Source organism: Pseudomonas sp. SMN5, assembly GCF_052041925.1.
Classification (GTDB): domain Bacteria; phylum Pseudomonadota; class Gammaproteobacteria; order Pseudomonadales; family Pseudomonadaceae; genus Aquipseudomonas.
The window spans coordinates 57672-169384 of the sequence record NZ_JBKGGX010000004.1; the positions used below are offsets into that span (position 1 = coordinate 57672).

The 111713-nt window shown below is 61.9% G+C and carries 108 protein-coding genes, 1 other RNA gene and 2 pseudogenes (2 of these 111 cut by a window edge); 62 read left to right on the forward strand and 49 right to left on the reverse strand.

Annotated features, from left to right (window positions below):
• Nucleotides 1-926, reverse strand: partial view of an ABC transporter substrate-binding protein gene (locus ACLEJR_RS05170; RefSeq protein ID WP_440796134.1) — the 5' portion only. Its footprint begins 664 nt before the window's first position; only the first 926 of its 1590 coding nucleotides appear in the window; its start codon is at nt 924-926; its stop codon lies beyond the left edge, outside the window.
• 436 nt (nt 927-1362) lie between these two features.
• On the opposite strand from ACLEJR_RS05170, the gene rpmB reads away from it, so the two are divergent.
• Both rpmB and rpmG read left to right on the forward strand, forming a co-directional pair.
• Entirely contained in the window at nt 1363-1596 is a 234-nt protein-coding gene (gene rpmB, locus ACLEJR_RS05175; RefSeq protein ID WP_007921114.1) for a 50S ribosomal protein L28, read from the forward strand.
• A gap of 11 nt (nt 1597-1607) precedes the next feature.
• Nucleotides 1608-1763, forward strand: a complete 156-nt coding sequence (gene rpmG, locus ACLEJR_RS05180) for a 50S ribosomal protein L33 (RefSeq protein ID WP_003177274.1) — start codon at nt 1608-1610, stop codon at nt 1761-1763.
• An 81-nt stretch (nt 1764-1844) separates the two neighbouring features.
• On the opposite strand, the gene ACLEJR_RS05185 is transcribed toward rpmG, so the two are convergent.
• Nucleotides 1845-2063 (reverse strand): peptidase inhibitor, encoded by a 219-nt coding sequence (locus ACLEJR_RS05185; protein WP_440796132.1) that lies wholly within the window; start codon nt 2061-2063, stop codon nt 1845-1847.
• A gap of 164 nt (nt 2064-2227) precedes the next feature.
• Complete coding sequence (locus ACLEJR_RS05190) at nt 2228-2590, reverse strand: cupin domain-containing protein (RefSeq protein ID WP_440796130.1); 363 nt, start codon at nt 2588-2590, stop codon at nt 2228-2230.
• 247 nt (nt 2591-2837) lie between these two features.
• Here ACLEJR_RS05190 and ACLEJR_RS05195 point away from each other — a divergent pair, with 247 nt between their 5' ends.
• Together ACLEJR_RS05195 and ACLEJR_RS05200 are read left to right on the forward strand one after the other, a co-directional pair.
• The gene (locus ACLEJR_RS05195) at nt 2838-4331 is read left to right on the forward strand and encodes an aldehyde dehydrogenase (RefSeq protein ID WP_440796128.1); all 1494 of its coding nucleotides are present in this window, start codon (nt 2838-2840) and stop codon (nt 4329-4331) included.
• Nucleotides 4332-4485: 154 nt separating this feature from the next.
• Entirely contained in the window at nt 4486-5628 is a 1143-nt protein-coding gene (locus ACLEJR_RS05200; RefSeq protein ID WP_440796126.1) for an MFS transporter, read from the forward strand.
• 139 nt (nt 5629-5767) lie between these two features.
• Here ACLEJR_RS05200 and ACLEJR_RS05205 read toward each other — a convergent pair whose 3' ends face one another.
• Nucleotides 5768-7333, reverse strand: coding sequence for a phospholipase D family protein (locus tag ACLEJR_RS05205; protein WP_440796124.1), 1566 nt, complete (start codon nt 7331-7333; stop codon nt 5768-5770).
• A gap of 61 nt (nt 7334-7394) precedes the next feature.
• The gene (locus tag ACLEJR_RS05210; protein ID WP_440796122.1) at nt 7395-8828 is read right to left on the reverse strand and encodes a PLP-dependent aminotransferase family protein; all 1434 of its coding nucleotides are present in this window, start codon (nt 8826-8828) and stop codon (nt 7395-7397) included.
• A 178-nt stretch (nt 8829-9006) separates the two neighbouring features.
• On the opposite strand from ACLEJR_RS05210, the gene ACLEJR_RS05215 reads away from it, so the two are divergent.
• Nucleotides 9007-9252 (forward strand): DUF1127 domain-containing protein, encoded by a 246-nt coding sequence (locus ACLEJR_RS05215; RefSeq protein WP_440812574.1) that lies wholly within the window; start codon nt 9007-9009, stop codon nt 9250-9252.
• A 136-nt stretch (nt 9253-9388) separates the two neighbouring features.
• On the opposite strand, the gene ACLEJR_RS05220 is transcribed toward ACLEJR_RS05215, so the two are convergent.
• Entirely contained in the window at nt 9389-10702 is a 1314-nt protein-coding gene (locus ACLEJR_RS05220) for an NAD(P)/FAD-dependent oxidoreductase (protein WP_440796118.1), read from the reverse strand.
• A 147-nt stretch (nt 10703-10849) separates the two neighbouring features.
• Between ACLEJR_RS05220 and ACLEJR_RS05225 the strand changes: the two genes are divergently transcribed.
• Entirely contained in the window at nt 10850-11203 is a 354-nt protein-coding gene (locus ACLEJR_RS05225; RefSeq protein ID WP_440796116.1) for a YkgJ family cysteine cluster protein, read from the forward strand.
• A gap of 124 nt (nt 11204-11327) precedes the next feature.
• Here the strand turns inward: ACLEJR_RS05225 and ACLEJR_RS05230 are convergent, their stop codons facing one another.
• The gene (locus tag ACLEJR_RS05230; RefSeq protein ID WP_003206849.1) at nt 11328-11816 is read right to left on the reverse strand and encodes an Lrp/AsnC ligand binding domain-containing protein; all 489 of its coding nucleotides are present in this window, start codon (nt 11814-11816) and stop codon (nt 11328-11330) included.
• Nucleotides 11817-11971: 155 nt separating this feature from the next.
• Between ACLEJR_RS05230 and dadA the strand changes: the two genes are divergently transcribed.
• From dadA to ACLEJR_RS05260, 6 genes are all read left to right on the forward strand, one after another.
• Entirely contained in the window at nt 11972-13276 is a 1305-nt protein-coding gene (gene dadA / locus ACLEJR_RS05235; RefSeq protein WP_440796115.1) for a D-amino acid dehydrogenase, read from the forward strand.
• Complete coding sequence (locus tag ACLEJR_RS05240; protein WP_440796113.1) at nt 13248-13601, forward strand: RidA family protein; 354 nt, start codon at nt 13248-13250, stop codon at nt 13599-13601. Before dadA ends, ACLEJR_RS05240 begins: the two co-directional genes overlap by 29 nt.
• A gap of 93 nt (nt 13602-13694) precedes the next feature.
• Nucleotides 13695-14768 (forward strand): alanine racemase, encoded by a 1074-nt coding sequence (gene alr / locus ACLEJR_RS05245; RefSeq protein WP_440812576.1) that lies wholly within the window; start codon nt 13695-13697, stop codon nt 14766-14768.
• Between the two features lie 129 nt (nt 14769-14897).
• On the forward strand, nt 14898-15446 hold the full coding sequence (locus tag ACLEJR_RS05250) for a cupin domain-containing protein (RefSeq protein ID WP_440796109.1): 549 nt from the start codon (nt 14898-14900) through the stop codon (nt 15444-15446).
• A gap of 182 nt (nt 15447-15628) precedes the next feature.
• Nucleotides 15629-16042, forward strand: a complete 414-nt coding sequence (locus ACLEJR_RS05255; RefSeq protein WP_440796107.1) for a c-type cytochrome — start codon at nt 15629-15631, stop codon at nt 16040-16042.
• A gap of 136 nt (nt 16043-16178) precedes the next feature.
• On the forward strand, nt 16179-18101 hold the full coding sequence (locus ACLEJR_RS05260; RefSeq protein WP_440812579.1) for an acetyl-CoA hydrolase/transferase C-terminal domain-containing protein: 1923 nt from the start codon (nt 16179-16181) through the stop codon (nt 18099-18101).
• A gap of 126 nt (nt 18102-18227) precedes the next feature.
• On the opposite strand, the gene ACLEJR_RS05265 is transcribed toward ACLEJR_RS05260, so the two are convergent.
• Together ACLEJR_RS05265 and rep are read right to left on the reverse strand one after the other, a co-directional pair.
• Complete coding sequence (locus ACLEJR_RS05265; protein ID WP_440796103.1) at nt 18228-18800, reverse strand: xanthine phosphoribosyltransferase; 573 nt, start codon at nt 18798-18800, stop codon at nt 18228-18230.
• Between the two features lie 55 nt (nt 18801-18855).
• The gene (gene rep, locus ACLEJR_RS05270) at nt 18856-20865 is read right to left on the reverse strand and encodes a DNA helicase Rep (protein WP_440796101.1); all 2010 of its coding nucleotides are present in this window, start codon (nt 20863-20865) and stop codon (nt 18856-18858) included.
• A 275-nt stretch (nt 20866-21140) separates the two neighbouring features.
• Between rep and ACLEJR_RS05275 the strand changes: the two genes are divergently transcribed.
• The gene (locus ACLEJR_RS05275; RefSeq protein ID WP_440812582.1) at nt 21141-22811 is read left to right on the forward strand and encodes a putative bifunctional diguanylate cyclase/phosphodiesterase; all 1671 of its coding nucleotides are present in this window, start codon (nt 21141-21143) and stop codon (nt 22809-22811) included.
• Between the two features lie 125 nt (nt 22812-22936).
• Here ACLEJR_RS05275 and ACLEJR_RS05280 read toward each other — a convergent pair whose 3' ends face one another.
• A complete protein-coding gene (locus tag ACLEJR_RS05280) occupies nt 22937-24334 on the reverse strand; it encodes a NorM family multidrug efflux MATE transporter (RefSeq protein ID WP_440796191.1) in 1398 nt (465 codons plus the stop codon).
• Nucleotides 24335-24490: 156 nt separating this feature from the next.
• Between ACLEJR_RS05280 and ACLEJR_RS05285 the strand changes: the two genes are divergently transcribed.
• The 3 genes from ACLEJR_RS05285 (at nt 24491) to ACLEJR_RS05295 (ending at nt 29085) form a co-directional block, all read left to right on the forward strand.
• A complete protein-coding gene (locus tag ACLEJR_RS05285; protein WP_440796097.1) occupies nt 24491-25411 on the forward strand; it encodes a LysR substrate-binding domain-containing protein in 921 nt (306 codons plus the stop codon).
• 188 nt (nt 25412-25599) lie between these two features.
• Nucleotides 25600-27576 carry a methyl-accepting chemotaxis protein gene (locus tag ACLEJR_RS05290; RefSeq protein WP_440812584.1) on the forward strand — a complete coding sequence of 659 codons (1977 nt, stop codon included), beginning with the start codon at nt 25600-25602 and terminating at the stop codon, nt 27574-27576.
• A 294-nt stretch (nt 27577-27870) separates the two neighbouring features.
• Nucleotides 27871-29085, forward strand: coding sequence for an aldose 1-epimerase family protein (locus ACLEJR_RS05295; protein WP_440812587.1), 1215 nt, complete (start codon nt 27871-27873; stop codon nt 29083-29085).
• Nucleotides 29086-29091: 6 nt separating this feature from the next.
• Here the strand turns inward: ACLEJR_RS05295 and ACLEJR_RS05300 are convergent, their stop codons facing one another.
• Nucleotides 29092-30585, reverse strand: coding sequence for a YifB family Mg chelatase-like AAA ATPase (locus tag ACLEJR_RS05300; RefSeq protein WP_440796095.1), 1494 nt, complete (start codon nt 30583-30585; stop codon nt 29092-29094).
• Nucleotides 30586-30847: 262 nt separating this feature from the next.
• Here ACLEJR_RS05300 and ACLEJR_RS05305 point away from each other — a divergent pair, with 262 nt between their 5' ends.
• Nucleotides 30848-32101 carry a sensor histidine kinase gene (locus tag ACLEJR_RS05305; protein WP_440812589.1) on the forward strand — a complete coding sequence of 418 codons (1254 nt, stop codon included), beginning with the start codon at nt 30848-30850 and terminating at the stop codon, nt 32099-32101.
• A 45-nt stretch (nt 32102-32146) separates the two neighbouring features.
• Here ACLEJR_RS05305 and ACLEJR_RS05310 read toward each other — a convergent pair whose 3' ends face one another.
• Nucleotides 32147-32407 (reverse strand): accessory factor UbiK family protein, encoded by a 261-nt coding sequence (locus ACLEJR_RS05310; protein WP_440796091.1) that lies wholly within the window; start codon nt 32405-32407, stop codon nt 32147-32149.
• A gap of 412 nt (nt 32408-32819) precedes the next feature.
• On the opposite strand from ACLEJR_RS05310, the gene glnK reads away from it, so the two are divergent.
• The 4 genes from glnK (at nt 32820) to sutA (ending at nt 35590) form a co-directional block, all read left to right on the forward strand.
• The gene (glnK, locus tag ACLEJR_RS05315; protein WP_002555808.1) at nt 32820-33158 is read left to right on the forward strand and encodes a P-II family nitrogen regulator; all 339 of its coding nucleotides are present in this window, start codon (nt 32820-32822) and stop codon (nt 33156-33158) included.
• Between the two features lie 33 nt (nt 33159-33191).
• Nucleotides 33192-34526, forward strand: coding sequence for an ammonium transporter (locus ACLEJR_RS05320; RefSeq protein WP_440812591.1), 1335 nt, complete (start codon nt 33192-33194; stop codon nt 34524-34526).
• Between the two features lie 212 nt (nt 34527-34738).
• Nucleotides 34739-35164 (forward strand): secondary thiamine-phosphate synthase enzyme YjbQ, encoded by a 426-nt coding sequence (locus ACLEJR_RS05325; protein ID WP_440812593.1) that lies wholly within the window; start codon nt 34739-34741, stop codon nt 35162-35164.
• Between the two features lie 102 nt (nt 35165-35266).
• A complete protein-coding gene (gene sutA / locus ACLEJR_RS05330) occupies nt 35267-35590 on the forward strand; it encodes a transcriptional regulator SutA (protein WP_440796085.1) in 324 nt (107 codons plus the stop codon).
• 200 nt (nt 35591-35790) lie between these two features.
• On the opposite strand, the gene ACLEJR_RS05335 is transcribed toward sutA, so the two are convergent.
• From ACLEJR_RS05335 to lptM, 6 genes are read right to left on the reverse strand one after another with little or no spacing between them, the layout of a single operon-like run.
• Nucleotides 35791-36495: an HAD family hydrolase gene (locus ACLEJR_RS05335; RefSeq protein ID WP_440812595.1), complete on the reverse strand. Its 705-nt coding sequence runs from the start codon at nt 36493-36495 to the stop codon at nt 35791-35793.
• Nucleotides 36492-37391, reverse strand: a complete 900-nt coding sequence (xerC, locus tag ACLEJR_RS05340; RefSeq protein ID WP_440796185.1) for a tyrosine recombinase XerC — start codon at nt 37389-37391, stop codon at nt 36492-36494. The genes ACLEJR_RS05335 and xerC overlap by 4 nt, the downstream gene beginning before the upstream one ends.
• 2 nt (nt 37392-37393) lie before the next feature.
• Nucleotides 37394-38119 carry a DUF484 family protein gene (locus ACLEJR_RS05345; protein WP_440796081.1) on the reverse strand — a complete coding sequence of 242 codons (726 nt, stop codon included), beginning with the start codon at nt 38117-38119 and terminating at the stop codon, nt 37394-37396.
• A 13-nt stretch (nt 38120-38132) separates the two neighbouring features.
• The gene (gene dapF / locus ACLEJR_RS05350) at nt 38133-38963 is read right to left on the reverse strand and encodes a diaminopimelate epimerase (RefSeq protein WP_440796079.1); all 831 of its coding nucleotides are present in this window, start codon (nt 38961-38963) and stop codon (nt 38133-38135) included.
• Between the two features lie 4 nt (nt 38964-38967).
• Nucleotides 38968-40215, reverse strand: a complete 1248-nt coding sequence (lysA, locus tag ACLEJR_RS05355; protein ID WP_440812597.1) for a diaminopimelate decarboxylase — start codon at nt 40213-40215, stop codon at nt 38968-38970.
• 9 nt (nt 40216-40224) lie between these two features.
• Entirely contained in the window at nt 40225-40395 is a 171-nt protein-coding gene (lptM, locus tag ACLEJR_RS05360) for an LPS translocon maturation chaperone LptM (RefSeq protein ID WP_440796075.1), read from the reverse strand.
• A 186-nt stretch (nt 40396-40581) separates the two neighbouring features.
• Between lptM and cyaY the strand changes: the two genes are divergently transcribed.
• The 3 genes from cyaY (at nt 40582) to rnk (ending at nt 41852) form a co-directional block, all read left to right on the forward strand.
• On the forward strand, nt 40582-40914 hold the full coding sequence (gene cyaY / locus ACLEJR_RS05365) for an iron donor protein CyaY (RefSeq protein WP_440796073.1): 333 nt from the start codon (nt 40582-40584) through the stop codon (nt 40912-40914).
• Nucleotides 40915-40918: 4 nt separating this feature from the next.
• Entirely contained in the window at nt 40919-41137 is a 219-nt protein-coding gene (locus ACLEJR_RS05370) for a DUF1289 domain-containing protein (protein WP_440796071.1), read from the forward strand.
• Nucleotides 41138-41441: 304 nt separating this feature from the next.
• Nucleotides 41442-41852 (forward strand): nucleoside diphosphate kinase regulator, encoded by a 411-nt coding sequence (rnk, locus tag ACLEJR_RS05375; RefSeq protein ID WP_440796069.1) that lies wholly within the window; start codon nt 41442-41444, stop codon nt 41850-41852.
• A gap of 13 nt (nt 41853-41865) precedes the next feature.
• On the opposite strand, the gene ACLEJR_RS05380 is transcribed toward rnk, so the two are convergent.
• From ACLEJR_RS05380 to ACLEJR_RS05390, 3 genes are all read right to left on the reverse strand, one after another.
• Complete coding sequence (locus ACLEJR_RS05380) at nt 41866-44709, reverse strand: class I adenylate cyclase (RefSeq protein WP_440812600.1); 2844 nt, start codon at nt 44707-44709, stop codon at nt 41866-41868.
• A gap of 176 nt (nt 44710-44885) precedes the next feature.
• Nucleotides 44886-45131 (reverse strand): TIGR02647 family protein, encoded by a 246-nt coding sequence (locus ACLEJR_RS05385; protein WP_041022651.1) that lies wholly within the window; start codon nt 45129-45131, stop codon nt 44886-44888.
• A 240-nt stretch (nt 45132-45371) separates the two neighbouring features.
• A complete protein-coding gene (locus ACLEJR_RS05390) occupies nt 45372-45653 on the reverse strand; it encodes a hypothetical protein (RefSeq protein WP_440812603.1) in 282 nt (93 codons plus the stop codon).
• A gap of 125 nt (nt 45654-45778) precedes the next feature.
• Here ACLEJR_RS05390 and ACLEJR_RS05395 point away from each other — a divergent pair, with 125 nt between their 5' ends.
• A complete protein-coding gene (locus ACLEJR_RS05395) occupies nt 45779-46438 on the forward strand; it encodes a glutathione S-transferase family protein (protein ID WP_440812605.1) in 660 nt (219 codons plus the stop codon).
• A 137-nt stretch (nt 46439-46575) separates the two neighbouring features.
• On the opposite strand, the gene argH is transcribed toward ACLEJR_RS05395, so the two are convergent.
• A complete protein-coding gene (gene argH / locus ACLEJR_RS05400; protein ID WP_440796061.1) occupies nt 46576-47970 on the reverse strand; it encodes an argininosuccinate lyase in 1395 nt (464 codons plus the stop codon).
• 464 nt (nt 47971-48434) lie between these two features.
• Between argH and ACLEJR_RS05405 the strand changes: the two genes are divergently transcribed.
• The 7 genes and pseudogenes from ACLEJR_RS05405 (at nt 48435) to rsd (ending at nt 54924) form a co-directional block, all read left to right on the forward strand.
• Nucleotides 48435-49181 (forward strand): LytR/AlgR family response regulator transcription factor, encoded by a 747-nt coding sequence (locus ACLEJR_RS05405; protein ID WP_440796059.1) that lies wholly within the window; start codon nt 48435-48437, stop codon nt 49179-49181.
• A gap of 134 nt (nt 49182-49315) precedes the next feature.
• A complete protein-coding gene (gene hemC / locus ACLEJR_RS05410; protein WP_440812607.1) occupies nt 49316-50257 on the forward strand; it encodes a hydroxymethylbilane synthase in 942 nt (313 codons plus the stop codon).
• Nucleotides 50254-51000 (forward strand): annotated as a pseudogene (locus ACLEJR_RS05415) (uroporphyrinogen-III synthase); the annotation flags it as partial. The gene hemC and the pseudogene ACLEJR_RS05415, both read left to right, overlap by 4 nt.
• Nucleotides 51001-51036: 36 nt before the next feature.
• Nucleotides 51037-52170: a uroporphyrinogen-III C-methyltransferase gene (locus ACLEJR_RS05420; RefSeq protein ID WP_440796183.1), complete on the forward strand. Its 1134-nt coding sequence runs from the start codon at nt 51037-51039 to the stop codon at nt 52168-52170.
• A complete protein-coding gene (locus tag ACLEJR_RS05425; protein ID WP_440812609.1) occupies nt 52167-53414 on the forward strand; it encodes a heme biosynthesis protein HemY in 1248 nt (415 codons plus the stop codon). The genes ACLEJR_RS05420 and ACLEJR_RS05425 overlap by 4 nt, the downstream gene beginning before the upstream one ends.
• A 334-nt stretch (nt 53415-53748) precedes the next feature.
• Nucleotides 53749-54291, forward strand: coding sequence for a disulfide bond formation protein B (locus ACLEJR_RS05430; RefSeq protein ID WP_440796053.1), 543 nt, complete (start codon nt 53749-53751; stop codon nt 54289-54291).
• 174 nt (nt 54292-54465) lie between these two features.
• Nucleotides 54466-54924 (forward strand): sigma D regulator, encoded by a 459-nt coding sequence (gene rsd, locus ACLEJR_RS05435; RefSeq protein WP_245139466.1) that lies wholly within the window; start codon nt 54466-54468, stop codon nt 54922-54924.
• A gap of 60 nt (nt 54925-54984) precedes the next feature.
• Here rsd and ACLEJR_RS05440 read toward each other — a convergent pair whose 3' ends face one another.
• Entirely contained in the window at nt 54985-55650 is a 666-nt protein-coding gene (locus ACLEJR_RS05440) for an FKBP-type peptidyl-prolyl cis-trans isomerase (protein WP_440812611.1), read from the reverse strand.
• A 192-nt stretch (nt 55651-55842) separates the two neighbouring features.
• Here ACLEJR_RS05440 and ACLEJR_RS05445 point away from each other — a divergent pair, with 192 nt between their 5' ends.
• A complete protein-coding gene (locus ACLEJR_RS05445; protein WP_440812612.1) occupies nt 55843-56976 on the forward strand; it encodes an AlgP family protein in 1134 nt (377 codons plus the stop codon).
• On the opposite strand, the gene ACLEJR_RS05450 is transcribed toward ACLEJR_RS05445, so the two are convergent.
• A complete protein-coding gene (locus ACLEJR_RS05450) occupies nt 56973-57437 on the reverse strand; it encodes a TIGR02444 family protein (RefSeq protein ID WP_440812614.1) in 465 nt (154 codons plus the stop codon). The genes ACLEJR_RS05445 and ACLEJR_RS05450 overlap by 4 nt on opposite strands.
• Nucleotides 57438-57487: 50 nt before the next feature.
• Between ACLEJR_RS05450 and ACLEJR_RS05455 the strand changes: the two genes are divergently transcribed.
• The 3 genes from ACLEJR_RS05455 to rhtB all read left to right on the forward strand — a co-directional run bounded on the left by ACLEJR_RS05455 (nt 57488) and on the right by rhtB (nt 60708).
• Complete coding sequence (locus tag ACLEJR_RS05455; protein ID WP_440812616.1) at nt 57488-59398, forward strand: ATP-binding cassette domain-containing protein; 1911 nt, start codon at nt 57488-57490, stop codon at nt 59396-59398.
• Nucleotides 59398-59979, forward strand: a complete 582-nt coding sequence (locus ACLEJR_RS05460) for a mechanosensitive ion channel domain-containing protein (protein ID WP_440812619.1) — start codon at nt 59398-59400, stop codon at nt 59977-59979. The genes ACLEJR_RS05455 and ACLEJR_RS05460 overlap by 1 nt, the downstream gene beginning before the upstream one ends.
• A 96-nt stretch (nt 59980-60075) precedes the next feature.
• Nucleotides 60076-60708, forward strand: coding sequence for a homoserine/homoserine lactone efflux protein (gene rhtB / locus ACLEJR_RS05465; protein WP_440796044.1), 633 nt, complete (start codon nt 60076-60078; stop codon nt 60706-60708).
• A 168-nt stretch (nt 60709-60876) separates the two neighbouring features.
• On the opposite strand, the gene ACLEJR_RS05470 is transcribed toward rhtB, so the two are convergent.
• From ACLEJR_RS05470 to ACLEJR_RS05485, 4 genes are all read right to left on the reverse strand, one after another.
• Complete coding sequence (locus tag ACLEJR_RS05470; RefSeq protein WP_440796042.1) at nt 60877-61620, reverse strand: penicillin-binding protein activator LpoB; 744 nt, start codon at nt 61618-61620, stop codon at nt 60877-60879.
• A 3-nt stretch (nt 61621-61623) separates the two neighbouring features.
• Nucleotides 61624-62211 carry a penicillin-binding protein activator LpoB gene (gene lpoB / locus ACLEJR_RS05475; RefSeq protein WP_245139474.1) on the reverse strand — a complete coding sequence of 196 codons (588 nt, stop codon included), beginning with the start codon at nt 62209-62211 and terminating at the stop codon, nt 61624-61626.
• Nucleotides 62212-62412: 201 nt separating this feature from the next.
• The gene (locus ACLEJR_RS05480) at nt 62413-62784 is read right to left on the reverse strand and encodes a DUF1425 domain-containing protein (protein ID WP_440812621.1); all 372 of its coding nucleotides are present in this window, start codon (nt 62782-62784) and stop codon (nt 62413-62415) included.
• A gap of 18 nt (nt 62785-62802) precedes the next feature.
• Nucleotides 62803-64197, reverse strand: a complete 1395-nt coding sequence (locus ACLEJR_RS05485; RefSeq protein ID WP_440812624.1) for a COG3014 family protein — start codon at nt 64195-64197, stop codon at nt 62803-62805.
• A gap of 315 nt (nt 64198-64512) precedes the next feature.
• On the opposite strand from ACLEJR_RS05485, the gene ACLEJR_RS05490 reads away from it, so the two are divergent.
• Together ACLEJR_RS05490 and ACLEJR_RS05495 are read left to right on the forward strand one after the other, a co-directional pair.
• Nucleotides 64513-66411 (forward strand): FTR1 family protein, encoded by a 1899-nt coding sequence (locus ACLEJR_RS05490; protein WP_440812626.1) that lies wholly within the window; start codon nt 64513-64515, stop codon nt 66409-66411.
• Between the two features lie 106 nt (nt 66412-66517).
• Nucleotides 66518-66973 carry a YaiI/YqxD family protein gene (locus tag ACLEJR_RS05495; RefSeq protein WP_440796034.1) on the forward strand — a complete coding sequence of 152 codons (456 nt, stop codon included), beginning with the start codon at nt 66518-66520 and terminating at the stop codon, nt 66971-66973.
• A 125-nt stretch (nt 66974-67098) separates the two neighbouring features.
• Here ACLEJR_RS05495 and elbB read toward each other — a convergent pair whose 3' ends face one another.
• Nucleotides 67099-67767 carry an isoprenoid biosynthesis glyoxalase ElbB gene (elbB, locus tag ACLEJR_RS05500; protein WP_440812627.1) on the reverse strand — a complete coding sequence of 223 codons (669 nt, stop codon included), beginning with the start codon at nt 67765-67767 and terminating at the stop codon, nt 67099-67101.
• Between the two features lie 114 nt (nt 67768-67881).
• Between elbB and ACLEJR_RS05505 the strand changes: the two genes are divergently transcribed.
• Complete coding sequence (locus ACLEJR_RS05505; RefSeq protein WP_440812629.1) at nt 67882-69117, forward strand: sterol desaturase family protein; 1236 nt, start codon at nt 67882-67884, stop codon at nt 69115-69117.
• Here the strand turns inward: ACLEJR_RS05505 and ACLEJR_RS05510 are convergent.
• Nucleotides 69098-69721 (reverse strand): DedA family protein, encoded by a 624-nt coding sequence (locus tag ACLEJR_RS05510; protein WP_440796028.1) that lies wholly within the window; start codon nt 69719-69721, stop codon nt 69098-69100. The two genes, ACLEJR_RS05505 and ACLEJR_RS05510, sit on opposite strands and share 20 nt — an antisense overlap.
• A 206-nt stretch (nt 69722-69927) precedes the next feature.
• On the opposite strand from ACLEJR_RS05510, the gene hemB reads away from it, so the two are divergent.
• Nucleotides 69928-70941, forward strand: a complete 1014-nt coding sequence (hemB, locus tag ACLEJR_RS05515; protein WP_440812631.1) for a porphobilinogen synthase — start codon at nt 69928-69930, stop codon at nt 70939-70941.
• 17 nt (nt 70942-70958) lie between these two features.
• Nucleotides 70959-73175 (forward strand): polyphosphate kinase 1, encoded by a 2217-nt coding sequence (gene ppk1, locus ACLEJR_RS05520; RefSeq protein ID WP_440796025.1) that lies wholly within the window; start codon nt 70959-70961, stop codon nt 73173-73175.
• Between the two features lie 146 nt (nt 73176-73321).
• On the opposite strand, the gene ppx is transcribed toward ppk1, so the two are convergent.
• From ppx to ACLEJR_RS05545, 5 genes are all read right to left on the reverse strand, one after another.
• A complete protein-coding gene (gene ppx, locus ACLEJR_RS05525) occupies nt 73322-74824 on the reverse strand; it encodes an exopolyphosphatase (protein WP_440796023.1) in 1503 nt (500 codons plus the stop codon).
• Nucleotides 74825-75081: 257 nt separating this feature from the next.
• A complete protein-coding gene (locus tag ACLEJR_RS05530) occupies nt 75082-75816 on the reverse strand; it encodes an amino acid ABC transporter ATP-binding protein (protein ID WP_440796021.1) in 735 nt (244 codons plus the stop codon).
• Entirely contained in the window at nt 75803-76453 is a 651-nt protein-coding gene (locus ACLEJR_RS05535) for an amino acid ABC transporter permease (RefSeq protein WP_440812632.1), read from the reverse strand. The genes ACLEJR_RS05530 and ACLEJR_RS05535 overlap by 14 nt, the downstream gene beginning before the upstream one ends.
• On the reverse strand, nt 76450-77118 hold the full coding sequence (locus tag ACLEJR_RS05540; RefSeq protein ID WP_440796017.1) for an amino acid ABC transporter permease: 669 nt from the start codon (nt 77116-77118) through the stop codon (nt 76450-76452). The genes ACLEJR_RS05535 and ACLEJR_RS05540 overlap by 4 nt, the downstream gene beginning before the upstream one ends.
• Before the next feature lie 21 nt (nt 77119-77139).
• A complete protein-coding gene (locus tag ACLEJR_RS05545; protein ID WP_440796015.1) occupies nt 77140-77925 on the reverse strand; it encodes a transporter substrate-binding domain-containing protein in 786 nt (261 codons plus the stop codon).
• A gap of 180 nt (nt 77926-78105) precedes the next feature.
• Between ACLEJR_RS05545 and ACLEJR_RS05550 the strand changes: the two are divergent.
• The 7 genes and pseudogenes from ACLEJR_RS05550 to ACLEJR_RS05580 all read left to right on the forward strand — a co-directional run.
• Nucleotides 78106-78346 (forward strand): annotated as a pseudogene (locus tag ACLEJR_RS05550) (FCD domain-containing protein); the annotation flags it as partial.
• Nucleotides 78347-78467: 121 nt separating this feature from the next.
• Nucleotides 78468-78797: a thioredoxin TrxA gene (gene trxA / locus ACLEJR_RS05555; RefSeq protein WP_003206727.1), complete on the forward strand. Its 330-nt coding sequence runs from the start codon at nt 78468-78470 to the stop codon at nt 78795-78797.
• Between the two features lie 241 nt (nt 78798-79038).
• The gene (rho, locus tag ACLEJR_RS05560; RefSeq protein WP_003206716.1) at nt 79039-80298 is read left to right on the forward strand and encodes a transcription termination factor Rho; all 1260 of its coding nucleotides are present in this window, start codon (nt 79039-79041) and stop codon (nt 80296-80298) included.
• 137 nt (nt 80299-80435) lie between these two features.
• Nucleotides 80436-82391, forward strand: coding sequence for an acyltransferase family protein (locus ACLEJR_RS05565; RefSeq protein WP_440812634.1), 1956 nt, complete (start codon nt 80436-80438; stop codon nt 82389-82391).
• A 79-nt stretch (nt 82392-82470) separates the two neighbouring features.
• A complete protein-coding gene (gene ubiD, locus ACLEJR_RS05570; protein WP_440796011.1) occupies nt 82471-83937 on the forward strand; it encodes a 4-hydroxy-3-polyprenylbenzoate decarboxylase in 1467 nt (488 codons plus the stop codon).
• Nucleotides 83937-84905, forward strand: coding sequence for a CDP-6-deoxy-delta-3,4-glucoseen reductase (locus tag ACLEJR_RS05575; RefSeq protein ID WP_440812636.1), 969 nt, complete (start codon nt 83937-83939; stop codon nt 84903-84905). The genes ubiD and ACLEJR_RS05575 overlap by 1 nt, the downstream gene beginning before the upstream one ends.
• Nucleotides 84906-85189: 284 nt before the next feature.
• Entirely contained in the window at nt 85190-85858 is a 669-nt protein-coding gene (locus ACLEJR_RS05580) for a gamma-glutamylcyclotransferase (protein ID WP_440812638.1), read from the forward strand.
• Here ACLEJR_RS05580 and glpT read toward each other — a convergent pair.
• Both glpT and ACLEJR_RS05590 read right to left on the reverse strand, forming a co-directional pair.
• Nucleotides 85834-87183, reverse strand: coding sequence for a glycerol-3-phosphate transporter (gene glpT, locus ACLEJR_RS05585; protein WP_440812639.1), 1350 nt, complete (start codon nt 87181-87183; stop codon nt 85834-85836). The genes ACLEJR_RS05580 and glpT overlap by 25 nt on opposite strands.
• 275 nt (nt 87184-87458) lie before the next feature.
• Nucleotides 87459-88436: an NADPH:quinone oxidoreductase family protein gene (locus ACLEJR_RS05590; RefSeq protein ID WP_440812641.1), complete on the reverse strand. Its 978-nt coding sequence runs from the start codon at nt 88434-88436 to the stop codon at nt 87459-87461.
• A gap of 150 nt (nt 88437-88586) precedes the next feature.
• Here ACLEJR_RS05590 and ACLEJR_RS05595 point away from each other — a divergent pair, with 150 nt between their 5' ends.
• On the forward strand, nt 88587-89003 hold the full coding sequence (locus ACLEJR_RS05595; RefSeq protein ID WP_440796001.1) for a flagellar basal body-associated protein FliL: 417 nt from the start codon (nt 88587-88589) through the stop codon (nt 89001-89003).
• Between the two features lie 137 nt (nt 89004-89140).
• On the opposite strand, the gene ACLEJR_RS05600 is transcribed toward ACLEJR_RS05595, so the two are convergent.
• Nucleotides 89141-89593: an EVE domain-containing protein gene (locus ACLEJR_RS05600; RefSeq protein ID WP_440812644.1), complete on the reverse strand. Its 453-nt coding sequence runs from the start codon at nt 89591-89593 to the stop codon at nt 89141-89143.
• Between the two features lie 194 nt (nt 89594-89787).
• Here ACLEJR_RS05600 and ACLEJR_RS05605 point away from each other — a divergent pair, with 194 nt between their 5' ends.
• Nucleotides 89788-89934: a hypothetical protein gene (locus ACLEJR_RS05605; RefSeq protein ID WP_092179885.1), complete on the forward strand. Its 147-nt coding sequence runs from the start codon at nt 89788-89790 to the stop codon at nt 89932-89934.
• 39 nt (nt 89935-89973) lie between these two features.
• Here the strand turns inward: ACLEJR_RS05605 and ACLEJR_RS05610 are convergent, their stop codons facing one another.
• The 4 genes from ACLEJR_RS05610 to ACLEJR_RS05625 form a co-directional block, all read right to left on the reverse strand.
• On the reverse strand, nt 89974-90579 hold the full coding sequence (locus tag ACLEJR_RS05610) for a 5-formyltetrahydrofolate cyclo-ligase (protein WP_440812646.1): 606 nt from the start codon (nt 90577-90579) through the stop codon (nt 89974-89976).
• Nucleotides 90580-90695: 116 nt separating this feature from the next.
• Nucleotides 90696-90875: non-coding RNA, 6S RNA (gene ssrS / locus ACLEJR_RS05615), on the reverse strand.
• 30 nt (nt 90876-90905) lie between these two features.
• On the reverse strand, nt 90906-91223 hold the full coding sequence (locus tag ACLEJR_RS05620) for a cell division protein ZapA (RefSeq protein WP_030138126.1): 318 nt from the start codon (nt 91221-91223) through the stop codon (nt 90906-90908).
• Nucleotides 91220-91429 (reverse strand): TIGR02449 family protein, encoded by a 210-nt coding sequence (locus tag ACLEJR_RS05625; protein ID WP_025216048.1) that lies wholly within the window; start codon nt 91427-91429, stop codon nt 91220-91222. The genes ACLEJR_RS05620 and ACLEJR_RS05625 overlap by 4 nt, the downstream gene beginning before the upstream one ends.
• Before the next feature lie 129 nt (nt 91430-91558).
• On the opposite strand from ACLEJR_RS05625, the gene ACLEJR_RS05630 reads away from it, so the two are divergent.
• From ACLEJR_RS05630 to gcvH, 8 genes are all read left to right on the forward strand, one after another.
• Nucleotides 91559-92113 carry a YecA/YgfB family protein gene (locus ACLEJR_RS05630; RefSeq protein WP_440812648.1) on the forward strand — a complete coding sequence of 185 codons (555 nt, stop codon included), beginning with the start codon at nt 91559-91561 and terminating at the stop codon, nt 92111-92113.
• A 27-nt stretch (nt 92114-92140) separates the two neighbouring features.
• Nucleotides 92141-93475, forward strand: coding sequence for a Xaa-Pro aminopeptidase (gene pepP / locus ACLEJR_RS05635; RefSeq protein ID WP_440795992.1), 1335 nt, complete (start codon nt 92141-92143; stop codon nt 93473-93475).
• The gene (gene ubiH / locus ACLEJR_RS05640) at nt 93472-94659 is read left to right on the forward strand and encodes a 2-octaprenyl-6-methoxyphenyl hydroxylase (protein ID WP_440812649.1); all 1188 of its coding nucleotides are present in this window, start codon (nt 93472-93474) and stop codon (nt 94657-94659) included. The genes pepP and ubiH overlap by 4 nt, the downstream gene beginning before the upstream one ends.
• A 67-nt stretch (nt 94660-94726) precedes the next feature.
• Complete coding sequence (locus ACLEJR_RS05645) at nt 94727-95944, forward strand: 2-octaprenyl-3-methyl-6-methoxy-1,4-benzoquinol hydroxylase (protein WP_440812808.1); 1218 nt, start codon at nt 94727-94729, stop codon at nt 95942-95944.
• 250 nt (nt 95945-96194) lie between these two features.
• Nucleotides 96195-97199, forward strand: coding sequence for an extracellular solute-binding protein (locus ACLEJR_RS05650; protein WP_440795988.1), 1005 nt, complete (start codon nt 96195-96197; stop codon nt 97197-97199).
• A 96-nt stretch (nt 97200-97295) separates the two neighbouring features.
• Entirely contained in the window at nt 97296-98912 is a 1617-nt protein-coding gene (locus ACLEJR_RS05655; RefSeq protein WP_440812652.1) for an ABC transporter permease, read from the forward strand.
• Between the two features lie 96 nt (nt 98913-99008).
• On the forward strand, nt 99009-100091 hold the full coding sequence (gene gcvT, locus ACLEJR_RS05660) for a glycine cleavage system aminomethyltransferase GcvT (RefSeq protein ID WP_440812655.1): 1083 nt from the start codon (nt 99009-99011) through the stop codon (nt 100089-100091).
• A gap of 52 nt (nt 100092-100143) precedes the next feature.
• Complete coding sequence (gene gcvH / locus ACLEJR_RS05665; protein ID WP_440795982.1) at nt 100144-100530, forward strand: glycine cleavage system protein GcvH; 387 nt, start codon at nt 100144-100146, stop codon at nt 100528-100530.
• A 195-nt stretch (nt 100531-100725) separates the two neighbouring features.
• On the opposite strand, the gene ACLEJR_RS05670 is transcribed toward gcvH, so the two are convergent.
• The 5 genes from ACLEJR_RS05670 to ACLEJR_RS05690 form a co-directional block, all read right to left on the reverse strand.
• A complete protein-coding gene (locus ACLEJR_RS05670; RefSeq protein WP_170846005.1) occupies nt 100726-101046 on the reverse strand; it encodes a DUF2388 domain-containing protein in 321 nt (106 codons plus the stop codon).
• A gap of 65 nt (nt 101047-101111) precedes the next feature.
• Entirely contained in the window at nt 101112-101561 is a 450-nt protein-coding gene (locus tag ACLEJR_RS05675) for an NfeD family protein (protein ID WP_440795980.1), read from the reverse strand.
• Nucleotides 101562-101570: 9 nt separating this feature from the next.
• Complete coding sequence (locus ACLEJR_RS05680; protein ID WP_440795978.1) at nt 101571-102491, reverse strand: SPFH domain-containing protein; 921 nt, start codon at nt 102489-102491, stop codon at nt 101571-101573.
• Between the two features lie 126 nt (nt 102492-102617).
• Nucleotides 102618-104402 carry a GspE/PulE family protein gene (locus ACLEJR_RS05685; RefSeq protein ID WP_440812657.1) on the reverse strand — a complete coding sequence of 595 codons (1785 nt, stop codon included), beginning with the start codon at nt 104400-104402 and terminating at the stop codon, nt 102618-102620.
• Between the two features lie 144 nt (nt 104403-104546).
• Complete coding sequence (locus tag ACLEJR_RS05690) at nt 104547-104885, reverse strand: hypothetical protein (protein ID WP_440795974.1); 339 nt, start codon at nt 104883-104885, stop codon at nt 104547-104549.
• Nucleotides 104886-105011: 126 nt separating this feature from the next.
• Between ACLEJR_RS05690 and ACLEJR_RS05695 the strand changes: the two genes are divergently transcribed.
• Complete coding sequence (locus ACLEJR_RS05695) at nt 105012-105482, forward strand: Lrp/AsnC family transcriptional regulator (protein WP_440812659.1); 471 nt, start codon at nt 105012-105014, stop codon at nt 105480-105482.
• Nucleotides 105483-105606: 124 nt separating this feature from the next.
• On the opposite strand, the gene ACLEJR_RS05700 is transcribed toward ACLEJR_RS05695, so the two are convergent.
• Entirely contained in the window at nt 105607-106974 is a 1368-nt protein-coding gene (locus tag ACLEJR_RS05700) for a CYTH domain-containing protein (protein WP_440812661.1), read from the reverse strand.
• Between the two features lie 158 nt (nt 106975-107132).
• Here ACLEJR_RS05700 and argE point away from each other — a divergent pair, with 158 nt between their 5' ends.
• From argE to ACLEJR_RS05715, 3 genes are all read left to right on the forward strand, one after another.
• A complete protein-coding gene (gene argE, locus ACLEJR_RS05705; RefSeq protein WP_440812664.1) occupies nt 107133-108290 on the forward strand; it encodes an acetylornithine deacetylase in 1158 nt (385 codons plus the stop codon).
• A 132-nt stretch (nt 108291-108422) separates the two neighbouring features.
• Nucleotides 108423-109721: an amino-acid N-acetyltransferase gene (gene argA, locus ACLEJR_RS05710; RefSeq protein WP_440795966.1), complete on the forward strand. Its 1299-nt coding sequence runs from the start codon at nt 108423-108425 to the stop codon at nt 109719-109721.
• A 448-nt stretch (nt 109722-110169) separates the two neighbouring features.
• A complete protein-coding gene (locus ACLEJR_RS05715; protein ID WP_440795964.1) occupies nt 110170-111489 on the forward strand; it encodes an OprD family porin in 1320 nt (439 codons plus the stop codon).
• A 63-nt stretch (nt 111490-111552) separates the two neighbouring features.
• Here ACLEJR_RS05715 and hepT read toward each other — a convergent pair whose 3' ends face one another.
• A protein-coding gene (gene hepT, locus ACLEJR_RS05720; RefSeq protein WP_440795962.1) for a type VII toxin-antitoxin system HepT family RNase toxin crosses the window boundary here: on the reverse strand, nt 111553-111713 show its end. Its footprint extends 268 nt past the window's final position; the window shows 161 of its 429 coding nt (coding positions 269-429); the start codon falls outside the window, past its right edge; the stop codon is at nt 111553-111555.

The following is a 111713-nucleotide window of genomic DNA, read 5'->3' on the forward strand; positions in this document are numbered from 1 at the left end:
GCCAGATTGATGGCTTGTCGCACCTCGGGCTTGTCCAACGGGGGATGTTGGCTATTGATCGCGACGAACGCGGTCATGAAAGCGTCGGTCTGGGCGACGTTGAGCGTAGGCTCCTGTCGAGCGGCCTGCACATCCAGTGGCTTGGGCGACAGGGCGATCTGGCATTCATTACGCCGTAGTTTCTGCAAGCGCACATTGGCGTCGGGGGTGATGGCGAAGATCAGCGGGTCCACCTGGGGCTTGCCACCAAAATAAGCATCGTTGGCCTTGTAGCGGATCGAGGCGTCTTTCTGGAACCGACTGAAGATGAACGGGCCGGTGCCGATCGGCTGGCTGTTGAGTTTCTCCGGCGTGCCGGCTTTCAGTAGCAGATCGGCGTACTCGGCTGAATAGATCGAGGCGAACCCCATGCTCAAGGTCGCCAGGAAGGTCGAGTCGGCGTGGTCGAGGGTGAAGCGCACGGTCAGCGGGTCCAGGGCGTCGATCTTCTTGATCAGCGACGGCAGCTGCATGGATTGCGCGTGGGGGAAGCCGCTCTGGGCGACTTGATGCCAAGGGTTTGCCGGGTCGAGCATGCGTTCGAAGCTGAACTTCACGTCCTCGGCGGTCAGGTCGCGGCGAGGCGTGAAATACTCGGTGCGGTGAAACTTGACCTGCGGATGCAGTTTGAACACGTAGGTCAGGCCATCGGTCGAGACTTCCCAGTGCTCGGCCAGGCTCGGGACGACTTTACCGCTGGCGGTGTCGAAGTCCACCAGGCGATTCATCAGCACATCGGCAGAAGCGTTGGTGGTCGTCAGCGAATTGTACTGGACCACATCGAACCCTTCCGGGCTGGCCTCGGTACACACACTCAGGGCGGCTGCCTGGGCCAACGGGCTGATCAGCAGAGGGGCGAGCAACAATGGTAGGGCAGCGAGGCGCATGAGCAGTTTCCTTGTGCAAGTCGAAGGCCCATCTGCTAGTGCAGTCTGGAAAAGGCCTACCCTAGTGGGCTCGCTGGCAAATGACTATCCCCTTTTTGCATTTTCCGGCACCCTGCGCCGGGCATGGGCGGCTCCAACCCGCCGCGAGGCTGTAAAAACATTTTGCAGCGACGAGCGGTCACGGGCTGCGCCAGCCTTGGCCCCAGCCGCCCGGTGCGGTTGAGCGGTGGTTTTCCAGAAAGACAAATCACATCGGCTGTTGTTGCGCTGTGGTCTTTCTGGTATAAAGCAGCGCTCTTTTCTAGGGGCCCGGTTCCTTCACTGTAGGTGTAGCCGGTAAGACCCTTAAAGAAACGCGGCGCCTGGCGCCAAATGACTGAGAGATTAAGCGGCCAACCCATGCCGGGTTGGGCATGTGGTTTTAGAGGGCTGAGGCATGTCTAGAGTCTGTCAAGTTACCGGTAAGGGTCCGGTGACTGGGAATAACATTTCCCACGCAAACAACAAAACCCGTCGTCGTTTCCTGCCGAACCTGCAGCATCACCGCTTCTGGGTTGAGTCCGAGAAACGTTTTGTACGTCTGCGCGTATCTGCCAAGGGCATGCGTATCATCGACAAGCGCGGCATTGATGTCGTGCTGGCCGAACTTCGCCGCGATGGCAAGGTTTAAGGGAGCTAATCATGCGTGAATTGATTCGTTTGATCTCGAGCGCCGGTACTGGTCACTTCTACACTACCGACAAGAACAAGCGTACTACCCCGGACAAAATCGAGATCAAGAAATATGATCCGGTTGTTCGCAAGCACGTGATCTACAAGGAAGGCAAAATCAAGTAATTGATTTTCCTTCTTGAGAAAAAGGCCCGTATCGCGAGATACGGGCCTTTTTTGTTGCCGCTTGGTTGGTGACGGCGTGGATCAGCCGCAGCTCACGCCGATGATGATTCGGTCGGCGTTGGTTTGCAGGTTGATGCGTCGGGGGCGCAGATCCCAGCTTGAAGGGTATTTGGGGCCTGTAGCTCGGACGGGCGCTCCATTGGCCAAGGCGCGAACCTCTTCGAGCAACTCAGGGGTGCATTTCTGGCCGATGGTGTACTGGGCGATGGCGAGATCGCATTGATCGGGTAACACGGGCATATTGCCTCCTTGCATTAATCAGGTTAGGGCGCTCACTTGGCGGCCTGGCCGCACATCCTGTGCGAACCCGGTGCGACGATAGAATTCGTGGCGCCGCAGGCAGTCTCGTTGGTCTGACGGGCCATTGACCAGCGAAAGAGTGTCAACTTCCTTTTCGGAGGGATTCAAGCCTTCTGTTCGAACACCACATAAATCTTGCGGCACGGCTCCAGCACTTCCCACGTGCCCTTGAAGCCCGCCGGGATCACGAAGCGGTCGCCGGCCCGCAGCGTCTTGGCATTGCCGTCGTTGTCCCGCAACACCGAAACACCCTGAACGATTTCGCAGTATTCATGCTCGGTGTAATTGACTGTCCACTGGCCGACTGCACCTTCCCATACCCCGGCATTCATTTGGCCGCACGGGCTGTTGTAATGGTTGAACACGGCCTGTTCGGGGTCGCCCTTGAGTACCTTGGCCGGATCCGGGCGATAGCGGTCGGCGGCAGTAATGGCCTGGCTGAAATCGACAATGTCCTGGATGCTCATGCGGTAATCCCCGGTAATGACGGCGCGAATGGCTGGAAGAGCCAGAGTCTATGTTTATTAAAACGAACATCGCAAGGCTGTTTGCCAGGCATATGTCAAATATATTGAAACATGACCTGCCGCTGGTTTAGGGTGGCGGGTGCCTGTGGCTTTAAACAGTGCCTGATCCAGGCAGGCCGGGCAGATTTCTCAAAGCGCTACGCACCGGGTGCGTGGCGTTCTTACTCAATAAGAGGAGGACACACGCATGACCACCCTGACTCGTGCCGACTGGGAGCAACGCGCCCGCGACCTGAAGATCGAAGGCCGCGCCTTCATCAACGGTGAATACACCGATGCGGTGTCCGGCGAAACCTTCGATTGCGTAAGCCCGGTCGACGGTCGCCTGCTGGGCAGGATCGCCAGTTGCGACGTTGCCGATGCCCAACGTGCCGTCGAGAATGCCCGCGCCACCTTCAATTCCGGCGTCTGGTCACGCCTGGCGCCCAGCAAGCGCAAAGCCACCATGATTCGTTTCGCCGGCCTGCTCAAGCAGCACGCCGAAGAACTGGCCCTGCTCGAAACCCTGGACATGGGCAAGCCGATCAGCGACTCGCTGAATATTGACGTCCCCGGCGCGGCCCAGGCATTGAGCTGGAGCGGCGAGGCCATCGACAAGATTTATGACGAAGTGGCGGCCACTCCCCACGATCAGCTGGGCCTGGTGACTCGTGAGCCAGTGGGTGTGGTAGGCGCGATCGTGCCGTGGAATTTCCCGTTGATGATGGCGTGCTGGAAGCTCGGCCCGGCGCTGTCCACCGGTAACTCGGTGGTGCTCAAGCCGTCGGAAAAATCCCCGCTGACCGCCATCCGTATCGCTGCCCTGGCCATCGAGGCCGGCATCCCGAAAGGCGTCCTCAATGTGCTGCCCGGCTACGGGCATACCGTCGGCAAGGCCCTGGGCCTGCACATGGACGTGGATACACTGGTGTTCACCGGTTCGACCAAGATCGCCAAGCAACTGATGGTGTACTCCGGCGAGTCGAACATGAAACGCGTCTGGCTGGAAGCGGGCGGCAAGAGCCCGAACATTGTGTTCGCCGACGCGCCGGACCTGCAGGCTGCCGCCGAATCGGCCGCCAGCGCCATCGCCTTCAACCAAGGCGAGGTGTGCACGGCCGGTTCGCGCCTGTTGGTGGAACGCTCGATCAAGGACACTTTCCTGCCGCTGGTAGTTGAAGCCCTCAAGGGCTGGAAGCCGGGTAACCCGCTGGACCCGGCGACCAACGTCGGCGCCCTGGTGGACACGCAGCAGATGAATACCGTGCTCTCGTACATCGAGGCCGGTCACAGCGACGGCGCCAAGTTGGTGGTAGGCGGCCAGCGGATCCTCGAGGAAACCGGCGGCACTTATGTCGAGCCGACGATCTTCGACGGCGTGAGCAACGCCATGAAGATCGCCCAGGAAGAGATTTTCGGCCCGGTGTTGTCGGTGATCGCCTTCGACACCGCCGAAGAGGCCATCCAGATTGCCAACGACACGCCCTACGGCCTGGCCGCCGCGGTATGGACCCGGGACATTTCCAAGGCCCACCTCACCGCCAAGGCCTTGCGCGCGGGCAGCGTATGGGTCAACCAATACGACGGTGGCGACATGACCGCGCCGTTCGGTGGCTTCAAGCAATCGGGCAACGGCCGCGACAAGTCGCTGCACGCGTTCGACAAGTACACCGAACTGAAAGCGACCTGGATCAAGCTGTAAAAACCGAGCCGGTTATTGCCCTTGTGGGAGCGAGCCTGCTCGCGATAGCGGTATGACAGTCGACACCTGTGTTGAATGTTGCCCCGCCATCGCGAGCAGGCTCGCTCCCACATTGCTTTGAGTGATGCCGTCACTGTCCACAGGAGCGTGGAAAATGCGTTGGGCGACCTATTTTGCCGTGCTGGCATCGGTCTTGAGTGTCGGCCTGGCCCTGGGCGTGAGCATGCCGTTGGTGTCGCTGCGGCTTGAAGGTTGGGGCTATGGATCGTTCGCTATCGGCGTGATGGCGGCCATGCCTGCCGTGGGCGTGTTGCTGGGGGCCAAGGTGTCGAGCCGGCTGGCGGCGCGGTTCGGCACGGCGGCGTTGATGCGCCTGTGCCTGTGGGGCGGCGCGCTGTCTATAGCGTTGCTGGCGCTGTTGCCCAGTTATCCGGTGTGGCTGTTGCTGCGCCTGGTGATTGGCGTGGTCCTGACTCTGGTGTTCATCCTCGGCGAGAGCTGGATCAACCAGCTGGTTATCGAACAATGGCGCGGGCGGTTGGTCGCTCTGTATGGCAGCAGCTACGCCCTGAGCCAGTTGTCCGGCCCCTTGTTGCTGGGTGCGCTGGGAACTGATCACGACTACGGCTTCTGGGTAGGCGTCGGTCTGTTGCTGGTCGCGCCATTGCTGTTGCTGGGTCGTAGCGGCGCACCGAGCAGTGAAGCCGGCAGCGTGACCCTCGGTGATCTGTGGGCCTTTTGCCGAGGCCTGCCGGCTATCGCCTGGGCGGTCTCATTGTTCGCTGCGTTCGAGGCGATGATCCTGACCTTGCTGCCGGTTTATTGCCTGCGCCAGGGTTTCAGCGCCGATGTTGCGCTGGTGATGGTCAGTACCGTGGTGGTCGGTGACGCCTTGTTGCAATTGCCCATCGGTGCTTTGGCCGATTACCTGTCCCGCCGGGCCCTGTTCGGCGGGTGCGCGGTGGCGCTGACACTGTCGAGCCTGGCCGTTCCGCTGTTGATCGACACCTGGTTGATCTGGCCGTTGTGGGTGTTGTTCGGCGCCAGTGCTGGAGGGTTGTTTACCCTGTCGTTGATTCTGATCGGCGAGCGCTACCGCGACGATGCGCTGGTGCGGGCCAACGCTCACATCGCGCAATTGTGGGGAATCGGTTGCCTGATCGGTCCATTGGCGGCGGGTGCGGGCAGCCAGTGGATCAGCGGGCATGCGCTGCCGCTGTTCATGGCGGTGGGGGCGTTCGGTCTGGTGCTGCTGCTTTTGCGACAAGGGGCGTTTGGGGCGACTCAGCCTGCTTGATCACCGAAATCCTGTGGCGAGGGAGCTTGCTCCCGCTGGGCTGCGAAGCGGCCCCAAAAAGCTCGGGACCGCTGCGCGCTCCAGCGGGAGCAAGCTCCCTCGCTCCGGGAACGTATTCATCTCAAACAATTTCTCAGGACTACAGCATCCGCTCCAGTCCGATAGTCGTGGCAAACCAGGCATTGAACCGGCGCCACCAGCTGCCCGGCTCGCGGTCCAGTTCGTGCTGTTTTCCGTTGTCTTCGGTGGTCCAGACCAGTTTTCCATCTTCCAGCCTGGCCTGATAGCTCAGGGCCGGCGCCATGCCTTGCAAGGCCAGTTCACGCACCTGCGCGGCGAGTTCAGGGCTGTCCACCAGTACGCCGACTTCGGTGTTCCAAAGTACCGAGCGCGGGTCGAAGTTGAACGAGCCGATGAATGATTTCTGCTGGTCAAAAATGATCGCCTTGCTATGCAGGCTGGAGCCCGATTCGCCGTAGGACTTGCTGTAGAACAGGTGCGGGCTGCTGCCTTTGTCCCCCGGTTGGCGCCGCAATTCGTACAGCCGTACGCCATGTTCCAGCAGGGCCTTGCGATACGGCGTGTAGCCGCCGTGCACCGCCGGCACATCGGTGGCTTCCAGGGAGTTGGTCAGGAGGCTCACCGAAACCCCGGCATCGGCGCGGCTGGTCAGGTACACCAGGCCCGGTTGGCCGGGAACGAAATAGGCGGAAATCAGGATCAGCTCTTTGCTGACGCCTGTCAGCTCCGGTGCCAGTTGGGTGGTCAACAGCAACTGCGGATCCGGCTCGTCCTTGCTCAAGACTTTGCTGGGTGCGTCCCACAGCGCCTTGTTCCAGGCCCAGATCAACTGGCTGCGCCAGATGTCCAGGCGTGGTTGGGTCCGGTAGGCAGTCAGTTGGCGATAGAGCGCCTGGTTTTCCCTGTGGGTCTGCTCCAGGGACTGCTGCAGGCGCAGGCGGCTGTCGGCCAGGTCCTGCGGTGTCGGGCGATGGGACAGGAACTGCTCGACCGGCTTGCTCAAAGCGCTGTTCCAATATTGATCGAAGCCGTGGCCCAACTGTTCGGCCACCGGCCCGACGCCGAGGAGGTCGATGTCGGTGAAGTTCAGGTTGGGTTCGGCGTCGAAATACTCGTCGCCCAGGTTGCGCCCGCCGACGATCGCCATGCTGTTGTCCGCCAGCCATAACTTGTTGTGCATCCGCCGGTGTTGCAGCGACAGGTTGAACAGCCGTCCGAGGCCACGGGTCACGCCGGTGGCGCGGCCCAGGTGCAGCGGATTGAACAGGCGTATCTGAATGTTGGGGTGGGCGCCGAGGGTCGCGATGGTCTCTTCCTGTCCGTCGCTGGTGGTGTCGTCCAACAGGATCCGCACGCGAACGCCACGGTCGGCGGCCTTGAGCAGTTCATCCACCAGCATTCGTGTGCTGATGCCGTCATGCACGATGTAGTACTGCAGATCCAGGCTGCGCTGGGCGTGGCGGATCAGCTCGGCTCGGGCGGTAAACGCTTCGGTGCTGTCAGAGAGCAATCGAAAGCCCGAACGACCTTCATGGGGCGCGGCCTGGGCCTGGACCGATCGACCGAATGCCGATTCGCTGGCCGGCAGCGCCTGGGAAGGCTCACGAGTGACATCAAGGCTGGCGCATCCCCCCAGTAGCGAGGCGACCAGCAATAGTGCAGGCAGGATGGGTCTGGATCTCACGTAGGATCGTTCCGCTTGTTTGCGTTGATCGGTTATTGGCTGCTGCGTCCCTGCGTAAGGTTCAGACGACGTCGCGCTGGGTTTCGTTCAACAGCGCCATGGCGGCGGCGCCCACCTTGCGCACGGCCTCTTCGATCTGGGCTGTCGGCTTGGCAGCGTAGTTCATCCGCAGACAATTGCGATACTTGCCGGAGGCCGAAAAAATGCTGCCGACGGCGACTTGTACGCCTTGGTCATGCAAGACCCGATTGAGCTTGAGCGTATCGAAGCCGTCGGGCAGTTCGATCCACAGCATGAAGCTGCCCCGCGGTCGGCTGGCGCGGGTGCCCTGGGGGAAATAGCGGCTGACCCAGTCGATCATCACGTCACGATTGCGCTGGTACTGCGTGCGCATCCGCCGTAAGTGCGGTTCGAAGTGCCCACCCTTGAGAAATTCGGCGATGGCGATCTGCGGTTGCGGCGCGGTGGAGCCCGTGCTGATGTATTTCATGTGCAACACCCGCTCCAGGTACCGCCCCGGAGCGACCCAGCCGATTCGCAGGCCCGGTGCCAGCGTCTTGGAGAACGAACTGCAGAGCAGGACGCGGCCATCCTCGTCGAAGGATTTGATGGTGCGCGGTCGCGGGTAGGTGTAGGCCAATTCCCCATACACATCATCTTCGATAATCGCTACATCGAAGCGCTGGGCCAGGGTCAACAGGGCGCGCTTGTTGGCCTCGGGCATGATGTAGCCCAATGGATTGTTGCAACTGGGGGTCAACTGTATGGCCTTGATCGGCCATTGCTCCAACGCCAGTTCCAGCGCCTCCAGGCTGATGCCGGTGAGCGGGTCGGTGGGGATTTCCAGGGCCTTCATGCCCAGGCCCTTGAGGGTTTGCATTGCCCCGTGAAAGCTGGGGGAATCCACCGCGACGATATCGCCTTGCTCGCAAGTGGCGCGGATGCTCACCGACAGCGCCTCGTGACAGCCTGTGGTGATAATCAGGTCACCGGGGCCGAACTGGCAGCCGGAGTCAAGCGACAACCGGGCGATCTGTTCGCGCAAGGCGAGGTTGCCGTAGATGTTGTCGTAATACAGGCCTGGCATGTCTTGTCGACGGCTGATCTGCGCCAGGCTGCGCAGCAGCGGCTTCATGGTCGGCGAATTGATGTCCGGCATGCCGCGCCCCAGTTGCACCACGTCTTTGCGCGGTACCGCGCGGATCAGCTCCAGCACCTGGTCCCACTGGGAAATGTCCACGGGTCGTTGGGCCGGGCGGCCCACCACCGGCAAGTCCGGCAGCTCCCGGCTGGGCGGGACGAAATAGCCGGATTTGGGTTTCGGCATCGCCAGCCCGCTGTCCTCCAGTACGCGGTAGGCCTGCTGCACCGTACTCAGGCTGACCCCATGTTCCGTACTGAGCGCGCGAACCGAAGGCAGACGATCACCGGGACGGTAGAAACCCTGTTCGATGCGGGTTCCGAGCAGTTCGGCGAGGTTTACGTAGAGGGTCATGCAGCGCTCCCGGTGTGGTGGAACAAGCGACCCATACAGTTGGGTCGGAAAAGGACAATTCAGTCGTAGCGATAGGCAATCTGTATGCACATAAAAGATACAGGTTGAATCTGTATCGATTTTCGTCGTCCGCGCATCATGAAACCTCTGGCTACCCAAGTAAACAGGAGCGATCAAAATGAACGGCTTGAGCGATGTGCGGCTGACGTTACACAGCCAGGAACTGGCAGCGGGACAGGAAAAGGAACTGCGCAGCGCGACACTGCGCAATGCGCCTGCCTGTCTGAGTCGCTGGGACCTGTTCTGGCATCGTCTGCATACACGCAAGGCCTTGTTGGAACTGACACCCGAACAGTTGCGCGACATCGGCCTGAGTCGGGAGCAGGCGCGGGAGGAAGCGCTCAAGCCGTTCTGGCGGTTGTAAGACGCCCGTCAGTCGAGCACAGAACCTGTGGCGAGGGAGCTTGCTCGCGCTCGGTTGCGCAGCGACCGCAATATCCAGGGCCGCTTCCAAGGCGTCGGACCGTCCCAGAGGGAGCAAGCTCCCTCGCCACAATTGATCAAACCAACTCTTTCAACCGATGCCACAACATCCCCAGCGCCAACAACGGCGAGCGCAGATGCTTGCCGCCAGGGAATGTCATGTGCGGCACCCGGGCGAACAGATCAAAGCCGCCACTGTGCTGCCCACTGATGGCTTCGGCCAATAATTTGCCGGCCAGGTGCGTGGCGTTCACGCCATGGCCGGAATAGGCCTGAGCGTAATACACATTGGGTTGGTCCTTGAGCCGGCCGATCTGCGGCAGGCGGTTGGCGCCGATCCCGATCATCCCGCCCCATTGATAATCGATTTTCACGTTTGCCAGTTGTGGGAAGACCTTGAGCATCTTCGGCCGCATGTAGGCGCCGATGTCCTGCGGGTCGCGGCCGGAGTAGTGGCAAGCGCCGCCGAACAGCAGGCGGCGGTCCGCTGACAGCCGGTAATAATCCAGCGCCACTCGCTGGTCACAGACCGCCATGTTCTGCGGCAACAAGGCCTGGGCCTGTGCCTGGCTCAGGGGCTCGGTCGCAATGATGTAGCTGCCGGCAGGCAATACCTTGCCGCTGAGTTCCGGGTTCAGGCCGCTGAGGTATGCGTTGCAGCCCAGTACCAACGTCTTGGCGCGGACAGAGCCTTGCTGGGTATGCACCTTCACTTGCGGGCCGTAGTCGATGCGCGTCACCGCCGATTGCTCGAACAGCCTGACCCCCATTTGTTGCGCGGCGGCGGCTTCACCCAAAGCCAGGTTCAGCGGATGCAGATGCCCCGAGCCCATGTCGATCAGGCCGCCGACGTAGCGGTCCGAACCCACCACGCTGTGCATCTCGTGGGGTTGCAGCAGCCGGGTCTGATGGCGATAACCCAGGCTACGCAGTTCCTCGGCGTCTTCGGCGAAGCCTTCCAGGTCGGCAGGTTTGTTGGCGAGGTCGCAGTAGCCCCAGGTAAGGTCGCAAGGGATCTGAAAACGCTCTATGCGCTGTCGGACGATCTCCACCGCTTCCAACCCCATGAGTTTCATCTGACGCACGCCTTCGGTGCCGATCACCGGGGCGAACTGATCGAGGCCATGACCAACCCCGCGGATCAGCTGGCCGCCGTTGCGCCCGCTGGCGCCCCAGCCGATTTTGTGAGCCTCCAGCAACACTACATTCATGCCGCGTTCGGCCAGTTCGATTGCCGTGTTCAGCCCGGAAAACCCGCCACCAACCACACAGACATCCGCCACCAGTTCGCCTTGCAGCAACGGATGGTCCGGTTGCGGCAGGCTGCTGGCGGCGTAATAGGAGGCGGCGTGCGCGTGGCTCGGGACCGGTTGCTGAACACGGGCGTTCATGTGCGTAATCCTGATTTTTTGTGTTTGAGAAATTTTACGGAGCATAAGCCGTGGCTTCGTCCATGGGCAACAGTGGTCGGCCGGCGCTGTCTGGCCCGGGGCTTTTAAGGCAAAATTCAGGACAGTCCCACCTCGGTAACGGTCTCGATGAGTTGCAACGGTCAGAAAATTCGCACGCTGCGCCAGCAGATTCCCTCGTTCGAATGTGTGCCGGGTTGCCACGACTGCTGTGGACCGGTGACCACCTCGCCGGAAGAAATGGCCCGCCTGCCGCGCAAAACCCGCGCCGAGCAGGACGCCGCCCTGGAGGCGCTCGACTGCGTGCATCTCGGGCCCAACGGTTGCACGGTGTACGACGAGCGCCCGCTGATCTGCCGCCTGTTCGGCACCACGGCGAGCTTGCCGTGCCCCAACGGCCGGCGACCGGTGGAGTTGATCCATCCGCGGGTTGAGAAGCAGATTCATGAATACATGGCTGCCAATCGCCAGGTGTTGGTCTGACTGCTTGTTCGGCAGGTTTACCGGGTCGGCCCCATCGCGAGCAGGCTCGCTCCCACAGGGATGCGGGGCTCGCCACAGATCAAATGTGGGAGCGAGCCTGCTCGCGATGGTGGCAACGCGGATTTCAGTCTGGAATCGGCAGGTTCAGGCTTTCCTTCACCTCTTCCATCACGATATAGCTCTTGGACTCGCGCACATGGGGCAGCTTGAGCAGGATGTCGCCCAGCAGCTTGCGGTATGACGCCATTTCGGAAATTCGCGCCTTCACCAGATAGTCGAAATCCCCGGACACCAGGTGACATTCCAGCACGTGGGGCAATTTCAGTACGGCGCGGCGGAACTCCTCGAACGTGTCGCCGGATTTGTAATCGAGGCTGATCTCGACGAACACCAGCAGGCTGCCCTTCAGGTGCTGCGGATTGAGCCGGGCGTTGTAGCCCATGATGATCCCTTCGCGCTCCAGGCGCCGCACCCGCTCGGTGCAAGGCGTGGTCGACAGGCCGACCTTTTCCCCCAGTTCAGTGAAGGAGATCCGCCCGTCCGCCTGGAGGATGCGCAGGATGTTGCGGTCGATCTTGTCCAGCTCCCGCTTGGTCTGGGTATTGGTACGCACAGGTGATGCGCCTCCGTGAAAAGGGTTTTCGCCGAGAATTCTCGCCAAATATAAGCAGTTATATAGTGAAAAGCACTGGTTGATCTTTTTTACACTGCGCGCATCTAAGCTTTGTATATCAAACGTCAGCGGTTCTCCGCGATGAGGGTTTCAACATGCGCGTTCTGGTCTTGGGTAGCGGCGTTATCGGTACCGTCAGTGCTTACTATCTGGCCCGTGCCGGGTTTGAGGTGGTGGTGGTCGACCGTCAGCCGGCGCCTGCCATGGAAACCAGCTTCGCCAACGCCGGGCAGGTATCGCCGGGGTATGCCTCACCGTGGGCCGCGCCGGGTGTGCCGCTCAAGGCCATCAAGTGGTTGCTGCAGCGCCACGCACCCCTGGCAATCAAGGCCACCGCCGACATCGACCAGTACCTGTGGATGGCGCAGATGCTGCGCAACTGCACCGCCAGCCGCTATGCGGTCAACAAGGAACGCATGGTGCGCCTGTCCGAGTACAGCCGTGACTGCCTCGACGAGTTGCGTGCCGAAACCGGCATTGCCTACGAAGGTCGCAGCCTGGGGACTACCCAACTGTTCCGCACCCAGGCCCAGCTCGACGGCGCGGCCAAGGACATCGCCGTGTTGAAAGAGTCCGGCGTGCCGTTCGAAGTCCTCGACCGTGCGGGCATCGCTCGCGTCGAGCCGGCCCTGGCGAATGTCACCGATATTCTGGCCGGTGCCCTTCGGCTGCCCAACGACCAGACCGGCGACTGCCAGATGTTCACGACACGCCTGGCGGAAATGGCCGTGAAGCTGGGTGTGCAGTTCCGTTTTGGCCAGGATATCCAGCGCCTGGATTTCGCCGGTGACCGCATCAATGGCGTCTGGATCGACGGCAAGCTGGAAACCGCCGATCGCTACGTCCTGGCCCTGGGCAGCTATTCGCCGCAACTGCTCAAGCCCCTCGGGATCCGTGCGCCGGTGTATCCGCTCAAAGGTTATTCGCTAACCGTGCCGATCACCGATCCGGCCATGGCCCCGACCTCGACCATTCTCGACGAAACCTACAAGGTGGCGATCACCCGGTTCGACAACCGTATCCGCGTGGGCGGCATGGCGGAAATCGCCGGTTTTGATCTGTCCCTCAACCCGCGTCGACGCGAAACCCTGGAGATGATCGTCAACGACCTTTATCCTCGCGGCGGCGATCTGACCCAGGCCAGTTTCTGGACCGGTTTGCGTCCCACCACTCCGGACGGTACGCCGATCGTGGGGGCGACCCCGTTCAAGAATCTGTTCCTGAACACCGGACACGGTACCCTCGGATGGACCATGGCCTGTGGTTCCGGTCGTCTGTTGGCGGACCTGATGGCGAAGAAAAAGCCGCAGATCAGCGCCGAAGGCCTCGATATTTCCCGTTATGGCAGCAAACACCAGGAGTCTGCGAAACATGTCAGTCCAGCGCCAGCTCACCAATGAGCGCATGAGCCAGATCGTCGTGCACAACGGCACCGTTTATCTGGCGGGGCAGGTCGGCGACGACATGACAGCCGGGATCGAGCAGCAGACCCGCGAAACCCTTGCCAACATCGAGCGTTTGCTCGACCTGGCCGGGACCGACAAGACGCGTCTGTTGTCGGTCACCATTTATCTGAAGGACATCGAGGCACATTTTGCCGGCATGAATGCGGTGTGGGACCAGTGGCTGCCCAAAGGCGTCGCCCCGGCCCGCGCCACGGTGGAAGCCAAGCTGTGTGAGCCGCAGATTCTGGTGGAGCTGTCTGTCGTCGCGGCGCTGCCTTAGTCCTCAGCAAGATCCCTCTCCCGGCGCTGTTGGTGGTTCGCACTGTCAGCCAGCGCCGGTTTTTTATTCATGACCGCCTAGAAGCCTGCCGCCATGCGTCCTGCCCGTGCCCTGATCGATCTTCAAGCCTTGCGTCACAACTACCAACTGGCCCGCGAGGTCACCGGGGCCAAGGCCCTGGCGGTGATCAAGGCTGATGCCTATGGGCACGGTGCGGTGCGCTGCGCCGAGGCGCTGCAAGATCTGGCGGACGGGTACGCCGTGGCCTGCATCGAGGAGGCCCTGGAACTGCGGGCCGCCGGGATTCGCGGGCCGGTCCTGCTTCTCGAAGGGTTCTTCGAGGCCGATGAGCTGCCCTTGATCCTCGAGCACGATTTCTGGTGCGTGGTGCATTCGCTGTGGCAGCTCGAAGCGGTCGAACGGGCAAACCTGAGCAAGCCGATCACGGTCTGGCTCAAGCTCGATTCCGGCATGCATCGGGTCGGTCTGCACCCGGCGGACTACCAGGCGGCCTACCGTCGCCTGCTCGCCAGCGGCAACGTGGCGAAAATCGTCCTGATGAGCCACTTCGCCCGTGCCGATGAGCTGCATGATCCGAGCAGCACCCAACAGTTGGCGGTATTCGAGGCGGCCCGTCAGGGGCTGGCGGCGCAGATCAGCCTGCGCAACTCGCCCGCGGTGTTGGGCTGGCCGCAGATTCCGAGCGACTGGGTGCGCCCGGGCATCATGCTGTATGGCGCCACGCCGTTCGATGAACCCAATGCCGTTGCCTCGCGCCTGCAACCGGTGATGACCCTGGAGTCCAGAATCATCAGCGTGCGCGAATTGCCCGCCGGCGAGCCGGTGGGTTACGGCGCACGTTTCGTCACCACCGGACCGACCCGGGTCGGGGTGGTCGCGATGGGATATGCCGACGGCTATCCGCGCCAGGCTCCCACCGGTACCCCGGTGCTGGTGGACGGGCAGCGCAGCCAACTGGTCGGGCGGGTGTCGATGGACATGCTGTGCGTCGACCTGACCCACATCCCCCAGGCCGGGCTCGGTTCGACCGTGGAGCTATGGGGCAAGAACGTGCTCGCCAGTGACGTCGCCAAGGCCGCCGATACGATTCCCTACCAGATTTTCTGCAACCTGCGGCGGGTGCCACGGCTCTATTCCGGGAGCTGACACAGGACGCGCCTGACCGAAAGTCGCTTCACCGCGCAGGATTCGGGTCAAAGTGTTGTAAATACTGAACGCTGTCGCCATGATAACGCTCACTTTCCTCACAACCTGATTCCCCTGGAGGCTCCAGCATTGGACGTCGGTGAACGACTGCAAGCCATTCGTAAACTCAAAGGCCTTTCCCAGCGTGAACTCGCCAAACGCGCGGGCGTCACCAACAGCACCATTTCGATGATCGAAAAGAACAGCGTCAGCCCCTCGATCAGCTCGCTGCGCAAGGTCCTGGGTGGGATTCCCATGTCCATGGTCGAGTTTTTCTCCGAAGAAATCCTCCAGGAGAAACCGACTCAGATTGTCTACAAAGCCAATGAACTGATCGACATCTCCGACGGCGCCGTGACCATGAAGCTGGTGGGCAGGGCGCATCCAAGCCGGGCGATTGCCTTCCTCAATGAAATCTATCCGCCTGGCGCCGACACCGGTGACGAGATGCTCACCCATGAAGGCGAGGAGACCGGGATTGTGGTGGAAGGGCGGTTGGAATTGGTGGTGGGCAGCGAGACCTTCGTGCTCGAAGCGGGCGACAGCTACTATTTCGAAAGCACCAAGCCTCACCGTTTCCGCAATCCGTTCGATGTGCCGGCGCGACTGATCAGCGCAGCCACGCCGGCCAATTTCTAAGAAACATGGCGCCGAGCCCGGATGGCAAGGCGCCTGGGGGTAAGTGGGTCGCGACCGATAAGACCCTTGCGACTTTAGGGTTGTTTCAGTGTGACAGGCTTACCGCTATACTTGCGCCCGCCTGCAAACCGTGGCCGCAGGCGTGACTAGCCACCATTGAGGGTGTACGCGTGAACCTAATTATGAAAATGCTGGCTGCACCAGCAACCGTATTGGCCCTTTGGGCTGCGAGCGCTCAAGCGGCGCCCACCGATGAAATCGCCAAACGTCTTGAACCTGTCGGCCAGGTTTGTGTTCAGGGCCAGGAATGCAAGGGCATGGAAGTGGCTACTGCGGCTGGCGGCGCTGGCGGTGCGAAGGCACCGAAAGATGTCATTGCCAAACATTGCAACGCTTGCCACGGCACCGGCCTGCTGGGCGCACCTAAGATTGGTGACAAGGCCGCGTGGAAAGAGCGCGCCGACCACCAGGGCGGCCTCGACGGCATCCTGGCCAAGGCCATCACCGGCATCAACGCCATGCCGCCTAAAGGCACCTGCGCCGACTGCTCGGATGACGAGCTCAAAGGCGCCATCAAAGAGATGTCCGGGCTGTAATCTTCCGGCGTCCAGCGCGAAAAAAGCCGCTTGCGAGCGGCTTTTTTGTGCCCGATATTTTTCTGGGCTGTTCATCGCAACCAAGACCCGGCAAGCTCGGTCCAACCCACATTCATGGAATGTCCAGGAGGGTCGGATGGTGCAGTTGTGCTCAATCGAACAGGCGGTGGACGAGGTGCTGGAGCGCCTGCCCGCGCATATCCACCTCGGCATGCCGTTGGGGCTGGGCAAACCGAACCTGTTCGCCAACGCCCTGTACCGGCGCATCGCACAGCTGCCCGAGCGGCAACTGACCATCTATACCGCCCTAAGCCTGGGCCGGCCGAACCTCGGCGATGGCTTGCAGAAGCGCTTCATCGAGCCGTTCATCGAGCGGGTCTTCGGCGATTACCCTGAACTGGACTACCTCGGCGATCTGCACCGTGACAGCCTGCCGGCCAACATTCGCGTTGAGCAGTTCTTCATGCAGCCCGGCAGCCTGCTGCACAGCACGACAGCCCAGCAGGACTATGTCAGCAGCAACTACAGCCACGCGGCCCGGGACATCAATGCCGCCGGTTTGAACCTGGTGGCGCAACTGCTCGCGAGCGACCCGCAGCACCCGGATCGCCTGAGTCTGAGCTGCAACCCGGACATCACCCTGGATCTGCTGCCGATGATCGCCAAGCGGCGGGCGGCCGGAGAAACCATTCTCATGGTCGGCCAAGTGCACAGCGACCTGCCCTACATGCCCGGGGACGCGGAAGTCGGCATCGATGATTTCGACCTGTTGATCGATGAGAAAGACAGCCACACCTTGTTTTCCACGCCGAACATGCCGGTGGGCTTCCAAGATCATTTCATCGGCCTGCACGCCAGTGCCCTGGTGCGCGACGGCGGTACGTTGCAGATCGGCATCGGTTCCATGGGCGATGCCTTGACGGCGGCGCTGCTGGCGCGCCAGGCCGACAACTCGGGTTACCGGGCCTTGCTGGCTGACTTGAACCTGAGCCAGTGGGCGCGGTTGATCGAACGCGAAGGCGGGGTCGAGCCGTTTGCCAAAGGCCTGTACGGATGCAGTGAAATGTTCGTCAACGGTCTGCTGGTGCTGGCCGAGGCCGGGATCATCCGCCGCAAGGTCTACCCCGACGTGCCGACCCAGGAGCAGGCCAACGCCGGCACCCTCGATGAGGCGGCGCAGCCCGACGGCATCTGCATCCACGGTGGGTTCTTCCTGGGCCCGCGCAGTTTCTACGAGCGCCTGCGCGAATTGCCCCAGAGCCGACGCCTCGAATTCAACATGACCCGCATCAGCTACATCAACGAACTGTACGGTCAGGAACAGCTCAAGCGCCTGCAACGCGTCGATGCCCGCTTCATCAATACGGTCTTCACCATGACCCTGTTGGGCGCCGGGGTGGCGGATCAGTTGGAAGACGGGCGGGTCCTCAGCGGCGTGGGCGGGCAATACAACTTCGTTGCCCAGGGCCATGCGCTGGAGGGCGGTCGATCGATTCTGCTGCTGCGCAGTTGGCGCGAAGCCGGTGGCGAGATCAGCTCGAACATTGTCTGGGAGTACGGCCACTGTACGATCCCGCGGCATCTGCGGGACATCGTGGTGACCGAGTACGGCATCGCCGACCTGCGCGGCAAGACCGATGCCGCAGTCATCGAGGCGTTGCTGAATATCAGTGATTCACGCTTCCAGCCAGGGCTGATCGAACGGGCCCAGAATGCCGGCAAACTGCCGAAGGATTTCCGTCTCGACCCGCGCTTCGCCGACAACACCCCGCAACGTTTGCAGGCGATCCAGGCCCGGCATCCGAACCTGTTTCCGGAGTATCCGCTGGGTTGCGATTTCGACGCGGTAGAGCGCGATCTTTTGCGGGCGCTGAACTGGCTCAAGAGCAAATTCAAGCTCACTGAAATGCTCGAACTGGGCAAGGCTGCGCTGGATGCGCCGGAGGCTGCTGCGTACCCCGCACATCTGGAGCGGATGCAACTGGCGATCCCGGAGGGGCTGAAGGACGAGCTGGCCCAGCGGTTGTTACTGGCGGGGTTGAAGGCTACTGCGCAATAAGGACTGATCCGGGACCCCTTGTGGGAGCGATCCTGCTCGCGATAGCGGTGTGTCAGTCAAATAGACATTGGCTGATCCACCGCTATCGCGAGCAGGCTCGCTCCCACAGGGTTATGTGGAGTGCGGTCAGTCTATGAAGGTCACCACCCCACCCGCCAACGACTTCACCCGCGCCAGGGACTCGACGCGATAACCCTGGGCATCCAGTTCCGCGCGACCACCCTGGAAGGACTTCTCGATCACGATCCCCAGTCCGGCCACGGTGGCGCCGGCCTGCTTGATGATGGAAATCAACGCCTGGGACGCTTTGCCGTTCGCCAGGAAGTCATCGATGATCAACACCCGGTCGCTGCTGGTCAGGTGGCGCGGGCTGATGGCGACGGTGCTTTCGGTCTTCTTGGTGAAGGAATACACAGTGGCCGACAGCAGGTTCTCGGTCAGGGTCAGGGACTGCTGCTTGCGGGCGAAGATCACCGGCACGCCCAGGTTCAGCCCCGTCATGATCGCCGGGGCGATGCCCGAGGCTTCGATGGTGACGATCTTGGTGATGCCCGAGTCCTTGAACAGCGCGGCGAATTCGTCGCCGATCAGCTTCATCAGTTGCGGGTCGATCTGATGGTTCAGGAACGCGTCGACTTTCAAGACCTGATCGGAAAGCACGATGCCGAGTTCGCGGATTTTCTGCTGCAGGGCTTCCATGAAGCCTCCTCTGATGGCGCCACTGGCGCCTGGGGTCAGTAAAAAGTAGTCGATTCTAACGCTTGAGCATCGCTCGTATGTCCGCCAGCGCATTGTTGCCGCGTACGGCCTTCACTTCGGTCGGGGTGTCGTCGTTGCCTTCCCAGGCCAGGTCGTCCGGCGGCAGTTCGTCGAGGAAGCGGCTCGGGGCGCAGTCGATGACTTCACCGTACTGCTTGCGCTTGGCGGCGAAGGTGAAGGCCAGCGTCTGCCGAGCGCGGGTGATGCCCACGTAGGCCAGGCGCCGTTCTTCTTCGATGGTGTCGGCCTCGATGCTGGAACGGTGCGGCAGGATTTCCTCTTCCATGCCCATGATGAACACGTAGGGAAACTCCAGGCCTTTGGAAGCGTGCAGCGTCATCATCTGCACGCCTTCAGCACCTTCTTCCTCTTCCTGCTGGCGTTCGAGCATGTCCCGCAACACGAGCTTGCCGATGGCGTCCTCGACCGTCATGTCGCCGTCTTCGTCTTTTTCCAGGGTGTTTTTCAACGCCTCGATCAGAAACCAGACGTTGCTCATCCGGTAATCGGCAGCCTTGTCACTGGAGCTGTTAGTGCGCAGCCAGTTCTCGTAGTCGATGTCCATGACCATGCTGCGCAGCGCCGAGATCGGGTCTTCGCCGGCGCACTGTTCGCGGACTTTGTCCATGAAGCGCTTGAAGCGCGCCAGGCGGTCGGTGAAGCGGCTGTCCAGGTGTTCGCCCAAGCCGATCTCATCGGTGGCGGCGTACATCGAGATCTTGCGTTCGGTGGCGTAGTTGCCGAGTTTTTCCAGGGTGGTCGAACCGATTTCCCGGCGTGGGACGTTGATCACCCGCAGGAAGGCGTTGTCGTCGTCCGGGTTCACGATCAGGCGGAAGTAGGCCATCAGGTCCTTCACTTCCTGGCGCCCGAAAAAGCTGTTGCCCCCCGACAGCCGATACGGGACCTGGTGATGCTGCAGCTTCAGCTCGATCAGCTTGGCCTGGTAGTTGCCGCGATAGAGGATCGCAAAGTCGCTGTAAGGCCGATCGGTGCGCAGGTGTAGGCTGAGGATTTCCATGGCCACGCGCTCGGCCTCGGCGTCTTCGTTGCGGCAGCGGATCACGCGGATTTCGTCGCCGTGGCCCATCTCGCTCCACAGTTGCTTTTCGAACTCGTGGGGGTTGTTGGAAATCAGCACGTTGGCGCAGCGCAGGATGCGGCTGGTGGAGCGGTAGTTCTGCTCCAGCATCACCACTTTGAGCGACGGATAGTCTTCCTTGAGCAGCATCAGGTTTTCCGGCCGCGCGCCGCGCCAGGCGTAGATCGACTGGTCGTCGTCGCCCACCACGGTGAACTGGTTGCGCTTGCCGATCAGAAGCTTCACCAGCAGATACTGGCTGGCGTTGGTGTCCTGGTATTCGTCCACCAGCAGGTAGCGGACCTTGTTCTGCCATTTTTCGAGAATGTCGGCGTGGTCCTGGAACAGCTTGACCGGCAACAGGATCAGGTCGTCGAAGTCCACCGCGTTGAACGCCTTGAGCGTGCGCTGGTAATGGGCGTAGACGATGGCGGCGGTCTGTTCCTTGGGATTGCGCGCGTTTTCCAGGGCCTCGGGTGGCAGCACCAGGTCGTTTTTCCAGGCGCCGATCATGTTCTTGATTTCGTCCACGCCGTCGTCGCCGGCGTATTCCTTCTGCATGATGTCGGTCATCAGGGCCTTGACGTCGGTCTCGTCGAAGATCGAGAAGCCCGGCTTGTAGCCCAGTCGCGCGTGTTCCTTGCGGATGATATTCAGGCCCAGGTTATGGAAGGTGCAGACCGTCAGGCCACGGCCTTCGCCGGCGCGCAGCAGGCCACCGACCCGCTCCTTCATTTCACGGGCGGCCTTGTTGGTGAAGGTCATGGCGACGATGTACTGGGCGCGGATCCCGCAATTCTGGATCAGGTGCGCGATCTTGCGAGTGATCACGCTGGTCTTGCCGGAGCCTGCACCGGCGAGCACCAAAAGAGGGCCGCCGACATAGTTCACGGCTTCTTGCTGCCGGGGATTGAGTCGGGACATGACGAGTTCAGGGAGTCGTTTGCAAAATGGGCCGGCATTTTAACAGGCTTGCGGCGTTGTGCTGCGCTATCCGACTTGTGACGTCCACAGCATTGTCATTTGCCGCTTTTGCGACTTTCACGCAGGATATGGGGCGAATTTGCGTCTAACGTACGACTTCAAGTGTGTAAAAAAGCCTTGAACCGGCGTATTTGAGAACTGTTGGCATTGGTCATTGCCCCTCGGCAAGTCATAATGCCCCGCGCCAACCACCTTGCAGAGTCTAGGGAGTCAGCTTGTCAACGCCTGTCGAACCCTTGCGTTTGCTGTTATTGGCCGAAACGCCTGAATGGGCAACGGTCCTGCGCGAGTGCCTGGCGCCCCTGGGGCCATCGTTCGTGTTGATCAGCGCTCCGACCTGGGATTCGGTCAGCAGCCTGTTCGAAGACAACCGCAACGCGATATTGCTGACCATCGCTCCGTTGCAGCCTGCGCCGGGCCGTTGCCGCCTGCCGACGGTCCTCTTGCTGGAGCACGAGCCGGCGATTGCTCCTGACGGCGTCAGCGACTGGCTGGTGCGCGATGTACTTGACAGCGCGACTCTGCGTCGCTGCCTGCGACATGTGCGCGAGCGCGGTGTGCTGGAGCATACCTTGCAGCGCCTCGCCGAGCAGGACCCGCTGACCGGTATCGCCAACCGCCAGGGCTTCCAGACGCTGCTGGCGGCGCGCCTGGCCGAGAACGATGGCCGCGGCCTGGCCCTGGGTCACCTGGACCTGGATAATTTTCGCCATGCCAACGATGCCTTGGGTCATCAGGCCGGCGACCGGCTGATCCTGCAGGTGGTGTCCCGGCTCAAGGGCTCGCTCGAAGCAGGCGATCAATTGGCGCGCCTGGGCAGTGATGAATTCGCCCTGCTGATCGACACGCGTCGCGCACCGCAGCGCGCCGAATGGATGGCCGAGCGGATTACCGAGGCCATGGCCGAACCCTACTGGATCGACGGTGAGAGCCTGCTGATCGGTTGCAGCCTGGGTGTGGCCCATGCCCGCGCCCAGGCCGGCCCCGATCCGCTGATGTGGCACGCACACATCGCCATGCAGCAGGCCAAGAGCACCCAGGGCTGCACCTTTCATATCTTCAACGAGCGCATCAACCGCAATGCCCGTAGCCTCGCTGATCTTGAAACCGAGCTGCGCCGGGCCTTGCGCCGCGATGAATTGGAATTGCATTACCAGCCTCGGCTGAGTCTCGAAGGCAGTCATATTGTCGGCCTCGAAGCACTGGTGCGCTGGCGCCACGGCGAGCGTGGCCTGCTGCCGCCCAGCGAGTTCGTGCCACTGGCCGAGCAGAGTGGCCTGATCGTGCCGCTGGGCTACTGGGTGATATCCAGGGCCCTGCGGGACATGCAGGCCCTGCGCGAGCGCGGGTTGGCGCCGTTGCATATGGCGGTGAACTTGTCGTTTCGCCAGTTCCAGGACAGCCAGCTGCTGCCGACCCTGAGCCGGTTGATTGCCGAACGGGGTGTCGAGGCGCAATGGCTGGAGTTCGAACTCACCGAAACCGCCGTCATGCGGCGCAGTGAACTGGTCAAGCAGACCATGGATGCCCTGGGTCGGCTCGGGGTGCGTTTTTCGCTGGACGACTTCGGCACCGGTTTCTCCTCGTTCGTGCACCTCAACAGCTTGCCGATTGCCTTGCTCAAGATCGACAAGAGTTTCGTCGGCGGCATGGAGCAACGGGAAGAAAACCGCAAGCTGGTGCACGCCATGATCAACCTGGCACACAACCTCAATCTGGAAGTGGTGGCCGAAGGCGTGGAGACCCCGGAGCAGTTGGAGTTGCTCCGTGGATTCGGGTGCGACCAGGTGCAGGGCTTCCTGATCAGCAAGCCGTTGCCGTTGCCTGAATTGGTTGAGTACCTGATGGGGGATGGTGATCAGGCGACCCAGGAAGGGGTAGTCTGATACCCAATCCTGCGGGCAGACCCAATCCCCTGTGGGAGCGAGCCTGCTCGCGATGACGGCCTGCCAGTCCCATTGATGTAGCAGTCACACCGCTATCGCGAGCAGGCTCGCTCCCACAGGAGAGCTCAATCGGCTTGAATGATCCCGAATCCCTGTGGCTCTCCAGACTCACGCCGGATCATCCGCTTCATCTTCCCTTCAAACGCCAGCGTCAGGCTCACGGCGGCGCAGGCCAGACCCAGGGCCAGGCCCCACCAGACGCCGGTAGGCCCCCAGCCAAGGTGAAATGCCATCCACCAGGCCGACGGCGCGCCAATCAGCCAGTAGCAGCCCAGGCCGACCAGGAACGTGGTCTTGGCATCCTTGAGTCCGCGGATACAACCCATGGCGATGGTTTGCGTACCGTCGAACAGTTCGAACCACGCCGCCACGGCCAGCAGGCTCACTGCCAGGTTGATCACTTCCCGGAAGGCCGGGTCGTTGTGGTCCAGGAACAGACCGACCAGCTGGTTCGGCAGCAGCCAGAACACCATGGCAAACCCCAGCATCGCCGCCGCGCCAAAGCCGATCCCGACCCGCCCGGCCAGGCGTGCCATCAGCAACTGCCCGGCCCCGTAGTGCTGGCCGATGCGCATGGTGATCGCGTAGGACATGCCCGCCGGGACCATGAATGCCACCGAGACGATCTGCAGGGCGATCTGATGCGCGGCCAACGGCGTGCTGCCCATGGTGCCCATGCACAACGCGGCGAACGCGAACAGCCCGACTTCAACCGCGTACGTGCCGCCAATCGGCAGGCCCAGGCGCCAGAGCTCCTTGAGGTACTGGCGATTGGGCCGCGACAACCCTGCAAGCAACGGATAGGCCCGGTAGGCCGGGTGTCGATGGATATGCCAGGCCAGTGCCAGGGCCATGCAGTTGGCGACGATGGCCGTGACCAGACCGATGCCCATCAAGCCGAGCCTGGGCAAGCCGAACATGCCGGTGATGAGTGCGTAGTTGAGCAAGAAGTTGGCCACGGTACCGCCGAGGCTGATCACCATGACCGGCGTGGCCCGCCCGATGGCACTGGTGAAGCCGCGCAAGGCCATGAAGCTCAGGTAGCCGGGCAGGGCGAAGGGCAACGCCAGCAGGAACTGCCCGGCGGACAGCACGTTGGTTTCGGTCTGGCCGAACAGCAGCAGCACAGGCTTGAGGTTCCACAACAATAGCCCGGCTACCAGCGCCATCAGCCACGCCAGCCAGAGCCCGGCCTGGGTCAGGCGGGTCGCGCCTTCGACATCGCCGGCACCCTGACGGATCGCCACCAGTGTTCCCACTGCGGCGATTACGCCGATGCAGAAAATCGACACGAACGAATAAGAGGCCGCGCCGAGTCCACCGCCAGCGAGGGCTTCGGGGCTCAGGCGCGCCATCATGACGGTGTCCGTGAGCACCATGAGCATGTGCGCCAACTGCGAGGCGATCAGCGGCCCCGCCAGCCGCAGGATGGCCCAGAGTTCGGTACGCGCCGGATGCCGCATGATCATCACACTCCATGTTTATACGAGGCAGTAAAGCATCGATTCTCGGCGCTCCCGACGGATTGCACAAAAGGATAAAAAAGATCGCTGGCATGATTAAAACTCATGCTGTCGAAGTTCTGGTAGGGTTCGTCAGGTGCTATAGGAGCTTTCCCGATGTCTCGTCGTTTACCTCCTCTTTATGCGCTGCGGGCCTTCGAAGCGGCGGCGCGGTACAGCTCGTTCACCCGGGCGGCGGAAGAATTGTCGATTACCCAGAGTGCGGTGAGCCGGCATATTCGTACGCTTGAAGAACATTTCGCCTGCCGCTTGTTTTTTCGCAGCGGGCGCAATCTGCAACTGACCGAGGCGGCGCGCCTGTTACTGCCGGGTGTGCGCGACGGTTTCATGGCCCTGGAGCGCGCCTGTCATACTTTGCATGGCGAAGACGGCATCCTGCGCATGAAAGCCCCCTCGACCCTGACCATGCGTTGGTTGCTGGCGCGGCTGAGTCGTTTCCGCCATCTGCAACCTGGCAACGAAGTGCAACTGACCAGCGCCTGGATGGACGTCGATTCAGTGGATTTCAATACCGAACCCTTCGATTGCGCCGTGTTGCTGGGCAACGGGCATTTCCCAGCGGACTGGGAAGCCAGTTTTCTGTTTCCGGAGGAGCTGATTCCAGTAGGTGCGCCGAACCTGCTGAACGACCGGCCCTGGACCGTGGAGCGGCTGGCCAGCGCCGAGCTGCTGCACCCGACCCCGGACCGCCGGGACTGGCGCAGTTGGCTGGAGCGCATGGGCTTGTCTGACCAGGTCTCGCTCAAGGGCGGGCAGGTGTTCGATACGCTGGAGCTGGGGATGATCGCGGCAGCCCGCGGCTATGGCGTTTCGATGGGTGATTTGCTGATGGTGGCCGAGGATGTGGCCCAGGGACGCCTGAGCTTGCCGTGGCCGACGGCGGTGGCCAGCGGCGAGCATTATTACCTGGTCTGGCCGAAGACCCGTCCGGGCGGCGAGCGTCTGCGCCGGCTCAGTGACTTTCTTCAGGGCGAGGTCAAGGCCATGCAGTTGCCAACCGTGCAACGGCTTGGCTGAATCGATGCAGTGCCCGTGATAGCCACTTGGTATTATTCCTCCCAAACCGCTCAAGTATTTGGCTTGGCTGCCGAATCCGTGAACATGGAACCCTCGTTCAGAAAGGGCAAACACACACATTACCTTGAATAGAATGCCGAGCGTGCGACGTGATCAAGGATGATCCGGTGTCTCGGCCAGGAGCCGTCATGTCTCAACCTCGTGCCCGGATCGCCTCACAGCTGGGCCTCGCCCTCGCCGTGATACTGGCGGTCGTGATTTCCGGCAGTACCGTCTTCGCCTTGCGTTCGCTGGACGCCGCCAACCTCGCCACCCGTGAGGAGCACCTGGCCAGCGAAGCGCGTCTGATGGCCGACCAGCTCAATACTTTTCATGGCACCTTGCGCGAGAGCACCCAGCGTTTGGCCGGCCTGTTCGAAAAACGTTTCAGTGCGGGCCTGAGTGTGCATCCGGACCAGCCGGTGACGGTGGCAGGCGTACAGACTCCTGGCCTGAACCTGGCCGGCGAAATGCTGAACAACAACTTCAAGGAAGTTGACGAGTTCAAGCAGATGACGGCGGGTACCGCCACGATCTTCGTGCGCAGCGGTGATGATTTCATTCGGGTCAGCACCTCGGTGGCCAAGCAGGACGGTTCGCGAGCCATTGGTACCGTGCTCGACCACGCCAGCCCGGCCTATGCTCGTTTGACCAGTGGGCAAAGCTACATTGGCCGTGTCCTGCTGTTCGGCCGTTACTACATGACGCAGTACAGCCCGGTGACCGACAGCAGTGGCAAGATCATCGCCGCGCTGTATGTGGGGTTCGACTACACCGACGCCCAAAACGCGCAGTTCGAAAACCTCAAGCGCTTCCGTATCGGCAAGACCGGTTCGCTGGCGCTGCTGGATGAGCAAAACAAATGGCTGGTGCCGCCGGCTGGCGTCCAGGCGCTTGATTCCGCCGTCACGACCGTCGTTGGCCTGGTGAAAACCCCCGGCAAGGGCGCGTTCTGGAGCGACACCGCCGAGGACTTCTACAGCGTCGCGGTACCGTTCGAGGGCGGTCCATGGGCGGTAGTGGCGAGCATGCCCAAGGCCGAGATCCGCGAAGTGACCTGGAGCGTCGGTATTCAGCTGGCAATCGGCAGCCTGCTGGCGATGCTGTTGGCAGTCGGCGCGGCCATGTGGTTACTGCGCAGCAAACTCGCCCCGCTGGGCGATCTGGTGCGTCAGGCCGAAGCCCTGGGCGCCGGCGACTTGAGCGTGCGCCTGAACGTGTCGAGCCATGACGAAATCGGTCAATTGTCCCGCGCCTTCAACCAGATGAGCCAGGCACTGTCGACCATGGTCGAGCACATCCGCAAGGCCTCCCAGGAGGTCAACAGCCGTGCCCAGGCCCTGGCCGGGTTGTCCAGCGGTGCGTATGAGGGGATGGAGCAGCAGTCGGGCGAAATCACCAGCATGGCCGGCGCGGTGGAAGAGTTCAGCGCGACTTCGCTGAACATTGCCGACAACATGGGCAACACCGAGCGCCTGGCCCAGGAAAACGCCCAGCAGACCCGGATCGGCCGAACCTCGATGGACGAAGCGTCCTCGTCTCTGGAGCAGATTGCCGGCGCGTTGAACAGCACCGCCACGGTCATCAATACCCTGGGCCAGCGCTCCCAGGAAATCGGCGGCATCGTTGGCGTCATCACCTCCATCGCCGAACAAACCAACCTGCTGGCGTTGAACGCGGCCATCGAAGCCGCCCGCGCCGGTGAGCAGGGTCGTGGGTTTGCCGTCGTTGCGGATGAAGTGCGCAGCCTGGCCTCCCGTACTCGTCAGGCCACGGACGAGATTTCCGGGATGATCAACAGCATCCAGCAGGAAACCGGCAATGCCATCAGCACCATGGAGCAAGGCAACTTGCTGATGCAGGAAGGCCTGTCGCGCAACGCCAACGTCGCCTCGGCCCTGGCGCGCATCGACGAGCAGAGCCGCTCGGCCGGCCAGCAATTCGCTGCGATCACCACCGCTACCCAGGAACAAAGCAGCACCGCGACCCTACTCAGCAGCAACCTGCAAAGCATCGCCATGGCCAACAGCGAACAGCGCCAGGTAGTTTCGGACCTGGCGCTCACCGCCAAGGAACTGGAAAAACTGGCCCAGGACCTGCGCCAAGAGGTTGATCGGTTCCGCTGAGTCGGTTGTCGCATTTGCATATAGGTTCATCCCGCATCAGTGGGGGTGAGCCTGTACAGCCGACATCTCCTTTTCTGTCCCACCGCTATCGCGAGCAGGCTCGCTCCCACAGGGGAGTGTGGTGAGCCTGTATCTCGGGTCACCCGGATCATCGTGGGAGCGAGCCTGCTCGCGATGGCCTCAGCCCCTCCAACATCATTGAATTGGATTTTCCGGAATTTGCCGTTTATAAGCTTGCTGAAACGTTTCTTCAAGTCTATAAAATCCGCACAACTCCAAGAAAAGGCCATGACCATGACTGCGTTCAAACTTCTCGTGACCCTCGGCGCCCTGGGCGCTGCCTCCCATGCCATGGCCTGGGATTACGTCCTGCTCGACACCGACAAGGCCGCGCAACCATGGCAAGTCACCAGCCAGCAGTTGGGCGTGAAGACCGACAAACCGTTCTCCGTGACGATGCGCACCCTGCATGGCGGCCGGCAGGAGGGTGTCAGCATCGTCGACATCGACAATGGCACTCTCAAGCTTTCGGTGGTCCCGACCCGCGGCATGAATGTGTTGCAGGCCTCAGTCGGCAGCGTGCGCATGGGCTGGGATTCGCCGGTCAAGGAAGTGGTCAACCCGGCCTTCATCGAACTCAACGGCCGCGCAGGCCTGGGCTGGCTCGAAGGCTTCAACGAACTGGTAACGCGTTGTGGCTACGAATGGGTTGGCCACCCCGGCATGGATAACGGCGAGCTGCTGACCCTGCACGGTCGTGCGGCCAATATTCCGGCCAACAAGGTCACCCTGCATATCGATGAAAAGCCGCCCTATGCCATCACCCTGCGGGGCGAGCTGAAGGAGCAGGCGTTCAAGAAGGTCGATTTCTCGGTGCAGACCGAACTGGTCACCGAACCCGGCAGCGTGACGTTCGCCCTCAACGATACGCTGACCAACAACGGCGATTACCCGAAGGAATACCAAGCCCTCTACCACAGCAATTTCAGCACGCCGTTCCTGGAGCAGGGCGCGCGTTTCGCCGCCCCGGTCAAGCAGGTCTCGCCGTTCAACGACAAGGCCAAGGGCGATCTGGCAGATTGGCAAACCTACCGTGCCCCCACCAAGGATTACGACGAAACGGTCTACAACGTCGTGCCGTATGCCGACGCCAAGGGTGACACGCTGACCGTGTTGCACAACAAGGCTGGCAGCCTCGGCGTGTCGGTGGGCTTCAACACCAGCACGCTGCCGGTATTTTCCCTGTGGAAAAACACCGATACCCAGGGCCAGGGTTACGTCACCGGATTGGAGCCAGGCACCAGCTTCTCCTATAACCGCCGGTATCAGCGGCCGCTGGGCCTGGTCCCTAGCATCGGCCCGAAAGAACACAAGCAGTTCAAGATCCACTACAGCCTGTTGGCGGACAAGGGTGCAGTGGACAAGGCACTTGCACGCATCGAGGCCATCCAGAACGGCCAGAAAACCGAAGTGCGCAACGCGCCGCTGGTGGACCTGACCAAGCCGTGATGCGGTTCAGGGCGTAGCGGGCCGATACTGCAACGCTTCGGCCAGATGCTCGCGGCGGATGTCTGCCGCTTGTTCCAGGTCCGCCAACGTCCGGGCGACCTTGAGCAGGCGGTGGGCGGCACGCAGCGACAAGGTCAGTCGTTCGCAGGCGGTTTCCAGCCAGGTTTCGTCGGTTGTGGATAACTTGCAGTGTCGACGCAGGCCCGGCAGATCGAGGAAGGCATTGGCGCAGCCCTGGCGTCGCTGTTGACGTTCGCGGGCCTCGGCCACTTGTGCGGCAATGGTGGCGGTGTCCTCACCCGTTGCGCTCTTGGGAGTGAGCGCGGTGGCTTCCCGGGCCACGGTCAGGTGCAGGTCTATGCGGTCCAGCAAAGGGCCGGACAACTTGTTGCGGTAGCGTTGCACCATGTCCGGCGTGCACGAACAGCGACCGCTGGGTTCGCCGAGATATCCACAGGGGCAGGGATTCATCGCCGCGACCAGTTGGAAGCGTGCCGGGAAGCGCACCCGATCACGGGCGCGGGACACCACGATGTGCCCTGACTCCAATGGTTCTCTCAAGACTTCCAGGACCTTGCGGTCGAACTCCGGCAATTCATCGAGAAACAGCACGCCATGATGGGCGAGGGTGATTTCCCCAGGTTGCGGCTTCGACCCGCCGCCCACCAGCGCCGGGCCGGAAGCCGAGTGATGGGGTTGGCGAAACGGCCGCTGCGGCCAATGGCTCAGCGGCACGCAACTGGCCACCGATTGAATCGCCGCCACTTCAAGGGCCTCGCTCTCGGCCAAGGGCGGCAAAAGCCCCGGCAGACGGCTCGCCAGCAAGGTCTTACCGGTGCCCGGCGGTCCGCTGAACAACAGGTTATGTGCGCCCGCGGCGGCAATCAGCAGGGCGCGCTTGGCCCCGGCCTGGCCTTGCACCTCATTCAAGTCCGGGTAGGGTTTGCTGGCTGAAAGCAGCCCGTTGGAAACAAACGGCTCGACCGGCGTATGGCCGTTGAAATGCGCCACGGCTTCGAGCAGATGATCCACGGCGATCACCTTCAGGCCCGACGCGAGGCAGGCCTCCTCGGCATTCGCCCGTGGCACCACCAGCATGCGTCCGGCCTTGCGTGCCGCCAACGCCGCTGGCAGTACCCCGCGCACCGGGCGCACCGCGCCGGACAAGGCCAGTTCGCCGAGACACTCGACATCGTCCAGCGTCAGGGTTGGCACCTGCACGCTGGCCGACAGGATGCCCAGGGCAATCGCCAGGTCGAATCGCCCGCCGTCCTTGGGCAGATCCGCCGGTGCCAGGTTCAGGGTGATGCGTCGTGCCGGGAAGCTCAGGCCCGAATTGATGATCGCGCTGCGCACCCGGTCCTTGCTTTCCTTCACTGCGGCCTCCGGCAGGCCGACCATCGTCAGCGATGGCAAACCGTTGGCCAGGTGGACTTCGACGGAAACGGCGGGAGCCTCCACCCCCACCTGGGCGCGGCTGTGGACAATGGCGAGCGACATGAATCGTTCCTTGAGTGGATAGGGCACCGCGTCCTGCGGCTTTTGAAGATTAGTCGTGAGGCGGAATCTGGGCGTGGTAATTGAGGGGAGAAAATTTGGCAGGATGTTTCGACAGCCAGCGACGCCCGAGAGTGCCAAGCGCAATACAGGTTCAGCGGATGCCTGCCTTCACCCGTCCAAGCGAAATGCCAGGGACCGGCCTAGACTCCGATTTGCCCGGTCGGCACTCGGGCGGTATCGACGGCACAGGGAGGAAGTGGCCATGAACGATCTGCTGGCTCTGTTAACCGACAAGCGCTTCATGCCCCACGGACATTGCTATATGTGGCGGCCGGATTTGCTGTGGACCAATGTCATCGCCGATGGCTTGATCACCCTGTCCTACGTCACCATTCCCTTCACGCTTCTGTACTTCATCCACAAACGCAAGGATGTCCCGTTCGACTGGATGCTGGCGGCCTTCGGCGTCTTTATCCTGGCCTGTGGGACCAGCCATGTCATGGAGATCCTGACCATCTGGCAACCTTACTACTGGCTGTCGGCGCTGGTTAAGGTGATCACTGCGATTGCCTCGGTGATTACCGCCGTCCTGCTGGTCCGGCTGGTGCCTGCGGCACTGAAGATTCCCAGCCCCCAGCAACTGGCAAGGGTCAACGATGAGTTGCGCGAGGCGCAGGCTGAATTGGTGACCACGGCGCGTCGGGCCGGCATGGCGGAAATCGCGACCAATGTGCTGCATAACGTGGGCAATGTGCTTAACAGTGTCAATGTGTCAGCCCAGCTCCTGTACGACAAAGTGCACGCGTCCAAAGGGCAGGGAGTCGCGAAGGTCGTGCAGTTGATGAAAGAACATTCCCACGACTTGGGTGAGTTTTTCAGCAGCGACCCGAAGGGCCGCGCCCTGCCGGAATATCTGGGCAAGCTCGCCGAGTCGCTGGCGATCGAACAGCAGAGCATGATCAATGAGTTGGCGCAGCTCACCAAAAGCATTGACCATGTCAAGGAAATCGTCGCCACACAGCAGGCGTATGCCGGCAACTCAAGTGTGTTGGAGCCGGGTTCGTTGCGAGAGTTGATCGAGGACGTGGTGCGTATCTGCCATGTTTCCCTGGCGCGCCATCATGTGACGGTGGTCAAGGAGCTCGACGACGTCCCGCCGATGCCCTTGGATAAACACAAGGTGCTGCAAATTCTGATCAACCTGGTCAATAACGCCAAGCAGGCCCTCGATCCGGTCGAGGACCGGCCTTCCCGGATCGTTCTGCGTCTGAAGGCCGTGGAAAACAAGCGAGTGAGAGTCGAGGTCGAGGACAACGGCGAGGGTATATCCATGGGCAATCTCACCCGCGTGTTCGAGCACGGTTTCACGACACGGGTCGACGGCCATGGTTTCGGCTTGCACAGTTGTATCCTGGCGGCCCATGAAATGGGTGGTGAATTGATGGTGCAAAGCGACGGGCCGGGTCTCGGGGCGCTGTTTGCGCTAGAGCTGCCGATGGTGCCCACCCAGGATTGACCTCGTGGAGAAATCCATAAGGTCAGTCGTGACGACCCGAAGTCGTTATTGCTCTGCTGGCGCCAACCGCGCTTCCAGCTCAGCGACCTTCGCCTCCAGGCTTTCCAGCCGTGCCCGGGTCCGGGCCAGCACCACCATCTGGCTGTCGAATTCTTCCCGGCTCACCAGGTCCAGCTTGCTGAAACCACTTTGCAGCAGGGCCTTGAACTGGCTTTCGATTTCGCTCTTGGGCAGCGCGGTATCACCGCTCAGGAGGCGGGCGGCATGGCCGCTCAGGGCGTCGAGGAGATCTTTGGGTGCAAGCATGTCAGGTGTCCTGGAAACAATGGCGGGCAGTGTATCACGCAGTGTCTGTCGCCATTGGCAAGCATGGCTGCACGCTTTTCGCGCACGGGGCCGGGCGTCGTCGCACTGTTGTTGTGCGTATCGCTGCGGTTCGCGGGGCCGTTGAACCGGGTTCAGTGGGTAAGCCCCTGAAATCAGTAGAGTTGGGCACAGATGGCAAGGTTTCTGCTTAGAGGCTGGTGACCCTTGCACTGATGCAGTCGTTGTGACGAATGCAGTGCAGCAGACGAAGCGGGGAGCTTCGTCAGGAACGGTTGACTGGCGCCTGTCGGGCAACTTGGGCCGACGACGCGTTACAAAGCCAGGCACTGCGCTTAGACTTGAGTCGGGTTTGTTTTCCTGGGGCAAGTCCACCAATTCGGGAGAAAGTTTCATGAAGCTAGTCACTGCCATCATCAAGCCGTTCAAGTTGGACGACGTGCGCGAGTCGTTGTCCGAGATCGGCGTGCAGGGCATTACCGTTACTGAGGTCAAAGGCTTCGGTCGGCAAAAAGGCCACACCGAGCTGTATCGCGGCGCGGAATACGTGGTCGATTTCCTGCCCAAGGTGAAGATCGATGTGGCCATCGACGACAAGGATCTGGACCGGGTGATCGAAGCGATTACCAAGGCCGCCAACACCGGCAAGATCGGTGACGGGAAAATCTTCGTGGTCAATCTGGAACAGGCTATTCGCATCCGTACCGGCGAAACCGATACCGACGCCATCTAAGCCGCCCAACCCAACGCCCCAGGAGAAAACAATATGACTCTGCGTAAATTCGCAGGGCTAGGAGCCCTGTTGTCCTTCGTAATGCCTGGCCTGGCCATGGCAGAAGAAGCGGCAGCCCCTGTCCTCAATTCCGGCGACACCGCCTGGATGCTGACTGCCACCATTCTCGTCCTGTTCATGACCATTCCAGGCCTGGCGCTGTTCTATGGCGGCATGGTGCGTTCGAAAAACCTGCTTTCCGTGATGATGCAATGCTTTGCCATTACCGGTCTGATCAGCATTCTGTGGGTCATCTATGGCTACAGCATCGCGTTCGACACTACCGGCATGGAGCAGGGCGTCGTCAATTTCAACTCCTTCATCGGCGGCCTGGGCAAGGCGTTCCTGGCGGGCGTCACGCCGGCCAGCATCACCGGGCCGACTGCACTGTTCCCTGAAGCGGTGTTCATCACGTTCCAGATGACGTTCGCGATCATCACCCCGGCGCTGATCGTCGGTGCGTTTGCCGAGCGGATGAAATTCTCCGCCATGCTGATTTTCATGGGCGTGTGGTTCACCCTGGTCTACGCACCGATCGCGCACATGGTCTGGTCCGGCAACGGTGGCCTGATGTGGGACTGGGGCGTGCTGGACTTCGCCGGCGGCACCGTGGTGCACATCAACGCCGGTATCGCGGGCCTGGTGGCGTGCCTGGTGTTGGGCAAGCGCAAGGGCTTCCCGACCACGCCGATGGCCCCGCATAACCTGGGTTACACCCTGATGGGCGCGGCCATGCTGTGGGTCGGCTGGTTCGGCTTCAACGCCGGCTCCGCCGTGGCCGCAAACGGCACCGCCGGCATGGCGATGCTGGTGACCCAGATCGCTACCGCTGCGGCGGCGCTGGGCTGGATGTTTGCCGAGTGGATTACTCACGGCAAGCCAAGCGCGCTGGGCATTGCCTCGGGCGTGGTGGCCGGCCTGGTGGCGATCACCCCGGCCGCCGGCACCGTGGGCCCGATGGGAGCCCTGGTCATCGGGCTGGCGGCGGGCGTGGTGTGCTTCTTCTGCGCCACCACCCTCAAACGCAAGCTCGGTTATGACGACTCCCTGGATGCCTTCGGCGTGCATGGCATCGGCGGTATCCTCGGCGCGATCCTGACCGGTGTCTTCGCGGCACCGGCCCTGGGTGGCTTCGGCACCGTGACCGACATCGGCACGCAAGTGTGGATTCAGATCAAGGGTGTCGGGTTCACGGTGATCTACACCGCGATCGTCACCTTCATCATCCTCAAGGTGCTGGACGCCGTCATGGGGCTGCGTGTCACCGAGGAAGAAGAAGCGGTGGGCCTGGACCTGGCCCAGCACAACGAACGCGGCTACAACCTGTAAGTACGCGCACTGAAAAAATGCCCGGCCTTGCCGGGCATTTTTTTGCCTGGCATTTGTCATTGCTCACATGAGGTGCCGGTTTTTCCGACGTCCTTTGTCATGTAAGCGACATGGTTTTCTACCGCCAAAGGCTTACATCGAAGGAGGAATATTAGGCTCTTTGTTTTTTTCCTGAGCGCGCTAGAATGCGCGCCGAACGTGCGGAGATCTGTATGTGGCAACAGAAGCTGATCACCCTGCGGGCCAGGCCCCGAGGCTTTCACCTGGTGACGGACGAGTTGGTTGCCGGCCTGCCTGAACTCAAGGCATGTCGTGTCGGTCTGTTGCATCTGTGGCTGCAGCATACCTCGGCCTCGTTGACCATCAACGAGAACGCCGATCCGGCGGTTCGTCGAGACTTCGAACGATTTTTCAATCGGCTGATCCCACAAGGAACCGCCGATTACGAGCACAACGACGAAGGCCTGGACGACCTCCCGGCGCACTTCAAGGCCAGCGTGCTCGGCTGCCAGCTCAGCCTTCCGGTCACGGCGGGACGGCTGGCATTGGGAACCTGGCAAGGTGTCTATCTGGGCGAGCACCGTGATCATGGCGGTGCTCGTAAAGTCCTCGCCACCTTGTACGGTGAAGAGGCATAACTGCCGGTTGCCGGCGGATGTTGAATTTTTTCTGGCAGCCTTCGAACTGTTGGCGAAGCTGGTCTATAACTAATCTGCTTTTCGCAAGTCATGAGGTAGAACATGAGCGACGATGATCTGGAAAACGACGACCTCGAAGTAGGCGACGAAGACGAGGCCGAGGACGGTCTTGAAGCAGCGGCCGAAGACGTTGCCGATGACGATGGGGCCGACGTTCCAGCCCCGACCGCCAAAGGCAAGGCCAAGGCGGCGGTGTCGGTCGACGAGTTGCCAAGCGTAGAGGCCAAGAACAAGGAGCGTGATGCGCTCGCCAAGGCCATGGAGGAATTCCTGGCCAGGGGTGGAAAGGTGCAGGAAGTGGAGGCCAACGTGGTCGCCGATCCGCCCAAGAAGCCCGACAACAAGTACGGCAGCCGCCCTATCTGAGTTTCTGCTTCTTGCTTGCTGAAAAAGCCCGCCGTCGCTGCGGGCTTTTTCATGGGCCGGATAAAGTTTCAGGTTGGTTGTGTCTCATGTGGGAGCGAGCCTGCTCGCGATGGTGGCGGTACATCCGACATCGATGCAAGCTGACCCACCGCTATCGCGAGCAGGCTCGCTCCCACAGGGGGATTGAGGTGATTGCAGGCTCAGGGCTGGCTATGCCAGCCCGCCAGCAACTTCGGCAGTTCGGTCAGGCTGCGGATCTCGGCATCCGGTTTGTGTTCGGCCTCCCAGGTCTTGCCCGTCGGATTGAACCACACGGCGCGCAGGCCGGCCTGTTGGGCGCCGGCGATGTCGTCGCCCGGATGGTCACCGATGTGCACAGCGGTTTGCGCGGTGGCGCCGCCGCGTTGCAGGGCTTCGTGGAACAGCCGGGCGTCTGGCTTGGCGATGCCGATGTCTTCGGCGCACAAGGCGAACTTGAAATAGTCCGCCAGGCCCAGGCGACGCACGTCGGCGTTGCCGTTGGTGACCACGCCGAGGGCGAAGTGGTTGGCCAGGACTTCCAGGGTCGGCTGAACCTCGGGAAAGATATCCAGTTGATGACGGGCGTGGAGGAACGTTTCGAACGCCTGGTCCGCCAGTTCCGACGCTTGCCACTGGTCATAGCCGGCGTCTTGCAAGGCCCGGAACAGTACCCGTCGGCGCAGCGCGCTGATGCGATGCTTCAGGCCGGGCTCTTCACGTAGCACTTGCTCGCGAATCGCCCACAGGTGCTCCACCGGCACGCCGCCCAGATTCGGTGCGTTGTCGGTCAGCCACTGGCGTAATACGGCTTCGGCGCTGGCGATCACCGGGGCGGTATCCCACAGCGTATCGTCCAGGTCGAAAGTGATGAGCTCGATGGTCATGATTCGTCGCCCTTGATGCGTTTGGCCCTGGGGTGGGCACTGTCATAGACCGTCGCCAGGTGCTGGAAGTCCAGATGGGTGTAGATCTGGGTCGTCTTGATGTCCGAGTGACCGAGCAATTCCTGGACGGCACGCAGGTCCTGGGAGGATTCCAGCAGATGGCTGGCGAAGGAGTGCCTGAGCATGTGCGGATGCAGGTTCTGCCCCAGCTCGCGTTCGCCGGCCGCCTTGACCCGCAATTGGATCGCCCGCGGGCCGAGGCGTCGACCCCGTTGGCTGACGAACACCGCGTCGTCGGCGGGGTTGGCCAACGCGCGCAATGGCAACCAGGCCTCCAGCGCTTCCCGGGCCTTGCGCCCGACGGGCAACAGGCGGGTCTTGCTGCCCTTGCCGAGCACCTGGACCATGCCATCGGCCAGGTCCAGCTGATCAAGGTTCAGCCCGGTCAGCTCGGAAAGGCGCAGGCCGGATGAATAGAACAGCTCGAGGATCGCCTGGTCTCGCCGGGCCAGGAAATCATCCTCGACGGCGCCTTCGAGCAGTTGCAGGGCGCGGTCGGTGTCGAGGGTTTTCGGCAACCGGCGTTCGCCCTTGGGCGGCGCCAGGCCGGTGGCCGGGTCGTGATCGCACAGGCCTTCGCGGTTCAGGTATTGATACAGGCCGCGTACCGCCGACAACAGGCGTGCCAGGCTGCGGGAGGATTGGCCCTGTTGGTGCAGACGGGCGATCAGGCTGCGCAAGCGCTGGATGTCCAGCGTCTGCCAACTGCCGATGTTCTGCTTCTGGCACCAGCCCAGGACTTTCTCCAGGTCACGACGGTAGGCTGATAGCGTGTGAGGCGACACCTGGCGCTCACTGCGCAAATGTTCGCAGTAGGCGTCCAGTTGCCGCTCCATCATCAGCGTACCGAGCGCAGTGAGCCGGCAACCCGAGGCAGCACGCGACCGGTGACTTCGGCGATGTAGCTCAGGAACAGCGTACCCACCGAACTCTTGTAGTGCTGCGGGTCGCGGCTGGCGATGGCCAACACACCGTGCACGCCCTGATGGGCAATGGCGACCACGGCCGTGGAACCGATCTGCTTGCGTTGCTCTTCGCCGAACAGGAAATCCAGTTCATGTTCGCGCAGGCTGCCGCTGACGCTTTTGTTTTCCGTAAGCAGGCCGCCAATGGCCGTCTGCGCGTCGGCGTGGGTCACCCAGCGGCCCACCGGCATGGCGTTGTCGCCAAACAGGATCAGGCTGACAAACGGCACCTGGAAATCCTGGCGCAGGCTGTCTTCGACACTCATCACCACATCTTCGAGGGTGCTGGCGTCCATCAGCGCCAGGATCAACCGACGGGTCTTGTCGAAGAGCCGGTCGTTGTCCCGGGCCACGTCCATCAGGTGCGACAGGCGATGGCGCATTTCGATGTTGCGCTCGCGCAGGATCTTCATCTGGTGCTCCACCAGCGACACGGTGTCACCGCGCCGATGGGGGATGCGCATCGTCGCCAGCAACTCTTCATGCTCGACGAAGAAGTCCGGATGAGCGTCCAGATAAGCGGCCACGGCCGCAGCGTCCGGGAGTGCGGCCGGGGATTCGTCGGGCTGCGGGGTGGGAACCTGTGGCTTGTCGGTCATGGGTTTGGCTCACTCAAAGACGAACTTGTCCTTCGTATACGCGCACTGCCGGGCCGGTCATCATCACCGGTTGGCCAGGGCCGGCCCATTCGATGGACAGGCGCCCGCCGGGCAGGTCGATCAACAGGGGCGAATCCATCCAGCCCTGGCTGATTGCAGCGACCGCGGCGGCGCAGGCTCCGGTGCCGCAGGCCTGGGTTTCGCCGACGCCGCGCTCCCAGACGCGCAATTGCGCACGGTGGCGGTCGATCACTTGCAGGAAGCCGACGTTCACCCGTGCCGGGAAGCGCGGATGATGCTCGATCTTCGGGCCCAGTTCGTGGACCGGGGCGCCGTTGATGTCGTCCACCCGCAGTACCGCATGAGGGTTGCCCATGGATAGTGCGGCCACATCCACCGTCGTGCCGTCGACTTCCAGCGGATAGCTCAGGGCCTGGGCCGGGGCCTGGAACGGAATGTCCGCCGGCACCAGGCGCGGAGCGCCCATGTTGACGCTGATCTGGCCGTCATTGCGCACATCCAGTTCGATGATGCCGCTCTTGGTCTCGACGCGAATCCGCCGCTTGGCGGTCAGGCGTTTGTCCAGCACGAAGCGGGCGAAGCAGCGCGCACCGTTGCCGCATTGCTCCACTTCCGAACCGTCGGCGTTGAAGATCCGGTAGCGGAAGTCGACGTCCGGGTTGTTGGGCGCCTCGACGATCAGCAACTGGTCGAAACCGATACCGGTGTGCCGGTCACCCCATTGCTTGGCGTGCTTGGGCAGGATGTGCGCGTGCTGGCTGACCAGGTCGAGGACCATGAAGTCATTGCCCAGGCCGTGCATCTTGGTAAAACGCAGCAGCATGGCCTTACTCCGGCAGCAGGCTTTCGCCGGCGAACAACTCGGCTACCGTCTCGCGGCGACGCACTTCGAAGGCTTGGTCAGCATCCACCAGCACCTCCGCGCAACGCCCGCGGGTGTTGTAGTTCGAGCTCATGACAAACCCATAGGCGCCGGCCGAATGCACCGCCAGCAGATCACCTTCTTCCAGCGCCAGCTCCCGGCCTTTGGCCAGGAAGTCGCCGGTTTCGCAGATCGGCCCGACGACATCGTAGCTGCGCGGAGCGGTATCGCGCGGGCGCACGGCGGTCACGTCCATCCAGGCCTGGTACAGCGCCGGACGGATCAGGTCGTTCATGGCCGCATCGACAATGGCGAAATCCTTGTGCTCGGTGTGCTTGAGGTACTCGACCCGGGTCAGCAGCATGCCGGCGTTGGCCACGATGTAGCGGCCCGGTTCGAACATCAGCGCCAGGTCGCGGCCTTCGAGGCGCTCGCGCACGGCCTTGATGTAGTCGGCCACCAGCGGCGGCTCTTCATCGCGATAGCGCACGCCGACACCGCCACCCAGGTCGATGTGACGCAGCAGGATGCCGCAATCGCCGAGGCGATCGACCAGGGCCAGCAAGCGGTCAAGGGCATCGAGGAACGGTTCGAGGGTGGTCAGCTGCGAGCCGATGTGGCAATCGACGCCCAGCACTTCCAGGTTCGGCAGCTGGGCGGCGCGCACGTACACGTCCTCGGCGTCGGCAATGGCGATGCCGAACTTGTTTTCCTTGAGGCCGGTGGATATGTACGGGTGGGTGCCGGCGTCGACGTCCGGATTCACCCGCAGGGAAATCGGCGCGCGCACGCCCAGCTCGGCGGCGACGACTTGCAAGCGTTCGAGCTCATCGGTGGATTCGATGTTGAAGCAATGCACGCCGACTTCCAGGGCGCGGCGCATGTCTTCGCGGGTCTTGCCGACGCCGGAGAAAACGATCTTGTCGGCGCTGCCGCCGGCTGCCAGTACACGCTCCAGTTCGCCACCGGAAACGATGTCGAAACCGGCGCCCAGGCGAGCCAGGAGATTGAGCACGCCCAGGTTGGAGTTGGCTTTCACGGCGAAGCACACCAGGTGCGGCATGCCGGCCAGAGCGTCGGCGAAGGTCCGGTACTGGGCTTCGATATGAGCACGGGAATAGACGTAGGTCGGCGTGCCGAAGCGCTCGGCGATCGCGGACAAGGCAACCCCTTCCGCGAACAGCTCCCCGCCACGGTAATTAAAAGCGTCCATGGCGGTCCCTTAGTAGGTGGTGTGGGTGTCGTGCGCGTGGGACCTGGATTGCGACGACTTGGCCTGCTCTTCAGGGGACTTGCTGTCATCAGGCAGGTACAGCGGACCTTTTTGACCACAGGCTGTCACAAGGCAGGCAACCGCGACGAGCGCAGCAAGGGAAGAGATCAGGCGCTTCATGGCGAAATCCTTGAAAATGCTTTAATTGCGCCGGAGTATACCGGCCACCCGGCGCCTTGCCTATGCAACGGGGCGCCCGTCCGGCGGTGCTGGTGGCCGTGGGTCGGTATATCCTTTGCAATCGCCGGGCAGCGTCCGTATCTTGCGGCACTTGAGCATGAGCAGACATTTTTCGAGGTTGCCGCAATGAGTTTGAGTGAAGCCCGCTTCCATGATCTGGTCGATACCACCCAGCAAATGCTGGAGGACATCTTCGACGAGAGCGACCTGGATATCGACCTGGAAAGCTCCGCCGGCGTATTGACCGTCAAGTTCGAGAACGGCACCCAGCTGATTTTCAGTCGCCAGGAGCCGCTGCGGCAGTTGTGGCTGGCGGCGGTGTCCGGTGGTTATCACTTCGACTACGACGAAGAAAGCGAGCGCTGGGTATGCGACAAACACGCAGAGCAGTTGGGCGAATTGCTCGACCGTGTCGTCAAGCAGCAGGCGGGTGTGGCATTCGAATTCGAAGGCCTGTGACCCCATGAGCCAGACCGCCCCGGCGCGGGCGCCCAAGCCTCTTTTCAGCAATGTCAGCCCCGCCGTGCCGTCACCGTGCACCAGCGTGTGCAAGCTGGACGAGCAGAAAGTCTGCCTCGGCTGTTTCCGCCACGTGGAGGACATCCGCGAATGGCGCTCGGCCGATGACGAGCGGCGGCGGGTGATCTGTGCCGAGGCGCTCAAACGCAGGTCTCTGAGATAACCGTTCGCCTTGCAAGCTTTTGTGGCGAGGGAGCTTGCTCCCGCTCGGCTGCGCAGCAGTCGCAAGATGTGGGGGCGCTTCGCAACCCAGCGGGAGCAAGCTCCCTCGCCACATGGGTTCGGCGTCGTACATCCGGTAGTTCGTAAACTATCCATGGGTACGGCTGGACCCTGCCTGGCTTGTTTATTTATTGAGCTGTGTTAGTGTCCGGCAACGCCTCAACTCATCGAGGCCTGTGAAAACCCCGTCTTCTTGTGGCGGGGTTTTGCTTTTTTCGTGCAGAAGAAAGGAGTCTGCCTGGATCATGACCGCACCTTCCATCACCCTTACCCGCCTGGACGTACAGCGTCTGGAACGCCTGATCGACAGTCTGGACGAAACGCTGCCGGGCGTGATTGCGTTGCAAACCGAACTCGATCGCGCCGAGACCCTGGTGGGCCACGATGAAGTGCCCGCCGATGTCGTGACCATGAATTCGCGCGTGCACTGTCGCGAGGAGAGCAGTGGCAAGGATTACCATCTGACTCTGGTTTATCCACAGGACGCCAATGCCGACGAAGGCAAGATCTCGATCCTGGCGCCGGTAGGCAGCGCCTTGCTGGGCCTGAGGGTCGGTCAGCACATCGACTGGCCGGCCCCGGGTGGCAAGACGTTGAAGCTCACCCTGCTGGACGTCGAGTATCAGCCCGAAGCGGGCGGCGACTTCCACCTCTGAACGGCTGCTGACATCAGACCAGAGCTAGCGCCTCGTTCAGGGCGCGCTCCAGGTCGGCCTTGTAGCGCAGGTAAAGATTGCTCGAACAGGCACCGTCACCCACCAGGCCCGAGAGGTCCAGGTCGGTGATGTAGCAACGATAGCGCTGGGCTTCGCGGCGCTGTCCGACGATCTCCCTGGCGACCACGCTGAACAGCTGGTCGCCGTGCTCCAGCTCGGAAAACTCCTGCTGATCGCAGTACAGCGTGACGTGCACCTGGCCGTGCGCCGCCTTGCCGATGATCGCCTGCACGTCATAGAACGGCTTGTTCACCGGCGTCTGGGGCGCCTGTCGTGCCTCGACCCGCCGTGCCCGACCACTGCCTGAGGGCAGCAGCTGGTAGTACAGGGTTTCCAAGCTCAGCGGCTGGGCGCTGTCCATCGGCAGCAACGCGTCGCGGCGGTACAGCACCGATTGCAGGAAGCGCTGCAGTGGGACCAGCAGGCTGTGATCGTCGTGATACGGCAAGTGCTGTTGCCACAGGGCATTGAGTTCATCGAGCACATACAGCTCGGCTTCGTCTTCGTTGATCCGGTAGAACACCTGTATGCACTCGGGCTGGCCCATGGGCAGGATCACGGCCAGGTCGTGGTCTTCCAAGGCCATCGGATCCAGGTGCAACGGGCTGTAGGCGCTCAGTTCTTCACCCAGGTAATCGGTCAGTGCCGACAGGCTGCTCAGCGCCACGTGATTGACCTGGCCGGGCACCAGTTCGAGCACGTGATAATGCTGTTGTACCTGAATAAGGTAGCGGTGGTTGAGCCTGCTCAGCAGCAGGGTCTGCGCTGTCTCGAACACCTCTTCGACCCGACGGGCGATGAATTGCGCGCGGTTGTGGCAGAAACAACGAACTCGCAGGCGTGGCTGGCGCTGTGTGCCTGGCAGGTCGTTGAGGTAGTCGCGCAGGCAGTCGAGCAGCGCGTGTTCACCGTCGAAGCGATTGACCAGCACTTCATTCCAGCTGTTGAGCGTGACCCGGTCGAGGGTCAGTACGAGGTTTTCCCGCACGCCGGCATAACTCAGGGAGTCGGTGCGCTCGGTGGTCATCAGGATGTTCAGGTCGCGGTGATGCTTGAGCGGGTCGACGCCGACATTCACCAGAATCAACACATCGCCGGGCACGCTGGCCCGCAGCAATTGTTCTTCGTCGACCGTGTTCAGCGGCAGGGCAATGGACTGTTGCAGGCTGCCCAGTAAGTTGAACAGCTCGAACTCGCTCAGGTCGCTGCTGCCCGGGTGGAGCGCCAAGCGCGTGCTGCTGTCGATCACGCCGTTGCGATGACACCAGGTCAGCAGCTCCAGCAACTCCCGGCAGCGCTTGATCGGCGCGAAATTTTCCCATTCCAGGGCGTTGAGGCTGCCGTTGTAAAGTCCCCACTGGTTCTGCCCCGGCTCTTTTTTGTTGGGCGACTGGACCAGCGTCAGGGTGTCTTCGGCCAGGTCCGGGGCGATGCCGGGGTTGATGAACTCGACCTTGTCGGCCTTGCGCTCGAAGGCTGCATACAGCCGCCGGCCGAGGACGTTGAGATCGCGCTTGTTGATCAGGCTGACGGTTTTCTCGTTACGGGCGAACTGTGTCAGGAAGCGGTAGCTGTGGGTCAGCTCGTTGACCAGCGCCCGTCGTTCGTGGCTGACCTGGCGCACTTTCCACTGGCTGCGGCTGTCCAGCAGTGCCAGTTGTCGCTGGTCCCAACCCCATTCCTTGGCCAGGCGTTCCAGCAGCGTGCGCTGCCAGCCGCCGCTGCGGGCGGAGCCGGTGAGTTTGCGATTGACCTTCAGGTACAGCGCCCGGCGAATCAACTCCAGGCGTTCGGATTCGCCACGGGCGTTGAGGTACTCCTCGAGCCGGCGATAGACCACCATGTACGGGTCCAACTCCTCCAGGTCCAGGCGGTTGGCAAACACCGCCTGTTTGAAGCGCAGGCTCAGGCAGCGCACGTTCGGGTGTTCGCTGGCATAGACCTCGGTCAGCAGCAGCTTGAGCACCGACTTGTAGGGCGACTCGATGCCTTTGAACAGCTGCCAGAGACCGGCACCGATGAACTCTCCCGGCGGAATGCAGGCCAGGTGGCCGAGATCCAGGGTTTCATCGGCGCGGATGAACCGCTTGGAAATCAGCGTATGGGTGTATTGTTCGTAGTTGTCTTCTTCATAGACCGGCACCAGCCACCAGATCGGCGTCCGCCCGGCCAGCCAGATCGCGGTGCGGTAGAACTCGTCGAGCAACAGGTAGTGCTGGGTCGTGCCGCAATTTTCGGAGCTGAGCTGAGTGTCCCGCTCACCCTGGACGAAGCGCGCCGGGTCGATCAGGAAAAAATGCGCTTCGGCGCCTTGGGTCGCGGCCCAGGCTTCCAGCAACTGGCATTTTTTGCGCAGCTCGGCCAGTTCGTCCTCGCTCAGGTTCGGACCGTGGCAGACCCATACGTCCATGTCGCTCTGGTCGGCCTGGGCCAGGGTGCCCAGGCTGCCCATCAGGAACAATCCATGGATCGGCCGCGGCGGGTTGCTGCCGTGGCGCGGTTTGTAGGAGAACGAGCGGGTCAGCCGCTGGGCTTCGGCCAGGATGTTGGCATCGGGTTCGTAGTTCGACAGGCCGGCCGGCGTGCTACTGGAGACGTAGCCGGGCAGCAGCGGATGATTGACATGGAAAAACAGCGGCAGCAGTGTCAGCACGCCTTGCTGGCGCGGCGACAGGCCTTCCATGGCACGTTCCATCCGTACGCTGTTGAACTTTAGAAAACGGGCGCGCAACTGGCTCAGGACCTTGCGGTCGATTCCCTCGTCCAGATCGGGGCGTATTTCGTGGTTGCGGGTCATGTCAGCTCAAACCGGCACGCGGCGTCGGGCGTGGGAAATTACAAGTGATGGCAGGTTAGCGCCCGGACTGGGGAATTCTTGAGCTGAACATTGGATCTGACAATCGAATTGCGTACGTGACATGCCCGTGCGCCTGCGGAAATCCTGGCAGAGGATTTCCGTGGGCGACAAGGGAGTCAGGCGGCTTCTTGAACGCTGAGTATCGTCAGGACGGTCTGCACATTTTGCGCAGCATCTCGCCCCAGGCTGGTCAGGTAACCACCGTCGGGCTGGGTGATCAGTTCTTTTTCGTACAGGCGTTGGGCAGCGGCGATGGCTTTAGGGGCAGCGGTCTGATGGATTTTCAGGCCTTCCTGGGAACTGTCCAGGTTAAAGAGTGCGAGGATTTCCAGTTCGGCAACCAACTCAGGGGTAAGCGACATAAGGACTCCAGACTTTCTAGGAATTTGGACGACAGCGTCACTAAGGTGAGCGCACTCGGCCGAGCTGTCCAGTGTCAGAGGCAGGCTTTTTTGTTTTGATTGATCAGATGCGAAACTTTTGATGCGAGGGAATCCGGTGTGGCGAGGGAGCTTGCTCCCGCTCGACTGCGAAGCAGGCGTAGATTTTTGGGGTTGCTTCGCAACCTGGCGGGAACAAGCTCCCTCGCTACAGATGCGGGTTCAGTTCTTTTCCGGCGGCAACTCAGGCAACTCGCGCAGCGCGGTTTCGTACCATTGGGTATTGAACGAGCGATCTTCCTCGAGCATGGCGTCGATCTCGTAGGCCAAAACATGAGCCATGAGGTTGAGAATGTCTTCGCGTTCGTAGCCCACCAGGGTCAGCTTGTTGAATGTGGCCTTGGCCGCTGGGGGGTTGTCGCTTTCGATCTGGTTTTCAATGGCTTCGATCAGCGTCGATTCGACGAATTCTTCTTCGTCGTTGATGTCGGTAGGCTCACTCATGGCCGGCTCCTGTAGGAAAGCCGCCAGTCTACCCGCATTCAGCGGCGTGATGCTCCTGGCGCAAAAGGTACAGGCGGTCTATAACCCAGGGCTGCCAACCCCACACGGCCTGGAGGCAAGTGTAAATGCTCAAGCTTTATGGTTTCGCTGTCAGTAATTACTACAACATGGTCAAGCTGGCGCTCCTGGAGAAGGGCCTGCCTTTCGAAGAGGTGCCGTTCTACGGCAACCAGACTTCGGAGGTATTGACCATCAGCCCTCGCGGCAAGGTGCCGGTGTTGAAAACCGAACACGGGTTTATCAACGAAACCAGCGTGATCCTGGAATATATCGAGCAGACCCAGCCAGGCAAGGCCCTGCTGCCTGACGATCCGTTCCAGCGCGCCCAGGTGCTTTCGATGTGCAGGGAGATCGAGCTTTACATCGAACTGCCGGGGCGGGCCTGCTATGGCGAGGTGTTTTTCGGCGTGGCGGTTCCTGATGCGATCAAGGAAAAGACCCGGGCCGAATTGCTGCTGGGGTTCGCCACGCTGGGGCGGCACGGCAAGTTCGAGCCGTTTGTAGCGGGCGACAGCCTGAGCCTGGCCGACCTGTATTTTCTCTACAGTGTTTCACTGGCGTGTCAGGTGGGCAGGAAATTGTTCGATCTCGACTTGCTGGCGGATATGCCGGCGGCGAAAGCGCTGATGGAGCGGCTGGAGCAGAACCCGAACGTGCGGCGGATCGCGGCGGATAAAGAGGCAGCGATGTCGGAGTTTTTGGCGATGGTGGCGGCCAAGAAGTGAGACTTGCGGTGTATTGAAGTCGGTCATCGCGAGCAGGCTCGCTCCCACAGTGGTCTTGGTTGGACACTAGTCGTGTGTCCGTCAAAATTCCTGTGGGAGCGAGCTTGCTCGCGATGCTCTTTTTCAGCTTTCAGCTTTCAGCGGCTGGCGAGCAACGCCTGGCCACGCACCACCGCGGCCTTGACCTGCGCCGGGGCCGTACCGCCGATGTGATCACGGGCATTGACCGAGCCTTCGAGGGTCAGCACCGCAAACACGTCCTGCTCGATCTGGTCGCTGAACTGGCGCAGTTCGTCCAGGCTCATCTCCGCCAGGTCCTTGCCGCTGTCCACGCCATACTTCACGGCATGGCCGACAATCTCGTGGCAATCGCGGAATGGCAAGCCGCGGCGCACCAGGTAGTCGGCCAGGTCGGTGGCGGTGGAGAAACCGCGCAGGGCGGCCTCGCGCATCACCGTGTGCTTGGGCTTGATGGCCGGAATCATGTCGGCAAAGGCCCGCAGCGAGTCGCGCAGGGTGTCGGCGGCGTCGAACAGTGGTTCCTTGTCCTCCTGGTTGTCCTTGTTGTAGGCCAGCGGCTGGCCTTTCATCAGGGTCAGCAGGCCCATCAGCGCGCCGAACACCCGGCCGCTCTTGCCCCGCACCAGCTCCGGGACGTCGGGGTTTTTCTTTTGCGGCATGATCGAGCTGCCGGTGCAGAAGCGGTCGGGCAGATCGATGAATTGGAATTGCGCGCTGGTCCACAGCACCAGCTCTTCGGAGAAGCGTGACAGGTGCATCATTGCGATGCTGGCGGCGGAGCAGAATTCGATGGCGAAATCGCGGTCCGAGACATTATCCAGGGAGTTGCCGCCCACGGCATCGAAGCCCAGCAGTTGGGCGGTATAGGCGCGATCGATCGGGTAGGTGGTACCGGCCAGCGCGGCGCTGCCCAGGGGCATGCGATTGGTGCGCTTGCGGCAATCGACCAGCCGCTCGTAGTCGCGGCTGAGCATTTCGAACCAGGCCAGCATGTGGTGCCCGAAAGTCACTGGCTGCGCGGTTTGCAGATGGGTGAAGCCGGGCATGATGCTTTCGGCCTCGCGTTCGGCCTGTTCCAGCAGGCCTTTTTGCAGGCGGGTGATTTCGCCCAGGATCAGGTCGATTTCATCGCGCAGCCACAGGCGGATGTCGGTAGCCACCTGGTCGTTGCGGCTGCGGCCGGTGTGTAGCTTCTTGCCGGTCACGCCGATGCGGTCGGTCAGGCGCGCTTCGATGTTCATGTGCACGTCTTCGAGGTCGACGCGCCAGTCGAACTGGCCGGCCTCGATTTCCGCCTGGATGGTTTTCAGGCCATCGATGATGCTGTCGCGCTCGGCATCGGTCAGTACGCCGACCTTGGCCAGCATGGTGGCGTGGGCGATCGAACCCATGATGTCGTGGCGATACAGGCGCTGGTCAAAGTTGACGGAGGCGGTGAAGCGGGCGACGAAGGCGTCGACGGGTTCACTGAAGCGGCCGCCCCAGGACTGATTGGTCTTGTCAGTGCTCATGATTCGCTCGTGATCGGCTGTTGAGAAATTAGCGGTTAAAGGCTGCGGCGGATGATAGCAGGGTTGCCGGGGCTGGCGCTGGCACTGGTGGGCAGGTTTTTCCAACGGCAGGTAGGCATTCGACGAAGGTTTTGCGGCAACGATATTTTTCGATTGAGCAATATCGTTCCGGCAACCGTCTACAGTGGACGATAGGACTGTAGTTTTTTCCATCCAGGGCGCACCGGACCACTATCAAGAAGGGGGGAGCTCATATTGATCGAATCGAATGTCAACAATCCCTACGGCGACGCCGTGCGACAACGGGCCCCGGGTAACGGTCGGCAAGCGCTGGTAAAGATAGGCAACCGCCTCGCGGCACTTTTTGGCCCTCGGACCAGTCTTAGCGTGGATCGCGGTGACGCATGTCACTTGCCCTGTCTACGCTATCCTTGTGCGAGACTCACGCAGGAATCCAGCGCAATATGAATGTCCTGATCGTTGATGACGAACCACTGGCCCGCGAGCGCCTGAGCCGAATGGTTGGCGAACTCGAGGGTTACAGTGTCCTGGAGCCGAGCGCCACCAATGGCGAAGAGGCATTGGCCTTAATCGACAGCCACAAGCCGGATATCGTGCTGCTCGACATTCGCATGCCTGGCCTGGATGGCTTGCAGGTTGCGGCGAAGTTGTGCGAGCGCGAGTCACCGCCGGCCGTGGTGTTCTGTACCACGCGCGATGACTTCCCGCCCGAGGTGTTGCAGGCCGGCTCTGTGGGCTATCTGCTCAAGCCGGTGGCGTCCGAGGCGTTGATCGATGCCTTGCGCAAGGCCGAGCGACCGAACCGGGTGCAACTGGCGGCGTTGACCCGTCCGGCCGCGGAAAGCGGCAGCGGCCCGCGCAGCCACATCAGTGCCCGCACCCGCAAAGGCATTGAACTGATCCCACTGAACCAGGTGGTCTATTTCATCGCCGACCATAAGTACGTGACCCTGCGCCACGAGAGCGGCGAAGTGTTGCTGGACGAGCCGCTCAAGGCGCTCGAAGACGAGTTCGGCGAACGCTTCGTGCGCATCCACCGCAATGCCTTGGTGGCCCGCGAGCGTATCGAACGCCTGCAACGCACGCCCCTGGGGCACTTCCAGCTGTTTCTCAAAGGCCTCAATGGCGACGCGCTGATTGTCAGCCGTCGGCACGTGGCCGGCGTGCGCAAGATGATGCAGCACCTCTAGACCGGTTCGAGGGCTTGCAACGCGTTTCATTCCAGGAGTTGACGGCCAGGGAGGCCTTGGGGTCGTGATTCAAGTCAAAGCGGTTTTGACTGAGCTGTTATTATCTGCCGTATCTTTTAAATACGGATTGATCCATGTCCTCTCGCGAGATCCGCATCGCCACCCGCAAAAGCGCCCTGGCCCTCTGGCAGGCCGAGTACGTCAAGACCCGTCTGGAAACCGCCCATCCCGGTCTGGTCGTGACCCTGGTGCCCATGGTCAGTCGCGGCGACAAGCTGCTGGACTCTCCGCTGTCGAAAATCGGTGGCAAGGGCCTGTTCGTCAAAGAGTTGGAAACCGCCTTGCTGGACAATGAAGCCGACATCGCCGTGCACTCGATGAAAGACGTGCCCATGGACTTCCCCGAAGGCCTGGGCCTGTTTTGCATCTGCGAGCGGGAAGATCCTCGCGATGCATTCGTGTCCAATAGCTTTTCCAGCCTCGACGCGTTGCCTGCCGGGAGCGTGGTCGGCACATCCAGCCTGCGGCGCCAGGCGCAGTTGCTGACGCGCCGCCCGGATCTGCAGATCCGCTTCCTGCGCGGCAACGTCAACACGCGGCTGGCCAAGCTTGACGCGGGTGAGTACGACGCGATTATTCTCGCCGCCGCCGGCCTGATTCGTCTGGGCTTCGAAGAGCGCATCACCTCGGCCATCAGCGTCGATGACAGCCTGCCGGCCGGTGGACAGGGGGCGGTGGGTATCGAATGTCGCAGCGCCGACAGCGACATCCACGCCTTGCTGGCGCCGCTGCACCATGAAGACACCGCGACTCGGGTCTTCGCCGAGCGCGCCCTCAACAAACATCTCAACGGCGGCTGCCAGGTGCCGATTGCCTGTTACGCCGTACTCGAAGGCGAGCAGGTCTGGTTGCGTGGCCTGGTGGGCGACCCCAGTGGCGGCCGGTTGCTGAGCGCCGAAGCCCGAGCACCGCGTCGTGATGCCGAGGCACTGGGCGTGCGGGTGGCCGAAGACCTGCTGGGCCAGGGCGCCGATGAGATTCTCAAGAAAGTCTATGGCGAGGCTGGCCACGCGTGACGGGTTGGCGGCTGCTGCTCACCCGACCAGCGGATGAGTCGTCGGCGCTGGCGGCTGTCCTGGCCGAAGCGGGAATATACAGTGCCAGTTTGCCCTTGCTGGATATCGAGCCGGTGCCGCTGTCCGATGCCGGTCGGGGAATGCTCCAGGCGCTGGACCAATATTGCGCGGTGATCGTTGTCAGCAAGCCCGCTGCCCGTCGGTGTGTCGAGCTGCTTCATCAATACTGGCCCCAGCCGCCGGACCTGCCGTGGTTCAGCGTGGGCGCCGCCACCGGACAGATTCTTGCCGAAGCGGGGCTGGCAGTGTCTTATCCCGACAATGGCGATGACAGCGAAGCCCTGCTTGAGCTACCTGGATTGCGCGAGGCGACCAACCGGCCCGATCCTCGGGTTTTGATCGTGCGTGGCGAGGGCGGGCGCGGCTTGCTGGCAGAGCGTTTGCGCGAGCAAGGTGCTAGTGTCGATTATCTGGAATTGTACCGACGCGGCCTGCCGGATTACTGCGAAGGCGAGCTGCCGGCGAAAGTCGAAGCGGAACGCTTGAACGCCCTGGTGGTCAGCAGTGGGCAGAGCTTCGAGCATCTGCAGCGGCTGGCCGGCGATGCCTGGCCGGCGCTGGCCCGGTTACCGTTGTTTGTTCCAAGCCCACGGGTTGCCGAGATGGCGCGTGCCGCCGGGGCCCGGACAGTTGTGGATTGTCGCGGCGCCAATGCCGCGGCTTTGCTGGCGGCGTTACGGGAACAATCCGTGCCGTTTTCTAATGCAAAGGATGGATACGTGAGCGAAACAGCCTTGCCAAAAGAAGAACAAATCCAGCCGGCCATCGATGCGTCGGTTGAAACCCCGGCCCCGGTGGCGCCGCGTCGCGGCAACGGCCTGGCAATCGTCGCATTGTTGCTAGGAGCCGCTGGCGTGGCCGTTGGCGGCTGGAGCGTGTGGCAGCTGCGTCACCTGCAGACCAACAACCAACAGCAGTCGGCCCAGGTCCAGGCGCTGAACGATCAGGCTCAGACCCTCAAACTCAATGAACAGCGCCTGAGCGAACGCCTGGCCCAGCTGCCGCCAGCCGAAGAGTTGGAAGAGCGGCGGCGTCTGGTGGCCCAGCTGCAAGGCGACCAACAGCATCTGAGCCAGCGCCTGGAAACCGTGCTGGGCGCCAGTCGCAAGGACTGGCGCCTGGCCGAGGCCGAGCATCTCTTGCGCCTGGCCAGCCTGCGTCTGTCCGCCCTGCAAGACATCAACAGTGCCCAGGCGCTGGTCCAGGGCGCCGACGAAATCCTGCGAGAGCAGAACGACCCCGGTGCGTTCGCCGCCCGTGAACAACTGGCCAAGACCCTCGCCGCTTTGCGCAGTACCGAGCAACCGGATCGCACCGGGTTGTTCCTGCAGTTGGGCGCCCTGCGTGATCAGGTGCTGCAGCTCTCTGAGCTGGCGCCGGAGTACAAGGACCGTGGCGAGTCGTTGCTGGGCCTGACCGCCGACGGCGATGGCGCCAGCCGCTGGGCACAATGGTGGGACCAGATCTCGCGCTACATCCGTATCGATTTCAACGCCGACGAGAACGTCCGTCCGTTGCTGGCCGGGCAGAGCCTGATGCAAGTTCGCCTGGCGTTGAGCCTGGCCCTGGAGCAGGCGCAATGGGCTGCCCTCAATGGTCAGGCGCCGGTGTACACCCAGGCATTGGCCGAAGCGCGGGACGTGCTCAAGAACAACTTCAACCAGGACAATCCGCAGAGCAAAATCATGCTCGAACGAGTGGTTGAGCTGTCCCGGCAGCCGGTGACCGTGGTCACACCGGATCTGACGGGTACGCTGAGCAGCGTCCAGGCCTACCTCGAACGCCGCAACCTGAACGCCGAAGAGTCGGTCAAGCCGCTGCCCAAGGCCGGCGGGCAGGAGACTGCGCCATGAAACGCCTTTACGTGATTCTGTTCGTGGTCATCGCCGTCGCCGCGTTGCTGGGCGTGGCGATTGCCGAGCATTCGGGTTATGTGTTGGTGGCGTACAAGAATTTCCGCTATGAAGCCGGCTTGTGGGTCACCCTGGCGCTGGTGGCGGTGCTCTGGCTGGTATGGCGCGGGATCCGCGCATTGATCGGGTTGGTGACGACTTCCAGTGGCGTGGTCAATCCATGGTCGCGACGCAATCGCAGCCGCCGTGTGCAGGTGGCGATCGAGCATGGCCAGCTGGATCTGGCCGAAGGCCGCTGGGCCAGTGCCCAGCGTCACCTGCATCGCGCCGCCGAAGCCGAGCGCCAGCCGTTGCTGTATTACCTGGGGGCCGCCCGGGCCGCCAATGAGCAGGGGCTCTACGAGCAGAGCGACAGTCTGCTGGAGCGTGCCCTGGAACGTCAGCCCCAGGCAGAACTGGCCATCGCGTTGACGCACGCGCAACTGCAGACCGATCGGGGCGACACCGAGGGCGCGTTAAGCACGCTGCAAGCCATGCATGAACGCCATCCCCATAACGCGCAGACCCTGCGGCAGTTGCAACGGCTGCACCAGCAGCGCGGTGACTGGTCGGCGGTGATCCGGCTGTTGCCGGAGCTGCGTAAGGATAAGGTCTTGTCCGCCAGTGAGCTGGCTGAGCTTGAGCGGCGGGCCTGGGGCGAGAACCTCAGCCTGGCGGCTCATCGGGAGGAAGACGGCAGCGTCGGGCTGCAATCGCTCAATCGCGCCTGGCAACAGCTGACTTCCGCCCAGCGCCAGGAGCCGGCACTGGTACTGGCCTATGCCGAGCAACTGCGGCAACTGGGCGCCCAGGTCGAGGCCGAAGAAGTGCTGCGTGTCGCGCTCAAGCGTCACTACGACAGCCATCTGGCACGTCTTTATGGATTGGTTCGTGGCAGTGATCCAGCCCGGCAATTGCAAACGGCCGAAGGCTGGCTCAAGGAGCATCCGGCCGACCCGAGCCTGCTGCTGACGCTGGGACGCTTGTGCCTGCAAAACAGTCTGTGGGGCAAGGCGCGGGACTATCTGGAAAATAGCCTGCGGATTCAGCGCAACCCGGAAGCCTGCGCCGAGCTGGCGCGGTTGTTGGCGCAGCTGGGAGATGCCGAGCGCAGCAACCAATTGTTCCAGGAGGGATTGGGGTTGCTGGACGAGCGCCTGCTGGCCGCACCGTTGCCCGTGCCAGCGCAGGTCATGCCTACTTGAAACAATAATCAGTGTGGCGAGGGAGCTTGCTCCCGCTCGGTCGGTCCGACGCCTCGGGCGCAGCAGCCGCAAATGCGCGTCGCGTTGAATTGGGGCTGCGTTGCAGCCCAGCGGCAGCAAGCTCCCTCGCCACAGTTTGTCGATAACCTTGAGTCGGCGAATACAGCGCTTGAATGGTGTCTTCAGCAAAGTCCTACAGCTAACCGCGCACAATCCTCTTCCACCTGTCGGGAATTCCCTACATTCCTGGTGAAGTGTCTGCCTGGGCCCGCCTTGAAAGGGTCGGCGCGTTTCCTCTAACGTAACTGCTTGTCTCTTCTGTTACGGAACCGCCATGTCTTTGGCTAGCTCACGCTTCTTGTTTCTCATGGCTTCCATCGCCGCAGCCCTGGCTCTGGGCGTCACCGGTTACCTGGAATACTCGGTGGGCCTGACGCCTTGCAGCCTCTGTGTCCTGCAGCGGTTGTGCCTGATGCTGTTCCTGGTAAACAGCCTCGTGGCCTGCGTACATGGCGCAGGCCAGGGGGGCAGCATTGGCTACGCGGTGGCGGGGTTGGCTGCTGCGTCTACGGGGATGGTGCTGGCCGGACGGCAAGTGTTGCTGCAAAGCGGTTCGTTCGAGGCGCTACCCGATTGCGTGGCGCAACTGACGAAGGCGGACTCCTGGTGGTGCGCCCTGCACCGTGTGCTCGCCGGGGGAGTGGATTGCGCGAACATCACCTGGACTTTGCTGGACTTGAGCATTCCCGAGTGGAGCCTGCTGTTTTTTCTCGCGGTGTCCATCGCGATGACCTACCTGCTGCTGCGTCTCGCCTGGAATGCTCTGGTACGACCGCTTGGTGGCGAAACGTCGCAGTTGGTCAGGGCCTGGGATTAAACACTTGTATGAACTTTATCTCCTGCGTAACTTGAAGCCGTTGTCGTGCGGGCATAATCTGGCCCGCACGTGTCATTGGAATCGTGCCACTCGATCATGTTGTGTCTGGCTTGTTCCTGATCCTTCAGGCGTATGCAGGCTGCGAGGGCATGACTCACAAGGGAAGAAATCACCATGCTCGAAAGTTGTCAGAATGCTCAGGAACGCTGGGGTGGGGTGCACCTGCTGATCGATCGCTGGTTGCAGGAGCGGCACGAGCTGGTTCGGTCCTACGATGCGCTGGGCGACAAGCCTGAGGCGTTGAGCGAAAGCCGTAAGCCCTTGCAGGAATTCTGCGGTGTGCTGGTTGACTACGTATCGGCTGGCCATTTCGAGATCTACGAACAACTGACGGGCGAGGCGAAGGCGTTCAACGACAAGCGCGGCCTGGAACTTGCCGAGCAGATCTATCCGCGCATCGATGTCATCACCGAAAAGCTGCTGGCGTTCAACGACCTGTGCGATGAAGGCAAATGCGTCGCGGAGAAATTCAAGGAGCTGGGCGGTTTGCTGCATGAGCGCTTCGAGCTGGAAGATTGCCTGATCGAAGTGCTGCACAACGCCCACAAGGAAGAAGCTGCGGTCCAGGCCTGACGGACTCGCGGTCAAGAAAAAAACGGTACGCATTGCGTACCGTTTTTTGTTTGGGCGCTATCAGCCTGTCGCGCCCAGCAACTCGATCTCGAACACCAGCGGCGTGAAGGGCGGGATCACGTCCCCGGCACCTTCGGCGCCATAGGCCTGGGTCGAAGGAATTACCAGCCGCCACTTCGCGCCGACTGGCATCTGCGGCAGCGCGCTGCGCCAACCGTCGATCACGCTGTCCAGGTTGAACCACTGCGCCTGATGGTTGGAGTCGAACACCGTGCCGTCCGGCAGCCGTCCGGTGTAGAGCACCTGGACCTTGCCGTGGGGACCGGCCTTGGCACCTTTGCCTGGCTTGAGTTCGGTCAGCAGGATGCCGTCGGCGAGCTGTTGGACGCCGGGGCGGCTGCGTTCTTCATTGAGAAATTTCTGTTCCGTTTTCAAGGCCGCTTCGATCTGCGGCGTTGTCGACTGCGCTGTCAGCTGCGCCTGATGCTCGGCGAGAATCTGCTCGATGCGCTCATCCTTGAGCGCCAGCGGCTTACCCAGGTAAGCCTGTTGCAGACCTTCCACCAACGCCTGGATCTGCAGGTTCGGGACGTCCTGGCGCAAGCGCTCGCCCAGGCTCGCGCCAAGGCTGTAGGCCAGGTCGTGGGAATCGTTCGTGCTGGTTTTCTCCACGGCCTGGGCCATGGAGCCAACGATGCACAAGCATAAAAACAGGTGACGCGACATGTGTGCTCTCCGACCTCGAATCGAGGAATTATGCCAGTGCCGATCTGTGTTGAGGTGGACTGCTCGAACCGTGGGTGCAGAAGATTTTTCGTACCTTGCAACGCAACGCCATGTGTACTGTCAACATGCCCTAGCGGCGGTTGCAGCAGAGGAATAGTATGAGCCGCACTCACGTCAGTCAGGAGGTAAACCATGTCGGCCACTAAGAAGCCTGTAAACACTCCGTTGCACTTGCTCCAACAACTCTCGGGCACCTTGCTCGAGCATCTGGAAAATGCCTGCTCCCAAGCCCTGGCTGATGCTGAAAAACTGCTCGCCAAACTGGAAAAACAACGCGGCAAGGCGCAGGAAAAACTGCACAAGTCCCGCACCAAGCTGCAAGGCGCCGCAACCGCCGGCAAGGCCAAGGCACAAGCCAAGGCCAAGGACGTGGTGAAAGAACTCGAAGACTTGCTCGATGCTCTGAAGGATCGTCAATCCGAAACCCGCGCCTATATTCTGCAACTCAAGCGCGATGCCCAGGAAAGCCTGAAACTGGCCCAGGGTGTCGGGCGCGTGCAGGAAGCTGCGGGCAAGGCGCTGGCCGCTCGTGCTGCCAAGCCTGTCGCTGTATCGGCCAAGAAGCCGGCCGCTAAACCCGTTGCCGCAAAAACACCGGTCAAGGCGGCTGCCAAGCCTGCCGCGAAAGCACCGGCCAAAGTGGCAAGCAAGCCGGCGGCCAAACCCGTCGCTGCCAGCGCAGCGAAACCTGCGGCGAAAAAACCAGCGGTCAAGGCTGCCGCCAAACCTGCGGTTAAAACTGCAGCCGCCAAGCCTGCTGCCAGGCCAGCCGCAAAACCCGCTGCTAAACCTGCTGCTAAAACCACCGCTGCCAAACCCGCTGCGACCAAAACTGCCGCGGCCAAGCCAGCTGCAAAATCGACCGCTGCGAAGCCGGCTGCCAAGCCTGCGGCCACCAAGACGGCTGCTGCCAAACCTGCTGTGAAAGCGGCCGCCAAACCTGCCGCTGCCAAAGCACCGGCTAAAACTGCGGCCAAGCCAGCCGCCAGCACTGCTGCGGCAAAACCTGCGGCCAAGCCTGCCGCCGCGAAAGCAACCGCTGCGAAGCCTGCCGCTAAGCCTGCTGGTGCCAAGCCTGCTGCCGCTAAACCTGCAGCGAAAAAGCCAGCCGCCGCAAAACCTTCGACTGCCTCCGCAGCCAAGCCTGCGACCTCGACTCCGGCTCCGACCGCTGCGCCTGCCCCAGCCGCCAGCACCCCGGCACCTGCAGCCACGCCATCGGCACCTGCAGCCTCGAGTACCAGCACCCCAACCAGCGCTTCCTAAGTGCCGGACACCGCGACGCGCAGCCGATGCAGTGCGTCGCGGTTCGCGGGACCGTCCACCCTCGCCAATGCCTCCAGCCATCGGGCTGAATCGATCTGTCCTGTTCTGCGCCAATCTGTGGCCGCCGTTTCCAATCGCTCCAGCAAATGCCGTTCGGCCTCCAACTCCAGTCCCTTGATCCGTTCGCGCAGGCTTCGAAGGTCCGCGTCTTGAAGGGCGTTCCTTTTCCACGCCACGCGCAGCGCCCTCAAGGGTCGGATCACCTCAGCGTCCCAGGGACCGGCCACTTGCCGAAGCTGTAGCAGCCGTTGTTCGTTGCAGGCCACGCCACGTTGTTCCAGCCACAGGCCGCACAGCAACAGGCAGACACTCGCGCCGGCGTCCTGCAATGCCAGGCAGGCTTGCTCTACGCCAGGCCTGGCGTAGAGGTCGAGGGAGAATTTCCACAGGTCAGGGGACATCGTGCTACTCGCGCCAGTTGCGAGCGAAGCTGGTAGACTCCGCCGCCATTATGATCCGACTTCAGAACCTGACTTTACAGCGTGGCCCGCAACGTCTGCTAGAAGACGCCGAGCTGACCCTGCACGCCGGCCATAAGGCCGGCCTCATCGGTGCCAACGGCGCCGGCAAATCGAGCCTGTTCGCGCTGCTTCGGGGCGAACTGCACCCGGACTCCGGCGATTGCTCGCTGCCGGCCGACTGGCGTATCGCCCACATGCGCCAAGAGGTCGATACCCTCGAGCGCCTGGCGGTGGACTATGTGCTCGACGGCGACGTGCGCCTGCGCCAGATCCAGCGCGACCTGGCGGCGGCCGAAGCGGCCCATGACGGCGCTGCCCAGGCCCGGCTGCACGCCGAGCTCGACAGCGCCGACGGCTACACCGCCGATGCCCGTGCACGCAAGTTGCTCGCCGGCCTGGGTTTCACCAATGAACAGATGGACCGCCAGGTCGGTGCCTTCTCCGGCGGTTGGCGGATGCGCCTGAACCTGGCGCAGGCCTTGATGTGCCCGTCGGATCTTTTGCTGCTCGACGAACCGACCAACCACTTGGACCTCGACGCCATCATCTGGCTCGAAGACTGGCTCAAAGGGTACCCGGGCACGCTGCTGCTGATTTCCCACGACCGTGATTTCCTCGACGCCGTGGTCGATCACGTGGCCCATGTCGACCAGCGCAAGTTGACCCTGTACCGCGGCGGCTACAGCGCTTTCGAGCGGGCCCGTGCCGAACGCCTGGCTCAGCAACAGCAGGCCTACGAGAAGCAGCAGGCGCAGCGTGCCCATATGGAAAGCTACATCGCCCGCTTCAAGGCCCAGGCCACTAAGGCCCGCCAGGCCCAGAGCCGGATCAAGGCACTGGAGCGGATGGAAGAGCTGTCGGCGGCCCATGTCGATTCGCCGTTCGATTTTGTCTTCCGTGAATCGACCAAGATCTCCAGCCCGCTGATCGACCTGTCTGACGCACGCCTGGGTTATGGCGACAAGACAGTGCTGGAGAAGGTCAAGCTGCAACTGACGCCGGGGGCGCGGATCGGTCTGTTGGGCCCCAATGGAGCCGGTAAGTCGACGCTGATCAAGAACCTCTCTGGCGAGCTTCAGCCCTTGGCCGGGCGCCTGACCCGTGGCGAGAACACCGTGGTCGGCTACTTCGCCCAGCACCAGTTGGACTCCCTCGATGCCAAGGCCAGTCCACTGCTGCACTTGCAACGTCTGGCGCCGACCGAGCGCGAGCAGACGCTGCGCGACTTCCTCGGTGGTTTCGATTTCCGTGGGGCGCGCATCGACGAGCCGGTGCTGAATTTCTCTGGTGGCGAAAAGGCGCGCCTGGCGCTGGCGTTGATCGCCTGGGGACGGCCGAACCTGTTGCTGCTCGACGAACCGACCAACCACCTGGACCTGGAAATGCGCCTGGCCCTGACCATGGCCTTGCAGGAATTCAGTGGTGCGGTATTGGTGGTCTCCCACGATCGGCATCTGCTCAAGAGCACCACGGATAATTTCTTCCTGGTGGCCGATGGCAAGGTCGAAGAGTTCGACGGCGATCTCGAAGACTATGCACGCTGGTTGGTGGATTATCGCCAGCGCAACGCACCGGTCAGTTCCACCCCGGTGAACCCGGACAAGACCGACAAGAAGGCCCAGCGCCAGGCCGCCGCGGCGTTGCGCCAGCAGCTGGCGCCGCACAAGCGCGAGGCCGACAAGCTCGAAGCCGAACTGGGCAAGCTGCATGAGCAGTTGCAGAAAATCGAAACCAGCCTCGGCGATAGCGGTCTCTACGAGGCGGCGCGCAAGGATGAGCTGCGTGAGCTGCTGGCCGAGCAGGCCAGGCTCAAGGTCAGGGAAGCGGAACTCGAGGAGGCGTGGATGCAGGCACTGGAACTGCTGGAAACCCTGCAAGCGGAGCTGGAGGCGTTGTCCTGATGGAAGCCCTGTCCCTGCCTGTCCCGGTCATGTGGATCGAGCCGATCTGGCTCGGTCTGCAGATCCTGCTGATTCTGCTGGTCGGCTATTTCGCCCAGCGCTTCGTGGCGCGTGCACTTACGCGCCTCGGCGAGCGTTATCCGTTGCCGCCGCAACTGGTGATCATCCTGCGGGGTGTGCTGCGCTGGCTGATCATGGGCAGTGCGGTGTTGATCGCGCTCGAGCGCCTGGGCGTCTCGGCCACGGTGCTGTGGACGGCGGTGTCGGGTTTCGTCGCCGTGGCGGCGGTGGCGTTCTTCGCCATCTGGAGTGTGTTGTCGAACCTGTTTTGCGCCGTTCTGATCTATACCGTCGGGCCGTTTCGCCTGGGGGATGTGGTGGAGCTGGTGGACACCACCGACAAGCCAGGCATCAAAGGCCGCGTAGTCGCCATCAACCTGCTTTACACCACGCTGATCGAACCCGAGGAACTCGGCACCGGCAGCGCCATGGTGCAGGTGCCCAACAGCCTGTTCTTCCAGCGTTCGGTACGGCGCTGGCGCGGCAGCGAGGCGTTTCCGGTCGGCGGGTTCCTCGAGTAGCCGAGCAGACCGACCGGCTCGTTCCAAAAAGCAGTGGTCAATCCCTCGGCGACGCATTAGCTTAATGGTTTCGACGAATCCGAGGCGAGGTGTGCGATGTTGCTGGAGACATGGCTGGCGTTTTTTGCGGCATGTTGGGTGATCAGCCTTTCGCCGGGCGCCGGTGCCATTGCATCGATGTCCAGTGGGCTGCAATACGGTTTCTGGCGTGGCTACTGGAATGCCTTGGGCCTGCAACTGGGTCTGGCTCTGCAAATTGTGATTGTCGCCGCCGGTGTCGGCGCGATTCTCACCGCGTCGGCCACCGCGTTCTATGCGATCAAATGGTTTGGCGTGGCGTATCTGGTCTACCTGGGCGTCAAGCAATGGCGCGCCATCCCCGCAGGCATCAGCGACGATGCGGCCGTGCGGCCTATCGGCAAGCCCATGGCGCTGCTGTTCCGCGGCTTCCTGGTCAACATCAGCAACCCCAAGGCCCTGGTGTTCATGCTTGCGGTGCTACCACAGTTCATCGATCCCCACGCGCCCCTGGTCAAGCAATACCTGATCCTGGGCGTGACCATGATCTGCGTCGATCTGATCGTCATGGCCGGCTACACCGGACTGGCGTCCAAGGTGCTGCGCCTGTTGCGTACGCCAAAACAGCAACGCCGGATGAACCGGACCTTCGCCGGACTGTTCATCGGCGCGGCGGGGTTGCTGGCGACGATTCGCAGGGCGGCGGTATAACCCGTTCTTTCTGAAACGGCAGCACTGTCCGATCTGAAGCAACGAAGGACCCCTGTGGCGAGGGAGCTTGCTCCCGCTGGGCTGCGCAGCAGCCCCAAAAGCCTGCGGTCGCTACGCCCGAGCGGGAGCAAGCTCCCTCGCCACAAAAGCATCACCCACCGGCAGTAATTAACGCAGGATCACCGGCGCCGTATCCCGTGGCAGGTTGTTACGCTGCGCGGGCTCGCGGGGTTGTTCATGGCTGGGGCCGCCGAGCTGTTGGCTCAGTTGCTGCGCCACGTCTTCACCCAAGGCCTTGGACACATCGCGTACCACCCGTGGACGGTTGAGGCTGATGTGCACGTCCCGATGGTTCAACAGCTTGGTGTCCTGGGCCTCACCCATGGCGGTGAAGGCCGAGGTGATTTCGTAGGTCTTGGTGTTGATCAGGCTGAAGTCCGCCACCAGGGTCAGCCCGAGTACCGCCGAGTAGCTATCGGTGTTGGCCAGTTCGTTGATGTCGCGGGTGAAGTCGATGTCCGACACGGTGCCGAACAGCACATAGTCGGCGCCCTTGAAATTCCCGGCCTTGATACGCTTGATGACGTCGTAGACGTCGCCCGTGGACGACGCGGTGTAGGGCGTGCCCTGCACCAGCTGGAACATCCCGCTGCGCAGGATTTCGCCCTTGATGTCACCGGTGAACTTGCGCAATTCACCCTGCTCGATGTAGCTGCTGGTGGCTTCCATCTCGTCGTAGCTCGACGATGCGCTGGCGCTGTAGGCGTTCGCCTGGAAGTTGCTCTGGGCGGAAACGGTATGGATGTATTCCTCCACCCGCTCCTGGTACGCCAGGTCCGTGACCGCGACTTTCGGGGCCGCCTGGGCGCCGAACGCGCAGGCCAGGGCCATGATGCCGATCCATGTGCGCATGGCTTAACGCTCCGTGGTCTTGCGGATTTCTTTCTCATCCATCCATTCGGCCAGACCGCTTTCGACATCGATCAGTTGCAGGCTGAATTTGTAGAAAACGTCTTTGTAGTCGCTGCTGCGCTTGACGATCGAGCTGATGGAGCCTTCGAGGCGATACTTGGCGGCGATCATGTTGCCGGTCTTGGCCACGGTGCTCTTCTTATACAGGCCGCTCTGGTTCTGCAGCTTGAGCTGGTCGACCTGGCTGTCCATGGCGGTATTGTCGCTGGCGAAACGCGCCGCGCCGGTCTTCATCAGTTGGGTCTTGATGCTGGTGGTGATCTCGCGAGTGTCGATGTACTCGCTGGTCTTGTTCTTCACGTCATAGACCTGAACCACCGGGCGACCTTGCAGAATCCCGGACTGGGCCAGGGAGCGGGTCATGGACTCGGCGATCATTTGCAGGTCGGTGGAGCCGAACTCATTGGTCACGGTTTCCACGGCCTTGGTGTCGCCGTAGCTGATGTTCTTGTTGCCCAGCACCGGAGAGTTGTTGGCACAGCCGCTGACCAGCAGGACGGCAAGGGCGAGGGAGGAAATGCGTAGGAACATGTGGGTGCTCTCAAATATCTGCGTAAAAGTTTTTGTGGCGAGGGGATTTATCCCCGCTGGCTGCGTAGCAGCCCAAAAAGAACAGCCGGGCACGATCTGCTAGGTTTACCGAGGCCGTATGTGGGGGGCTGCTGCGCAGCCCAACGGGGATAAATCCCCTCGCCACAGGTTTTGTGTTGGCCTTGCTGATCGGTATCCACCTCAAGGCGTATTGATTTCCAACCGGAAGTCCACGGCCTTGGGCGTCGGCGCGATGGCCGGCAGGAAGCTGGTCTGTTCGCCGTACATCGTCAGGCTTTTCCAGGTTTCTTCCTCGGCGATCGGGAAGCCTTCGGGGCCCAGCCAGGCAAAGCGGTAGTACATCGTCTTGTTGTTGTAGCTGGTGTTGCTCAGCTGCACATTGACGGTCAGGTAGCCGTTTTCCCGGGCTACGCGCATGGCACCCACCACGATGTTTTTGGTCTTGCCCATCGCCACGACCTTGCTGGCAGCAGTGCCCGGCTCCGGTGGCGGTGGGGTGGCGCAACCGGCCAGTAAGGCCAGGGCACCAATGGCGATCAGTTTGAAACGCATGTGAACAAGACTCCGTTCTTAAGGTTGCTTGAGGGCAATGGCGGTCGGGTTGGCGCTGGGCATCACCTGGGCGGCCAGGCCACCGGCATAGACCTGGTTGCCCACTGCCCGCAGGCTGATGACTTGGTAACGCTGGTCGACGTTGACCTTGACCACCGAGCCGCCCACGGCACTAGGCAAGGTGACCTGGTGTTCGCCTTTTTTCAGGCGCAGGCGCGTCACTTGGGTGTAGTCGGGCAGGGTGCGCCAAGTGCGGGTGTCGGCACCTTCCAGCACGGCCGAGGTGAGACCGACAGCCAGGCCGGCCAGTGGGTTGGTGTCGTTGATCTGCTTTTGCGCAACGCCTTTGGTGATCGCACGCACGGTGGTGCGCAGGATGATGCCGGGCATGTCATCGCGCAGCGCGCGGCGGGACATGGCGGTGGTGCTGTTGAGCTGGGTCAGGTCCATCTGACGCCCATCGACGCCGATCTGGGCGAAGGTGGCGGTTGAAGTGTCAGGCTTGATCACCGGGAACGACAACGGCGTGATGACCAGATTGCCGCTGATGGGCAAGGGCAGGGGAATGCGGATCGAGTCCCGGGACGGCGCCAGGCCGCTCTGGACCACGATCAGCACGTCGCTGTCGTCGCTCTTGGTGGCGGGTTTGTCGAGATTGACCAGTGCTTGCTCCAGCAAAGGCGTGTTGGGACGCAGTTCGGCGGCTTTGCGATAACCCGGGGCAGCCAGGTCCTTCTCACCCAGGGCCTCGTAGACGAAGCCGGCCAGGTAATGGCTGAACGCACTCTGGTAGCTGTTTTTCAGGCCGACCACTTCCGGGGCGTCAAGGCTCGCCACTGGGTAACCCTTGAGGTCCTTGTACTCGGTCTTGACCCCTTGCTGCTCGGCCTCTTCTTCGCTCTTGAGGTATTGCTTGTCCCGCAGGTCGGCAATGACCGCCTCGCGTTCGTGGGTTTTCTTGATCTGGGTCCGGGCGCCGTCGAAGTCGTTCACGGCCAACAGGTTCAGGGCCATCTGCGTGGTCAGCATGACCTTTTCGTAGTCGTAGCCTTCATAGCGCCGGACCTTGTCGTTGACCAGGAAACTGCCGAACTGGGCTGCGTACTTGGCGGTGTCGAGTTTGACCGCATCTTCCCACAGGCCAACCTGCTGATCGGCGCTGTTCCAGGCGTTCTGGCTGCCGGACAGGTCGCCCTTGGCGCGCAGCAGTTCACCTTTCTCGAAGTAATACAGCAGGTCCTTATCCTGGCTGGAGTTGTTTTTCTCCAGCAGCGTCAGCGCGGCGTCGACGTTGCCGGAGGCCAGTTGCTGGTTGGTTTGGGCCAGTTCGCTGTCGTAGTTCCGGAAAGCCGAGCAGCCGGACAACAAGGTGATCGCCCCGAGGGCGACCGAGAAAACGGCACGGGAGGCCATGAACATTCTTCCCTGAATTAGCAGCCGGAGTGTGCGGGTCGGGCTGGAGCGATCCCACGGACAGGCGTCGAGACGCTGTCGGTTCCTCATGAAAAGAGGAGCTTTTATGCCATTGGTCAATAAGAAAGCCGCGCGATTATAAACATGGCCGTAGGCTATGTAATGGCTTTTCAATTTCGAATTGCTGTTTTTGTGACATCACTTCCAAAGCATGAATATCCGATGAAAAAGCGCCGCCAGATGACATCGGCTCTTGAGCCGGAGTCATTGGAAGTGAACAATGTGTTACTTCTTATTACCAACCGAGAGTCATTCATGACTGCGCCGTTTCGTTTCCTGGCCTGGCTTGTACTGCCGCTGCTTACGCTGTGCAGCCCTTGCCTGCTGGCCGACACCGTCGAGGGCGCCCCGCAGGCGCTGCATCTGCTGGATTACATCGGGGCGGACTACCCGGCGACGGTCGAGGCGGGCAAGGTCACTGACGACGCTGAATACCGCGAGCAGTTGGAATTCACTCGAGTGGTGGAGGGGGTGATCGCCGGGCTCCCGGCCAAGCCGGAAAAGACCGAGCTGATCCAGGGCATCGACACCTTGCGCAATGCTATTGCTCAGCACCAAGACGGCCCTGACGTCGCCCGCCTCGCGCGGCAACTGGGTGCCAGGCTGGCGGTGGCCTATGAAGTCAGCCAGGCACCGGTGATCACCCCCGATCCTTCTCGGGGCGCGCCGCTGTATGCCCAGAACTGCTCGGTGTGCCATGGGGCCAATGGTGCCGGTGACGGACCTGCCGGTGTCGGCCTGGAGCCGCCGCCGTCCAATCTGCGGGACGGCCAGCGCCTGGACCGCCTCAGTCTCTACGCGATCTACAACACTCTGGGCATGGGCATCGAAGGCACCGACATGCCGGCCTTCGCCGATCAATTGGACGACCGTCAACGTTGGGACCTGGCGACCTACATCGCCAGCTTCAGCGCCGACCCGGCCGCTGCCAAAGGTCAGCAGACCTACAACCTCGCCGACCTCGCTCGCCAGACGCCGGCTGAAGTCCTTGCCGCCGAAGGCCCGGCGGCAGCAGCCACCTTCCGCGCCCAGCGTGCCCAGCCGCCGCAAGTGCAGCGTGGCCCGGCGCAGTTGCTCGACTACACGGCCGCGACCCTGGATAAAAGTATCGTAGCCTATCGCGCCGGCGATCACGACCAGGCCTACGACCTGTCGGTCGCGGCGTACCTGGAAGGTTTCGAGCTGGTAGAAAGCTCGCTGGATAACGTCGATACCAACGTGCGCAAGGACACCGAGAAGGCATTGATGGCTTACCGTCAGTCCTTGCAGGATGGCTTGCCGATCGAACAGGCCGAGCAGCGTCTGGCCACGGCCAAGGTCAAGCTGAAGGCGTCCGCCGGTTTGCTGGGCAGTGATGGCTTGAGCTGGTCGTTGAGCTTTATCTCGGGCTTGCTGATCCTCTTGCGTGAAGGCCTGGAAGCGATCCTGGTGCTGGCGGCAATCCTGGCGTTTCTTCGCAATACAGGCCAGGAAACGGCGGTGCGCAGTGTCAACCTCGGTTGGGGCCTGGCGCTGCTGGCCGGCCTGGCGACCTGGGGCCTGGCCGCCTACGTGATCGACGTCAGCGGTTCCCAGCGCGAACTGCTCGAAGGCGCGACGGCGTTGTTCGCCAGCGTGATGGTGTTGTGGTTGGGTGTGTGGATGCACGACCGACGACATGCGGCCGCCTGGCAGGATTACATCAAGAGCAGCCTGGTGGGCGGCGGCGGTCGCTTCGGCTTCGCGGTCCTGGCGTTTTTCTCGGTCTATCGCGAACTGTTCGAAGTGATCCTGTTCTATGAAACCCTGTGGTTGCAGGCCGGCCCGGCCGGGCATAACGCAGTGTTGAGCGGCGGTGCGACGGCGCTGGTGCTGCTGGTGGGGTTGGCCTGGATCATTCTGCGCGGCTCGGCGAAACTGCCGCTGGCGCTGTTCTTCAGCATCAACGCTGCGTTGTTGTGCGCGCTGTCGGTGGTGTTCGCCGGACATGGCGTGAAGGCGCTGCAGGAAGCCGGGATCTTCGGAACCCGTCCAGTGGCGTTTTTCGACTTCGACTGGCTGGGCATCCATGCCGACGCCTATTCGCTGACGGCCCAGGTGGTGGCGATCCTGGCGATCATGGTGTTGTACGGGCGTAGTTGGGTGGCGGAGAAGCGTCGGGTTCAGGTTTCCTGAAATATTCGCTGCGCTCGTTATCGCGAGCAGGCTCGCCCCCACAAAGTCCTCGCTGCCTCTGTGGGAGCGGGCTTGCTCGCGAAGCTTTTAGAAAGAGGAAAATCCAATGCGCGTATGGATAGACGCCGACGCCTGTCCCAAGGCTGCCAAGGAGCTGGTGGTCAAGTTCGCCTTGAAGCGTCGGTTCGACGTGGTGCTGGTGGCCGGCCAGCCGCAGATCAAGCCGGCCCTGGCGTGCGTCAAGTTGATCGTGGTGCCCAGTGGGCCGGATGCGGCGGACGATTACCTGGTGGAGCACGCCGTGCCGGGAGAGTTGGTGATCTGCAGTGATATCCCCCTGGCCGACCGGCTGGTGAAAAAGGGCATCGCCGCCCTGGACCCGCGGGGCAAGGAGTTCGATTCACAGAACATGGGCGAACGCCTGGCGGTGCGCAACCTGTTCACCGACCTGCGCGAGCAAGGCCACGTCGGTGGTGGCCCGGCGGCGTACAGCGAGCGGGACAAGCAAGGGTTTGCCAATGCGTTGGATCGGATACTGACGCGCTTGGCGCGGGTGTCCTGAACCTTGCGGTGACCCTGTGGGAGCGAGCCTGCTCGCGATGGCGCCGGTTCAGTTGAAATACCTGTCGGCTGACACACCGCCATCGCGAGCAGGCTCGCTCCCACATTGGGTTGGCGGCGCTGCTGTTACACGTCGTTCTCGTGCGTCAGCTCCAGCACCCGATCCACCAGTTTGTTGATCCCCGACGCCGCTTCGCTGATGTTCCTGGCCAGCATGTAGGCCGGGGTCGTGACCAGTTTGCGTGCGGTGTCTTCGACGATGTCGGTGACGGCGCAGTCTTCGTGGGTGCCGCCCATTTTGCCCACGGCGGCGGCCGTGTCGACATCGTTGCCGATGGTGCAGACCACCCCTGGGCCGTAGATTTTCGCTGCCAGGGCCGGGGAAATGCAGATCAGGCCTACCGGCTTGCCGGCCTCGGCGAAGGCTTCGGCCAGCGCCAGGACTTCCGGCTGGACGGTGCAGCCGGCGCCTTCGACGGCAAAGTTGGACAGGTTCTTCGCCGAACCGAAACCGCCGGGCACAATCAGCGCGTCGAAGTCCTCGGCCCGGGCTTCGCGTAGATCCTTCACGTCACCCCGGGCGATGCGTGCCGATTCCACCAGCACGTTGCGGCTTTCAGGCATTTCTTCCCCGGTCAGGTGATTGATCACATGCAATTGGGTGATGTTCGGGGCGAAGCACTGGACCTGCGCGCCACGCTGGTCGAGGCGCAGCAAGGTGATCACGCTTTCGTGGATCTCGGCGCCGTCGTACACGCCACAGCCCGAAAGGATCACTGCAATTTTTTTGCTCATGGGTTGTTCTCCAGATTCATGGCGTTAAATGTCCACTAATTTGTCACTCGTTGCCATAGGGATATCCAGCGGCTACACCTAATCTGCGGGTTTCCTCCATGCTCGGGTCGCGTCATGAATTTCATTCTGTATGCCGTGCCGTTCTTCTTTGTGCTGATTGCCGTCGAGTTGCTCGCCGATCGCTGGCGTGGGGTGAGCCACTACCGCCTGGCGGACGCGATCAACAGCCTGAGCACCGGGGTGCTGTCGACCACCACCGGCCTGTTGACCAAGGGCGTGGGGCTGGTGACCTACGCCTACGCGTTGAAGCATGTAGCGATCTTCCAGTTGCCCGCCGACAAGGTCTGGACCTGGGTCTTTGCGTTTGTGCTCTATGATTTCTGCTACTACTGGCTGCACCGCATGGGCCATGAGCGCAACATCCTCTGGGCGGCCCATTCGGTGCATCACCAGAGCGAGGACTACAACCTGTCCACTGCGCTGCGCCAGACCAGCACCGGGTTTCTGTTGAGCTGGATTTTCTACGTCCCGCTTGCCGTGGCGGGCGTGCCGCTGGTGGTGTTCGTCAGCGTCGCGGCATTGAACCTGTTGTATCAATTCTGGGTGCACACCCAGCATATTCCCAAGCTTGGCTGGCTGGAGTGGTGCTTCGTCACGCCGTCCAATCATCGTGCCCACCATGCACAGAATCCTCTCTACATGGATCGCAACTACGGCGGGGTGTTCATTATTTGGGATCGTCTGTTCGGCAGTTTCCAGGAAGAGGACGACAACGAGCCGGTGATTTTCGGCGTGACCACGCCTTTGGCCAGCTGGAACCCGCTCTGGGCGAACCTGCAGTTCTACGCCCAGCTCTGGAGCGATGCGAGGCGGGCCGGGCACTGGTGGGACAAGCTGCGGATCTGGTTCATGCCCACCGGCTGGCGGCCGGCGGATGTGGCTGCGAAGTACCCGTTGAGCAAACAGGACCTGGGACGCTTTCGCAAATTCGAAGTCCCGCTGGACGGGCGCCAGCAGTGGTACGTGGCGCTGCAATTCTGCGTTTACATAGCCTTAGGCAGCTACCTGATGAATCTGGAGCACAGCCTGTCCGTCGCCGCGCTGGTGCTGGGTTGGGGCGCGGTGGCGTCCGGTTTGTTCGTGTTGGGCGCAACCCTGGAGAATCGCCCGTGGGCGCTTAGGCTGGAACTGCTGCGGCTGGCCTCGGGTCTGCCGCTGGTGTGGCTGGCGCCGCTGGCCGGGCTGTGGCCGGCCAGTTCCATCGCCTGGGTCGGGCTGCTCAGCTACAGCCTGATCAGTGGTATCGGGCTGTATTGCTGCCGCAGCCGGGTTACTCGGTTGGCGTCGTAGGCTCGCTATTGCGGGCCTGTTCCAGCCGTTCGGCTTCGAGCGTCTTCCTGGCAAGCCTGGCGTTCTTGATCCGCCGGCGCAGCCAAAGCCCGAAACCCAGGACCAGCAGGCTGCCGAGTACCCACAGTTCGTACTTCTTGATGCTGGGCAGGATGGTTTCGAGCGCGGCGCCGAAGTGGTACGCCGCCGCAGCCAGGGCGGTGGCCCAGATCGCCGCGCCGATGCCGTTGAGCAGCAGATAGCGGCCCGGCGGATAGCCGGACAGGCCGATCGCCACCGGCATCACCGTGCGCAAGCCGTAGACGAAGCGGAAGCTCAGGACCCAGATGTCCGGGTGCCGGCGAATATGTTCCAGCGCGCGATCGCCCATCAATTGCCAGCGTGGCCTGCGCGCCAGCAGCTTGCGCCCGTGCCGGCGGCCGAGGAAATACCACAGTTGGTCGCCCGCGTAGCTGCCGCAGAATGCCACGACCACCACCAGGTTGATGTCCATATAACCACGGAACGCCAGGAAGCCTGCGAGCACGAGGATGGTTTCGCCTTCGAAGAACGTCCCGATAAAGAGGGCCAGGTAGCCGAAGTCGTGTAGAAATTGCTGGAGCATTGTCTGGGTGCTGGCGAAATGAACGCGCAGCCTAACCCTTCAGGCACATTCAGGAAAGTATCGAAATGTGTCTCGACGTGAACATTTCCTACAACCACAATAACTGCGACAGCAAGTCACAGGCGCAACACTTCTGTAATGTGTTCGTCATAATGACCGCTTATAACTGTCACGCTCGCCCGTCTGCGCGGGCTCAGGAGTCTGCCGTGAGCTTTACCCCCGCCAATCGTCTGTTCCCTGCCACCCGCTTGCGTCGTAATCGCCGTGACGAGTTTTCACGTCGGCTGGTGCGTGAAAACGTCCTGACCACCAATGACTTGATCCTGCCGGTGTTCGTACTGGACGGTGAGAATCGCCGCGAAGCGGTGGCGTCGATGCCCGGGGTGGAGCGCCTGACCATCGACCTGCTGCTTGAAGAGGCCGCCGGATGGGTCGAGCTGGGCATCCCGGCCCTGGCGTTGTTTCCAGTGACGCCACCGGGGCTCAAGTCCCTGGACGCTGCCGAAGCCTGGAATCCCGAAGGTATCGCCCAACGTGCGACCCGAGCGCTGCGCGCACGCTTCCCGGAGCTGGGGGTGATCACCGACGTGGCACTGGACCCGTTCACCACCCACGGCCAGGACGGTATTCTCGACGAAGACGGTTACGTGCAGAACGACATCACCGTCGATGCGCTGGTCCGGCAAGCGCTGTCCCACGCCGAGGCCGGCGCCCAGGTGGTGGCGCCGTCGGACATGATGGACGGGCGCATCCAGGCGATCCGCGAAGCCCTCGAGGTGGCCGGCCACGTCAACGTGCGGATCATGGCCTACTCGGCCAAGTACGCCAGCGCCTACTACGGCCCGTTCCGCGATGCGGTCGGTTCGGCCCTGAACCTGGGCAAGGCCAACAAGGCCTCTTATCAGATGGACCCGGCCAACAGCCACGAAGCCTTGCACGAAGTGGCGGCTGACTTGTCAGAAGGCGCAGACATGGTCATGGTCAAGCCGGGCATGCCTTACCTCGACATTCTCTGCCGGGTCAAAGACGAATTCAAAGTGCCGACCTTCGTTTACCAGGTCAGCGGCGAGTACGCCATGCACATGGCGGCCATCCAGAACGGCTGGTTGAGCGAAGGGGTGATCCTCGAATCCTTGACCGCATTCAAGCGCGCAGGGGCGGACGGCATCCTGACCTACTTCGCCGTGCGCGCCGCCCAATTGCTACGAGAGCAGAAATAGCCTCCCAGGAACTTGCGATGAATACCGAAGGACTCTCTGAAGTTGCCGTAAAAGACGCTCAACCCCTGGTCGAGCAGATCGCCGAAACGCCGCCGGAAATGGAGCCCGCTCCCCCGGCGGTCACCGAGCCCGCCCCGGCCCCGGCGATTGCGATCCCCAGCCTGGATGACAGCAGCCTGTACATCCACCGAGAGCTGTCGCAACTGCAGTTCAACATCCGCGTATTGGAACAGGCGCTGGACGAGTCCTACCCACTGCTGGAACGCTTGAAGTTCCTGCTGATCTTTTCCAGCAACCTGGACGAGTTCTTCGAAATCCGCGTCGCCGGCCTGAAAAAGCAGATCACCTTCGCCCGTGAACAGGCCGGTGCCGATGGCCTGCAACCGCATCAGGCCCTGGCGCGCATCAGCGAACTGGTCCACGGCCAGGTGGACCGTCAGTACGCGATCCTCAATGACATCCTGTTGCCGGAACTGGAGAAACATCAGGTCCGTTTCATCCGTCGTCGTAACTGGAACACCAAGATCAAGACTTGGGTGCGCCGGTATTTCCGCGATGAAATCGCGCCGATCATCACCCCGATCGGCCTCGATCCGACGCACCCGTTCCCGTTGCTGGTCAACAAGAGCTTGAACTTCATCGTCGAACTGGAAGGGATCGACGCCTTCGGTCGCGATTCCGGCCTGGCGATCATTCCCGCGCCGCGTTTGCTGCCACGGATCATCCGGGTGCCGGAAGACGTCGGTGGTCCGGGGGATAACTACGTGTTCCTCTCGTCGATGATCCACGCCCATGCCGATGACCTGTTCCAGGGCATGAAAGTGAAGGGGTGTTACCAGTTCCGCCTGACCCGAAACGCCGACCTGTCGGTGGACACCGAGGACGTCGAGGACTTGGCCCGCGCCCTGCGCGGTGAGTTGTTCTCCCGGCGCTACGGCGATGCGGTGCGCCTGGAAGTGGCCGACACCTGCCCCAAGCATCTGTCCGACTACCTGCTCAAGCAGTTCAACCTGCAGGAGACCGAGCTGTACCAGGTCAACGGCCCGGTCAACCTGACCCGTCTGTTCAGCATCACCGGGCTGGACAGCCATCCGGAGCTGCAATACGCGCCGTTCACGCCGCAGATCCCGAAGCTGCTGCAAAACAGCGAGAACATTTTCAGTGTGATCAGCAAGCAGGACATCCTGCTGCTGCACCCATTCGAGTCGTTTACGCCCGTGGTCGACCTGTTGCGCCAGGCGGCCAAGGATCCCCACGTCCTGGCGGTGCGCCAGACCCTGTACCGCAGTGGCGCCAACTCGGAAATCGTCGATGCCCTGGTGGACGCGGCGCGCAACGGTAAGGAAGTCACCGCGGTGATCGAATTGCGCGCGCGTTTCGATGAAGAGTCCAACCTGCAACTGGCCAGCCGCCTGCAAGCGGCGGGTGCGGTGGTGATCTACGGTGTGGTCGGCTTCAAGACCCACGCCAAGATGATGCTCATCCTGCGGCGCGAGGCCGGCGAGATCGTCCGTTACGCCCACTTGGGCACCGGCAACTACCACGCGGCCAACGCCCGTCTGTACACCGACTACAGCCTGCTGACCTCCGACGATGCCTTGTGCGAAGACGTCGGCAAGCTGTTCAGTCAGTTGATCGGCATGGGCAAGACCCTGCGCATGAAAAAACTGCTGCATGCGCCGTTCACCCTGAAGAAGGGCATGCTCGACATGATCACCCGGGAGACGCAGTTCGCCCTGGATGGCAAGCCGGCACATATCATCGCCAAGTTCAACTCGCTGACCGACCCGAAGATCATCCGTGCGTTGTACAAGGCCAGCCAGTCGGGCGTGCGCATCGACCTGGTGGTACGCGGCATGTGCTGCCTGAGGCCGGGCATTCCGGGGGTGTCCCATAACATCCACGTACGCTCGATCATCGGCCGCTTCCTGGAGCACACACGGGTGTTCTACTTCCTCAACGGTGGCGAGGAACAGATGTTCCTCTCCAGTGCCGACTGGATGGAGCGCAACCTCGACAAGCGCGTCGAGACCTGCTTCCCGGTGGAAGGCAAGAAGCTCATCCTGCGGGTCAAGAAGGAGCTGGAAAGCTACCTCACCGACAACACCCACAGCTGGAGCCTGCAATCGGACGGTCGCTACATCCGCAACACGCCGACCGGCAACCAGAACCCGCGCAGCGCCCAGGCGACCTTGCTTGAGCGTCTGAGCAGCCCGGTGTTGCCGGTGCGCTAGAGGTTTGCTGGAAGGGGGCAGGCTCAGCTTTTGTGGCGAGGGAGCTTGCTCCCGCTGGGCTGCGAAGCAGACCCAAAATCCTTGGGAGGGCTTCGCCCTCCAGCGGGAGCAAGCTCCCTCGCCACAGGGGGCCCTGCGCGGCGGGATCAGTGAATGTTCAACACAATCCCGACCCGCGTCAGCCACTCGGCTTCCTGGGCAAAGTCGGCCTGGGTCAGTTGGTTCTCTTCCAGCCAGCCTGCGGGGAACATCACATCCAACTGATCGCCATCGGCGCGCAGGGCCACCTGGGGCATTTGCTGGGTGCCGCGGATGTGGTGGAACAGGATCGCAAAGCGCAACAGGACGCACAGGCGAATCAGCTTGATGCCGTCATCGCCGAACTCGGCGAATTTATCCTTGGGAATATTGCGCCGGTGACCACGCACCAGCAGCGCGAGCATCTGCTGGTCTTCCCGGGAAAACCCCGCCAGGTCTGAGTGCTCGATCAGGTAGGCGCCGTGCTTGTGATAGTGATAGTGGGCGATGTCCAGGCCTACCTCATGCACCTTGGCCGCCCAGCCCAGCAGCTCGCGCCAGACCCCGTCGTTCAAGTCCCAGTCGTCGGCCACCTGGTCGAAGGCATGCAGCGCCTTGCGCTCGACCCGGACGGCCTGTTCCTGATCGACGTGATATCGCTCCATGAGCGAGCCCAGGGTGCGTTCACGGACGTCTTCGTGGTGATGGCGGCCCAGCAGGTCATAGAGCACGCCTTCACGCAGGGCGCCTTCGCAGTGGTCCATGCGTTGCAACTCGAGGGCGTCGAAAATCGCTTCGAGGATGGCCAGGCCCGCCGGGAAAATAGCCCGGCGATCGGGCTTGATGCCCTCGAAATCGATCTTGTCCGATTCGCCCAGTTTGAAGACCTTGCGCTTGAGCCAGGCCAGGCCCTCGGCATTGACCTCGCCGGAACCATGGCCGCCGGCCTTGAGTGCCAGGCCGATGGCGCGAATGGTCCCCGAGGAGCCGATGGCTTCGTCCCAGGTCAGGCGGTGCAGGGCGTGTTCGATGCTCATGATTTCCAGGCGTGCCGCGGTGTAGGCCTGGGCATAGCGGGCGGGCGTGATCTTGCCGTCGCGGAAATAACGCTGGGTGTAGCTGACGCAGCCCATCTGCAGGCTTTCGCGTAGCAGCGGCTCGAAGCGTTGGCCGATGATGAACTCGGTGCTGCCGCCGCCGATGTCCGCCACCAGCCGCTTGCCGGGCGTGTCGGCCAGGGTGTGGGAGACACCGAGGTAGATCAGGCGCGCTTCCTCACGGCCGGAAATGACTTCTACCGGGTGGCCGAGGATCTCTTCGGCATGGCGGATGAACTCGCCACGGTTGCGCGCCTCACGCAACGCGTTAGTGCCCACGATCCGCACCGCGCCCAGGGGCATGCCATTGATCAGTTGGGCGAAGCGCTTGAGACAATCGAGCCCGCGCTGGATGGATTCTTCGCTCAGCTTGCGCTCTTCGTCGATGCCGGCGGCCAACTGAACCTTCTCGCCGAGCCGCTCAAGAATGCGGATTTCCCCGTTCTGGGCCTTGGCGACGACCATGTGGAAGCTGTTGGAGCCCAGGTCTATGGCAGCGATCAGGGACAGATTCTTGGCTTGGGATGGCGGCATGGTCAAAAAGTCTCGGTCGATAACCTTGCCATCCTGCCACGATCGACCGCTTACGCCAACGCACCTGAGCCAAACCCTTGAGCCGGAGCAAGTCCCAGGACTCTGTGGCGAGGGAGCTTGCTCCCGCTCGGCTGCGAAGCAGTCGTGACATCGGCCAATCGGTTTTTCCTGATGGACCGGGTCAAATGGTCATGGGACTGCTTCGCAGCCCAGCGGGAGCAAGCTCCCTCGCCACAGACCCTCTTTGGCAGCGAGGATCAGGCAGGCTCGACCGTCCCGATGAAATTCGCCAGCTCCGCCGTCTGCGGAGCGGCGAACAACGCCTTCGGATCGCCCACCTCGTGCACCTTGCCCTGGTGCATGAACACCAGTTTGTCCCCCACCTCTCGGGCGAAGCGCATTTCATGGGTGACCATGATCAGCGTCATGCCTTCCTTCGCCAGTTGGCGCACCACGCTGAGCACTTCGTTGACCAGTTCCGGGTCCAGGGCCGAGGTGATCTCGTCGCACAGCAGCACTTTCGGCGACATCGCCAGGGCGCGGGCAATCGCCACCCGCTGCTGCTGGCCACCGGACAGACGGTCCGGGAAGGCATCGAATTTTTCGCCGAGGCCGACCCGCTCCAGCATCTGCCGCGCCAGTTCGGTGGCCCTGGTCTTGGATACTTTCTGAACGACTTGCGGCGCGAGCATCACGTTTTCGCCGACCGTCAGATGCGGGAAAAGGTTGAACTGTTGGAACACCATCCCGACTTTCTGCCGCAGGCTGCGCAGATCGGCACGGGCCGCGTCGAGGTATTCGCCATCGACCTCGATCACGCCGTCGTTGATCGATTCCAGGCCGTTGAGGGTCCGCAGCAGGGTGGATTTACCCGAACCGCTGCGGCCGATGATCGCCACCACCTGGCCTTCCTCGATGCTCAGGTCGATGCCTTTGAGCACGTGGTGATCGCCATAGTATTTATGCAGGGCGGAAATTCTAAGCAGAGGCATGCAGTCTCCTTTCCAGGTAACGCGCACTGAGGGACAAGGGGTAGCAGAGCAGGAAATAACCGAGGGCCACCAGGCCATAGACCATGAAAGGCTCGAACGTGGCGTTGGCGAGCATGCCGCCGGTCTTGGTCAGTTCGGTAAAACCGATGATCGAGGTGACGGCGGTGCCCTTGACCACCTGCACGGAAAAGCCCACGGTCGGCGCCACGGCGATGCGCAGGGCCTGGGGCAGGATCACATGGCGCAGTTGCTCCAGCGGATTGAGGGCCAGGCTGGCGGACGCTTCCCACTGGCCGTTGGGGATCGCCTCGACGCAACCGCGCCAGATCTCTGCCAGATAAGCGCTGGTAAACAGCGTCAGGGCAACTGCCGCGGCCATCCACGGTGAAATCTCCACGCCGGCCAGGGCTATGCCGAAAAATACCAGGAACAGCTGCATCAACAGCGGTGTGCCCTGGAACAGCTCGATGTAGGTGCGGGCGAGGTTACGCGGCAGGGCGTTTCTGGAGATGCGCAGCACCATCACCAGCAAGCCGATCACGCTGCCACCGATAAATGCCACCAGCGACAATGCCAGGGTCCATTGCAGGCCGGTGAGCAGGTTGCGTATCACGTCCCATAGCGTGAAGTCGCTCATTGGCCGCTCCTGGAAATGTAACGTTGTCCCAGCCAGTTCAGGAACTGACGGATCAACAGCGCCATGCACAGATAGACCAGCGTCGTCAGCGCATAGGTTTCAAAGGCGCGGAAGTTGCGCGACTGAATGAAGTTGGCGGCGAAGCTCAGCTCCTCGGTGGCAATCTGCGAGCAGACCGCCGAACCCAGCATCACGATGATGATCTGGCTGCTCAGGGCCGGCCAGACCTTGCCCAGCGCCGGCCGCAGCACTACGTGGCGGAAGGCTTCGAAGCGGCTCATCGCCAGGGCCGCGGCGGCTTCCAGTTGCCCGCGTGGGATGGCCTGGATGCCGGCGCGAATGATCTCGGTGCAGTACGCACCGAGATTGATCACCATGGCCAGTACCGCTGCCTGCCATTCGGAAATCTGCAAGCCCAGGGAGGGCAGGCCGAAGAAGATGAAGAACAGCTGCACCAGGAACGGCGTGTTGCGGATCAGCTCCACATACACACCGAAGATCGCTGCGAACGGACGGATGTTCCACGCCCGCACCACCGCCCCGACGATGCCCAGGCCGACGCCCAGCAGCGCGCCGATGGCCGTCAGCTCCAGGGTGAACAACGCGCCGCGCAACAACAGCTCGGTGTTGTGTACCACCGGTAGAAAGTCGAACTGATAAGCCATGCTCAGTCTCTCAGGCGCCGGTCAGAGGTCGGCCGGCAGTGGTTGCTTGAGCCAGGCCTGGGCATTTTTCTCCAGGCTGCCATCGGTCTTGGCTGTGGCGAGGATCTGGTTGACCTTGCCCAACAACGCCGGCTCGTTCTTGTTCACGCCGACGTAGACCGGCGAATCCTTGAGCTTGATCTTCAAGGCCGGGACGCGCTTGGGATTGCGTTCGCTGATAGCGACCATCACCACGTTGCCGCTGGCAATCAGGTCCACCTGGCCGGCCAGGTAAGCGGCGATGGTCGAGTTGTTGTCTTCGAAACGCTTGATGGTGGCGCCTTCGGGGGCGACCTTGGTCAATTCGATGTCTTCGATGGCGCCACGGGTGACGCTGATGGTCTTGCCCTTGAGGTCATCCAGGCCATTGACCGGCGCGTCGGGCGGACCGAACACGGCCAGGTAGAACGGCGCATAGGCGCTGGAAAAATCGATGACTTTCTCACGCTCCGGATTCTTGCCCAGGCTGGAGATCACCAGGTCGACCTTGCCGGTGGTCAGGAACGGGATGCGGTTGGTGCTGTTGACGGGTGTCAGTTCAAGCTTGACCTTGAGCTGGTCGGCCAGCAGTTTCGCGGTGTCGATGTCCAGGCCGCGGGGCTTCATGTCCGGGCCCACCGAACCGAACGGCGGGAAGTCCTGGGGCACCGCGACCTTGAGAGTGCCGCGCTTGACTACGTCTTCCAGGCCATCGGCGTGGGCGGGCAGCTGAAAAAGCATCAGGCTGGCAAACAGGGCAGTGAGCAGGGCGCTGCAACGCTGAATCATGGCGGGTCTCCGCAATCGGTGAGGTAATGTGCGTGTTCGGACAGAGCACAGGCCATGCCAAAGCGCTTTTTCATCCATCGAGGCCGCGGTTTTGCTGGCGCCCGGAGGCCTTACCGGTCTGCACAGTCGCGCTGCGTTGCGCACCTTTATCGGGCGTCGGTAATGGGGCGAACCCGGGTTGCCGGCCGGAACCAGGCGATGCAGAGCATCCTCACCGCCAGCGCCGCCCTGTTCCTGGAGAGGCCCGGAGCTACCGTTCATCAGGGCGGAACGAGCCGTGGAGACCTGGCAGGAGCACCGCAAAATCCTTCGCGCCCTGGCCCGTCGCGCATCGGGCGCTGCGCAGAAAGCCATGCAGGAACATGTGCGTAATGCCGCCTTGCGCACTGGAATTTCCTTCGTTGCGCCTGCTGGTTTCTGAACTGAGCTATACCCAAATGCAACGTGCGCCATAGCGAGACTCAATCAACTGCGGCTTCCTGAACCTGGGAAGGGCAGCTATGATGGGCCACGTTTTTTTGCTGACAACCCCGGAGATTTCCATGAGCAGCGATCTGATCAAACACGTTAGCGACGCTAGCTTCGAAGCTGACGTTCTCAAGGCCGAAGGCGCTGTACTGGTGGACTATTGGGCTGAGTGGTGCGGTCCGTGCAAAATGATCGCCCCGGTCCTGGACGAGATTGCCGAGACCTACAAAGGCAAGCTGACCGTTGCCAAGCTGAACATCGACGAGAACCAGGAGACCCCGGCCAAGCACGGCGTGCGTGGTATCCCGACCCTGATGCTGTTCAAGAACGGCAACGTCGAGGCCACCAAGGTCGGCGCGCTGTCGAAGTCGCAGCTGGCGGCTTTCCTTGACGCCAACATCTAAGCGTCGAATGCCACGGCAAAGGCCCCGCAAATCGCGGGGCTTTTTCGTTGTTCGGGGCTAGACGCTCGCAAACCCAGGTGTTACATTCGGCCCCGCACCGGTTTCTCCAGTGCCCCCTGCAAGCCGTCGCCGACGCACTCCTTTCGAACAAGTACGCGATCCTGTCGCCTTCTCCGCGGCGCGGCCTCATTAAGCCAAAAGCTTAATTTCCCCCCTCCATAAATGATTACGTCATTCCTATATGAATCTGACTGAACTCAAGCAAAAGCCGATTACCGAACTGCTCGAATTGGCCGAACAGATGGGCATAGAAAATATGGCCCGTTCGCGCAAGCAGGACGTGATTTTCTCCCTGCTCAAGAAGCACGCGAAAAGCGGCGAGGAAATCTCCGGTGATGGCGTGCTGGAGATTCTCCAGGACGGCTTCGGCTTCCTCCGCTCCGCAGACGCTTCCTATCTCGCCGGCCCAGACGATATCTATGTCTCGCCGAGCCAGATCCGTCGTTTCAACTTGCGCACCGGTGACACCATCGTTGGCAAGATCCGCCCTCCCAAGGAAGGCGAGCGCTATTTCGCGCTGCTCAAGGTCGACACGATCAACTTCGATCGTCCGGAAAACGCGAAGAACAAGATTCTCTTCGAGAACCTGACCCCGCTGTTCCCGACCGTGCGCATGAAGATGGAAGCCGGCAACGGGTCCACCGAAGACCTCACCGGTCGGGTGATCGACCTGTGCGCCCCCATCGGCAAAGGCCAGCGCGGTCTGATCGTGGCGCCGCCGAAAGCGGGCAAGACGATCATGCTGCAGAACATTGCGGCCAACATCGCCCGTAACAACCCCGAAGTTCATCTGATCGTGCTGCTGATCGACGAGCGTCCGGAAGAAGTGACCGAAATGCAGCGCACCGTGCGCGGCGAAGTGGTTGCCTCGACGTTCGACGAGCCGCCAACCCGCCATGTGCAGGTTGCCGAAATGGTGATCGAGAAGGCCAAGCGCCTGGTCGAACACAAGAAGGACGTGGTGATCCTGCTGGACTCCATCACCCGTCTGGCCCGTGCCTATAACACCGTGATCCCGAGCTCCGGCAAGGTACTGACCGGTGGTGTCGATGCCCACGCCCTGGAAAAACCCAAGCGTTTCTTCGGCGCAGCGCGCAACATCGAGGAAGGCGGCTCGCTGACCATCATCGCCACCGCGCTGGTTGAAACCGGCTCGAAGATGGACGAAGTGATCTACGAGGAATTCAAGGGCACCGGCAACATGGAGCTGCCTCTGGATCGTCGTATCGCCGAGAAACGTGTGTTCCCGGCCATCAACATCAACCGCTCCGGCACCCGCCGCGAAGAGTTGCTGACCGCCGACGACGAACTGCAACGCATGTGGATCCTGCGCAAGCTGTTGCATCCGATGGATGAAGTCGCTGCCATCGAGTTCCTGGTCGACAAGTTGAAAACGACCAAGACCAACGACGAGTTCTTCTTGTCGATGAAACGCAAGTAACAAGCCGTACGCCTGGTCAAAGAGCGCCCTGAACAGGGGCGCTTTTTTTTTCGCAGCATTGGGATCAAAGTGGACAACTTTCGCAGAGCGCCAGTGTCCGTGCTTCATTACGGGTATCCAAGTTAACAGGGAGTGTTATGCATACGTTCGGCAATCGCCGTGATATCGACGGTTTGAGAGCGCTGGCCGTTATTCCGGTGGTGTTGTTCCACTTTGGCTTCAGCTCGTTCAGCGGCGGCTTCGTTGGGGTCGATGTCTTTTTCGTCATCTCGGGATTCCTGATCACCAGTATCCTGTTCCGCGAGATCGGCGCGCAACGCTTCAGCTTCGTTGACTTCTGGGCGCGCCGGGCGCGTCGCATCATCCCGGCCCTGAGCGTGATGATGCTGGCGACGCTGATCCTCGGCTGGTTGCTGCTGACGGCCAAGGACCTTTCGGAACTGGGCAGGACGGTGCGCTATCAGTCGCTGTTCATTTCCAACATCCTGTTCATGCGCGAGGATGGCTATTTCGAGCCGGCGTCGGACCTCAAGCCGCTGCTCCACACCTGGTCCCTGGCTGTGGAAGAGCAGTACTACATTTTCTTCCCGCTGCTGATGGTTTTGTTGATGCGCCATCTTCGTCATTGGCGCTGGATGCTGCTGGCCGTGCTGCTGGTTTCCTTCGGGTTGAATATTGCCTTTATCGAGCGCAAGCCCGACGTCGCTTTCTTCTCATTGCCCACCCGCGCCTGGGAGCTGTTGTGCGGGGCAATGCTTGCTGTCCTGCCGGCGCCAAGGCACGCCGTGAAGCCCTGGCTCTTTCAGAGTGTCGGCGTAGCGGGGTTGGCCGCTGTCCTGATTGCGATTTTCAGCTTCGACAAGACCACGACGTTTCCGGGATGGGCCGCCTTGCTGCCCGTGCTCGGCGCCACCGCGCTCATCTGGTCGGGTGCCCAGGGTCCATCCTGGGTCGCCCAGGCACTGAGTACCAGGGCGATGGTCTGGGTCGGCCTGCTTTCCTATTCTTTTTATCTGTGGCACTGGCCGGTCTTCGTGTATGCCAACGCCATATCCGTCGACGGTATCCAGCATGCGGAAGCTGCGGGCTGGATACTGCTGGCGCTGGGCCTGGCCTGGTTGAGCTGGCGCTTCGTCGAGCTGCCGTTCCGGGACAAGCGCCTGCTGGCCGGGCGCAGGCCGGTGTTGGTGGGGGGCTTGCTGGCCATGGCGGTCCTGGCCGTGACGGGCTCGGTGGTGCGTTCGAGCGATGGTTTTCCCCAGCGCCTGAGCGGTAAGGCGCTGGAGTATGCCCAGGCCAGGGATTGGCGGGCCGGGCAGATGAAATGCCTGCTGCTGAACTCAGACCAGATCCAGGACAGAGCGTGTCTGCTGGGTGCAAACAAAGACGCTACGGCGACCCGATTGCTCTGGGGCGACAGTCACGCGGCGGCGCTGTTGCCGGCAATCGAAGGCAACGCGACGCGAGAAGGCCGGCCGGTATGGCTGTACAGCATGAGCGGCTGTCCGCCGGTCATCAGTGATGACCTGCGACAGCGCTGCCGGGATTTCAACGAGCACACCATGGAGCAGATTCGCCGGCTGCAGATCAAGGATGTGGTGCTGGCGTCAAACTGGAGCCTGTATGTCTACGGTCGTGAAGACGGCGATCGTAAGATCTTGCTCAATGCCCATGACAGTACCATCGAGGCCGAAGCGCGAATGGCCGCTGCGCTCAAGGCACGGGTCAAGGCGATCAGGGAGGCGGGCGCCCAGGTCTGGTTGTTCAAGGAAGTACCTTTGCAGCGCAAAGCTGCAATCAGCAGACTGACGAGCCTGGCGCGGATCGGGCGTTCGGCCGAAGGATTGGGGCGTCCACTTCAGGAGCATCTGGCACGCCAGCGCTTTCTCGGCACTTTATTCGACTCGATGAGCGCTGCCGACCCCGGCGTGCACGTCATCGATCCGACGCCCCTGATGTGTGCCGGTGGGGTTTGCAGCTTGGATTTCAATGGCCATACCCAGTACAAGGACGAGGATCATCTTTCCGACGCAGGCAGTGCGCGGCTGAGTCCGCTGTTCGCTCCGGTGTTGCTGGGCACAACCGACAATTGATCAAGGCCGTGCACGCACAGGCTGCTGTTTACACGCTGGAGCAGGTAGGATGTACGCCTATTTTCGGGGTGGCATCTCAATGAAATTCAAGGATCTTCGGGATTTCGTGCAGCAGCTTGAGCAGCGCGGCGAGTTGAAACGCATCCAGGTACCTGTCTCTCCAGTGTTGGAAATGACGGAAGTCTGCGACCGCACGCTTCGGGCCAAGGGGCCGGCGCTGTTGTTCGAAAACCCTACGGGCTACGACATCCCGGTGCTGGGCAACCTGTTCGGTACACCGGAACGCGTGGCGCTGGGCATGGGCGCCGACTCGGTCAGCGAGCTGCGCGAGATTGGCAAGCTGCTGGCGTTTCTCAAGGAGCCCGAACCGCCCAAAGGCCTGAAGGATGCCTGGTCCAAGCTGCCGATATTCCGCAAGATCATTTCCATGGCGCCGAAAGTCGTCAAGGATGCGATCTGCCAGGAAGTGGTGATCGAGGGCGACGACGTCGACCTGGCGATGCTTCCCGTGCAGACTTGCTGGCCGGGCGACGTGGGGCCGTTGATCACCTGGGGCCTGACCGTCACCAAAGGCCCGAACAAGGATCGCCAGAACCTGGGTATCTATCGCCAGCAGGTCATTGGCCGCAACAAGGTCATCATGCGCTGGCTGAGCCACCGGGGCGGGGCATTGGACTATCGCGAGTGGTGCGAAAAGCATCCCGGCCAGCCCTTCCCGGTGTCGGTGGCCCTGGGCGCGGACCCGGCAACCATTCTCGGCGCCGTCACGCCGGTGCCCGACAGCCTCTCCGAATACGCCTTTGCCGGCCTGTTGCGCGGCAACCGCACGGAACTGGTGAAGTGCCGGGGTAACGACCTGCAGGTGCCGGCCACCGCCGAGATCATCCTCGAAGGCGTGATCCATCCCGGCGAAATGGCCGATGAAGGTCCCTATGGCGACCACACCGGTTACTACAATGAAGTCGACAGCTTCCCGGTGTTCACCGTCGAACGCATCACCCATCGCATCAAGCCGATCTACCACAGCACCTATACCGGCCGTCCGCCGGATGAGCCGGCGATTCTCGGCGTGGCGCTGAATGAAGTGTTCGTGCCGATCCTGCAAAAGCAGTTTCCGGAAATCACCGATTTCTACCTGCCGCCCGAAGGCTGTTCGTATCGCATGGCCGTGGTGACCATGAAGAAGTCGTATCCGGGGCACGCCAAGCGGGTGATGCTGGGGGTCTGGTCGTTTTTGCGACAGTTCATGTATACCAAGTTCGTTATCGTCACTGACGACGATATCAACGCACGGGACTGGAACGACGTGATCTGGGCCATCACCACGCGCATGGACCCCAAGCGCGACACGGTGATGATCGACAACACGCCGATCGACTACCTGGACTTTGCCTCGCCGGTTTCTGGCCTGGGGTCGAAGATGGGGCTCGACGCCACGCATAAGTGGCCTGGTGAAACCACCCGTGAATGGGGGCGGGTTATCGTCAAGGATGAAGCCGTTACCCAACGGATCGATGCCATCTGGAATCAGTTAGGAATAGATTGATGCGTGTGACCTTGCAGCCTTCCGGGGCGGTGCTGGAGATAAGGCCCGCCGAGCGGATTCTCGATGGCGCGCGGCGCCTGGGCTACGAATGCCCGCAAAGCTGCCGCAACGGCAACTGCCACGTCTGTGGGGCGTTGCTGGTGGAGGGCCGCGTCGAGCAGGCTGGCGAGGTGCGCGATCACGGTGAGATTTTCACCTGCATCGCCGAACCCCTGGAGGACTGCGTGGTGCTGTGGGATGGTGTGCTGGCGCCGGGCGAGCTGCCGGTGCGCAAGTTGGCGTGCCAGGTCGTCGAGGTTGCCGACATGGGCGGTGACGTCTGGCGAGTGCGCCTGCGTGCGCCGGCGGGCAAGCCGCCGCGCTATCACGCGGGGCAGTACCTGATGATCGAGCGGGAAAACGGCGAGAAATCGGCGTTCTCCCTGGCCTCGGCCCCACATTCCGGACGTGAGCTCGAGTTGCATGTCCTGGCACGCGAAAGCAGTGCACAGACGCTGTTGGAGCAGTTGCGGCGCAACCCCACAGTGCGTGTCGAAATGCCGTTCGGCGACACTCACTTGTCCGAGCTGCCTGATGGCCCGCTGGTGCTGATCGCCGCCGGGACCGGGATGGCGCAGATGCACAGCCTGATCGAGCATTGTCGGGCCCACGGCTTCAAGTACCCGGTGCACTTGTACTGGGGCGTGCGGCGGCCGGAGGATTTCTATGAGATCGAGCATTGGGATGAATGGCGCAAGCTGCCAAACCTGTACCTGCACAAAGTCGTCAGCGATTTGTGTGGCTGGGAAGGTCGTTGCGGAATGCTCCACGAAGCCGTATGCGAGGACCTCCGCGACCTTTCGGGTGTGCACGTCTACGCCAGCGGTTCGCCTGCGATGATCTACGGCACCCTCGATGCGCTGGTAGAAGCCGGGATGGATGCCCACCAGATGCGCGCCGACGTGTTTGCCTACGCTCCACGGGCGTGAACCACTGAACCCGGGGCGCGCCGTTTGTGGCGAGGGAGCTTGCTCCCGCTGGGCTGCGAAGCGGCCCCAGGATTTTTAATGGGCGCTTCGCACCCAAGCGGGAGCAAGCTCCCTCGCCACGATGTTTTATAACCCCGTATATTTCGTATCGGTATTTAGGCTCGGGCCTGAATGCCGATAACGTATATAGGCGCGCCATGGCATTTAACTTGCCTTGTTCCTGCCGAACGTCAGCAGCCTGACGCACCAAGCCATTCCGAATCGCGAGCCAAACGCTACCGGCCATGACCGCTATCGAATCCGCCATTACCTGTACCCTCTATCCTCCACGCCTCGACATGGGGCCACGGCTGACCCGTGAACAATTGTTCGCCTCGATGCAATCGACCATGAACCTGCACCAAGGTGGGCCGGTCTGGCTGTTCGCATACGGCTCATTGATCTGGCGGCCCGAATGCACGGCGGTGGAACGGGTACGCGGCCGGGTCCATGGCTATCATCGGGGTTTGTACCTGTGGTCCCATGAGCATCGCGGCACTCCGGAAATGCCGGGGCTGGTGTTCGGGCTGGATCGGGGCGGTTCGTGCAGCGGTTTTGCCTACCGGTTGCCGGAAGAAAACCTCGAAGACTCGTTGTTTGCCTTGTGGCAGCGCGAGATGCCGGTTCCGTCCTACCGTCCCCACTGGCTCAGTTGCCGCCTCGAGGATGGTAGCCGGGTGCAAGCCTTGGGGTTTGTGCTGGAACGGCACCTGCCCAGCTATGCCGGCAATCTGCCGGACCATGTGCTGAGCCAGGTGTTCGAAAGCGCTTGCGGACGGTTTGGCACCACTCGCGATTATGTCGAGCAGACGATCCAGGCCCTGCGCAGCCACGCCATGCCAGACCGGAATCTGGAGGCGCGGCTCAAGCGCTGCAAATCAGCGCAGGATCAGGCCACCGCTTCGCGGCTCTGACTGGCGACTTGCTTGTGCCACAAGGTTGGCGCAAGGAAAGCCATTGCCAGCAGGCAGGCACCGATCAGCAGGACAAATCCACCGTTCCAGCCAAAGTGGTCGACGGTGTAGCCCATGGCGGCACTCGCCGCGACCGAGCCGCCCAGGTAACCAAACAGACCGGTAAAACCGGCAGCGGTGCCGGCGGCTTTCTTCGGTGCCAGCTCCAGGGCCTGCAAACCGATCAGCATGACCGGGCCGTAGATCAGGAAACCGATCGACACCAGGGCGATCATGTCGACGGTCGGATTGCCCGCCGGGTTCAGCCAGTAAACCAGCGTCGCCACGGTCACCAGGGCCATGAACACCATGCCGGTCAGGCCACGGTTGCCGCGAAAGATCTTGTCCGACATCCAGCCGCACAGCAGCGTGCCGGGAATGCCTGCCCACTCATAGAAGAAATAAGCCCAGGAGCTCTTGTCCACGGTGAAACCCTTGGCTTCCTTGAGGTAGGTGGGTGCCCAGTCCAGCACGCCGTAGCGCAGCAGGTAGACGAACACGTTGGCCATGGCGATGTACCAGAGCATTTTGTTGCGCAGCACGTACTTGACGAAGATTTCCTTGGCGCTGAATTCGTTCTCGTGGCTGGCGTCGTAGCCTTCCGGGTAGTCGTTCTTGTACTTCTCGATCGGCGGCAGGCCTACCGATTGCGGCGTGTCGCGCATGGTCACGAAGGCAAACACCGCGACGGCGAGCGCTACGGCAGCGGGTACATAAAACGCCGCATGCCAATCATTGAACCAGCCCATCCCCAGCAGGAACAGCGGGCCGATCAGGCCGCCGCCGACGTTGTGCGCCACGTTCCAAACCGACACCACGCCGCCGCGCTCCTTTTGCGACCACCAGTGCACCATGGTCCGGCCACTGGGCGGCCAACCCATGCCTTGGGCCCAGCCGTTGATGAACAACAGGATGAACATCATCGTTACGCTGGACGTCGCCCAGGGCGCGAAACCGAAAATGAACATCACGCCTGCCGACACCAACAGCCCGAATGGCAGGAAATACCGCGGGTTGGAGCGGTCGGACACCAGGCCCATCAGGAATTTCGAAAGCCCGTAGGCGATGGCGATGGCCGACATGGCCAGGCCCAGTTGGCCACGGCTGTAGCCTTCGTCGATCAGATAGGGCATCGCCAGGGAAAAGTTCTTGCGCAGCAAGTAATACCCGGCATAGCCAATGAAAATCCCGGCGAAGATCTGCCAGCGCAGGCGTCGGTAGGTGCTGTCTATTTTTTCTTCAGGCAATGACGCCTGATGTGCGGCAGGACGAAAGAAGGCAAACATTCAAGGGCTCCAGATTCTTGTTATGACTGCGGATGCGAATGTTACAGTTTCGTTACCGAAAATAGCATTGCTTCTCATCGCTTAAACAGCGGAATTTTTGCCGGTGGATGTTCTTAAGCGAACATTTCTTTCGGACGCTGGTGAAAGCAATGTAGGAAAACGTCCGTCTTGCGGGCTTCTACAGGTGGGAGGAGAAGGCTATAGGAAGGGGATGACGAATGGTTGTTACTGACCAATGGCGGCCCGACGCAGGATGCCCGGACCGCCGTGATCTTTCAGCGCACCTGCACGACAACTTTCCCCACGGCCTTGCGCTGACCCAAGTCATTGATCGCCTGGGCGGCATGTTCCAATGGGTAAACCTGTGAGACCAGCGGCTTGAGCTTACCCTCGCTGAACCAGCCGAACAGCTGCTGGAAATTCGCCGCGTTGTCTTGGGGCTGGCGCTGGGCGAAGGAGCCCCAGAACACGCCCATCACCGCGGCACCCTTGAGCAGGGCGAGGTTGACCGGCAGCTCCGGGATGCGCCCACTGGCAAAACCGACCACCAGCAGCCGGCCGTTCCAGGCGATGGCACGAATGGCCTGGTCGAACAGGTCGCCGCCGACCGGGTCGTAGATCACGTCGGCGCCCTGGCCGTCGGTGAGGCGCTTGATTTCGTCCTTGAGGCTGGTTTCGCTGTAGTTGATCAATTCGTCGGCCCCGGCTGTCTTGGCGACCGCGAGCTTTTTCGCGCTGCTGGCGGCGGCGATCACCCGAGCGCCCATGGCCTTGCCGATCTCCACCGCGGCCAGCCCGACCCCACCGGAGGCGCCGAGTACCAACAGCGTTTCGCCGGGCTGTAGATTGGCCCGCTGCTTGAGCGCGTGCATCGAGGTGCCATAGGTCATGCTGAATGCCGCGGCGGTATCGAAATCCATGGACGGCGGGATCGGCAGCACGTTGTAGCCGGGTACCGCCACCTGCTCGGCAAAACTGCCCCAGCCGGTCAATGCCATGACCCGGTCGCCGACTTTCAGATGGCTGATCTTTTCACCGACTTCGCTGACCACTCCCGCCGCCTCGCCGCCCGGGGAAAACGGGAAGGGTGGCTTGAACTGATATTTGCCCTCGATTATCAGGGTGTCAGGGAAGTTCACCCCGGCGGCATGCACGTCCAGCAGCACTTCGTTCTTTTTCGCGACAGGGCTGGCGACCTCTTCCAGCACCAGCGATTCGGCAGGACCGAATTCTTTGCACAGCACGGCTTTCATCAGGGCTATTCCTTTGGGAGTGATGGCCGATAAGTGTAGGTGTGAGAGTCAACGGGTCAACGAGCATGCCCCGCCCTGATAGCCGGCCATAAGCTTGTGCTTGAACGGTGGGGCGGTATGCTGGGCCGCAAACCGGATGAGGAGTCGAATGTGAAAGCGTGGATCATGTTGATGCTGGCCCTGTCGCTGCCAATGGCAGTGATGGCTGAAGAGGCCAAGGAAGCCAAAGAAGGCGAGGCGCCGAAAGTCAGCTACATCACTCTCAGCCCGCCGTTCGTGGGCAATTATGGCCTGGACGGCACGGCGAAGCTGAAAGTCTACAAGGCCGACGTGGCCCTGCGCGTGACCGGCGACGCCGCCGCTGCGGCGGTGAAGGCCAACGAGCCGCTGATTCGCAACCAGTTGGTGGCATTGTTCTCGCAGCAGACCAGCGAAACGATGAACAACCTGGAAGCCAAGGAAAAGCTGCGTCAGGAAGCGTTGAAGCAGACCCAGCAGGTGATGAACGACGAGACCGGCAAGCCGATGGTGGATGATCTGTTGTTCAATAACCTGATTATTCAGTGAGTTTTGTGTTGTTCGGGCTGGCCTATCGCGAGCAGGCTCGCTCCCACAGTATCCGAGGTGGGTGCAGATCATGTGTCTATCAGACCCCTGTGGGAGCGAGCTTGCTCGCGATAGCGGTTTATCAGTCCGGATACCGCTCAAGGTCGCAACGCAATCACCGCCGCCCACTGCTCGGCCGTCACCGGCATCACCGACAGCCGGGAGCCTTTCTGCACCAGCGGCATTTCAGCCAGAGCGGTTTGCTGTTTGAGGTAGTCGAGTTTCAGTACGCGGGGAAAGGTTTCGACATGGGCGACATCGATCGCGGTCCAGGGGTTTTTCTCCGCACTGGCCTTCGGGTCGAAGTAGTGGCTGTCGGGCTCCAGTGCCGTCGGGTCAGGGTAGGCCGTACGAACGATCTGCCCGATCCCGGCAATGCCCGGCTCGGGGCAACTGGAGTGGTAGAAAAAAAATGAGTCGCCGACTGCCATGTCCCGCAGGAAGTTGCGTGCCTGGTAGTTGCGAACCCCGTCCCAGCGTGCCTGGCCGAGTTTTTCCAGGCCTTGGATGGACAGTTCGTCGGGCTCGGATTTCATCAGCCAGTAGGCCATGATTTCTACTCCTGGGCGGTGTGGTTAAAATAGTTCAGCGATTTTATGACAAACCGACAGTCGGTTGACGCCAGAGTTTGCGTGTATTCTCAGGTTGCCGCAAAATGCCGGCCTTCCAAGCTTGACGCTGCTGCACGGCCAATAAGAAAACCGCTGCTGTCATCGTGTGTGATATGCCTTGAGGGGGGCAATCGATGAAACGCAAACCGGATTTGTTGTGGATTCTGGTCATTCTGTTCGGCCTGGGTGTCGTGACCACGGGTTACGCCCAAAGCCTGTGGGCCAGCAAGACTGAGGCGCCCATGGATATTACCCAGCCTGCGCCGTCGCTTAAACGCTGAACCTTTGCTCCAGGCGCCGCTGATATCTGCGGCGTCTGTCTACCCTGCGATATACCATCGCCTGTCACTGACCGTTCCCTGTAGCGGCACATCCCAGCTTGCCTGCGTCAACCGCTCGACCTTCTGGCATTCATGGGCCAGCCCCAGCAGCGTCGGCTTGCGCCACTGCCCGCGTCGCGCCAGGTACGCCAGGCTGCGGTCGTAGAAACCGCCGCCCATGCCCAGGCGGCCTCCCGCATCGTCAAATCCCACCAGCGGCAGCAACACCAGGTCCAGTGCCCAGACCTTGCGTTGGCGGGCGATATTCATCTGGGGTTCGAGGATGCGAAACCGATTGGGGCGCAGCTTTTCGCCGGGGCGGATGCGTTGGAAAACCATCTTGGTCTGCGGCCAGGGGCTTAGCACCGGCAGATAAGTAGCCTTGCCCCGGCGCTGGGCGGCGCGCAGCAACAGGCGCGGATCAATCTCGCCATCGTTGGGCAGGTACAGGGCGATGTGCCGCGCACGACGAAACAGCGGATGCTGGGCCAGTTGCCGATAGAGACCGTGGGCCGCCTGCTTCTGCTGCGCGGGCGTCAGGGCGCGACGAGCCTGGCGCAGCAGGCGGCGAAGTTGCGGGCGGGACAGTGGCGCAGAATCGGTCATATCGAGGCTTCACGCTGTGGCGATGCACCACAGCGTAACCGCAAACCGGCGCGCTCAGGAATGCCTGCGCCAGAAACGACAATGCCAGTCCGTATGGACTGGCATTGCCTGGGATCAGGCTCCCCGGATGAACCGCTGTCGGCTTAGCCCTTGAACCCGAAAGTTCAAGGTGGAAGTTGCAGGAGGCGTTAAGGCTTTCCGTCAAGCGGACATGCACACCGGCCCCAACGTGCAACCCCCGTGGTTGTGCGTATCGGCTCAGGGACATCACCAACTGGCAAGCACCCCAGGGAGTGACGCAAGTATACCCCAGGCAGCCTCGCGAATCAGCCCTTGCTGACGTCCGGATCAGTGGCGAGCACCAGATCCACGCGTTCGAGCAGGTCGCGCACCTGTTCGCGGGTCGAGCCGCTGACTTGCAGGTCCGGCGTATCCTGGCGATGCAGCAGGTCGTGGGTGATGTTCAAGGCAGCCATTACGGCGATGCGGTCGGCGCCGATGACTTTGCCGCTGCTGCGGATCTCGCGCATCTTGCCGTCCAGGTAACGGGCGGCGCTCACCAGGTTGCTGCGCTCTTCCTGGGGGCAGATGATCGAATACTCTTTGTCGAGGATCTGCACGGTAACGCTATTGCTTGAACTCATGAGTCTTGCTCCAGGGCCTTGAGGCGCGAAATCATCGATTCGACCTTACGCCGGGCGATTTCGTTTTTTTCAATGAGGTGCGCGCGTTCCTCGCGCCAGGTTTTTTCCTGAGCTAATAAGAGTCCGTTCTGGCTTTTAAGTTGCTCGACCCGGTCAATTAACAATTCGAGTCTGGCCATCAGCGCTTGCAGGTCGTTGTCTTCCATTGTGTCCACTGAAGATTGTGTCTGATGGGGAATGAGGGTCGCACAGCCTCTGATAGTCTTGGCGAGTCTGTCGATGTAGGATACAAGGCCTCCATTCTAGACATAGCGCCGTCTGGCGCCTAGCTGCCCATGCCCATTCAGAACTCCCCGTATCAAGCATTCGCCACCCTGCTGAGCACCAGCGGCCATCCTGTCTCGCCCGCCGAACTGCACGGCCTGTTGCTGGGGCGCAGCTGCGCCGGCGCCGGCTTCGATGCCGACGGCTGGCTGGCCGACGCTGCCGAGCTGCTGGAAGGCGAGCCGGCGGACAACGTCCGTAACGCGCTGATCGGCCTGCAGGAAATGGTCAAGGGCGAGTTGACCAGCGATGACATGACCGTCGTCTTGCTGCTGCCCACCGACGATGCGCCGCTGGCCGAACGTGCCGCTGCGCTGGGCCAATGGTGCCAGGGCTTCCTCGCCGGCTTCGGCCTGACCCGCCGCGAATACGCGCTGAGTGAAGAAGCCAAGGAAGTGTTGCAGGATCTGGCTGCGATCTCCCAGGTCCAGGACGCCCTGGAAGAATCCGATGATGGCGAGAGTGACTACATGGAAGTGATGGAGTACCTGCGGGTCGCGCCGTTGCTGCTGTTCACCGAGACCAGGAAAACCGCGGAACCGGCCGCCAAGCCGTCCTTGCACTGATCGCTAGAAAGGGATCACCGTCTGCCCATGATTCATATCCCGAAATCGGAATACAGCCGTCGCCGCAAGGCCTTGATGGCGCAGATGGAGCCCAACAGCATCGCAATCCTGCCCGCCGCCGCCGTTGCGATCCGCAACCGCGATGTCGAGCACGTCTATCGCCAGGACAGCGACTTCCAGTACCTGAGCGGCTTTCCCGAGCCACAGGCGGTCATCGTGCTGATGCCCGGCCGGGCCCATGGCGAGTACATCCTGTTCTGTCGCGAGCGCAATGCCGAGCGCGAGTTGTGGGATGGCCTGCGCGCCGGCCAGGAAGGCGCGGTCCGTGACTACGGCGCCGACGACGCGTTCCCCATCACCGATATCGACGACATCCTGCCGGGCCTGATCGAAGGCCGCGACCGGGTGTATTCGGCCATGGGCAGCAACCCCGAATTCGACCGGCACCTCATGGAATGGATCAACGTGATCCGCTCCAAGGCCAACCTCGGCGCCCAGCCGCCGAACGAATTCGTTGCCCTGGATCACCTGCTCCACGACATGCGCCTGTATAAGTCTGCGGCAGAATTGAAAGTGATGCGTGAAGCGGCGCGGATTTCCGCCCAGGCTCATGTCCGGGCGATGCAGGCGGCACGGCCGGGGCTGTATGAGTTCAGCCTGGAAGCCGAGCTCGACTATGAGTTTCGCAAGGGCGGGGCGAAGATGCCGGCCTATGGTTCGATCGTCGCGGCGGGGCGCAACAGTTGCATCCTGCACTATCAGCAGAACGACGCGCCGCTCAAGGACGGTGACCTGGTCCTGATCGACGCCGGGTGCGAGATCGATTGCTACGCCAGTGATATCACCCGCACCTGGCCGGTCAACGGCCGGTTTTCGCCGGAACAGAAGGCGATCTACGAAGTGGTGCTGGCGGCGCAGGAAGCGGCGTTCACCGAGATTGCGCCCAACAAGCACTGGAACCAGGCCCATGAGGCGACGGTCCGGGTCATCACCGAAGGGTTGGTGCGCCTGGGGCTGCTCGAAGGCGAGGTGGATGAATTGATCGCCAGCGAAGCCTACCGGGCGTTCTACATGCACCGCGCCGGGCACTGGCTGGGCATGGACGTACATGACGTCGGTGAATACCGGGTCGGTGGCGAGTGGCGGGTATTGGAAGTCGGCATGACGCTGACGGTCGAGCCGGGCATCTACATCAGCCCGAACAACCGCAGCGTCGCAAAAAAATGGCGCGGCATTGGCGTGCGCATCGAGGATGACGTAGTAGTGACCCGAACCGGTTGTGAAATCCTGACCCGAGGCGTGCCCAAGACGGTCGCCGAAATCGAGGCCCTGATGGCCGCTGCGCGGACGGACGCGGCATGAGTCGGGTCAACCTGGCGATCATCGGCGGTGGCCTGGTCGGCGCGAGCCTGGCTTTAGCCCTGCAAGCCGGCGCCAAGGCTCGCGGCTGGAAGATCATGCTGATCGAGCCCTTTGCCCCTGGCGATACCTGGCAACCGAGCTACGATGCGCGATCCTCGGCGCTGTCCTACGGCGCCCGGCAGATCTATCAGCGCCTGGGTATCTGGCAACAGATTTCCCGACGCGCCGAACCGATCAAGCAGATTCATGTGTCCGATCGCGGGCGGTTTTCCACGGCACGCCTGTCGGCCATGGAAGAGGGCGTTCCGGCGCTGGGCTACGTCGTGGAAAACGCCTGGCTCGGCCAGTGCCTGTGGCAGGGCCTGGACAAAGAGGTGGTCAGTTGGCGCTGTCCGGCCCAGGTTACACGGATGGAGCCGCTGGTCGGCGGGTATCGCCTGACCCTGGACGACGAAACTACCCTCGAATGCGAACTTGCCGTGCTGGCGGATGGAGGCCGCTCCGGCCTGCGCGAGCAACTGGGCGTCGGCGTGCGCAATCGACCGTACGACCAGAGCGCTTTGATCGCCAATGTCACGCCCAGCGAAGCTCACAACGGCATGGCTTTCGAACGCTTCACCGATGACGGCCCGATGGCCTTCCTGCCGCTGCCGGAAAATCGCTGTGCCCTGGTCTGGACCCGCCAGGGCATGGACGCGCAACGGTTGGCGGCCCTCGACGAGCGAAGTTTCCTCAGTGAATTGCAGGGCGTGTTCGGCTATCGCCTGGGTACGCTGAAGCAAGTGGGCGTGCGGCATCTGTATCCGTTGGCGCTGGTAGAGGCTGAAGAGCAGGTTCGTCCCCACCTGGCAATCCTCGGCAACGCCGCCCACAGCCTGCATCCGATCGCCGGGCAAGGCTTCAACCTGTCCCTGCGCGACGCCCAGGCGTTAGCCGACGCCTTGCTCGACAGCGACAGCGAGCCGGGGGATTTCGCCGTGCTGCAAGCCTATCGCGAGCGCCAGCGGCTGGACCAGACCCTGACCGTGGGCTTCTCCGATCAGGTCACCAGGCTGTTCAGCAGCAAGCTGCCGTTGGTGTCCCTGGGCCGCAACCTCGGCCTGCTGGGCCTCGACCTGCTGCCGCCGGCCAAGCGCTGGTTCGCCCGCCAGGCCATGGGGCTGGGAACGCGCCCGGATGTTTGAATCAGGCGCTGGTTTTTCTTTTCATGGGCGGCTGAAGCCGCCAGCAAAACAGGCTTAAAGCATGGAATTGCGTGCAGATCTGCTGATTGTCGGCGCCGGTATGGTCGGCAGCGCCCTGGCGCTGGCCTTGCAGGACAGTGGCTTGCAAGTGCTGCTGCTCGACGGCGGCGGGATGAGCGTCAAACCGTTCGATGCCCAGGCCGCGTTCGAACCGCGGGTCAGTGCGCTGTCGGCCGCCAGCCAGCGGATTCTCGAACGTCTGGGCGTGTGGGAAGGCATCACCGCCCGGCGCGCCAGCCCCTACACCGACATGCACGTCTGGGACGGCAGCGGCACCGGGCAGATTCACTTCTCGGCCGCCAGCCTGCACGCCGATGTGCTCGGGCACATCGTCGAGAATCGGGTAGTGCAGGATGCCTTGCTGGACCGTCTGCATGACTGCGACCTCGGTCTGTTGGCCAATGCGCGGCTGGAACAGATGCGTCGGTCCGGCGACGACTGGCTGTTGACCCTGGCCGATGGCCGCACGTTGCGGGCACCGCTGGTGATCGCCGCCGACGGGGCAAATTCCGCCGTGCGCCGGCTGACGGGCGTCGCGACCCGTGAATGGGATTACCTGCACCACGCCATCGTCACCAGCGTGCGCAGCGCCCAGCCTCATCGAATGACCGCCTGGCAGCGCTTCACCGACAACGGTCCGCTGGCGTTCTTGCCGTTGGAACGCGATGGCCAAAAGGATTGGTGCTCGATCGTCTGGTCCACCACCCCCAGCGAGGCACAGCGCTTGATGGCGCTTGAAGACGTTGAATTCTGCGGTGAGCTGGAGCGGGCTTTCGAAGGCCGGCTCGGCAGCGTCCTGGCTGCCGACCCGCGCCTGTGCGTGCCGCTGCGCCAGCGCCACGCCAAGCGCTACGTGGCCGAAGGGCTGGCGCTGATCGGCGATGCGGCCCATACCATCCACCCGTTGGCCGGGCAGGGCGTGAACCTGGGTTTCCTCGACGCCGCCGTGCTGGCTGAAGTGCTGTTGCAGGCGGCCGGGCGGGGCGAACGTCTGGCGGGCGTCAAGGTGTTGAGCCGCTACGAGCGGCGCCGCATGCCGCATAACCTGGCGCTGATGGCGGCGATGGAAGGGTTCGAGCGATTGTTCCAGGCCGATCCGTTGCCGGTGCGCTGGCTGCGCAACACCGGGTTAAAGCTGGTGGATCGCATGCCTGAAGCCAAGGCACTGTTCGTGCGCGAGGCGCTGGGGTTGATCGGGGATCTGCCGGAGCTGGCCAAGACCTGAGATGTGGGGTGGGGGCTTATGGCCTCATCGCGAGCAGGCTCGCTCCCACAGTGGGTCTTCAGCGAACACATAATCTGTGGCCCGACAGAGAGCCCTGTGGGAGCGAGCCTGCTCGCGATGGGATCCCCCCGATTACCACGCCGTACCCTTATCGCAACATTTGGAAATGTCTCCACCCACTGTTCGATTGAGAAGCCAAATGTGAGTCCTTATCATTTGCGCACTTTCACAGTTCCGAGAGACCGCTCCCATGTTGGCACCCAAGCGCCTGCTGTCCGCCCTCGCCCTGACCTTGATCGGCTCCACGGTCGCCCAGGCCGCCGACGAGGTTGTGGTCTATTCCTCACGTATCGATGAACTGATCAAACCGGTCTTCGATGCCTACACCCGCAAGACCGGCGTAGCGGTGAAGTTCATCACCGACAAGGAAGCCCCGCTGATGCAGCGGATCAAGGCCGAAGGCGAAAACGCCACCGCCGACCTGCTGCTCACCGTCGATGCCGGGAACCTCTGGCAGGCTGAGCAGATGGGAATCCTCCAGCCATTCACCTCGCCGGTGATCGATGCCAACATCCCGCCTCAATACCGCGCATCGTCCCATGCCTGGACCGGCCTGAGCCTGCGGGCGCGGACCATTGCCTACTCGACCGACCGGGTCAAGCCGGGCGAGCTGAGCACCTACGAAGCCCTGGCCGGTGATGCATGGGAAGGCCGCTTGTGCCTGCGTACGTCCAAGAAGGTCTATAACCAGTCCCTGACCGCGACCCTGATAGAAACCCACGGTGCTCAGAAAGCCGAGCAAATCCTCCAGGGTTGGGTGAAGAACCTGTCCACCGACGTGTTCTCCGACGACACCGCGCTGCTTGAGGCGATCAATGCCGGGCAATGCGACGTCGGTATCGTCAACACCTATTACTATGGTCGCCTGCACCAGCAGAATCCGGACCTGAAGGTCAAGCTGTTCTGGCCGAACCAGGCGGATCGGGGCGTGCACATCAACCTGTCGGGCATTGGCCTGACCCGATATGCCCCGCATCCGGAGGCTGCAAAAAAACTGGTGGAATGGATGACCACGCCTGAGGCGCAAAGTATCTTCGCAGACGTCAACCAGGAGTTCCCGGCCAACCCGAACGTGGCGCCGTCCAAGGAAGTGGCCGCCTGGGGCGCATTCAAGGCTGATACCTTGCCGGTGGAAGTGGCCGGCAAGCGCCAGGCCGAGGCCATTCGCCTGATGGATCGCGCCGGCTGGCGCTAAATCCCCTCGCCACAATGCTCCTGCGACTGGTTATTCTGAGTCGTAAACAAGTGCCTGCGCCAAGCGCGGGCACATTCATTTGAACGAGCATTCCCCTTGAGCCACACCGTTCAACGCCGCTGGTACCCGCTGGTATTCACCATCGCCGCATTGGTCCTGTTGCCCCTGAGCGTCCTGTTGCTGTCCTGGCAAAGCGTCGATCAACAGATCTGGTCCCACCTTTGGGATACGCAGATGCCCAGGCTGCTGGGCAATACCCTCACGCTGATCCTCGGCGTGGGGGTTGGCGTGACGTTGCTGGGGGTCAGCCTTGCCTGGCTCACCAGCCTGTGTGAATTCCCGGGTCGGCGTTGGCTCGACTGGGCGTTGATGCTGCCGTTTGCGATCCCGGCCTACGTGTTGGCGTTTGTCTTCGTCGGCCTGCTGGATTTCGCCGGTCCCGTACAGACTCTGCTGCGTGAATGGTTCGGCAGCGGCCTGCGCCTGCCCAGGGTCCGGTCCACGGGTGGGGTGATCCTGGTGCTGGTCCTGGTCTTTTATCCTTACGTCTACCTGTTGGCGCGCACGGCGTTCCTGGCCCAGGGCAAGGGGTTGATGGAGGCGGCCCGTGTGCTCGGGCAATCGCCGTGGCAGGCGTTCTGGCGCGTGGCCCTGCCGATGGCCCGGCCTGCGATTGGCGCCGGCGTGGCGTTGGCGTTGATGGAAACCCTGGCGGATTTCGGCGCGGTATCGGTATTCAACTTCGACACCTTTACCACCGCCATCTACAAGACCTGGTACGGCTTCTTCAGCCTTTCCAGCGCTGCGCAACTGGCCAGCCTGCTGTTGCTGGCGGTGATGCTGGTGCTCTATGGCGAGCGTCGAGCCCGTGGTGCCCAGCGCGCCAGCAACGAACGTCCCCGGGCCAAGGCGCTGTATCCGCTACGCGGCCTCAAGGCGTTGGCGGCCAGCGGTTGGTGCTTGCTGGTGTTCGCCTGTGCGTTTGTCATTCCCCTGCTGCAACTGATGGTGTGGTTCTGGCAGCGCGGTCGCTTCGATCTGGATGAACGTTATGCCGGGCTCATCGTCCACACCCTGTACCTGGGAGGGCTGGCGGCGCTGATCACGGTTTGTGTCGCCCTGCTGCTGGCGTTTGCCCGGCGTCTGGCGCCGACCCGTCCGATCCGCGCCGCGGTGGGCCTGGCGAACCTGGGGTATGCCTTGCCCGGTTCGGTACTGGCGGTGTCGATCATGCTTGCGTTCAGCTACCTGGACCGCGAGCTGGTGATCCCGCTGTCGACCCTGTTCGGCGGTGCGGGCAAGCCGTTGTTGCTGGGCAGCCTGTCGGCATTGCTGCTGACCTATCTGGTGCGCTTTATGGCCGTGGCCTACGGTCCGTTGGAAAGCAGCCTGGCGCGCATCCGCCCGTCGCTGCCCGAGGCTGCACGGAGCCTCGGGGTCAGTGGGCCGCGATTGTTTTTCAAAGTGTATTTACCGTTGCTGTTGCCCGGCACGTTGAGCGCGGCGTTGCTGGTGTTTGTCGATGTGCTCAAGGAAATGCCCGCCACTTTGCTGATGCGTCCATTCGGCTGGGACACGCTGGCGGTGAGAATCTTCGAAATGACCAGCGAAGGGGAGTGGGCCCGGGCCGCGCTACCGGCGTTGACGCTGGTCCTGGTGGGATTGCTGCCGGTCATCGGATTGATCAGACGTTCTGCGCACCCAAACACTTAGGTGCCAGTCCTACATCGTGCGGCTACAATGCGCGGCATTCGGTGCGGTCCGTCTGTCGGACGGCCCCGCCTTCGCCAAGCCCGGAAGGAGAAACCCATGGGACTGCGTACGCCTCTGTATGACCTTCATCTCGCACTCGGCGCGAAGATGGTCGATTTTGGCGGTTGGGATATGCCTCTGCATTATGGCTCGCAGGTCGAGGAACACCATCAGGTGCGACGCGACTGTGGTGTGTTCGATGTATCCCACATGACCGTGATCGACGTCACCGGTGTCCAGGCCAAGGCCTGGCTGCAGCGCCTGCTGGCCAACGATGTCGACCGCTTGCAAGACACTGGACGTGCCTTGTACAGCGCCATGCTCAATGAACGCGGCGGCATCGTCGATGACATGATCATCTACCGGGTCGACGACGGCTATCGGCTGGTCTTCAATGCCTCGACCCGCGATCAGGACCTGGCCTGGATGCAGGCGCAGATCGGCGAGTACGCCGTGCAGTTGCACGAGCGCCCCGAGCTGGCGATGCTGGCGATCCAGGGCCCTCAGGCTCGGCAGAAGATCGCCGAACTGGTCAGCCAGTCCCGCGGCCAGTTGATCCAGCAGCTCAAGCCTTTCGAGGGGCGTGCCGATGGCGATTGGTTCATCGCCCGTACCGGCTATACCGGCGAAGATGGCCTGGAGATCGTCCTGCCCGCCCACGAAGCCCCGAGTTTCTTCAACGACCTGGTGGGAGCCGGCATTTCTCCCATCGGCCTCGGCGCCCGCGACACGTTGCGCCTGGAGGCGGGCATGAATCTCTACGGCCAGGACATCCACCAGGACGTTTCGCCGCTGGCTTCGAACATGGCCTGGAGCATCGCCTGGGAACCGGCCAGCCGGCAGTTCATCGGGCGCAGTGCGCTGGAGGCTGAACTGGCCGGCGGTGTGCAGCACAAACTGGTCGGCCTGGTGCTGGAGGAGCGCGGCGTCCTGCGCGCCCATCAGGTAGTCCGTATCGCCAATGTTGGCGAAGGAGAGATCACCAGTGGTAGTTTTTCTCCTACGCTTAGCAAGTCGATTGCCCTGGCACGCGTTCCGATGGCGACCGCTGACCGTGCCGAGGTGGAAATTCGTGGCAAGTGGTACCCGGTGCGAGTGGTCAGACCGACCTTCGTGCGCCATGGCAAAACCCTGATCTAACTTTTTTGCGGCAGGTGGCTTGCCGCTGACATTTCTCTTGAGGACACAGAATATGAGCGATATCCCTGCCGAACTGCGTTTCGCCGAAAGCCACGAGTGGGCAAAAGTGGAGGCTGACGGTACCGTCACCGTAGGCATCAGCGACCACGCGCAGGAAGCCTTGGGTGATGTGGTATTCGTCGAGCTGACCGAAGTGGGCAATGTGTTTGAAGCGGGCGCTCAAGCGGGTGTGGTTGAGTCGGTCAAGGCGGCTTCCGATATCTATTCGCCTATTGCTGGCGAAGTGATTGCGGTCAACGAAGAGCTGGGCGGTTCGCCCGAGCTGTTGAATTCCGATCCGTATGGCGCCTGGATCTTCAAGCTCAAGCCTTCCAACGCCCAGGCCGACCTGGCCAAGCTGCTGGATGCCGCGGGCTACAAGGCTGCCATCGGCGAATAAGCCCTTGCACTTGTGGGAGCGAGCCTGCTCGCGATTGCGGTGTGTCAGTCAACCCTAATGTGACTGATCCGGCGCTATCGTCGGATCGCCGCCCGGAGCAAGCTCGCTCCCACAAGGGGCTGGGTACAGGCTTGTGGGAGTTGCAGGCAAAAAAATGCCGCTCAATCGAGCGGCATTTTTTCCATCGACTGGAAATCAGTCCTGAGCGACGGCGTTTTTCGCCAGGATCGCGTTGGCCAGTTCCATGTCGGTGGCTTGCAGGCCTGGGTTGTCGGCGCGGACTTTCTGCATCGCGGCTTCCAGGTAAGGGCCACGGATGCCGCCGTCACTGGCGACGAAGCTGCCGGCGTCGTCCTGGGCGGCGACGATCAGCTTGTGATCCTTGAAGGTCAGGTAGGTCGAACCGGTGGTCGCACCGGACGAAATGACGTTACGCCAAAACGTGTCGGCCATTGCCGAGCCAACGGGAAGCGACAGCAAGGCCAGGGTGGCGACAGCAAGTTTGAGACGCATGATAGGTGACTCCACTGGGTTAACTACTCATTTTGAGCGTCGGCTACCCGGTTCAGTTCCATGACCCATCAGTCATGGCGTTCCACCCGCAATACCGCGCCTTCCTGTGCAACCACCCTGACCCGTGTGCCCACGGGCGCTTCAGGGCCCTTTACCAACCACACTCCGTCGGCGACCTTGATCTTGCCCCGTCCATCGACGATGGCTTCGTGTACCTGGAATGTCTTGCCGATCAGCTCCTGCCCGCGCAGGTTCAGGAGCGGCTGGTCGCTTTCACGTACAGCGCTGTGCTGGCGGCGCCACCAGTACAGCGCCGTCGCCATGGCGAACAGGCCGAACAACAGGAACTGAAGCTCCCATGACAGTTGCGGGACAAGGAAGGTCAGCACGCCGACGGCTGCAGCGGCCATGCCAATCCACAGCAGGTATCCACCGGCACCGAATACTTCCAGGATCAGCAAAATGACGCCCAGCGCCAGCCAGTCCCAATACGACAGGTGTTGCAGGAAAGACCACATGGGCGGGCCTCAGGCTTTCTTGCTGTCGAAGGTGGCCTTGACGATCTCGCCGATGCCACCGACCGCACCGATCACCTGGCTGGCTTCCAGCGGCATCAGGATCACCTTGCTGTTGTTGGCCGAGGCCAGGCGGCCCAAGGCGTCGACGTATTTCTGCGCGACGAAGTAGTTCACCGCCTGGACGTTACCCTGGGCAATCGCCTCGGACACCACTTTGGTAGCGAGCGCTTCGGCCGCGGCCTGGCGCTCACGGGCCTCGGACTCCAGGAATGCGGCCTGGCGGCTGCCTTCGGCTTCGAGAATCTGCGCCTGCTTCTTGCCTTCGGCGGTGAGGATCGCCGAGGCGCGCAGCCCCTCGGCCTCCAGGATCTGGGCGCGCTTGATCCGTTCGGCTTTCATCTGCCCCGACATCGCGGCCATCAGGTCAGCCGGTGGGCTGATGTCCTTGATCTCGATCCGAGTGATTTTGATGCCCCACGGTGCGGTGGCTTCGTCGATGGTCCGCAACAGTTTTTCGTTGATGGCATCGCGCTGGCTCAACATCGCATCCAGTTCCATCGAACCGAGCACGGTCCGGATATTGGTCTGCAGCAGGTTGCGGATGGCATGTTCGAGGTTGTTGACCTCATAGGCAGCCTGGGCCGTGTTGACCACCTGGAAAAAGCACACGGCATCGATTTGCACCGTGGCGTTGTCGGAGGTGATGACTTCTTGCGGCGGGATGTCCAGCACGCTTTCCATCACGTTCATCTTGCGACCAATGCGGTCCATCACCGGGATGATGATGTTCAGGCCGGGCTTGAGCGTGTTGGTGTAGCGCCCGAAGCGTTCGACGGTCCATTGATAGCCCTGGGGTACGACCTTGAAGCCCATGAGCAGGATGGCGACCACCAGGGCGACGAATAATAAAAGTACGCTGCCGATTTGCATGACTGTTCCTTGTTCGGTTGATGACTCGTGATCCTGAGTGTAGGGCAATCGGCCATTATCTTCGCTTGGGTTCTCTCCGGTTTGTTTACAAGGACCTTTCCATCCGTTGTCGGGTGGGAGCAATTTTTACCTCTGCTCGCTCTGGGGCGTTACCCGTAGCACCTCTTCAACCGTCGTGAGCCCGGCGGCGACTTTCTGCGCGCCGGACAGCCGCAGGCTGCGCATGCCTTCCTTGAACGCCTGGCGCCGCACTGCCAGCAGGTCGGTATCCGGATGGATCAGCGCCTTGACGCTGTCGGTCAGTTGCAGGATTTCATAGACCCCGGCACGGCCACGGTAACCGGTGTCGCGACATTCCAGGCAACCGACCGCCTGTTGGGCATTGCTCGGCAAAGGCGCCTGCCACGGGCGGGTCAGGGTCTGCCAGTCGTCTTCCTCCAGTGTCAGCGGGCTCTTGCAGTGGGGACACAGCGTGCGCACCAGGCGCTGAGCCATGATGCCCAGTACCGTGGCCTTGATCAGGTAATGGGGCACGCCAAGCTCCAGCAGGCGGCTGATGGCGCTCGGTGCATCGTTGGTGTGCAGCGTGGAGAGCACCAGGTGCCCGGTCAGTGCTGCCTGGATCGCCATTTCAGCGGTCTCCAGGTCACGGATCTCGCCGATCATGATGATGTCCGGGTCTTGCCGCATCAGTGCCCGCACGCCAGCGGCGAAGTTCAGGTCGATGTTGTGCTGGACCTGCATCTGGTTGAAGGACGCCTCGACCATTTCAATCGGGTCCTCGATGGTGCAGAGGTTGACCTCCGGCGTCGCCAGTTTCTTCAGGGTGGTGTAGAGGGTGGTGGTCTTGCCCGAACCGGTGGGCCCGGTCACCAGCACGATGCCGTTGGGCTGGCGCGTCATGTCCTGCCAGCGGCGCAGGTCGTCGGCGGAGAAGCCGAGCTGGTCGAAATCCTTGAGCAGGACTTCAGGGTCGAAGATCCGCATGACCATTTTCTCGCCGAACGCCGTGGGCAATGTCGACAGGCGCAATTCCACTTCACCGCCCTCCGGGGTCTTGGTCTTGACCCGGCCATCCTGGGGCTTGCGCTTCTCCGCGACGTTCATCCGTCCGAGGTTTTTCAGGCGACTGATGATCGCCATCGTGACTTGCGGCGGGAACTGGTAGACCGTGTGCAGCACGCCGTCGATGCGAAACCGCACGGTGCCCTGCTCGCGGCGCGGCTCGATGTGGATATCGCTGGCCCGTTGCTGGAAAGCGTACTGGAACAGCCAGTCGACGATATTGACGATGTGCGCATCGTTGGCGTCGGGTTCCTGGTCGCTGGCCCCGAGGTTGAGCAACTGTTCGAAATTACTCAGGTTGCTCGGCTGCTGGTCGACCGTGGTGGCACCGCTGACCGATTTGGCCAGGCGGTAGAACTCGACGCTCAGGCGCTGGATGTCCACCGGGTTGGCGACCACCCGGTTGACCGGCAGCTTGAGCACGTGGGTCAGGTCGGCTTCCCAGCTGCTGACATAGGGCTGGGCACTGGCAACGGTGACCGAATCACGATCGACCGCTACCGCGAGGATTTTGTGGCGTTGGGCAAAGGCGTAGGACATCAGCGGGGTCACGGCCGCGACGTTGATCTTCAGCGGGTCGATGCGCATGTAGGGCTGGCCGGCCTGCTGGGACAGCCACAACGTCAGGCTTTCCAGGTCCAGGCGTTTGCCGGGTCGGCTGAGATCGTCCAGATGCTGGTTGGCGATGAATTCCAGTGGATGCAACTGGCTGTTGGTGCTATGGCGCCGGCGGGCGTTCAGCGCGGTTTCAGCCGCATCCTGGTCGATGATGCCTTGGGCGACCAGTTGGCGGAGCAGATCGTTGAGGTCCAGCCAGCGGTCCTGAGTGGCGTGTTTGGTGGACATTTGGGTTCCTATTGGACAGTTGCAGCAAAGCCGCGATTCAGACGCCTCGGCGTCATCGCTCGGTCTGCAAAAGCATAGTCCCGACACCGTAGACCGTTGGGCCACTACCCGACCAATGCGTTACGAATTCTTGCCTGCGACCGCTCAACCCACCGCCAGGACCGGCGCTGCCCGCGCGATATCAGCCTCTTGCAGCTCCACCGAAAACACGCTGATCAGGTTACGTAATTTTTCAGCGAGCACTTGGGCACGGTGCCAGCTCAGTCCGCCCACCACGATATCCATGGACAGCAAATCGTCCTGGCGCTCGACGTGAAGCCGCTGTGGGATCAGGCCCTGTAGGGCAAACAGGTTCAACGCCCGACACAACAGGTCCGGTTCGGTTTCCGCCAGCAGGCGGTACTGCACGTGGCAGTGGGGGTGGCTGGGGTGCCAGGCATCGGCACGGGCCGGGGCCGCCGTGACAGCTTCGAATGAAGGCATGGATTTTCTCCTGGGTTTCGGGAGAAATATTTACATGGGTGAAGCGGTTTTTTCTGTCTAATATTCCCGCTGTTAGGAATTATACGAATGGAATAATTCGACAATATCTTGATTGCGGATTTTTTTATGCAGAGCGAGCTGGACAGTTATGACCGTAGGATACTGACGCTGCTTCAAGAGGACGCCTCGCTGTCCAGTGCCCAGATCGCCGAGCGGGTGGGCTTGTCCCAGTCGCCGTGCTGGCGCCGGATCCAGCGGATGAAGGAAGAGGGGATTATCCGCAGCCAGGTGACGTTGCTGGATCGCAAGAAGATCGGCCTTGACACGCAGATCTTCGCCGAAATCAAACTCAACGCCCACGGTCGTTCGAATTTCACCGAGTTCACCGAGGCGATCCGCGGCTTTCCCGAAGTGCTGGAGTGCTACGTGTTGATGGGAGCGGTGGACTTCCTGCTGCGCATCGTCACAGCGGACATCGAGGCGTATGAGCGTTTCTTTTTCGAAAAGCTGTCGATGGTGCCGGGAATCCAGGAAGTGAATTCCATCGTGGCGCTTTCGGAGATCAAGTCCACGACGAGTCTGCCGGTAATGCGCTGATTTCGGTGGAGGGTCTGTGGGCCTCATCGCGAGCAGGCGCTCCCACAGGTTGTTCCGGGTGAGTCGCAGTAGTCGCGACACCGTCCAAACCCTGTGGGAGCGAGCCCTGCTCGCGATGGCGGTATTACAGGCGCAACAAAGTCTTCCAAGCCCGATTCTGATACACCGCAATCGCCTGGTGTTTGCGCGCGTCCAGGGCTTCGTCGGTAATCGGTGCGTTGGCCAGTTGCGCCAGTTTGTTCAGCTCGCCATAGAGACGGTCCATTTCCGGGACGTCCAGCACCTGGCGGGCGTGGTGCAGCCAGACCTGGATGCGTTCGATACGCGGCAATTGCTCGGCGAGGTCTTCCGGCTGCTGCTGGTAGCGTTGCAATTGCAGGGAGGTTGCTTCCTCGCACAGCAGGCGCGGCAGCCAACTGCCCAGTTGCGCCGCGCCCTGGCGGTTGCCACGGGTGTTGCGCTCGACGGCCCAGCTGCGGGCCAGCAGCCAGCGCGAGGTATTGAGGGAGAACAGGCCCCAGCGTGGATCCTGCAGCTCTTCGAGGAACTGCTCCGGTGCCGCCTTGCGCACGTCCTCATCGTCCAGGCCGGCCTGGACGAGCGGGCGCCAGTCTTCCAGCAATGCATCCAGGGCAATGCGCAAGTCATGGGTCGATTGGCGCGGGGCGGCCTGGCCGAGGCTGCTGAGCAGGGCGCGCAGTTCGACGAGGTTCTCCACCCAGTCCTGCAAAAGGCGCCAATGGCCGTTGAAGCGGTATTGCTCGGCCAGACGCTGGCTGCTGCCCAGCAGGTGCCAGCTCAGCGCGGCGAAGGCATCGTCCAGCGGCATTTCAGCGACCAGTTGCGGCGCCGGCAGGCTCAGGGCATAGCTGGCCGCGTCATGCAGACGATAGCCGCGCTCGGCCTTGCTGATGTCGCAAGGCATCAGGGGCAGGGTCTCGGCCAGTTCGGCGGCCAGTTCCAGCAGGGCGGCGGGATCGCCTTCGCGCAGTTCCAGTTCGAGCTCGCAGATCTCTTCCTTCTGCTTGCCGACCACCACATGGCCCAGGTCGAGTGCGGCTTCGATGACCACCTTGCTTTTGCCTCGGCCCCAGGCGATTTCCGCGCGTTCGCGAACGAAGTCAGTGGTGAAGATAGCCTTGAGGGTTTTCTTGTCCAGGTCCGCCAGGGCCTCGGGCCAGCATTCGCCGTCGAGTTTCTTCAGGTCGAGCCTGGCCTTGGGCAGGTGCCAGTCGTATTCGTTGCGCTCGGACAGGCCGGCAATGCTCTGGCCGCGGGTCTTGAGGGTCTGGATCACCTCTTCACCGTCGCGACGTAGGCGCAGGGCGACCTTGGCTCGGGCCAGGTCACGCTCCGGCGTGTCGAAGTACTGGTTCATCAATTCGTGGCGTTCCCAGCCACTTTTGTTGCGTTTTTTCAGTAGCGGGTGCTCGCGCAGGGCTGCCAGGGTCTCGCGGCTGACGCGGAGTTTGATTTCGGTTTCTTTCTGCATGGCCGGAAAATCCAGGGATCGGGGTGCGCAGCCGGGAAGGGTGTGGCTGCCAAGGTCGTGCAGTGTACAGGAGTCATTCGTCCTACGTGCCGCGACGGTTTCTTCCTTGCGCCGGATGGTTCTATGATGAACGCCAAATCGTAAGCCCGGAGTCAGCGATGCCTTTGCCGTCCATGAAAGATCAGTTCGCTGCGCTGATCGCCACGCCTTCGGTCAGTTGTACCCAGCCGGCGCTGGACCAGTCCAACCGTGCCGTGATCGAACTGCTGGCAGCCTGGCTTGGCGACCTCGGGTTCCGCTGCGATATCCAGCAGGTCAGCCCCGGCAAGTTCAACCTGCTGGCAACGTACGGCAGCGGTCCCGGAGGGCTGGTGCTGGCCGGTCACAGCGATACGGTGCCGTTCGACGGTGGGCTGTGGCAGACCGATCCGCTGAAGCTCACCGAGGTCGAGAATCGCTGGGTGGGTCTCGGCAGCTGTGACATGAAAGGCTTCTTTGCCCTGGCCATCGAAGCGCTCAAGCCTCTGCTGGAGCAACCGTTCAAGCAGCCTTTGTTGATTCTCGCCACCTGCGACGAAGAAAGCTCCATGGCCGGCGCCCGGGCGCTGGCCGACGCCGGACGGCCATTGGGGCGCGCAGCGATCATCGGTGAGCCGACCGGTCTGCGACCGATCCGCCTGCACAAGGGCGTGATGATGGAGCGCATCGACATCCTCGGGCGCAGCGGCCATTCATCCGATCCAAGCCTGGGTCACAGCGCCCTCGAAGCCATGCACGACGCCATGGGCGAACTGCGCGGCCTGCGTCTGCAATGGCAACGGGAATTCCGCAATCCCCAGTTCACGGTGCCACAGCCGACCCTGAACTTCGGCTGTATCCATGGCGGCGACAACCCCAACCGGATCTGCGGCCAGTGCTCCATGGAATTCGACCTGCGACCCTTGCCCGGCATGGACCCGCAGATGCTGCGAGCGGCCATCCAGCAGAAGCTCGACCCCATCGCCGAGCGTCATAAGGTCAGGATCGACTATGCGCCGCTGTTCCCCGAAGCGCCGCCGTTCGAGCAGCCCGAGGACTGCGAGCTGGTGCGCGTGGCCGAACGACTGACCGGCTACCGTGCCGAAGCAGTGGCGTTTGGCACCGAAGCGCCTTATCTTCAGCGCCTTGGCTGCGAAACCCTGGTGCTCGGCCCCGGTGATATCGCTTGTGCCCACCAACCGGGTGAGTACCTCGAAATGTCACGTATACAACCTACCGTGCAGTTGTTGCGGCAACTGATCGGACATTATTGCCTGACGCCGGCCACGGCTGACTAAATCGCCCCCTCGCGGGCCCGTATTCATGAGGAGAGCGCGCGTGTCGCCAAGCCTGTTCCGACGATAACCACCAGCCCGCTGTGCGTTCTGTTCCGTCTTTTTTCGGCTGTTATTTATTACAGGCTCAGGTTCATGCCCGAATACGTCAATTGGCTTCGTCACGCTTCGCCCTACATCAATGCCCACCGCGACTGCACCTTCATCGTCATGCTCCCCGGCGATGGGGTGGAGCATCCCAATTTCGGCAACATCGTCCATGACCTGGTGCTGTTGCACAGCCTCGGCGTACGGCTGGTGCTGGTCCATGGTTCACGCCCGCAGATCGAGGCCCGCCTGGCCGCGCGAGGCCTGACCCCTCATTACCATCACGGCATGCGCATCACCGATGCGGCGACGCTTGAGTGTGTGATCGACGCGGTTGGTCAACTGCGCATCGCCATCGAGGCGCGCCTGTCGATGGACATGGCGTCTTCGCCCATGCAGGGCTCGCGGTTGCGGGTAGCCAGCGGCAATCTGGTCACCGCACGGCCCATCGGCGTGCTGGAGGGCGTGGATTACCACCACACCGGAGAGGTGCGTCGGGTCGATCGCAAGGGCATCAACCGCCTGCTGGACGAGCGTTCCATCGTGCTGCTGTCGCCTCTGGGCTATTCGCCCACCGGTGAGATTTTCAATCTGGCCTGCGAAGACGTCGCCACCCGGGCGGCCATCGACCTGGCGGCCGACAAGTTGCTGCTGTTCGGCGCCGAGCAGGGGTTGATCGGCGAAGACGGCCGGCTGGTGCGTGAACTGCGTCCGCAGCAGGTACCAGCCCACATCCAGCGCCTGGGCAGCGACTATCAGGCCGAGCTGCTGGACGCCGCGGCCCAGGCTTGCCGTGGTGGTGTGGCCCGCAGTCATATCGTCAGCTATGCCGAGGACGGTGCCCTGCTGGCCGAGCTGTTCACGCGCGACGGCAGCGGCACGCTGGTAGCCCAGGAACAGTTCGAAGTCGTTCGCGAGGCGGCCATCGAAGATGTCGGTGGCTTGCTGGACCTGATCAGCCCGCTGGAGGAGCAGGGGATCCTGGTGCGTCGCTCCAGGGAAGTGCTGGAGCGTGAGATCGAACAGTTCAGCGTGGTGGAGCGCGAAGGCATGATCATCGCCTGCGCGGCGTTGTACCAGATCGCCGATTCGGATGCCGGCGAGCTGGCGTGCCTGGCGGTGAACCCGGAATACCGCCACGGTGGCCGGGGCGATGAATTGCTTGAGCGGATCGAGACCCGTGCCCGCGCCCAGGGACTCAAGACCTTGTTTGTACTCACCACCCGCACTGCCCACTGGTTCCGTGAGCGAGGCTTCGAGCCCAGCAGCGTCGACCGGCTGCCGGCGGCGCGGGCCTCGCTCTATAACTACCAGCGCAACTCGAAGATCTTCGAGAAGCCGTTGTAGCTTTCATTCCCCGTAGCCGTGCGTCTGGCTGCTCTTTTTGACTTCAGACAATGAATTGTCGGTGGACGAAGCCCGAAGATTGCAGCCAGCAGCAACTGCGCTCCGCCGCAGCCCATGAGATAGAGCGTTCCACGTGCTGAAAAACTGCCGACGAAAGGACCGTTCAGCAATCCCCGGTCTGGCCGATATCCATATCTCAGTTTGACGATGCTTTGATGGCAGCTATATTTCAAAATAATCTGAAAACTATGGAAACAATTCTTTTTGGAATTATAAAGAATCCATTATTCTTCCGGCCGGTATCGCGGGGTTAGACCATGGTCGTAATCACAAATGGTTACGATTGACTTGCCAGTCACAGTCTGGCGCTAATCGCGCATCCGCGGATTCAGGGCATTCGACCCGGAACCAAAGAAACACAAGAATTAGAAAACGAGAGGAGCGAAGCATGAACAAGTCCACCTTGGCCCTGGCTGTGGCCGTTGGGGTATTGGCGCAGCAGGCAGGCGCCGCCGGTTTCATCGAAGACAGCAAGGCGTCTGTCAGTTCCCGCACGCTGTATTTCAATAACGATAACCACGACGGCGCCGAAGACCTGCGCGAAACGGGCACCGGCCTCAAGTTCGACTACAAGTCGGGCTTCACCCAAGGCGTCGTTGGTTTCGGTATCGACGCTCAGGCGTTGGTTGGCATTCGTCTCGATGGTGGGAGGGGGCGCAATAATGGCTCCTACATGCCAAGCGACACCGATGGTTCGGCAGTCCATGATTGGAGCCGTTTGTCGGGTAACGTGAAGGCGCTTTTCTCCAAGACCGAGGCTCACCTGGGTGGCGCACTGCAGCCTAACCTGCCGATCCTGGTGGCCAACGACAGCCGTCTGCTGCCACAGACCTTTGAAGGTGGCACCATCACCTCCAAGGAAATCGACAATGTGACCTTCAACGCCGGTCAGTTGGAACATGCCACTGGTCGTGCTTCGAGCAACAGCACCGGTCTGGCAGTGGCAGGCGGTACCGAGGACAGCAACCAGTTCCGTTTTGCCGGTGCTGACTGGAAAGTCACCAAAGACCTGACCCTGCAGTATTACTACGCCAACCTGCAAGACTATTACAAACAGCACTTCCTGGGCGCCGTACACGTTTTCCCGATCAGCGAAGGCCAATCCTTCAAGACCGACCTGCGTTACTTCGACAGCAGTTCGGATGGTCGTAACGGCGATGCGGGATACCGGTTCAACAACAACAATGGCTATGCCAAGACCCCGGGCGAGGTCGATAACAAGACCTGGAGCGCCATGTTCACTTATACCCTCGGCGGCAGCGCCTTCCTGCTGGGTCACCAGCAAGTCGGTGATGACGGCGGCTTCGTATACCTGAACCAAGGCAACGTCGTTAACGGCAACGGACGCCCAGAAGGTGCCGGTGGCGCGAGCTTTTACCTGTTCACCGACAGCATGATCAACGGGTTTGTCCGTGCCGGTGAAAACACCACCTTCGGTCAATACTCCTACGACTTCGCTTCCTTGGGCGTACCAGGCCTGAAAGCCTCGGTTGCCTACCTGCGTGGTGACGACGTCAAATCCGCCACCGCGGGTGGCAGCGATTACTCCGAGTGGGAACGCGACATGCGTGTGGATTACGTAATCCAGCAAGGCGCATTGAAAGGCTTCGGTACCACCCTTCGTCAGGGTACCTATCGTAGCAGCGGTGCAGGCGAAAGCCAGGATCAGACCCGTCTGATCTTCAACTACACCTACAACTTTATGTAAGGCGTAGAACCCAAAAAAGCCCCGCCCGGCGACATGCCCGGCGGGGCTTTTAGGTTTTCGGTGTCAGACGGCGGTCTCTGTCGAGTCCTTACGCAGTATGCACGCGCTGAACGCCAGGAAATCGCCCAGGTGCCGGGTAATGATGGCGATCAGGATGGGCAGTTGCAGTGCTTGGTAGTCATGCACAGCGATATTTCTGAAACCCACTATATTCTTCAGGTTTT

Coding starts and splice junctions, on each gene's coding strand:
- rpmB (WP_007921114.1), top strand. CDS start 1,363: ATGTCTAGAGTCTGTCAAGTTACCGGTAAGGGTCCGGTGACTGGGAAT.
- rpmG (WP_003177274.1), top strand. CDS start 1,608: ATGCGTGAATTGATTCGTTTGATCTCGAGCGCCGGTACTGGTCACTTC.
- ACLEJR_RS05185 (WP_440796132.1), bottom strand. CDS start 2,063: ATGCCCGTGTTACCCGATCAATGCGATCTCGCCATCGCCCAGTACACC.
- ACLEJR_RS05190 (WP_440796130.1), bottom strand. CDS start 2,590: ATGAGCATCCAGGACATTGTCGATTTCAGCCAGGCCATTACTGCCGCC.
- ACLEJR_RS05195 (WP_440796128.1), top strand. CDS start 2,838: ATGACCACCCTGACTCGTGCCGACTGGGAGCAACGCGCCCGCGACCTG.
- ACLEJR_RS05200 (WP_440796126.1), top strand. CDS start 4,486: ATGCGTTGGGCGACCTATTTTGCCGTGCTGGCATCGGTCTTGAGTGTC.
- ACLEJR_RS05210 (WP_440796122.1), bottom strand. CDS start 8,828: ATGACCCTCTACGTAAACCTCGCCGAACTGCTCGGAACCCGCATCGAA.
- ACLEJR_RS05215 (WP_440812574.1), top strand. CDS start 9,007: ATGAACGGCTTGAGCGATGTGCGGCTGACGTTACACAGCCAGGAACTG.
- ACLEJR_RS05220 (WP_440796118.1), bottom strand. CDS start 10,702: ATGAACGCCCGTGTTCAGCAACCGGTCCCGAGCCACGCGCACGCCGCC.
- ACLEJR_RS05225 (WP_440796116.1), top strand. CDS start 10,850: ATGAGTTGCAACGGTCAGAAAATTCGCACGCTGCGCCAGCAGATTCCC.
- dadA (WP_440796115.1), top strand. CDS start 11,972: ATGCGCGTTCTGGTCTTGGGTAGCGGCGTTATCGGTACCGTCAGTGCT.
- ACLEJR_RS05240 (WP_440796113.1), top strand. CDS start 13,248: ATGTCAGTCCAGCGCCAGCTCACCAATGAGCGCATGAGCCAGATCGTC.
- alr (WP_440812576.1), top strand. CDS start 13,695: ATGCGTCCTGCCCGTGCCCTGATCGATCTTCAAGCCTTGCGTCACAAC.
- ACLEJR_RS05255 (WP_440796107.1), top strand. CDS start 15,629: ATGAAAATGCTGGCTGCACCAGCAACCGTATTGGCCCTTTGGGCTGCG.
- ACLEJR_RS05260 (WP_440812579.1), top strand. CDS start 16,179: ATGGTGCAGTTGTGCTCAATCGAACAGGCGGTGGACGAGGTGCTGGAG.
- ACLEJR_RS05265 (WP_440796103.1), bottom strand. CDS start 18,800: ATGGAAGCCCTGCAGCAGAAAATCCGCGAACTCGGCATCGTGCTTTCC.
- rep (WP_440796101.1), bottom strand. CDS start 20,865: ATGTCCCGACTCAATCCCCGGCAGCAAGAAGCCGTGAACTATGTCGGC.
- ACLEJR_RS05280 (WP_440796191.1), bottom strand. CDS start 24,334: ATGCGGCATCCGGCGCGTACCGAACTCTGGGCCATCCTGCGGCTGGCG.
- ACLEJR_RS05285 (WP_440796097.1), top strand. CDS start 24,491: ATGTCTCGTCGTTTACCTCCTCTTTATGCGCTGCGGGCCTTCGAAGCG.
- ACLEJR_RS05290 (WP_440812584.1), top strand. CDS start 25,600: ATGTCTCAACCTCGTGCCCGGATCGCCTCACAGCTGGGCCTCGCCCTC.
- ACLEJR_RS05295 (WP_440812587.1), top strand. CDS start 27,871: ATGACTGCGTTCAAACTTCTCGTGACCCTCGGCGCCCTGGGCGCTGCC.
- ACLEJR_RS05300 (WP_440796095.1), bottom strand. CDS start 30,585: ATGTCGCTCGCCATTGTCCACAGCCGCGCCCAGGTGGGGGTGGAGGCT.
- ACLEJR_RS05305 (WP_440812589.1), top strand. CDS start 30,848: ATGAACGATCTGCTGGCTCTGTTAACCGACAAGCGCTTCATGCCCCAC.
- ACLEJR_RS05310 (WP_440796091.1), bottom strand. CDS start 32,407: ATGCTTGCACCCAAAGATCTCCTCGACGCCCTGAGCGGCCATGCCGCC.
- glnK (WP_002555808.1), top strand. CDS start 32,820: ATGAAGCTAGTCACTGCCATCATCAAGCCGTTCAAGTTGGACGACGTG.
- ACLEJR_RS05320 (WP_440812591.1), top strand. CDS start 33,192: ATGACTCTGCGTAAATTCGCAGGGCTAGGAGCCCTGTTGTCCTTCGTA.
- ACLEJR_RS05325 (WP_440812593.1), top strand. CDS start 34,739: ATGTGGCAACAGAAGCTGATCACCCTGCGGGCCAGGCCCCGAGGCTTT.
- sutA (WP_440796085.1), top strand. CDS start 35,267: ATGAGCGACGATGATCTGGAAAACGACGACCTCGAAGTAGGCGACGAA.
- ACLEJR_RS05335 (WP_440812595.1), bottom strand. CDS start 36,495: ATGACCATCGAGCTCATCACTTTCGACCTGGACGATACGCTGTGGGAT.
- xerC (WP_440796185.1), bottom strand. CDS start 37,391: ATGGAGCGGCAACTGGACGCCTACTGCGAACATTTGCGCAGTGAGCGC.
- ACLEJR_RS05345 (WP_440796081.1), bottom strand. CDS start 38,119: ATGACCGACAAGCCACAGGTTCCCACCCCGCAGCCCGACGAATCCCCG.
- dapF (WP_440796079.1), bottom strand. CDS start 38,963: ATGCTGCTGCGTTTTACCAAGATGCACGGCCTGGGCAATGACTTCATG.
- lysA (WP_440812597.1), bottom strand. CDS start 40,215: ATGGACGCTTTTAATTACCGTGGCGGGGAGCTGTTCGCGGAAGGGGTT.
- lptM (WP_440796075.1), bottom strand. CDS start 40,395: ATGAAGCGCCTGATCTCTTCCCTTGCTGCGCTCGTCGCGGTTGCCTGC.
- cyaY (WP_440796073.1), top strand. CDS start 40,582: ATGAGTTTGAGTGAAGCCCGCTTCCATGATCTGGTCGATACCACCCAG.
- ACLEJR_RS05370 (WP_440796071.1), top strand. CDS start 40,919: ATGAGCCAGACCGCCCCGGCGCGGGCGCCCAAGCCTCTTTTCAGCAAT.
- rnk (WP_440796069.1), top strand. CDS start 41,442: ATGACCGCACCTTCCATCACCCTTACCCGCCTGGACGTACAGCGTCTG.
- ACLEJR_RS05380 (WP_440812600.1), bottom strand. CDS start 44,709: ATGACCCGCAACCACGAAATACGCCCCGATCTGGACGAGGGAATCGAC.
- ACLEJR_RS05385 (WP_041022651.1), bottom strand. CDS start 45,131: ATGTCGCTTACCCCTGAGTTGGTTGCCGAACTGGAAATCCTCGCACTC.
- ACLEJR_RS05390 (WP_440812603.1), bottom strand. CDS start 45,653: ATGAGTGAGCCTACCGACATCAACGACGAAGAAGAATTCGTCGAATCG.
- ACLEJR_RS05395 (WP_440812605.1), top strand. CDS start 45,779: ATGCTCAAGCTTTATGGTTTCGCTGTCAGTAATTACTACAACATGGTC.
- argH (WP_440796061.1), bottom strand. CDS start 47,970: ATGAGCACTGACAAGACCAATCAGTCCTGGGGCGGCCGCTTCAGTGAA.
- ACLEJR_RS05405 (WP_440796059.1), top strand. CDS start 48,435: ATGAATGTCCTGATCGTTGATGACGAACCACTGGCCCGCGAGCGCCTG.
- hemC (WP_440812607.1), top strand. CDS start 49,316: ATGTCCTCTCGCGAGATCCGCATCGCCACCCGCAAAAGCGCCCTGGCC.
- ACLEJR_RS05425 (WP_440812609.1), top strand. CDS start 52,167: ATGAAACGCCTTTACGTGATTCTGTTCGTGGTCATCGCCGTCGCCGCG.
- ACLEJR_RS05430 (WP_440796053.1), top strand. CDS start 53,749: ATGTCTTTGGCTAGCTCACGCTTCTTGTTTCTCATGGCTTCCATCGCC.
- rsd (WP_245139466.1), top strand. CDS start 54,466: ATGCTCGAAAGTTGTCAGAATGCTCAGGAACGCTGGGGTGGGGTGCAC.
- ACLEJR_RS05440 (WP_440812611.1), bottom strand. CDS start 55,650: ATGTCGCGTCACCTGTTTTTATGCTTGTGCATCGTTGGCTCCATGGCC.
- ACLEJR_RS05445 (WP_440812612.1), top strand. CDS start 55,843: ATGTCGGCCACTAAGAAGCCTGTAAACACTCCGTTGCACTTGCTCCAA.
- ACLEJR_RS05450 (WP_440812614.1), bottom strand. CDS start 57,437: ATGTCCCCTGACCTGTGGAAATTCTCCCTCGACCTCTACGCCAGGCCT.
- ACLEJR_RS05455 (WP_440812616.1), top strand. CDS start 57,488: ATGATCCGACTTCAGAACCTGACTTTACAGCGTGGCCCGCAACGTCTG.
- ACLEJR_RS05460 (WP_440812619.1), top strand. CDS start 59,398: ATGGAAGCCCTGTCCCTGCCTGTCCCGGTCATGTGGATCGAGCCGATC.
- rhtB (WP_440796044.1), top strand. CDS start 60,076: ATGTTGCTGGAGACATGGCTGGCGTTTTTTGCGGCATGTTGGGTGATC.
- ACLEJR_RS05470 (WP_440796042.1), bottom strand. CDS start 61,620: ATGCGCACATGGATCGGCATCATGGCCCTGGCCTGCGCGTTCGGCGCC.
- lpoB (WP_245139474.1), bottom strand. CDS start 62,211: ATGTTCCTACGCATTTCCTCCCTCGCCCTTGCCGTCCTGCTGGTCAGC.
- ACLEJR_RS05480 (WP_440812621.1), bottom strand. CDS start 62,784: ATGCGTTTCAAACTGATCGCCATTGGTGCCCTGGCCTTACTGGCCGGT.
- ACLEJR_RS05485 (WP_440812624.1), bottom strand. CDS start 64,197: ATGGCCTCCCGTGCCGTTTTCTCGGTCGCCCTCGGGGCGATCACCTTG.
- ACLEJR_RS05490 (WP_440812626.1), top strand. CDS start 64,513: ATGACTGCGCCGTTTCGTTTCCTGGCCTGGCTTGTACTGCCGCTGCTT.
- ACLEJR_RS05495 (WP_440796034.1), top strand. CDS start 66,518: ATGCGCGTATGGATAGACGCCGACGCCTGTCCCAAGGCTGCCAAGGAG.
- elbB (WP_440812627.1), bottom strand. CDS start 67,767: ATGAGCAAAAAAATTGCAGTGATCCTTTCGGGCTGTGGCGTGTACGAC.
- ACLEJR_RS05505 (WP_440812629.1), top strand. CDS start 67,882: ATGAATTTCATTCTGTATGCCGTGCCGTTCTTCTTTGTGCTGATTGCC.
- ACLEJR_RS05510 (WP_440796028.1), bottom strand. CDS start 69,721: ATGCTCCAGCAATTTCTACACGACTTCGGCTACCTGGCCCTCTTTATC.
- ppk1 (WP_440796025.1), top strand. CDS start 70,959: ATGAATACCGAAGGACTCTCTGAAGTTGCCGTAAAAGACGCTCAACCC.
- ppx (WP_440796023.1), bottom strand. CDS start 74,824: ATGCCGCCATCCCAAGCCAAGAATCTGTCCCTGATCGCTGCCATAGAC.
- ACLEJR_RS05530 (WP_440796021.1), bottom strand. CDS start 75,816: ATGCCTCTGCTTAGAATTTCCGCCCTGCATAAATACTATGGCGATCAC.
- ACLEJR_RS05535 (WP_440812632.1), bottom strand. CDS start 76,453: ATGAGCGACTTCACGCTATGGGACGTGATACGCAACCTGCTCACCGGC.
- ACLEJR_RS05540 (WP_440796017.1), bottom strand. CDS start 77,118: ATGGCTTATCAGTTCGACTTTCTACCGGTGGTACACAACACCGAGCTG.
- ACLEJR_RS05545 (WP_440796015.1), bottom strand. CDS start 77,925: ATGATTCAGCGTTGCAGCGCCCTGCTCACTGCCCTGTTTGCCAGCCTG.
- trxA (WP_003206727.1), top strand. CDS start 78,468: ATGAGCAGCGATCTGATCAAACACGTTAGCGACGCTAGCTTCGAAGCT.
- rho (WP_003206716.1), top strand. CDS start 79,039: ATGAATCTGACTGAACTCAAGCAAAAGCCGATTACCGAACTGCTCGAA.
- ACLEJR_RS05565 (WP_440812634.1), top strand. CDS start 80,436: ATGCATACGTTCGGCAATCGCCGTGATATCGACGGTTTGAGAGCGCTG.
- ubiD (WP_440796011.1), top strand. CDS start 82,471: ATGAAATTCAAGGATCTTCGGGATTTCGTGCAGCAGCTTGAGCAGCGC.
- ACLEJR_RS05575 (WP_440812636.1), top strand. CDS start 83,937: ATGCGTGTGACCTTGCAGCCTTCCGGGGCGGTGCTGGAGATAAGGCCC.
- ACLEJR_RS05580 (WP_440812638.1), top strand. CDS start 85,190: ATGACCGCTATCGAATCCGCCATTACCTGTACCCTCTATCCTCCACGC.
- glpT (WP_440812639.1), bottom strand. CDS start 87,183: ATGTTTGCCTTCTTTCGTCCTGCCGCACATCAGGCGTCATTGCCTGAA.
- ACLEJR_RS05590 (WP_440812641.1), bottom strand. CDS start 88,436: ATGAAAGCCGTGCTGTGCAAAGAATTCGGTCCTGCCGAATCGCTGGTG.
- ACLEJR_RS05600 (WP_440812644.1), bottom strand. CDS start 89,593: ATGGCCTACTGGCTGATGAAATCCGAGCCCGACGAACTGTCCATCCAA.
- ACLEJR_RS05605 (WP_092179885.1), top strand. CDS start 89,788: ATGAAACGCAAACCGGATTTGTTGTGGATTCTGGTCATTCTGTTCGGC.
- ACLEJR_RS05610 (WP_440812646.1), bottom strand. CDS start 90,579: ATGACCGATTCTGCGCCACTGTCCCGCCCGCAACTTCGCCGCCTGCTG.
- ACLEJR_RS05620 (WP_030138126.1), bottom strand. CDS start 91,223: ATGAGTTCAAGCAATAGCGTTACCGTGCAGATCCTCGACAAAGAGTAT.
- ACLEJR_RS05625 (WP_025216048.1), bottom strand. CDS start 91,429: ATGGAAGACAACGACCTGCAAGCGCTGATGGCCAGACTCGAATTGTTA.
- ACLEJR_RS05630 (WP_440812648.1), top strand. CDS start 91,559: ATGCCCATTCAGAACTCCCCGTATCAAGCATTCGCCACCCTGCTGAGC.
- pepP (WP_440795992.1), top strand. CDS start 92,141: ATGATTCATATCCCGAAATCGGAATACAGCCGTCGCCGCAAGGCCTTG.
- ubiH (WP_440812649.1), top strand. CDS start 93,472: ATGAGTCGGGTCAACCTGGCGATCATCGGCGGTGGCCTGGTCGGCGCG.
- ACLEJR_RS05650 (WP_440795988.1), top strand. CDS start 96,195: ATGTTGGCACCCAAGCGCCTGCTGTCCGCCCTCGCCCTGACCTTGATC.
- gcvT (WP_440812655.1), top strand. CDS start 99,009: ATGGGACTGCGTACGCCTCTGTATGACCTTCATCTCGCACTCGGCGCG.
- gcvH (WP_440795982.1), top strand. CDS start 100,144: ATGAGCGATATCCCTGCCGAACTGCGTTTCGCCGAAAGCCACGAGTGG.
- ACLEJR_RS05675 (WP_440795980.1), bottom strand. CDS start 101,561: ATGTGGTCTTTCCTGCAACACCTGTCGTATTGGGACTGGCTGGCGCTG.
- ACLEJR_RS05680 (WP_440795978.1), bottom strand. CDS start 102,491: ATGCAAATCGGCAGCGTACTTTTATTATTCGTCGCCCTGGTGGTCGCC.
- ACLEJR_RS05685 (WP_440812657.1), bottom strand. CDS start 104,402: ATGTCCACCAAACACGCCACTCAGGACCGCTGGCTGGACCTCAACGAT.
- ACLEJR_RS05690 (WP_440795974.1), bottom strand. CDS start 104,885: ATGCCTTCATTCGAAGCTGTCACGGCGGCCCCGGCCCGTGCCGATGCC.
- ACLEJR_RS05695 (WP_440812659.1), top strand. CDS start 105,012: ATGCAGAGCGAGCTGGACAGTTATGACCGTAGGATACTGACGCTGCTT.
- ACLEJR_RS05700 (WP_440812661.1), bottom strand. CDS start 106,974: ATGCAGAAAGAAACCGAAATCAAACTCCGCGTCAGCCGCGAGACCCTG.
- argE (WP_440812664.1), top strand. CDS start 107,133: ATGCCTTTGCCGTCCATGAAAGATCAGTTCGCTGCGCTGATCGCCACG.
- argA (WP_440795966.1), top strand. CDS start 108,423: ATGCCCGAATACGTCAATTGGCTTCGTCACGCTTCGCCCTACATCAAT.
- ACLEJR_RS05715 (WP_440795964.1), top strand. CDS start 110,170: ATGAACAAGTCCACCTTGGCCCTGGCTGTGGCCGTTGGGGTATTGGCG.